The organism is Hungatella sp. L36 (assembly GCF_014288035.1).
Genome location: NZ_JACOPC010000021.1, coordinates 1 through 109,411, shown reverse-complemented (window position 1 = coordinate 109,411; position 109,411 = coordinate 1). Strand labels below are relative to the sequence as shown.

Below are 109,411 nucleotides of genomic sequence, written 5' to 3'. Positions count from 1 at the left end.
ACAAAAAACTACATAATCAACGTCGTGGCGAATCACTACATTCGCTCTTTTGTTATGTGATTTTTTATTTCAAGTCCATTATACACTATCTTGGCCGATTTGCGAAGTTTCCTAGAAAGCAAGAAAGAGTCCGGCGAGCCGGACTCTCGCGCCGGAGCGCGGTCGCTTCAGCGGCCATACTTCCTAAGCGCGGAGTGCGCATCCTCCCGGAGGGTTTTTATTTCACAGGACGAACTTTCCTGTGAAATAAAAAAAAACCTGCACACCGGTCCTTGATCAGAGCGATATACAGATTCCCCTGCTCTAACCCCTCTAATACGGCGCTCTCACCGCTCCTCTCGCTGGCAAAATACCGTTTCCCCAATTCCGAGTTCAAGAGTGCTTCTTCGCAGTCTTTCCGATGCTGCATGGTTCCTTTTTTAATTTTAATATCCATCATCTTCCCCCTCTAATCTCATGGCCCAGATACCGGACCGCGCCGGGAAAACTTCGTTTATCCTGTCTTCCAACGCCTCCGGTATACAGCCCCATGGCTTCCGTGCAGTCCGGAGAGGGGTATGAACAGGAGCGCAGATGATTTCTTTTTTCCTGTCTGTCCCCCGCTCCGGACTGCACGGAAGCCATGGAGCGTTACCGTTCTTACCTATTCACAGAAATTCCTTCTGCTCCTCCACGTCCACCGGAAGCTTAAACTCACTGATTACTGCGTCATAACACGGTTCACATAAATCAAAATGGTGAATCTCCCCATCCTTTTCCGAAAAAAAATCCCACGCATGATTGATGCTTAAAACACCTTCCCTCACGATTCCATCCACTACAATCAATTTCTTGCCGCAGCAGTTGCATACAACTGCCTCCAGCTGGCCGCCGCTTGTGTACTTTCTCATCCTACTCTCACCTTTCTTTTTCGCACTTTCCGGATTTCTCCAGTTCGCCGCTGTCTGATTTTGCAGATGCGAAAAGGAGCATCCTTACCGGATACCCCTACATTATAAACGGTGCCATGGTGAAATTTTAGTGGTAAATGTTTGAAATCTCACGGTTCCACATGATCACGGCATCTTCCTTTGGGTCCCTGTAGTAATCACTGCGGATGCACTCCTCTTTAAAACCATAGGATTTATATAGGCTTCTGGCCGGTGTGTTGCCTTCTCTCACCTCCAGAGCGATGGCTGTCACCCCATTTTTTCTGGAATTTTCGACCACGCCATCCATCAGTTTCTTCCCATACCCGAGACCCCTTAAAGGCGGACGCACGCCGATCCGGAGAAGTTCCGCCTCGCCTGCAATGGTGCGGAACACACAGTATCCGGAAGCCTCTCCCTCCTCTTCCAGAATCAGCCATGTATCCAGTCCCGTGCGTTGGGAATCCAGTATCATCTCCGGCATCCACGGATCGCTGAAACACTGCGTCTCCATCTCAGCGACACAGTCCATATCCGTCTCCGGAATCATTTCTCTAAGCATACAGCCGCTCTCCTTCATCTGCGCTCCAGGGGGTGTTACAGAAAATTATGGGGTGCAGTGCCAGCTTCCCGTTCCCGCTCCGCCTGGGGCTTTCTCAAATAATCCGGCGCGTGTTCTTCGGCCGTCTCGATTCGCCCTTCTTCGTAATAGATACAGCCCAGAGCCGCCACAGCCGCGGCCCTCTGCCTGTTGATATGCGCCGGGGCAAATGAAAACGGGACGGTCATGCGTTCCGCGATCCGCTCACTGTAAACGGGAACTCCGTCTCCCAGGAACACCACCCGGGTTTCCATGTTGTTTAATTCATCCACCAGTTCATCGATGTCCATGGCGCACTGCTCCCTGACAGCCGTAAATCCCTCCCGGTTGTCATAGATACCGGTGTAGACCTGGTTTCTTCTGGCGTCCATGATCGGGCAGACCAGACCGCCATAGCCGTACATGCCGTACGCCATACCGTCTACCGTTGGGATATGAATAAGCGGCTTCTTAAGAGCCAGCCCAAGCCCCTTCCCTGTGGCAGAACCGATACGTAGACCGGTAAACGATCCCGGTCCGCCAGACACTGCAATCGCGTCTACGGTTTCTAAATCCAGCTCCACCATGCGGACAATCTCATCCAACATGGGTAACAGCGTCTGGGAATGGGTCTTCTTAAAATTCACCGTATATTCCGCTGTCACCACGCCGTCCGTCACTACGGCCACCGATGCCACCAGCGACGAGCTCTCTATCCCTAATATCCTCATTCCAGTCCCTCCACAGTAATCCTTCTGTAATCAAATCCTTTTTCCAAATCCTTTTCGATCTTCACCGTGATCACATCCTCCGGCAGAATTTCCTCAATCAGACCGCCCCATTCCACCAGGCTGACGCCGTCTCCGTAGAAACAGTCCTCATAGCCGATCTCGTCCATCTCGCTGATATCCCCGATCCGGTAAACATCAAAATGGTAAAACGGCATCCTGCCGTCGTCATACTGCTTGACGATGGTAAAGGTCGGGCTGTCCACAGGTCCTTCCACACCGAGACCGTCGGCAAATCCCTGCGTAAATACAGTCTTTCCAACTCCCAAATCTCCGTTTAAACAGTATACGGAAGACGGCCTCGCCGCCTCCCCCAGCCGTCTGCCAAGGGCATACGTCTCTTCCGGTGTCCATGTCTCTGTTACCATTTATTCTTTCCTCCATACCGTTTTACCGGCCCTGCTGCCTGTTATATCTTCTTTCTCCGCTCCGCCGGCAGGCTCTCCCGGAACAGTTCCGACAGCGCCTCTCTCTTCTCGCCGGTAATGGAATCCGGGAGCAGATACGCGTGTACCTTGTCCATGTATACAATCATCATGCCTCTGATCCGCTCCACCCGTCCGATGTTCTCCCAGACGAGCTCCAGACGCTCCGTTCCCTGAGTCACTACGACACCTTCCCTGCTGAAGGAAAGGTTCATCGGATTCTGGATAACCGGACTCTTAGACTGCCTGGCCGCCTTCAGATACAGGAGAAACGGCTGCCATACAGTGAACATCAGCGCGCAGATAACAAGCAGCGCCCGGTACATCGCCGTGTTGGACCCCCAGGTGGTAACCAGCAGAAAGATGGCCGCCAGGCTGAAAATCACATTGAATATGCCCAGCATTCCTTTGTTGGAGTGGTACAGGGAGAATTTCCATAAGTCCTTAGCAGTCAGCTTCACAGTAAATGCCACCGGGTCTGTCTGTACCATTGGCTCCTGTTCCATCGTTTCCTGCTCCATCGGCTCCCGTTCCATCGCCTCACGCTCCATTGGTTCCCGCTCCATTGGTTCCTGTTCCATACGCACCTCCTATAATTTCATCGTCAGCGCGATACGTTTTTTTGCCACGTCCACACTGATCACCTTGACTTCCACGATATCCCCGACACTGACCGCCTCCAGCGGATGCTTGATAAATTTTTCCGACATCTGCGAAATGTGGACCAGTCCATCCTGATGAACTCCGATATCCACAAATGCGCCGAAATCGATGACATTTCTCACCGTGCCCTTTAACACCATGCCCGGCTGTAAATCCTTCATATCCAGCACATCCGTGCGCAGGATCGGCTTCGGCATCTCATCTCGCGGGTCACGGGCCGGTTTTTCCAGTTCTTTTACGATATCCTGAAGGGTAATCTCTCCGATTCCCAGTTCCTCGGCCAGCTTTTTATAGCCTGTGACCTTCTTGCCGATTCCCTTGATCCCGCCGTGAGCCAGCTCGGCCACGTCGTAGCCCAGCCTGTCCAGCAACTTCCTGGCCGCCTCGTAGCTCTCCGGATGCACGCTGGTACCGTCGAGAGGATTCCTGCCTCCCTGGATTCTCATGAAGCCCGCGCACTGCTCGTACGCCTTCGGTCCCAGCTTCGCCACCTTTAACAGCTGGTTTCTGGACGTAAAGGCCCCGTTTTCTTCCCGGTACATTACGATATTCTTCGCAATCGTCTTCGTGATTCCGGAGATGTATTCCAGCAGCGATGCCGAGGCGGTGTTTAAATCCACACCAACCCGGTTTACGGCGGTCTCAACGACTCCCGTCAGCGCTTCGCTCAAATGCTTCTGATTCATATCATGCTGGTACTGGCCCACCCCGATGGACTTGGGATCGATCTTCACCAGCTCCGACAGCGGATCCTGAAGCCGTCTCGCGATGGAGACCGCACTCCTCTGTCCCACGTCAAACTGCGGAAACTCCTCTGTGGCCAGCTTGCTGGCTGAGTATACGGAAGCGCCCGCCTCATTGACGATAATATACTGAACCGGCTGCTGCAGTTCTTTTAACAGATCCACGATAATCTGTTCCGACTCCCTGGAAGCCGTTCCATTTCCCACGGAAATCAGGGAAACGTTGTATTTCTTAATCATCTTCTTTAAGATGACCTTTGCTTCCTCAACCTTGTTCTGGGGCGCAGTCGGATAGATGACCACAGTATCCAGCACCTTTCCGGTCTCGTCCACCACGGCCAGCTTGCATCCGGTACGGAACGCCGGGTCCCATCCCATGACGACGCGGCCCACAATTGGAGGCTGCATCAGAAGCTGCTCCAGGTTCTTTCCGAACACCTTGATAGCGCCGTCCTCCGCCTTCTCCGTCAAGTCGTTTCTGATCTCCCGCTCGATCGCAGGCGCGATCAGACGGTCATAGCTGTCCGCCACCACTTCCCGTAAAACGGGCGTGGTATTGGGGTTGTCCTTTGCAATCACTTTCTTTTCCAGAAAGCGGATGATCTGTTCCACAGGAGCCAGTACCTTTACAGTCAGAAACTTCTCTTTTTCCCCACGGTTCAGGGCCAGAATCCGGTGGCCCGCCGTCTTCTTGATGGTCTCCTCGTACTGATAGTACATCTCATAGACCGACTCCGCCTTCTCATCCTTTGCCACAGACTGGAGACTGCCCTGGCTCATCGTCGTATTTCGGATATATGTCCGGTATTCCGCATTGTCGGAGATCCGCTCCGCGAGAATATCCTTGGCCCCTTCCACGGCTTCCTCCGCCGTGGCGACGCCTTTCTCCTCGGAGATATAATCCCTGGCTGCATCGAGAACAGAGCCTTTTATCTGCTGAAGCAGGATTAAATCTGCCAGCGGTTCCAGCCCTTTTTCCTTTGCTATGGTCGCCCTCGTCCTGCGCTTCGGGCGGTACGGACGGTATAAATCCTCCACAGCCACCAGTGTGGCCGCCGCCAGAATCTGCCTTTCCAGTTCCGGAGTCAGCTTCTCCTGATCGCGGATCGAAGAAATCACCTGCTCCTTCTTCTCTTCCAGATTGCGCAGATAGCGCAGTCTCTCATCCAGATTCCTCAAGACCTCGTCATTCAATGATCCGGTCGCTTCTTTTCTGTATCTGGCAATAAACGGGATCGTGTTGCCCTCGTCGATCAGTTTGACAGCCGCTTCCACCTGGCCGCGGCCGATTCCCAGTTCTTCCTGTAGTGCCCTGATAATGTCCATGTTTTTCCCCTTATTTCGAGAACATGCCTGAAACGAATTTTCAAACATGATCTGATACTTGTTTCAATTAAACTATTATAATTCATAAGGTACGGTTATGCAAGACAGGATTTAACGGGCCGCAATCAGAAGTTTTAAGACGGCGCAGACAGAGAGACCGGCCCCTTTTTCAGGATCCCGGTCTCTCTGGTCTCATTCGTTCTTGTTGTCTGTTCCTGCTGGTTATCTTGGAAGCACATCTGCCGGAATTGCCGACTGATACGTCTCTCCTTCCAGATTCTTCTCATGTTCCTCCTTAGCCGCCTTAAGCAGTTCCGGCCTGGTTAAGAGGTCGTAGGCAGTCATGGCAATGGTTTTTCCGGCAAGAAGAACACCTTTATGCATGACGCTGGATTTGCCGGTAGCCACCCACTGCCAGGAGTGCGCCGGCGCGCCCTGAGGCAGGCTCGCAATCATCACCTGGGCCGTGGGGACATTCCAGCTCACATCGCCCACATCGGTGGAACCGCCCATGGGTACGCCTCCATCCGGCTCCACATAGGGCATCAGCTCCCGCAGCACCGGGGACTCGGCGATCTCTCTCACCTTTTCTTCTCCCAGACTGCCGAAAACAGTTCTCGCTCTCTCCTTCACGCCGTTTTTCATGCTGTCGTCCAGCGTGTCACAGAACATTTTCTGATAGGCGGTTTCTTCCTCCGTCAGATCCAGAGGCATAAATGGCTTCAGATTCTCGTACATGGCCTTTGTCAGAGTGTTATTGGGAATGTAGTTGGCCGCCGCCGAATCCCATACCATCTCCAGCTCCGTCTCCGTCATAAGCGCGGCTCCCTGGGCGATCTTCACCACCCTCTCGTAAATCTCCTGAACCTGCCTGGTCTTTGGCGCGCGGATGAAGTAATAGAGGCTTGCGGTAGGCTGTACCACATTGGCCGATTCTCCGCCCGCATCCATGAATGCGTAGTGGATTCTGGCCTGATCGATCATATGCTCCCGAAGGAAGTTGACGCCGATATTCATGAGTTCCGCCGCATCCAGCGCGCTCCTCCCGTGCTCCGGCATGCCCGCGGCGTGGGCCGCCCTGCCCTTGAAGTTAAAATACAGCTGGAAGACCGCCAGGGACTGTCCTGTAAATCCCCAGGTGGCATCTCCCGGGTGCCAGGTGAGCGCGGCATCCAGACCGTTAAACACACCGTCCCTGGCCATAAAGGCCTTTCCGTACCCGCTTTCCTCCGCCGGGCAGCCAAAGAGCTTTATGGTACCGGAAAGCCCGCTCTCTTCCATGAAATCCTTGATTCCGATAGCCCCTGCGACGGCTCCGGCTCCCAGTGCGTGATGGGCACAGCCATGGCCGTTCCCCTTTTCCACCAGATACTTCTTCTCCGGCAGTCCCGCCACCTGGCTTAAGTTGCCGAGAGCGTCGTATTCCGCAAGGATTCCGATCACAGGGCTTCCATTTCCGTAGAAAGCCACAAAGGCATGGTCCATATGAGCGACGCCCCGCTCAATGGTAAATCCCTCCTGCTCCAGCAGCTCACACAGCACATCGGCCGATTTACCGACATCGAATCTGGTCTCTGCAAACTCCCATATTCTGTCGCTGCAGTCGTAAATCTGCTGCTTCTTGGCGTCAATGAGTTTCCCGATTCTGTTTTTTTCCTGCATACTTAATTCCTCCTTATTTTGTTCAGTTGAATGACTGCGAAAACTGAGATGACCATGGTACCGATTAAAAGCACGCCCTGATAAGTGCTGTAGGCGGCTGTCGGAATGAGGATTCCGGCCACCAGGGCCAGCAGAAACGGAAGCACTGCCAGTTTTGCCTTTTTCAGAAGATAAGGCATCAGCATGGCGCCTAAGAGGGCCGGCATAACATTGTTGAAGCCCGGCTGCAGGAAATCATTCTGCAGGTATTTGATCACAGGCGTTAAGGCAAACATGCCGAGAAAGAGGATTACTCCCGTTGTGATCGAGGACATTCCGATCGCCAGTACGGAGATCACTTCTCCCTCGTCGCTGGCAGGATCCACATTGGCCATCCGGTGACAGGAAGTGGCCGCCGGCAGTTTCATGTTGGAGACATTTCCCGTTATAAAAGACAGATACGTTCCACCCGGCCCCAGGATGGGGGAGTACGAGAGAACCTCCGTAAACTGAGCCGGTATAAAGACGATGCACAGCTGCATGGCCGCCGCCAGAGTCGCCTTCCAGTCGACTTTGACACCGTACAGTATGGTGGTGACCAGAGGTACCATAAACATGAGAAAGATAGCAATCAGGGTAGACGTGCGCCCCAGCCTGTGTATTGATGCGTAATAATCATTGTTCTGGTTCATGCCGCAGCCTCCTTTAAGATAAGAATGATGTGTACAGTATGGCGGATGCCATGCCGACGATCAGACAGATTGGGAACGAGAATTCCTGAAGTGCCTTTATCTTCGTCTTAGCGACGAGATAGTCCATCAGCCAGATGAAGAGCGCCGACGTAACCAGTACCAGCAGCGGCACCACGCCTATGACTCCCGTCTCCCCCATCTTAAACGGCGATGCAAAATACGTTCCCGCAAAGATACAGAGCATGGAGATGAACATGACCGCAAAGATATCGTTGTAATTGCCGGCCTGCTTTCCTTTGATGACATTCATTCCCTTCTGTATGTACTTGGACCCCAGTGCGGTGTAGAGCGGCCCCCAGACCACTCCGATCGTCATGACCCACATGGCGCTGACGAACATTTCCAGCGTAAACCCCTGATCCGCGATGCTTGTCAGGCCGAATGACTGCGCGGTTATATTGGCTGCCATATTCTCATACGGCCCCGAACCGATGACGCTGAGCCTCAGCCATGGAAAGAAACGGCCCAGATTCGGCATCAAAACCACCAGTACAATGAGAATCGGCAGGCTGGGGATAATGGAAAAGATTCCGCTGCTGCGTATCGTCTTCCACATGATCTCCCTTGACATCCCCAGTGCCAGTCCCTGCCGCCACGCCTTCCGCATAAAAAGCACCGCCTGAAACATTACGAAGGCAATGACGATGAAACACAGCAGAAACACTACAAATCCATTTGCTACCATAAAGTAATCCGACATATAATTGTCCCTCCTCCTGTATAGAAACATTGACTACACTTATATGGTAATAAAAAATGGATTTCTGCTCAATCCGAAAACGCTGCGTTTCCGCCCCTCTTCCCATGCGTTATTTAACGAATTAAAAAACAGCATAAAAATAAGCGGCTGTTTTTTAAACAACCGCCTGAATCCCTGAATCCTGCATTCTTACATTTTTCGAATCCGGTACTGCACGATGCCGTTCATCTCCATGGTAACGTGCATGGTGTACTCTTCGCCGACCGGCTCCTTCATAATCGTCGTTCCCGGCACAATGGCGTCTTCCAGATAGCGCTCCACCTCCCCGTCAAACATCTCCGGCCATCCGATCCGGTCCCAGTGGTAATAGGCGCCGTCGCTACTGTTATTGTATACATACTTTTTGATCTGGTACGTCCCGCTTTCCATATGGCGAAGCTCCAGGGCGTACTTCTTTTTCGCCTGCTCCATAAATTCCGGTTCCACGCTGAGAAGCGGGTTGGCATAGACCGCATTGTAGAAAACGATATGATATTCATCCTTCTTTATTCTCACAACGAGAAGGTGCTCGTCTTCGTAGAGAACGCCTCCGGCCAGGTCATGAAAAATATCCAGCACAAAATACGCCGGCCTCTTGATCGTCCCGTTGGCAAACAGCGCCAGAATATGCCTGTTATCGCTGCTCTCCTCCGTCAGCGCATGGTACGTATCCAGCCAGAAGCCGATACCGGCAAGGCTGTCCGCATTTTTAATCAGGCTGCGCAGAATCAGGGCGGACCGGAAGAAGGAACCGGTCAGCGCACAGGAATCGGCGGCACAGAGTGTGTTCCATTCCACCATGTAGAGAGGCGTTCCTTCCATCCCCGCGCTTTTTAGGCCGCTGTATGCCTGTTCGATGAGATGCGTGTGATAGCCGGCCAGCATCTCAAAATTGTCACTTCCCCCGCAGGGTCCCGCCTCCGCGGTCCATCCGGTCAGGGTCACGAAGGAAGGGCGTCTCCCCAGGTCATTTAGGCCGCCTAAAAGCTCCATCGTCCCCTTGTCCACGTTGCCCAGCCTGTCCGTCTCCAGACGGAGTCCAATCCCCGCTTCCGGAAACACCCGGTGGATGCACGCCGCCATGTTCTTCATGAAATTATGGTATTCGCCTGGTTTACCGCTGCCGGAATCGCAGAGCTCGAACATCCACCTGCCCTCAGGCCAGTCGTAAAATGTCTCCTTCAAATATGACAGGAGCCCTTCAAAATAGGCCAGATATGACTCCATCGCCTCAAAATTCCGCCTCACTTTATTGTAGTCGATCTTGAAAAATGGTATCAGTCCCAGTTCTTTCAGCACTGCCAGCGATTTATACTCCCCATAATACCGGTACATCCGAAATTCCGGCGGCAGCGTGTCCACAGGGCCGCAGAAGGCCTCGCAGTATACATACTGAAAGTCCAGTCTCTTCTGAAGGATCTCCAGCTGCCTGATCGTAAAAAAGTTCTGTACGTGGTGCAGATGGTTGATGTGAATGATCTTGGCCGGAAGCGTCAACTGCCTGACAGCCTGGCTGTCCGCGTTCACCCTGACGAGATTTTCCGCGGAGAGCTTCCGGCTCTTCTCCTCATATCTCCGGATGCGGTTCAGCAGTTCCGTGATGCCGTCCTCTGTGTCCACCGGCAGTTCCCGGATTATCCGGTTCTGAATCACGATCTTCTTCTGGGTGTTTTTCTTCCGGTAGTCGCTGGGCGTCTCCCGATACTCCCGTTTAAAGCTCTCCGTAAATGCCTTGGCGCTGCAAAATCCGTTCTGCAGCGCGATCTTAATCACCGAGTCCTCCGTGAGCAGCAGATCGGACACCGCATGGCGAAGCCTGATCTGGTTCAGATACTGCAAAAAGCCGACACCGGCCGCCTGCTTGAACTGCTTGGAAAAATACTGGGGCGAAATGAAATTCATCTTCGCCATCTGGTTTAACGTCAGCTCCTGCCGGTAATGGTCCTCGACATACCGCAGTACGGAGTCAAAGGAATTCCGTTCCTTCTCCCGCTTCTCCTCCTGTCCGCGGCTGTCTGCAAAGTGAAGGATGAGATACTGCATGAACTGGAAAAAACAGGCCATGAACTCAAACGGGTATCCCTCGCTTCTCTGAAGCTGAATCAGCAGCATCTTCATAAACAGCCCGCGAATCTCCCGAAATGCCTCCTTCTGCTCCCCCGCGGCGCATACGGAGTTGCATGCAATCCGACAGGCTGAAAAGCCGTCCCAGACATCGTTTAAATAACGGACACTCACCCGGCAGTGGGCGATCATGTTGTCCCCATTTCCCAGAATCCCGTACGTATCTTCCGGTGGAATGATGATCATATCATCCTCCCCCATTGGGTACTCTCTGCCGTCCACCTCGGCGACGGCCGTCCCCCGCACCACCAGATAGCACTCCAGGTAATCGTGCATCAGCTTTGGCAGGCTCTCGATATTTACCAGTGACATCTCCACATTTTTCATAGAATCCCCCATCCCGTTTCACTGCTTCTGGCTTACATTATACCGCATACGCTCTTCCGCCTTCAAGTGCAGCAAAAAAAGTTTTTCCTCTGTATCCGTTCATTTTTTCATCTGCACAGAGCGTCTTCCCTCCTACTGGACATGCGGCCATTTTCGTGCTACAATCATACAATAGCATTCAGAAGAGGTACTTATACAATGGAAGATAATAACAATAAAAACAACGGCCTGCTTCCGAATATGCCGTCACCGGGAACCCTCTGGGCCTCCTGGTCGGTATTTCTGGGCGGCCTGGGCCTTATAGGCAACTGCATGTGCGGTCCCATCTGGGGCCTTCCGGCAGGACTGACTCTCGGCCTTCTGGGAATTGCCTGTGCCGTAGCGTCCAAAAAGGGAAAGCCGTTTACACAGCAGGCGCAGCTTGGGCTGATCCTGTCGATTCTGGCGGCGGTCTGCGGTCTGCTCATGACATTCTTTATCATTATCGTTTACGATGTTATGGGGACTGACACCATGGCCGGCAAATATTTCCGTGATTTGATGGAAGCGCTGCAGAATCCGGCTGCGCTGTTTCCAACTCAATAATCCCAGCAGATTTGCAGAAGAAAGAGCCCCTGGAAATTGGAAAGATAATATCCAATTCCCAGGAGCTCTTTTCATATGCTCCAGTACATCTTACTTCAGCAGCGGCAGCAAATCCACTCCGCGGAACACCAGCATGTAATTCTTGTAAAACCAGTTTCCCACCACAATACCCGCACCGATCAGGATAAAGAGATTATACCGCCTGATATGCAGCCCCGGACGGCGAAAGACGCGGGACGCGCCCCAGGATACCAGCTCCAGCAGAACGACGACAGCACCGTAAAGCACGAGTGGATGGTACTGAAAGCTCATGCGCAGATCGCCGTAGAGAAGTTCCCTCACGGCTCTTGTCCCTCCGCATCCCGGGCAGTACAGCCCGGTCAGGGAGTGGAAGGCACAGGGCATTCCGATGCCCAGCAGTTTTTTTATAAAGCCAAAGACCTCATTAATCATTTTCGTCTCTGCTCTGATCAGTCTGCTAAATCAAACGCGTCATGGACGGTTCTCATGGCACGGTTCACGTCTTCTTCCGCGATGAGCACGGTAATTCTGATCTCTGACGTTGCAATCATCTTGATATTGACATTGGCGCTGTAGAGAGACTCAAACATCTTGGCGGCCACGCCCGGATTACTGGTCATTCCCGCGCCGATGATGGAGATCTTCGCCACGCCTTCCTCACAGGCAATAGTCTGAGCCGTAAGGACTTCCCGATTTTCATTCAGCAGCGTCATGGCCTCCTGCAGATCCGTTCTCGCCACGGTAAAGGAGATATCCTTTCTCTCTTCCCGGCCGATGGACTGGATGATGATATCCACGTTGATGTGGTGTCTCGCCAGCAGGTTGAATATTTTAAAAGCGATACCCGGTTCATTCTTCACTCCGATCACGGAGATACGGGCCACATTCTTATCCGCGGCCACACCGCTAACCAGCATTCTTTCCACTTTTGTTTCCTCCTTGATGATAGTACCTTCCGCCCTCGTAAGGCTCGATAAGACCACTAACTGAACTCCGTACCGCTTCGCCATCTCGACGGAACGGTTATGTAATACCTTGGCTCCCAGAGAGGCAAATTCCAGCATCTCGTCGTAGGATACCTCGGCAAGCTTTCTCGCATTGGGTACGATTCTCGGATCCGCTGTGTATACACCATCCACATCGGTGTAAATCTCGCAGGCGTCTGCATGGAGAGCCGCCGCAAGCGCCACCGCGGTAGTATCGGAACCGCCGCGTCCCAGAGTCGTTATGTCATCGTACTTATTAATTCCCTGAAAACCGGTGATGATTACGATCTTTCTGGCATCCAGTTCATGGCGGATGCGCTCGGTATCGATCCGTTTTAACTTGGCCATGCCGTAGGCCGATGTGGTGTGCATGGCAACCTGTGCCGCGTTTAAGGACACGGCGGGCACGCCCAGCGCACTCATGGCCATGGACATCAGCGCGACGCTGGTCTGTTCTCCGGTGGCCAGAAGCATATCCATCTCCCTCTTGGGGGGATTGGGATTGATCTCACGAGCCTTTGCAATTAAGCCATCCGTCGTCTTTCCCATAGCCGATAAGACGACCACGACCTCATTTCCTTTTTCATACTCCTCGATGCAGCGTCTTGCCACATTGTATATTCTGTCTTTATCCGCGACGGAACTTCCGCCAAATTTCTTTACGATTAACATGGATGCGGTCCTTTCTGAAAACTTACGATTCACGGCCAGTATCCCGCGAGGTGTTTTTTGTGAGTGAAGCGCAGCGGAAGTCACAGAAAACCCGAGGGCAGCAGCGCGAAACGGTGCTTTTTCCGTTTCTGTGCATCGCCACGCGTGTTGCTGGTCACGGAGTGAGCAGTAACAAACTTTATACTTCCGCTCTGATCCGCTGTCTGATTCCGGACAGCTCCTTCGCCTTCTTCTCATACTCCGCTTCCGTCATGACATCAGTCACCACAGCGAATTCGTCCATATGATCCAGCTCGATCACTGTGACATCTCCGAATACCTTCTGAACCTCCGCCAGACGCTCCTCGGCAATCCCCTTGATCCGGATGAAGAACCGGCAGGAAGACGTCTCAATCGGGGCGATGGCAAGCCGGCTGTCATCCCAGCCCATCTCCACATGGCGGTTTCTGTTCTGAACAGCTTCGATGATATCGGCAATCACTGCGCTGGCTGTCGGAAGCATTCCCGCGCCGCTGCCATAGAACATGGAGGTTCCAAGCATATTGCCCTTCACCAGAATTCCGTTGAACACATCGCTCACAGAGTAGAGCGGATGGTCCTTGCCGATCATGACCGGCGCAACCCAGGCGTGAATCTCCCCAGCCTTTATGCGGCTGGAGCCAAACAGCTTCACCGAGGTTCCCAGCTTCTCGGCATACTTAAAGTCCACGTCTGAGATCGAGGTGATGCCCTCCGTATGAATGTCTTCATAATCAACCTCATGGCCGGTCGCCATGGCGGTGAGAATCGCGATCTTTCTGCAGGTGTCGTGGCCTTCCACGTCAGCTTCCGGGTTTCTCTCGGCATAGCCTAAGTCCTGAGCCTCTTTTAAAGCGGATTCAAAGGTCTCTCCCTCTTTATCCATCTTCGTTAAAATATAGTTTGTCGTACCGTTTAAAATACCGGTAATCTCCTCGATCTCCTCCCCCGCAAGAGAGGTGTACAGCGGACGGATAATCGGAATACCGCCGCCCACGCTGGCTTCGAAGAAGAAGTTGACATTTTTCTCTCCGGCAATTCTTAAGAGCTCTGTTCCGTGTGCTGCAACCAGCGCCTTGTTGGAGGTGGCCACGTGCTTTCCTGCCTCTAAGCAGGCCTTCACGAAGGGATAGGCCGGATTCAGTCCGCCCATGGTCTCGATTACCATGGTAACCTCAGGATCATTCTCAATGACCGAAAAATCATGAACAATCTTATTCTCTACCGGTGTTCCCGGAAATTCTCTCAAATCGAGTACATATTTTACATTGACGGTATCGCCGGTTCTCTTTGTGATGGTTTCGCGGTTCTTTTCCAAGATCTCTACCACACCGGAACCGATTGTGCCGTAGCCCATAACTGCAACATGAATCATAATTATCACTCCCTGGCTAATATTTTTACGTAGTGAACCCCGTGTTTCTCTTCCATGTCCTCTACCATCCTGGATACATTGCCCGTGCTTTCCAGGACCTCCACGCTTAAGGTCAGCGTAGCCACCCCATTTACCGGAATACTCTGATGGATCGTCAGGATATTGGCATGGTACACTGCCACAATATGCAGCAAATCGGATAATAATCCCGGCTCATCGTCCATCTGCATCACGAGTGTGATGGTCTTTCCCTTCGCGTTATCATAGAACGGAAAGATATCATCCTTGTACTTATAAAAAGAACTGCGGCTGATTCCCACACGATCAGTCGCCTCCTGAACGGTTATGACTCGCTCTGATTCCAACAGCTTCTTAGCCTCGACCACCTTCAGTAATACTTCCGGCACGGCCTTCTGCTTCACCACGAAATATTTGCTCTTTTCTTCCATAAAAAAATATCTTCCCTTCTGTGTCCGCAATAGAAATACATCTGTGCTCATAGGGAAGATATTATCATATTTATTCAGGGTATGCAACTATTTTTTATAAAAATTTTAGAAATGACAAATAAAGAGAATTCCTTTATTCCATCGCAGCCTGCTACAGGGTATTGGTCCCCGTGCTGTCGTTTGCCTTCGCCCCTGTGCCGATCCAGCGCAGGTAAGCGTAGATAAACAGATCCAGTGCTCCGTCCAGCACGCTGTTCACGTTGCCGGTCTCGGCATTGGTCCGGTGGTCCTTTACCATGGTGTATGGCTGCAGGACATAGGAGCGAATCTGGTTGCCCCAGCCGATCTCCGTCACGTCGCCGCGGATATCGGACAGCTTCTCCGCATTCTCCTGCTGTTTTAACAGATACAGCTTTGCCTTCAGCATCTGCATGGCCTTGTCCTTGTTCTGGAACTGGGACCGTTCATTCTGGCACTGCACCACGATTCCGGTGGGAATGTGGGTAATACGGATAGCGGATGAGGTCTTGTTGATATGCTGTCCGCCCGCGCCGCTGGAACGGTACGTGTCGATCCTCAAGTCCTCTTCATTGATATCCACATCTAAGTCCTCTTCGATATCCGGCATCACATCACAGGATACAAAGGAGGTCTGACGCTTACCGGCCGCGTTGAACGGGGAGATCCGGACAAGCCTGTGGACGCCCTTCTCCGACTTTAAATATCCGAAGGCATTCTCTCCGTTGACCTGGATCGTGACAGACTTGATTCCAGCCTCTTCACCGTCCAGATAATCCAGCACTTCCACGGAATATCCCTTCTTCTCAGCCCAGCGGTTGTACATGCGGTAAAGCATGCTGCACCAGTCACAGGACTCGGTGCCGCCGGCGCCGGCATTCAGCCTTAAAATGGCGTTATCGCTGTCATATTCGCCGGACAGAAGCGTGTTGATCCTCATCTCCTCCAGCTTATCCTTAAATTCCTTTAACATCTCTTCCACTTCGGGAACCACAGACGGGTCGTTCTCTTCATTGCCCATCTCGATCATCACGCCGATGTCCTCAAACTGCTGCTCCAGGTCTTTATAGCCTTTTACAGTGTCTTTTAAGTTCTTCGCCAGCTGTACGATCTTCGTGGACTTTTCCGGATCTTCCCAAAAGCCCGGTTCCTCCATGGATTTGTCAAGCTCATCAATCCTCTTTAACTTATTATCTAAGTCAAAGTGAATCCCTCACTTCCACTAATGGTTTTTCAAACGTAGATAATTCATATTTGTACTGGTCTAACTCTACCACTGTGTCACCCACTTTCTTATAATTAATTTTATTTAAAAAGGGTCCAACCTGTATCCTTTCGTCGGTTGAACCCTTTTCATTCAAAAGAATAATACAGACGCCTATATCACCTTGCGGCCGCAGCACTGTTTATATTTCTTACCGGAACCGCATGGACACGGATCGTTTGGATAAATCTTGGTTTCGTTTCTCTTAACCGGTGCCTTGGCGGCGCTGTCGTCCTTGTTGGTCCCTGTTACCTTGGCCGCAGGCTCTCTCTCCACCTTCTGCTCGACACGGATATGCATTAAGATTCTCACGGTATCTTCGCGGATGGCTGCCGTCATCTCATCGAACATCTGATAGCCGCTCATCTTATACTCTACCAGCGGATCTCTCTGGCCGTAAGCCTGTAAGCCGATGCCCTGGCGCAGCTGGTCCATATCGTCGATATGGGACATCCACTTGTTGTCGATGACCTTTAATAAGATGACACGCTCGATCTCACGGATCTGCTCCGCATCCGGGAATTCCGCTTCTTTCGTCTCGTAAAGCTTGATGGCTTCCTCTTTCAGCATATGCTTCAGTTCGTTCTTCTTGATCTTCTTATCTTCCGGAAGAACAACCGGCTTGATCGGAACGATCGGAAGAAGAAGTGTATTCAGCTCGCCTAAATCCCATTCTTCCGGCATCTGCTCGTCAGTAATGGACAAATCGACCGCGTTCTCCACGATATCGGTTACCATCTTTAAGATTACGTCACGCATGTTGTCGCCGTCCAATACTTTCCGGCGCTCCGCGTAAATGACCTCACGCTGTTCGTTCATAACCTCGTCATACTTTAACAGGTTCTCACGAATACCGTAGTTGTTGGTCTCTATCTTCATCTGCGCCTTCTCGATGGCGTTGGAAAGCATCTTGTGCTCGATCTGCTCGCCTTCCGGCACGCCCAGTGCATTGAACATGCTCATCAGACGCTCGGAACCGAAGAGTCTCATTAAATCGTCTTCCAGGGAGATATAGAATCTGGACTCACCCGGGTCGCCCTGACGTCCGGAACGTCCGCGCAGCTGGTTATCGATACGGCGTGACTCATGACGCTCTGTACCGATGATCTTTAAACCGCCGCAGGCTTTGGCTTCATCGTCAAGCTTAATATCGGTACCACGGCCGGCCATGTTGGTGGCGATGGTAACGGCCTTGTGCACACCGGCGTCGGCTACGATCTCGGCCTCCAGCTCATGATACTTCGCATTCAGCACCTTGTGCGGAACGCCGCGGCGCTTTAACATGCCGCTTAACATCTCGGAGGTCTCGATAGTGATCGTACCTACCAGCACTGGCTGGCCTTTCTTATAAGCTTCTTCCACAGAATCGCAGACAGCTTTGAATTTTTCTTTTTTCGTCTTGTAAACCGCGTCTTCCATATCAATACGGGCGATCGGTCTGTTTGTCGGAATCTCGATCGCATCCATACCGTACGTATTACGGAATTCTTTTTCCTCCGTAAGAGCGGTACCGGTCATACCGGATTTCTTCTCATATTTATTAAAGAAGTTCTGGAACGTGATGGTAGCAAGCGTCTTGCTCTCTCTTCTGACGTTTACATGCTCCTTCGCCTCAATGGCCTGATGCAGACCGTCGGAATACCGTCTGCCCGGCATGATACGTCCGGTAAACTCATCAACGATCAGTACTTCGTCATCCTTTACCACATAATCCTTGTCACGGAACATCAGATAGTTGGCACGAAGAGCCAGAATGATGTTGTGCTGGATCTCTAAGTTCTCAGGGTCGGATAAGTTCTCCAGATGGAAGAACTGCTCCACCTTGGCCACGCCCTGCTCGGTTAAGTTTACAACCTTGTCCTTCTCATCAACGACGAAATCTCCGGTCTCCTCGATCTCCTCGCCCATGATGGCCGCCATCTTGGAGAATTCTCCGGATGCCTCGCCGCGCTCTAACTGACGGGCCAGAATGTCACAGACCTCGTAAAGCTTCGTGGACTTTCCGCTCTGTCCGGAAATGATAAGCGGTGTTCTTGCCTCATCGATCAATACAGAGTCCACCTCATCGATGATGGCGTAATCAAGTTCTCTTAATACCATCTGTTCTTTATAGATGGCCATATTATCTCTCAAGTAGTCAAATCCAAGCTCGTTGTTCGTAACATAGGTAATATCACAGTTATAAGCTTCGCGTCTCTCATCCGAAGTCATGGAGTTTAACACCACGCCTACCGTCATTCCAAGGAATTCATGAACTCTTCCCATCCACTCCGAGTCACGTTTTGCCAGGTAGTCGTTGACCGTAACGATCTGTACGCCTTTTCCGGCCAGTGCGTTTAAATAAGCCGGACAGGTAGACACGAGGGTCTTACCTTCACCTGTTCTCATCTCGGCAATACGTCCCTGATGGAGTACGATGCCGCCGATTAACTGTACACGGAAGTGTTCCATATCCAGGACTCGTCTTGCTGCCTCTCGAACCGTTGCATATGCCTCCGGCAAAATATCGTCGAGGGTCTCACCTGCTGCCAGCCTTTCTTTAAAAAGCCGTGTGTTGTCCCTCAGCTCCTCATCCGTCAGTGCGATCATCTTCGGACGGAGTGCCTCTATCTTATCTACAATCGGATTGATTAACTTTAATTCTCTTTCACTATGAGTTCCAAATACCTTTTGAACGAGGTTCATGATTCATTCTCCTACTCTTCTTACTAAATAAACACAGTATAATCCTGTATATTGTAGCACTAACTCATTTTTAATTCAATGAATTCATAAAAAATTAACATTCTGCTAATAGTTCGGACATTCTTCCGCCCGGTTGGGGTGTCTGGCCGGCACCACAATTCGACAAAATCAATGTATATTATGGTAAACCTGGCAAGTTGCACAAAAAATCTGTTCGATTTTCTACTTATCCACATTATCCACATCATTCTGTGCACATTTCCCCCATTTTTATCCCCACCCACAAACCCAATATTTAGGGCAAAAACGACTTATACACCGAGTTATCCACATTATCCACATCTTTTCGCCGGAAATCCCCTTTTTCCACCAGACACGATTTTCCCTTTCAATTTTTGTGTACTTGTCATAAACTTACTTATTTCGACAAAAAATACAATTTTTCCCTTGACTTTTTTATACCCCAATATATAGTTTCTCAATATTTTGGGCATTTATAAGTAGAAACATTTTACAAAAAATTTAGATTAATTGTCTTGATATTTTCGTAACATAATTGAATTTTTCAAATAAATATGGTATACTGATAACATCTCAAGAAAAAGGAGCTGAAGACTTATGCGTTTTACAATTACAGGAAGAAATATTGAGGTAACACAGGGGTTGCGCGAAGCAGTCGAGGACAAGCTTGGTAAACTGGACCGTTTCTTTGCACCCGCGACAGAAGCTGTAGTAAGACTCAGCGTACAGAAAGATATTCAGAAAATCGAAGTAACAATTCCGGTGAAAGGACATATAATCAGAGCAGAAGAATCAAGCAGTGATATGTACGTCTCCATCGATCTCGTAGAAGAGATCCTGGAACGTCAGTTGAAAAAATATAAAAACAAGCTGATTGATAAGAAACAATCCGCACCTTCCTTCTCAGAGGCCTTCTTACAGGAAGACGCATCCGCAGAAGAAGAAATCCAGATTGTAAAGTCCAAGAAATTTGCAGTAAAACCCATGGATCCTGAAGAAGCCTGCGTACAGATGGAGCTTCTCGGACACAACTTCTACGTATTCTTAAATGCGGATACCGAGGAAGTGAACGTGGTTTATAAGAGAAAAGGCGGAACATACGGTCTCATTGAACCGGAGTTCTGATCGAAGATAAGTTTTAAGTAAGAATAAGGGTTCCGGATATCCGGAACCCTTATTTTTTGCGGTATGGCCTGTGCCCCGACCTCCGCTTTTATAATTCCTCGAAGCTGGCGAAGCCGCCGTTATGGGTCTTCTTCGCCTGGTATAAGGCCTCGTCGGCTGCCTTGAACAGTTCCGTGTAACGCCCTCCCCTGCGGGCCGTCACCGCGCCGGCTGACAGCGTGATGGCAGGCATGTTCCGTTTTCCGGCCTCTTTGGCAATCGATGCGTTGATGTCCTCCATAATGGTTCTGGCCACATCGTAATTATCCGTATTGGATACGAAGATGGCAAACTCGTCCCCGTGCAGCCTCGACGCAAGGTCCACGGTCCTGATACGTCCGATGATCATCTGCGCGGACAGCCTGATCACCTCGTCCCCGACGCTGTGGCCGTAATTGTCATTGACACGTTTGAAGTGGTCGCCGTCAATCATGATCAGAATTCCGCTGTCCTTCTCATCCATGGTATCCAGCTGCTCTCCTACCTCTTTCTGGAATGACTTGAAATTCATCAGGCCGGTCAGATCATCGACCGCGGCCGCCTTCTGTGCAGCCGACAGCGCTAACTCCAGCCTTTTCTGGATCTGCCCCATCTTCACATAAGCCGCGCGCAGCTCCTGGTTTCTCAGTTCTCTTCCCACGCTGCCAAGAACGTAAATTAAGATGAGTTCCATCACCAGAAACGGTACCAGCCAGGTGCCGACGGTGGCCTTCAGCATGGCCACTTCCGGTACGAGAACCATCAGGCCGCAGCCCGCTGTCTGATGGTTATAGAGGTAGTACCGGTTTCCATCCATGGTGACCGGCTTCGCGGACCCGCTCAAATCACCGGAGGCCCTGACCCATTCGCTGAGCCTTTGGCGAAACTCCAGAAATGCAGCGGCCGAGTCCCGTTTTTCTTCTGCTTTGGCAATTTCTTCGGACTTGGCCGTATCCTCTGCCCCGGCAGCGTCTTCTGCTCTGTCTGTGTCCTCTGCCCCGGCCGTTTCGGCGCCGCTATCCTTTTTCAGAGCATCCAGCTCCGCCTGTGCGTCTTCCAGATTCTGTGCCGCCTCCTCCTGCGAAATCTGTAAGTTTCCGCCCAGATAACCGGGTACCGTACTGCCTACCACGGTGCCTGCACCGTCATAGATCAGGATCTGTTCCTGCTCGAACTGCTCCATGGAGGAGACCAGATTCTGAATGTCCTCCATCTTGATGTCATAGGCGAAGACCGTTTCCCCATCGGCCTGCAGCTGCGAAATGGTCGTCAGGATATAGTGGTTGGCGTAACTCATGTAAGGCGGTGTGAAGACGATCTCCCCTTTGCCCGCCACAGCGTCCTGATACCATGGCCGTTCTGTTACCACATAACCGGAATCTTCATAGACGGAATAGGGCGTGTCCCAGCTGTATAAGTACTGCCCCTTGTAATACATGTAAAGTCCGTCATACGTCTCCCCCACGATGTTGAGGAGAGAGGCATCCATCCCTTTTAAATAGGTGCGCACGGAGTCCGGATCCGGCTCATGTTCGATTTCACGCGCCATCATGTGTGCAAAAAGCTGGAAGGAGCGTTCATACGTCTCCATGATTTCTCCAAACTGTGCCTCCGTCTCGGCTGCCTGATCAAACAGCTTCTGATTCACCGCCGCTTTTTCTCTCACCGTCAGAAATGCAATGGATATGAGGTTGACCACTAAAAACACCACCACAAAAACAATCTTCCGCCTCCATAACGGCTGTTTTCCCCGCTGCATATGTAATATCCCCCCTGCTATTTTTCCATTAAAACGCATCAATGCGCCTGAATGGAATCAGGCGCATCTTGTAAACGTCTGTTTTAAGAATTGACCGTAAGATAGCGTTCCACACTGGTGATGGCGTTTGCTCCGTCCGCCACAGCAGTGGATACCTGTCTTAACTGTTTTGTTCTCACATCTCCGGCTGCGAAGATACCGGGAACCGATGTCTCACAGTCCTCTCCCGCCTTAATGTATCCGTGATCCATCTCCACAAGACCGTCGAAAGCGCCGCTCTGCGGATGGATTCCCACTGCGATGAACACGCCGTCAACCGGAAGCTCCCCGGAGGCTTCCGTCTTCACATTTCGGATTGTAATAGATTCTACCTGGTCTGCTCCGTTAATTTTCTCCACCACGGTATCCCACAGCACCTCCACATTATCCAGCGAGAACAGCTGGGTCTGAAGAGTCCTGGCGCCGCGCAGTTCGTCTCTGCGGTGAATCAGATATACCTTTTTACACATTCTGGAAAGGAAGATCGCATCCTCGATGGCCACATCTCCGCCTCCGGTCACGGCTGTCACACGGTTGCGGAAGAATGCTCCGTCGCAGGTGGCGCAGTAGGACACGCCCATTCCGGTCAGCTCCTCTTCGCCCGGGACCGCCAGCTTCCTGTGGCTGGCGCCGGTCGAGATGATGACAGTCCTCGTCGTATAGCTTTCCTCCGCGCAGGTTACGGTAAAGAGGCCGTCCGCCTTCTCCACACGCACCACATCATCGGTCACGAATTCCGCGCCCAGTTTATCCGCGTGCTCCCGGAACTTCATGCCCAGGTCGTATCCGTTGATTCCCGGAAGCCCCGGGTAGTTATCCACCTCGTAGGTGTTGAGCACCTGGCCGCCGCTGGCAACCTCTTTTTCAATGACAACGGTCTCCAGCTCCGCACGCTTGGCGTAGATCGCCGCCGTAAGTCCTGCCGGACCTGAACCGATAATTACCACATCGTAAATCTTTCCCATTTAATTTCCATCCTTCCTGTATCATTTCTTCCGCCGCGGTACGCAATCCCACGATTCCGCCGCCGGGAATATTTGTCATGAAATAATTCATAGTCTCATTATATCGCACTCTCTTCTAAGTATGCAATGTTTTCTTTTGTGACTAAGTCTCAAATCCTATTGAATTAAAAAATTACCTTTGGTAAAATAGAGGTGACGGAAGACGGGATCGATCCGGCTTACCAGGATTAAAAGAAAGGGTGATTTTCATGGCAAAAAAAACAGTGCTGGTTACGGGCGCTTCCAGAGGAATCGGAAAAGCCATTGCGGTAAAATTTGCAAAAAAAGGATATAATGTGGTAATCAACTGTCTTCACAGCGAGGAGAGACTCCTGCAGACGAAAAAAGAGCTGGAATCGTATCAGATTTCCTGCCTCGCCTACATGGGCGACATGGGCGACATGGAGCAGTGCCGGATTCTGTTCGATCAGATCCGGAAGCAGTTTGGAACGCTTGACGTCCTGGTAAACAACGCGGGGATTTCCTATATCGGCCTCTTACAGGACATGAGCACGGAATCCTGGGACCGGATCATACGGACCAATTTAACCTCAGTCTTCAACTGCTGCAAACTGGCCGTTCCCGGTATGGTGGAGAAGAAGCAGGGAAAGATCATCAACATTTCCTCCGTATGGGGCGTCTCCGGCGCTTCCTGCGAGGTCGCCTACTCAGCGACAAAGGGCGGAATCAACGCCTTCACCAAGGCGCTGGCCAAGGAGCTGGCTCCCAGCAACGTCCAGGTGAACGCGGTTGCGTGCGGCGCCATCGATACGGAGATGAACCGTTTCCTGGAAGAGGACGAACTCATCGCCCTGATCGAAGAGATTCCCGCCGGACGCCTTGGACAGGCGGAGGAGGTGGCCGATCTGGTCTACCACCTGGGATATAAGAATTCTTATCTGACCGGTCAGATCATTGGGTTGGATGGGGGATGGATTTAAAGGTGTAAGGGAAAAGGAGTACGGCGGCTTATTATTTACGCGGTACTCCTTTTTTAGTAATTTTTCATGTTTTTTATGTAATTCCTGGTATAAATTCCTCTCCCTCTTGCTGCTTGACTTTTAATACTCACAACCTGCGTATGAGTATTCCTTTCATATAATCGGTTTCGTTATGCGTTTGATAAACGATATCCTTTTCAGCTTCTGTACAGCCAATCAGGATTTTTATTTCCGAATCACGTTTCATTAAATCAACAATGCACATGATTGCATCAATTTGCTTTCTTTCATCTGTTCCCACCCATACATCGATGCCTCCTCCATCCATTGAAGACGTATTCTCTAAATAACCGTAATCAACTCTGTAAACAAAATCGGGAAACCTCGGATGAGCCGTTCCTTTTGGTCTATCTATAACAATTTTTGATTCACTCACGATTTTATCAATCGCATTCCAAAAACCATCACTTGTTTCCATGGCCCCACCTCGCAGCATCATGTTTTCTTAAATCACTACTTTTACGCTAACTCCTTCTTTAAGTAAACCATATCTACAAGCTGTATCCCATCCTCAAACATCGGATGGTCATAGTTGTCTGTAAAAAAGTTATGAATCCTGTGAGAAAGGCAAAAACCATTCTTCTCGTAAAAATGCAGAATAAAAGGGAGATCGCCGGTTCCCACAATCATGGTCTTATACTTCTCTTTATAAAATTCTGATATATACTGAATGAGCCTGCTGCCATATCCCTTACCGTGCCACGCTTCATATGTAGCGATATTTTTAAGTTCACATATATCAGGGCTCTCACCCGTGACCACGCATATGCTTTTCAAGCCGTTATCGTACAGGGCAAACAGATCTCCTCGTTCCAGATATTTATCTATCATGGACTCCCTCATAAACTCATTTGCTTAAGTCTCCAAGTATCTCCTTCTCCGCAAATAACGCTGTGGCCCCGCCCGTATGCCAGAATACCACATTACTTCCGGCCGGAACCTTTTTAGTCCTGATGTAATCCAGCATGCCCGCAAAGGCTTTTCCCGTATATACCGGGTCTGTGAGAAGCCCTTCCTTCACCGCCAGAAGCTTAATCGCCTCGGAGGCCGCCTCGTTGGGAATCTCATAGCCGGGCAGATAATAGTTTAAATCGGTGCAGATATCCCGCTCCGCATCCACCGTGATTCCGGCTCCGATCAGCTTTAGGCTCTCATTAGCCAGAGCGGCCGTCCGATTCGGATACTCCGGGTCCTTGGCGCTGACATTGATGGAAATGATCCCGGTCTCAGAACCGACCAGGTTCCGTCCTGCGGCCAGACCAGCCATCGTACCGCCGGTTCCGGTGGCATGGAAGACGTAATCGGCCTGGATATCCATGGCGGACAGCTGCTTCTCCAGCTCCACGTATCCCTCGATGAATCCCACAGATCCCACCGGACTGGCTCCGCCCATGGGTACCTCATAGCAGACGTGTCTGCCGGCTTCCTTATTTAAGCGGGCCATGTGTTCTCTCGCAAGAACAACGGCCCGGTCTTCCGCCTCTTCCTCTGTCTCTCCCGCCTGAATCTCCACGATGTGAACCTCGGCGTCCATGATGCGGTCCAGAAGCAGGTTGGCCCTCAGATCCTCCTCATCCGGCTTCACAATGGCGACCAGATACAGCACCGGTTTTAAACCGCAGCGCCGGCACGCGGCCGCCGTCTGCATGGCGTGGTTTGACTGGGTCGCCCCAAAGGTGAAGACGTACTCACAGCCGCGGCTCATAGCGTCCCCCATCAGATACTGGAGCTTGCGCACCTTATTTCCCCCGAACAGGCTCATGCCGGTAAAATCGTCACGCTTGATATAGAGGTTCACTCCCAGTTCCTTCGAAAGCCGGTCCAGCCGGTAAAACGGCGTCGGGAAAAATCCCAGTTCCGCCTTGGGAAGTTTTTTAAATAATTTCTCCGCTTCTTTTGCTGTCATACTCATTGCTTCTTTGCTCCTTCCATTCTGGCAATAATCTTTTTAAAAGATACGCTGAACATGGCCACGGTAACACAAACAGCGCAGAAATCTGCGACCGGTTCGGCTAAGAACACGCCCATAGTCTTATTCTCCATAAAACGCGGAAGAATAAAGATCAGCGGGATCAGTAAAAATACCTTGCGCAGCAGCGCCAGAAATACGGATACCTTGGCATTTCCCAGCGCAATAAAGGTCTGCTGGCAGGCCACCTGTGCACCGAACATCAGGGAAACCGCCATATAAATCCGGATCGCCCAGCGCGTATATTCCGTCAGCGCGGCATCGCTGGTAAAGATCATGATGAAAATCTGCGGGAAGAACATGGACAGCGCCCACAGAAGCGTGGAATAGCCAATACAGCAGAGGAACAGGATCTTAAACGTCTTCTTCACGCGGTCCGCGCTGCCAGCCCCATAGTTAAAGCTGACGATGGGCTGGGAGCCCTGGGTCAGTCCCTGAAGCGGAAGCATGGAAAACTGCATGACACTGCTCAGTATCGTCATGGCGCCTACCGCCACGTCTCCGCCGTAGCGAAGCAGGGATGAATTGAAGCAGACGGACAGGATGCTTTCCGTAAACGCCATGATAAACGGCGATGTTCCCAATGCCATACAGGGAAGAATAATGCCTGCCTCCAGCTTCAGGCTCTTCTTTTTGATGCGCAGTGAGCTCTTCTCCGAAGTGAGGAAGCGCAGCACCCAGATGGAGGAGACCGCCTGGGAAAGGATTGTCGCCAGCGCGGCCCCCTTCACGCCCATATTCAGACCGAATATAAAGATAGGGTCCAGAATAATGTTGCAGACAGCTCCGATCAGCACGGTATACATGCTGGTCTTGGCGTAGCCCTGGGCAGTGATAAATGCATTCAGCCCCAGCGCCAGCTGTACGAAAATGGTTCCCAGCGCATATATCTTCATGTAATCCCAGGCATACCCGATCGTATTTTCACTGGCCCCGAACAACAGCAGGATGGAACGCCCGCAGAACAGGAAGACCGCAGTCAGGATCAGGGCAAGCACTACCAGCATCGTGGTACAGTTACCCAGGATCTTCTCCGCCTTCTCCTTCTCATTTCTCCCCATCATGATGGAGGAACGCGGCGCGCCTCCCATACTGATAAAATAGGCAAATGCGGTGATCGCCATGATGACCGGCATCGTAACGCCGACTCCCGTCAGGGCTGCCGCTCCGACTCCCGGAATATGGCCGATATACATACGGTCAACCATGTTGTACATAACATTGATCACCTGTGCCGCAATGGCGGGCATAGACAGCCGGAAGAGCAGCTTTCCGACGCTCTCGGTCCCCAGTTCATTCTCTTTTCCTTTTTTTGGTTCCATTTATTTCATTCCTTTCAAGATATCGTCAAGATTCTGATTGATTACCTTAGTCGTACGCGCCATGGCCTCCATATCTTCCCGCGGTACGCCATCATACAGCTTTCCTGCAAATTCCTGGCGGCATTTTCTGAGTCTCGTCACAATGTCGTCGCTTTTCTCCGTCAGGGACAGATGAATGAGTCTCCTGTCCTTTAAATCCTTTCCCGCCTTTAGATAGCCTCTCTCGCACAGTGTCTCCACGGATTTCGCCACAAGCCCCTTGGAAATATTGCGGAAATGAGCGATATCCGACGCGCTGTCATAACCGGGATTGTTGGCCAGAAACATCAGTACCACGATTTCGTTGGGGGTAAAACAGTATTCCGCCACTTCCAGGGCACACAATTTTCTGTATACCTTGTCTATCTTTGCATAGTAGGCAAAGTAGCCCTCATCTTTCTGCTCCATGATTTCACCTTTCTAATATTGTTCATTTTTGAACTGTTCACTTTTGAATTATATACAAGAAATTCTCTTCTGTCAAGGAAAAAGACCCCACCTTCCCGATACGGCCCATAAGCGAGGCTTCCATCGGGAAGACAGAGTCTTCCTGTCACTGCTGTTTTATTGTATTTCGTCCATCTCCACTTCCGCGCTCGGGGCATTTACCTTGACGCTGCGGATTCCGTTCCGGCAGCTGGCCTTCGCGGTGTACGCCTGGGATTCCAGGATCATCTGCCCGCTCTTTTCAAGGAGCCGGAAGCAGTATCCCCTCTTCTGATCCTGGTAAATCTCAAATTTCGGATTCTTCTGTGCCAGATAGCCTCTGACGGTCTGGTCTTCAATCTCCGCCGCCTCTGCGCACCGGATCACACTCTCGATTCCGTCCACGCATGCGTCCTTTTTCGTATAGATCTCCGATGTCCCGATCGTCTCCCCGTTGGCGGCCTTTAAATGAAAATCGTAGCCGGTATTTTTCCTGTAGATTACAAATTTCCCCATTGCTGGACCTTCTTTCGTCCTTTTTTATGGGGATTATAGCATACGTGAGCGAAGGCCGGCATCTATTTACAGAAAACATCTTATTTTTACCGTTTTGTTATCTTCCGGTCTCCCGGTACAACTGTCACTCGGTGACAGGAATACCGCCTCTGTCGATTCCCCATACCTTTCGCATTTCCATCAGCCGGTCAACCTGACTTCCGTTCAGAGTTCCGCTGCTTCCCAGCATTCTCAAATACAGCTGAATTCTGGCGCACTGTTCCACGGATTCCATGAAATAAAAAGACTGGTACACATCTTTCCCCCAACTCAGCGCCCCATGATTAGCCAGAAGCACGGCATTGTAATCATGAATAAACGGGGCGATGGATTCCGGTACTTCTTCCGTTCCCGGAAGGGCGTACGGTGCAACCGGGACCACCCCCACTGCCATCACGGCTTCCGTTAGAATTGCCCGGTTTAAGGGAATCCCTGCCGCCGAAAACGCGGTCGCAAACGGAGGATGGAGATGCGTAACACCATGAATTTCCGGATCCTCCCGGTAGATTCTCAAATGCATCTTCATCTCTGAGGAAGGTTTCCCCTCTGTCAGCACTCTGCCGTCCAGCGATACCTTCACCATCATATCGTCCGTCATATACCCTTTGGAGACACCGGAGGGAGTAATCAGAATCGTATCCGCTGAAATCCTGCAGCTGATATTGCCGTCATTGGCCGCAACATAGGCACGCTCATAAGAACGCCTTCCCAGGTCTGTCAGTACGCTCCTGGCTTCTTTTTCTGTCATATACCCCATACTTACTGCCCTCCTATTTCTATTACAGCCTTATTTCTTCTGAATCGTCCAATCAGCTCAATGGTGAACTGGATCATATAACCATTTACCAGCATGGAGACCACCGTGGCGCCTCCCAGCTTTCCTCCCAGAAGAAAACCGGTGATGGAAAGCAGTATATCGATGGTTATTCTTGTCACATTGACATTCTTTTTAAGCTTTCCGGATAAATACATCATCATGGCATCCATTCCTGCCTCGCCAAGCCCCGCCGCCACATACGTTCCGATCCCCACACCCATGAGAATCAGACCGGCCAGCAGGCACAAAAGGCGTCCCGCCGCAGTTCCTCCTCCCGTACAGATCACCGGGGAAAACCACTTGATAAATGCACCTACCAGCACGCTATTTAAGATAGAACCGATTCCGATCCGTTTCCTGTCGATAAAGAACAGAAGGATAATGATGGAAATCATCAGCACCTGGGATGTGGTCCCCAGAGACAGGTGCAGAACGCGTCCCAGTCCCGCCTGAAACAGTGACAGCGGGTCCAGTCCAAAGTCTGCCTGGACAAACAGATCAATGCTGGCTCCCATCATCATGGAACCAACGATGACCATCAGAATTTCTTTCCATTTTTTAATCATATCGTGTCCTCATCGCGCAATAGCTTCGCCGCAGCGCCGTCTGATGGCGGCTTCGGCGTCCGGATATCCGGCGCACAGCGTTTTCATATCACCATGTTCGTAATCCTCCGGCAGATACGCCGGGGCCATCGTCGTTCCCGCCAGACAGTATTTCCCGCCGTGAGCCACAACCGACCCCTGCCATACGCCTGCCGGAACACGAAACTGCGGGACTTCCCCATCAGACAGACGTGTCCCCAGAACTTTGATCTCCGATGTTCCATCCGGATACAGGAGAAGAAGCTCCAGCCCATCCCCCATATAGTAATGGTAGATTTCATCGGTTTTCAGCCTGTGCATATGGGAAAAGGAGTGTTCCGTCAAAAGATAGTAGATGGAGCTGTAAGACTCCCTTCCCGCAGCGTCCTTCTCACCGGCATAGAGATACCGGTACATGCCGCCTTCTCCAGTGAGCGGTACGAGTTTCAGTTTCTCAATTATAGATTCTATCATTCGACCACAACCCACTTTCCATCCGAATCCGCACTCTCAAGCATCGCATTACAGAGCTTCACAATATCCCTTCCCTCAAAAAAGGTAGGATAAACCGGTGCTTCCGACACACAGCCCCGCTTTACATCATCATAAAAGCTGTCCACAAGACTTCGGAAGGTATCCATAAAACCGTTGCCAAAACCGAAGATCTCCGAGTTCACACCGCTTCCCTTGACAGCCGTGTTCAGGATATTGTTGTCCTCTGAATTCCACCACAGATTCTTCTTTTCTCCTGTCACCTCCAGGGTGATCCGGTTGATTCTGCCCTGGGACACTTCTGATAAGAGCACCGTTCCGATCGCTCCGTTGTCAAATTTTAAATTAATGGCTGCCGCATCTTCGGAGCAGACCTCCATCGTCTCCGTCCGTTTTCCATCTCCGGAATCCGGATACATGATACGGTCTTCCACATACCGGTTCGGGTAAAAACGCCCGAAGTTGGCGGAAAGCGCCTTCACCTTCCGGCCGGAGATATACTGGGCAATATCCAGCCAGTGCGTCCCGATCTCCGTCACTGCGCGCATCCGGCCCGCCAGAACCGTGTTGTATCGCCAGTCCACAGGCGCAGGAAATGCATTGAACTCCTGCAAATAGTTACCGTGGATCACATTCACACGGCCGAATTCTTCCGATTCCACCAGTTTTCTTGCCTTCTGACATGCCATATGGAATCTTACGTTAAAATTAATTGCGCAGACCACTCCGCACTCTTTCGCACGCCTGGCCAGTTCCTCCGCCTGGCTGTCCTCAAAGCACAGAGGTTTTTCGCACAGCACGTTCTTCTTATGGTCCAGTAGCTCCATAACCATATCGTAATGGAGGTTCGGCGGTGTGCACACATGGACGGTTGTAATCTCATCATCGAAAAGAATGGAAGAATCCGTTCCCCACTTTTCAATGGAGAATTCTTCGGCAAATGCCTTTGCCTTCTCCTCACTGACATCGACGATAGCTCCTATTAAAATTCCGCTGGCCTTCAGCGCTTCCGCATGGGTATGGGCAATGTTGCCGGCTCCCCAGATTCCTGTCTTCATATGATTCTGCCTCCTTATACTTCCACCTTAATAATACTTTCCAGCGCAATTGTAATCTCATCTTCCACGGCCTTCGCCATCTTCTCCGGATAGTGATCAAACTCCTCGGAGCCTACGAATTCGAAGCATGGGCCATCTGCCGCTACAATACAGCCGGATTTTATGCCTCTCACCGATGCGATAACAAAGAGGACCGATGCTTCATTTTCCATAGCCAGAACTCCGGCTTCCGAAAACAGCCGGTTATTTGTAGGCATCAGACCGGTATAGAACAGACCCGATGTCGTGATGATTCCGGTTCTCGCTTCCGGATTAATTTCCTTTGCCGCTTCCTGCATGGCCGCTACCACATCCATGGACGCTATCGCCGGATAGGAAATCGGAATAAACTGAGGCGTGATTCCGTCGTCCCGGCACGCGGCCGTGGCGATAATCAGTGCTCCCTGGGGCATATCTTTCTGTAAAGTCCCACAGGTTCCAACACGGATAATAACTTTTGCTCCGCCCAGAATCAGTCCTTCAAAGCTTACAGAGGCTCCGTTTCCCCCCACGCCATGGGATGATACAGTCACAGGCACTCCCTTGTAGGTTCCGTTAAAGGTCCAGTATTCCCGGCTCTTTGCCACTACTTCCACGTTTTCCAGCCGTTTTGATATCTTTTCCGCCCGGGCGGGATCACCGCAGGCGATGACTCTCTCTGCAATTTTGTTATAGGGAATATCTATAATTGGTACAATCTTCTCCATTTTTTATCTTCCTTTCTCATCAGGCCACTGCTGCTCTTCTCTTATCATTCATTTTTTTATAAGAGTAAATTACAAGTACAATTACTGTTACTATATACGGAATGGTGCTGACCAGCTCCGTCGGAATTCCCATATTCTGCGTTCCCGGATTGACCGCGAAGGCATCTGCAACTCCGAACAGCAGGCAGACAAGCAGTGTCGGCACCGGTTTGTTGCCTCCCAGCGAGGCGGCGGCAATCGCAATGAAGCCTCTGCCTGCCGTCATATCTTTTACAAAGTACGATACGTAACCCATAGACATGTAAGCGCCCCCCATAGCTGCCAGCATGCCGCTGATTGCCAGAGCAATATATTTCACCTGCAGCACATGCACGCCCACAGACTCCAGCGCTTCCGGATTCTCGCCGCAGCTTCTGATATGAAGCCCCAGAGAGGTCTTATATAAGAATATACTGAGTACAATGATCAGCAAGACAGCCACATATGTCAGTACATTGTGCCCGGACACCACAGTTCCCAGGACCGGAATATCCTTAATCACAGGAATATTCACCTGAGGAAGCACACCGCTCTTTAAAGACGAAGATATCCCTTTCTCCCCTACCGCCAGATACAAAAGAAATACGGTTCCTCCAGCGGCCGTCAGGTTATAGGCAATGCCTGTGATGGTCGGATCTGTTTTTAGCTTAGTAACAATAAAGCACATTAAAATTCCCAGCAATGCGCCTACGACAACGGCCGCCGTAAAGCCGAGAAATGCATTGCCTCCAAACGCAGCGCTGGCTACTACGCCAATCAGGGCGCAGGTCAGCATCATTCCCTCAATTCCAATGTTTGTAACACCTGCTAAATCCGCTACCAGATAAGACATGGACGCATACAGAATCGGTGTCGTCATGCGGATGATCGAAAACAGGAAGCTGACCGATGTAACAATCTCCAATATTTTCATTTTGCTCCTCCTCTATGCGTCAGCCGCTTCTCTCGTCATTTTCACAGTCAGTTTCTTCTTATATCCGGCAAGGAAACCGGTAGCTGCAATCAGGATAATGATCACGCCCTGTATGATGGACACCACTTCATTCTGCACATCGGTTCCACGGCTCATGATATCGGATCCGATTCTTAAATAAGCAAGAAGAAACGCTCCAACCGGAACAAACTTCGGGTTATTTCTCGCAATGATAGCGATGATCAGACCATCCCAGCCATATCCTGACCGCCACTCCCAGTTAAAACGCTGCTGTGATCCCATCATATAGGCTGCTCCGCCCAGACCGGCAATGGCTCCTCCAATAATCTGGGACAGGAGTATCGTCCCCGTCACTCCGATGCCAGAATACTTCGCAAAGTTTTTGTTCTCCCCACACATGCGGATGGCATATCCCCATTTTGTATGGTACAGGAACAGCCATGCAGCAATCACAAGGACCACCGCGATCACAAGTCCGAAATGGATACCTCTGGTAAATTCAAACAGCCTTGCCGTCTTCGCAAATTTCAGGGAAGCTACGTGTGTGCTCTTTGGGTCCTTCATATAAGTCTTTAAGAGGAAATCACCAATATAGAAGGTAATGTAGTTTAACATCAGAGAGGAAACAATTTCGTTTGCCTCAAACTTCAGTTTTAAAATCGCTGGCAGAAATGCGATCAGTGCTCCGGCGGCAAGTCCTGCAAACAGGGCTGTAAAAGCATGAATTCCAGGTCCCATCTTAAGCAGGGTCGCCGCCAGGGCAGCCGCAAGACCTCCCGCATAGAACATTCCTTCCACTGCAAGGTTGTAAACCTTCGTCTGGAGAATGAATGTAACCGCCAGTCCCGTGAACAGCAGCGGAGTCATAAGCTCAATAATATTGGCAATATAACGAAATGAAGTAAGCGGAGCCACAAAGAACTTATAGATGGCCTCCAAAGGCTGACTGCTCACCAAAAAGATAATTACCACCGCGAATACAACGGCAATTCCGACAGCCAGAAGGGTTCTTAACAGTTCAAACCGGGACATGATTTTATTCTTATTCTTCACAGCAGGCCCTCCTTAAGTCTTCCTCCGACTGGTGCTTCACGCCGAGCATATAATATCCCAGCTCTTCTTCAGTCATTTCCTTGGCCTGGGGGAAGTATCCTGATATTTTCCCCTGGCACATGACAATAATGCTGTCCGAAAGTTCCAGAATTTCATTCAAATCCGCGGAAACCAGAAGGACCGCGCAGCCTCTGTCACGGATTTCCACAATTTTTTTGTGAATAAACTCAATCGCGCCCACATCGACGCCGCGCGTCGGCTGATCTGCAATCAGAATCGACGGTTCTGCAGAAAACTCCCGCGCTACGATCACTTTCTGCATATTTCCGCCCGACAGCATGCCAATCTCATCAAGAGGACTTCCGCAGCGAATATCGTAATCACGAATCCCTGCCTCCACCCAGCGGTCGATCTTCTTTTTATTCAGAAACAGCCCGGAATTCACTTCCTCGGAATCACAGATACTGGAAATCATATTTTCCCGGATAGTCACGTGTCCCGCGGCCCCATAGACCATGCGGTCCTCCGGAATATAGGACATCCCCTTTCGCCTGATCTCCTTGACGGAACAGCCCGCCGTCTGGTCCGTACCGATCATCACTTCTCCGTTTCTTTTGTCCAGATGCCTCATACCGGTAATCAGTTCCACCAGTTCTTCCTGGCCGCTGCCCTCCACTCCGGCAATTCCCAGAATTTCTCCTGAGCGCACGGAGAAAGAGACACGGTTAAGTACCTGTCTGCCCACCTCATTTTTACAGCTTAAATTCCGGACAGAGAGTCTCGTTTCCTTCGGTTTCGCCGGCCCTTTTTCCACCTTTAAGATAATGTCACGGCCCACCATCAACTTCGAGATGTCCTCCACTGTCAGACCTGTAACATCATAAGTACCCACGCCTTTTCCATGGCGCATGATGGTGATCCTCTGACAGATCTCTTTTATTTCATTCAGCTTATGAGAGATAAAGATAATGGTAAGGCCCGATTCCTTCAGCTTGTTTAGCTGCTCAAACAGCTCCTCCGTCTCCTGAGGTGTCAGCACCGCCGTCGGCTCATCTAAAATAAGCAGCTTAACTTCACGGTACAGCGCCTTTAAAATTTCGACCTTCTGCTTCTTTCCAACCGATAAATCACTGACGGCTGCCGTCGGATCCACATCAAACCGGAAACGCTCCGAAAGCGCTCTGGTAATTTCAACCGCCTTTTTCCGATCCAGAAAACCGTTCTTTTTCGGTTCCTTTCCCAGCACAATGTTCTCTGCCACGGTAAGGGAAGACACCAGCTTAAAATGCTGGTGTACCATCCCGATACCGAGACGCAGGGCATCATCAGAGGAAGCGATCTTCACCGTTTTTCCATCCAGCTCTATCGTACCTTCATCCGGTTGTTCTATTCCGAACAGGATCTTCATGAGCGTCGATTTTCCGGCTCCGTTTTCCCCCATCAGGGCGTGAATCTCTCCTCTGTTTACAGAAAAATCCACATGAGAGTTGGCCAAAACTCCGTTGCCGTATACTTTTGTGATGTTCTTCATGCTTAATATTTCTCTGGCCTGCTCCATCCGTATCACCCCTCTGCGCTTATGGCTGAACTTCGCCCTTTAATGATGCGATTTCCTCATCTGTCATATCAAATGCACTTCTGATTTCAATTTTTCCGTCAATGATATTCTGCTTCGCTTCCGCTACCTTTTCTCTCGCTTCTGCAGGTACGTTCTTCTGATACCAGCTGTTGTCCGTGATTTCAATACAACCGTCGGACAGTCCATACGTCTTTACTGTGCCGAATTCCAGTTTTCCGTCCAGATAATCGCCAACTGCCTTGTCGATGGAGATATCCACCCGTTTTAAGATAGATGCGTAGATGGCATCCGCCTTCTTTTCGTCACTGGAGAACAGTTCTGACTGATCTGAATCTGTTCCAATTGCATGATTGCCGGTCTCCTTGGCCGCGTCCAGAACGCCCAGACCTGCGCCGCCTGCCGCCTGAAATACGATGTCGGCTCCTGCGTTATATAATGCGATTCCGATCTCTTTTCCCTTGGCCGCGTCCGTAAAGCTGTTCATATAGCCTGTGTTAATCTTGATATCCGGGTTTACCACCTTCGCACCTTCTATGTAGCCTACCAGCCAGTCATTAATGAGGGGAATGTCAAATCCGCCGGCAAATCCCAGCTGTCCTGTCTTAGAAGCAGAGGTGCCCAGCACACCCGCCAGATAACCGCCTTCATAGCACTTATATGTCATGCAGTAAATATTGGAATTAGCTCCGTCGGAGAAATCCACACTCTCATCGTATAAGATAAACTTCTGATCCGGATACTCCTCTGCCGCTTCCTGAAGCGGCTGGGATATATTGACGCCGCCCGTGATAATGATGTCCCAGCCTTCATTAATAACGTCTTCCAGTGTGGCGGAATACTTGGTGATATCCGTTCCCATCTCCACAACCTTTGTGCTGGCACTGTAGTTCTCTTCGATCAGTGCCAGACCTGCATTGGCGGAATCAAAGAAAGACTTGTCTCCCAGAGTACCCGGAACAAGCAGAAGCACGCTTAAATCCCCGTCCTTCTTTTCCTCTCCGGCAGGTGTCTCTGTCGATACGCTCTCCCCAGCCGTATCTGATGTCTTTGCGCCGCCGCATCCTGCAAGCAGTCCTGCCGTTAAAGCTGCCGTTAAACAGATTGCCCATACTTTCTTCATGATTGTTCTCTCCTTCTCCTTTTGCTGTATCTTATCAGACACAGTGAATATGTTTATTGTTCTTTCTGCATTCTTCCGTAAATTCTGTTACATACTCTTCTTCCGAAGCATCTACAATCAGCTCCGTAATCTCTTCCAGGTCACAGACCTTGTAAAAAGCTCTGCTCGCCAGCTTGTGATGATCCATCAGGAAATACACTTCCTCGCTGGCCTTAATCATCGCCTTCTTAACCTCTGCCTCATCTCTCGTGGCATCGGAAATACCATGCTTCTCATCCACCGATTTGGAGGAAAGAAATGCCTTGTCCACGTAATAATTATCCAGCATACGGACCGCTTCGGTCCCTACCAGCGACATGGCGCTCTTTCTCAAACTTCCTCCGATCAGGATCACGTCAATCTTCTCTTTGTCCTTCAGCTTCATGCATATACTGATGTTATTGGTGATCACCGTGGCGTGCACCTCTAAGTAATCCGCCATGGCATACACCGTGCTGCTGGCATCCATGAAGATGGATTCTCCTTCACCCACCAGAGATGCCGCATATCTGGCGATCCTGTCCTTCTCCTCAGCATGAAACTTCACCCGCTTGTCCACCGGATCTTCATACGTGCCTCCCGGTATGCTTCTCGCACCTCCCAGCACTCTCACCAGGCTGTTGTCCTCTTCCAGCTTCTTTAAATCTCTCCGGATCGTCATCTCAGATACCAGCAGCGTATCCTTTAGATAAGTGATGTCCACGAACTCATTTTCCTTCACGTAATCCAGAATAAACTTTTTTCTTTCTTCTGCGGTAAATGTCTTCATACCTGCCTCCATTCATGTAAACGCCTGCATTTTGGCGTTTCCGGTAGAAATGAAAGGCAGCTTCCTTTCACCTCTTCCCTATTTTTTCATTAGTATCTCTAAATTGTCACGGAAAGGAGGATACACGATTCCTTTCTCGGTTACAATGGCCGTAATATACTCGGCCGGTGTTACATCAAATGCCAGATTGTATGTCTTCACTTCCTTCGGGGCAATGTATTCCCCGTTAATGCGAAGGACCTCCTCCCTGCTTCGCTCTTCGATCGGGATCTCTTTTCCGGTTGGACACTCCATATCAATCGTGGTTGTCGGCGCCGCGATATAGACCGGTACATGAAACTGATTGGCCAGAACGCTGACACTGAAGGTTCCTATCTTGTTCGCCGTATCTCCATTAGCAGCTACACGGTCGCAGCCTACGATAAGAGCATTGATTTTCCCCTGTGATAAAACTACTGCAGCCATATTGTCACAGATCAGCGTCACATCCACCCCGTGTTCTACCAGTTCAAAAGCGGTTAAATTGGCTCCCTGGAGCCTTGGTCTCGTCTCATCTGCAAAGGCTTTGATATTCATTCCCTTCTCCTGAGCCATATAGAATACAGACAATGCGGTTCCATATTCCGATGTTGCCAGACTTCCCGCGTTGCAGTGGGTGAGAACAGTGTCCCCTTCCTTTAAAAGGCTGAGCAGATTCGTTCCAATGTTCCGGTTTGTCTGCTTGTCCTCTTCATGAATCGCCACAGCTTCCGCTTCCAGTCCCTTCCTTACAGCCTCAAGAGGCTGTCCTTCACCGGCAAGCGCTTCTGCTCTCTCTACCATTCTGTCTACGGCCCACATTAAGTTCACCGCGGTAGGACGGGAAGACTTTAAGTATTCTCCCTGCTCCCTGTAAAAATCCATAAACGCAGCCGTGTCCGTTCCATCAAAGGCATTGGCAGCCAGCACCATACCGTATCCGGCCGATACGCCGATAGCCGGTGCGCCTCTGACAATCATGGTCTGAATCGCCTGATAGACATCCTCCAGGGTTTTACATGTTGCATATGTAACCGTATTTGGCAGGAGTGTCTGATCTAACAGAAGCAAATTCCCCTTCTCCCATTTTAATGTGATAATTTCTCTCATGTTATTTCTCAATTCCTTTCCCTTTTTGTTTGTTTCTAACATCTATACCGAGATAGTATCATATTAAATGTTTGAAGTCAACATATATTTTGTTGTTTTTAAACATATTTTTGTTATAGGGGGATGGCCTATTGGGATATTTTACCCTGTTTCTACAGAAATGGCAAGTTTTTTTGTTTGATTACCTCAAATTGGCAGGATTTGGTTGTTATTTTTTAACATTCATGTACGAAGAGACATCAGGCCAGAGATCCCGTTCTCTTAACGCGAAAAAAGCTGGCTGCCAAGAATCAATTCTTTGATTCTCAACAGTCAGCTCTTTACACTGATTCTACTTTTTCAATTTTATATCTTGCTTTCATTCGCGCCCGGTCATTCCATCGAGTGCGGCTGCCTCTTAAACCTCCGGCTTCTCCACCTGAACGATGGCAGCCTTCTGCATCGGAATTCTGCAGTTCTTGTTATTGCCGAACTCTACGATCACGGTATCATCAGTCATATCGATAATAACGCCATAGAAACCACTGGTAGTCAAAACGCTGTCACCAATAGCAATGCTTGAAAGCAGTTCCTGCTGTTTCTTCTTTTCCTTCTTCTGCGGTCTGATTGCAATAAAATACATAAAGCCGAAGATTACCGCGATATAAATAATCCAGAATCCCATGCCCATGCCGCCGCTGGTTGCTAATGCCATAAATCATTTCCTCCTTATATAACGATCCGCCGCCTCGCTACGGTATCATTGTCCTTACTTCTCTGCTTGTACCGCCGTCATGCCGGCAAGCTTTTCCGCTTTGTACTCTGCATAACGGTGCTGTTCGATTGCGTCGCGAATCTCTTCCATCATTGTATTATAAAAGTACAAATTATGCAAGACACATAATCTCATCCCGAGCATTTCTTTTGCTTTTAACAAATGCCGGATATAAGCTCTGCTGTAGGAACGGCAGGCCGGACACCCGCAGCCCTCTTCGATGGGGAGGTGATCCAGCTCATACTTGGAATTAAATAAGTTCCGTTTGCCCTGATTGGTATAGACATGGCCATGGCGGCCGTTTCTGGACGGATAGACACAGTCGAAGAAATCCACGCCCCGGTCCACCGCCTCCAGGATATTGGCCGGCGTTCCGACGCCCATTAAATAGGTTGGCTTGTGTTCTGGAAGGTACGGCACGGTTTCATCTAAAATACGGTACATCTCCTCGTGGCTCTCGCCGACCGCCAGGCCGCCCAGCGCGTATCCGTCCAAATCCATGGCGGAAATGGTCTTCGCGTGTTCGATGCGGATATCTTCATACGTTCCGCCCTGGTTTATGCCGAACAACAGCTGTTCCTGATTGATGGTCTCCGGCAGACTGTTAAGTCTGGCCATCTCCACCTTGCAGCGCTCCAGCCATCTGGTGGTCCGGTCAACGCTGTTCTGCATATATTCCCTGGTCGCCGGGTGGGGCGGACACTCGTCCAGCGCCATAGCGATGGTGGAACCCAGATTCGACTGGATCTGCATGCTCTCCTCCGGCCCCATAAAAATACGGTGGCCGTCGATATGAGACTGGAAGTAGACGCCTTCCTCTTTGATCTTCCTTAACCCGGTTAAGGAAAAGACCTGAAATCCGCCGGAATCCGTGAGAATCGGACGGTCCCAGTTCATGAACTTATGGAGTCCGCCGAATTCCCGGATTAACTTATCACCGGTTCTCACATGAAGGTGATACGTGTTGGACAGCTCTACCTGGGTTCTGATCTCCTTTAAATCATCTGTGGAGACCGCTCCCTTGATGGCGCCAACCGTACCGACATTCATGAATACCGGAGTCTGGATGGTTCCGTGCACGGTGGAAACCTCCGCCCGTTTTGCACGGCCATCCTTAGCAATAATTTTATAATTCATTCTGATTCCTTACTTTGATTTTTTTGAGCTCTTCGCCGCTGCCTTAGCCGCTTTTTCAGCAGCCTTTTTCTCTTCCATATGCTTATTCTTGTAGATCGTCATCACATACCATAAGGAACCTGTGATGCAGACGGAAGAATACGTACCGCATACGATACCAACCATCAGAGGAAGTGCGAACTCACGAATCGAGGACACACCGAGAATAAACAGCACGAATACCATGATGAACGTGGTCAAAGAAGTATTGATACTTCTTGTAAATGTCTGTGTGATACTTAAGTTTACAATCTCGGAAAGCTCCATCTTGCTGTTCACCTTTAAATTCTCACGGATACGGTCGAAGATAACGATGGTGGCGTTGATGGAATAACCGACAATCGTCAGCATACATGCGATAAAGGTGGAGCCGACAGACCATTTTAACAGAGAATAGAAGGTCAGCACAACGAGCACGTCATGAAGCAGCGCCAGTACGGCACTTCCTGCAAACTTGATATCTTTGAAACGGAACCAGATATACAGCAGCATGCAGATGGTGGCGATGATAACAGCGATAAATGCATCCTGCTTCATCTCCTTGCTGATCGCACCGGAGATGCTCTCCGCCGTGATCTTCTCGGCTTCTACGCCGAAATTATCGACCATTGCCTGGTCTAAGTTCTGTCTCTCCTCAACGGATAACGTCTTTGTCTTAATGATTACTTCGTTGGTTCCCGCAACCTTCTGCGTCTGAACCTGTGCGTCGCCGGTCACATTTTCAACCACCGGAACCACCTTGGAAGAGATGTCCTCCAGTGACATATCCTCGTTAAATGTTACATTTGTAGAGGTACCGCCCTTAAACTCCATGCTGTAGTTTAAGACATCGCCGGTCTGTGTCTTGTTGACCACAAGTCCGCCAAGGCCGATTACGATTACCAGTAAAGAGACTGCAAACCAGATCTTCCTCTTTCCAAGGAAATCGATGGTCTTCTTGTCCGTCTTCGTTCCGTAGAACTTCGGGTCCTGAAATCCCAAGTTAAACAGGGCATTCAGAATGAACTTGGTGATGAACAGCGCGGTGATCATGGATAACACGATACCGATGGCCAGCGTGGAAGCGAAGCCCTTTACGGTACCGGAACCTCTCCAGAACAGTACGCCGGCTGCGATTAAGGTGGTCACGTTGCCGTCGATGATGGCGGACAGCGCTTTGTTGAAGCCGGACTTGATGGCGGACTGAACCGTCTTTCCAAGGCCGATCTCCTCTTTGATACGTGTAAAGATAATAACGTTGGCATCAACCGCCATACCAATGGAAAGGATGATACCGGCCACACCCGGAAGTGTCAGGGTCACACTGAACGCGGAAAGCAGGATCAGGATCAGGCCTACGTATAAGGAAAGTGCGATCACGGCCGCAAGACCCGGCACTAAATATACGATAATCATGAATACGGCTACAATGCCGAATCCGATTGCGCCCGCCTTTAAGCTGGTGGAAATGGCTTCCTGGCCAAGCTTAGCGCCCACAACGTTGGAACGAAGTTCTTCCAGCTCCAGGGAAAGGGAGCCGATACGGATAGTGGAAGCCAGCGTCTCCGCCTCTTCATAGGAAGTCATGCCGCTGATCTGGCACTGGCCCTGTGTAATTGGCTCATTAACGACCGGGTTGGAGTAGATCTTGCCGTCATAGATGATGGCGATTCTCTTGCCCACGTTCTTTGTCGTCGCATCTGCGAATACGGTTTTTCCGTCGTCGGTAAAGGTTAAATCAACCATATACTTCTTAATGCCGTTTTCATCGGTGATAACCGGCTTCGCGGTGGCAACCTGGTTGCCGTTTAAGATGGTCTGCCCGGCTTCGTCGACGAAGATCAGGGAACCTGGCTTGCCCAGCTCTTCCAGGATCGCGTTGGCATCCGATACGCCGGGAATATCGACGTTAATCCGGTTGGTACCTTCCTTATAAACCTCTGCCTCAGTGCTATAGTTCTGAACCCTCTGCTGCAGCTTATAAATAGTGTCTGCCATATCCTCTTCACTGGGGTTCTCTTCCTTTGCCTGGTACGTAATGCTGACACCGCCTGCCAGATCGAGGCCCAGCTTAATATCATCCATGGTAGTATATCCGAAATATCCGAACAATCCTACCAGAGCCAGAGCAATAATCAGCCCGATCAGGCCTTTGCCTTTGTTACTTTTCATGACTTTTCTCCTTTAATTTTAGTCTTCAGCCAAAGCCGCTTTAATCATGATGGCGCATTCGATCCTCTTCTTCTGCATTGCGCAGCCGATATCATACGCATCGGTAATGCTCCCATGGAAATTATAAGAATTGGCCGCGCAGCCGCCGCTGCAGTAGAATCTCGCGAAACAATCCCTGCACTTGTCCTTCGCATAGACATTGCAGAGCTTGAATTCATCGCGGATACGTTCGTTGGTCACACCTGTATCGACATTGCCGAGAAGGAATTCTTCCTGGCCGACAAACTGGTGGCAGGGATAAAGATCACCCCACGGAGTCACCGCTAAGTACTCCGTTCCGGAACCACAGCCTGAAAGCCTCTTGGCAACACATGGTCCCTGATTTAAATCGATGTTGAAATGGAAGAAGTTAAAGCCCCGGCCCTCTTTTTTCCGTTTGATGTACTCTTCGGCAAGATGGTCATACTCTTCCATGATCTGCGGGAGATCTTCCTCCCTGATGGCATACTCTTCCTCCGGCTTTGCCACCACCGGTTCGATCGACATACTGCGGAAGCCCAAATCTGCAAATTCCGTCACGTCTTTGGAGAAATCCAGATTATGACGGGTAAATGTTCCGCGGACGTAATAATCCCGGTCGCCTCTCATCTCGGCAAACTTCTGGAACTTGGGAACGATTAAATCGAAGCTTCCCTTACCGCCCCGGAACGGACGCATCTTATCGTTGACTTCCTTGCGGCCGTCGAGACTCAATACGACGTTGCTCATCTCACGGTTGCAGTAATCCATGATCTCGTCGTTTAACAAAACGCCGTTGGTCGTCATGGTAAAACGGAAGTTCTTATTATATTCTTTCTCTTTTGAACGGCCGTATTCAACCAACTGCTTTACAACTTCCCAGTTCATTAAAGGCTCGCCTCCGAAGAAGTCCACCTCTAAGTTTCTGCGATTCCCGGAATTCGCAATCAGGAAATCCAGCGCCTTCTTTCCCACCTCGAAACTCATAAGCGCCCTGCGGCCGTGATACTCGCCCTCTTCCGCAAAGCAGTACTGACAGGCAAGATTGCAGTCATGGGCAATATGGAGACAGAGCGCCTTGACTACGGTCTTCCGCTTCTTGAAATCCACCACGTAATCGTGATACTGATCCGTGGTTAAAAGCTCTTCCGCGTCGATTAGGTACTGGATCTCATCCAATGCCTCCTGTACCTCGGCTTCTCCATATGTAGAGGATAGACGCTCCATCACTTCCCGCGCCACTTCTTCCGAAAGCTTCTCTGGTTCGTCAAGCTCCGGTACGCGCTCCGCCACAATCGCGACCGCGTCGTACATCACCGGATCGACGCTGTGAACAGAACCGCTGTTGACATCCATGATAATATGGAAGCCATTATTGATATATTGATGAATCACTGAAATGTTCTCCTTGTCTTAACGATATTTTAACGCCATAAACGAGTTTTGGGCAGACAAGCGAAGTAACCCCTACCGTCCTTACGACCGTAGGGGTCTTTTCACTCATCTGCCTCATATTCCGGCATACTATCTATTGCTGTTCTCGCAGCTCTGGTTGCCCACCGTACAGGATGTCTTGCAGGCTGACTGACAGGAAGTCTGGCACTCGCCACAACCGCCTTTTTTCATAGATTCCTTTAATGTGCTGGAATTTAATGTCTTAACGTGTTTCATTCTTACACCTCCTGTATTTACCTAATTCTTTGAGATTATACCACATGTTATTAAGGAGTGCAAGGTAAAACGCCCCCGGGAATAGAGTCATATGGACGAATTATTACATGCTGTGTATTGATATAACAAAATGAATACGGTACAATTAAACTGTAAATATAATGTTTTGCTGATACAACTTGATACAGGAGGTGATTCCATTGGGTCAGTTTGTAAATACTTATAAGCCGGCATCTGAATACCAGCAAGGATCAGGAGGTAAAAAATATGCAAAAAAGATTACCGGGAATATTTTTAGTATTAGCATGATCTGTCGGTTTTAGTGTAAATTCCTTTGCCGCTGCTAAAGATATTGCTATAAAAAATAGTGTTTTTTTTGTTTCTCTTAACCTGCTGTATATAGGCGTACAAAGGACGGAAAGCCTGATGAATAGGGCTTTGCATGTTTTCCCAGCTTGTGCTTTTGGATGACTTTTGCTCTTTGGATTTATAAAATCCCGCCCAAAATCCCGCCCGATTTTCATAAGAACATGTAACATGCTATAAGGAATCACAAGATAACTTGACAGTTCCGACGTTTGAATTTAGAGTAGAAAGGTATTCGCATTAGGTTGCAGGAGATTATTTATATAATCTACGGCAAACAAACATGACATACTGTTAAAGAGAGCCAAAATCTACGAATATTAGGAGAGTATAGTATAATGAAAAAGGATTTTCCTACAAGACCAGAAACGATTTCTGAACAATACTGCGAAGCTGTCGGTGGTTTTTCATGGTATGATTTTGTGACAGCCATGCCCTCGTTAGTATTCGTTGTCACAGGTTGGAAATCTAACGGAAAAGAAAACGCCTGCCTACAATCTTGGTCAACTTTTGTAGGAGGCGGAACAGATGACTTTATCTGTATTATGAGCAAAGTCAATAAAGGCGGGCATATGTATCAATCACTAAAAGAAACAGGCGTTTGTGTACTGAATTTCCCCTCAAATGATGTATATGGCCGTTGCGCAAAAACGATTGGTAATAATGAGTTTGAAACTGATGAAATTACCGCCGCCGGTCTAACGGCAGAAAGAGCTGTTAAGGTTAATGCACCACGAATTAAAGAGTGTTTTCTTAATATCGAATGTGAGCTTTTATGGGAACATGAGCTTTACAAAGGAAGCCATGATATGACGGTTGCGCTCAAAGCCGTCAACATTTGCATGGATAGTGACCGCTATGACCAAAGCAAACTCGGTAGATATGGAAAGACCGGATATTTGTATCAAATCGACCAGCCTACCAATCCGGAAACAGGAGAAGGACTAATATATGGTCCCGGAGGAACAGTAATAGGAACGGGAGTGGGTCCCGGAACAATAGAGCCAGGCGACCCCATTGAGTGGATTACAAAATAAGTATTTTCTTTAGTCCTTCACCTTTAGCCCGTAGTCAATCTCCGTCACATACGCACGTTATGAGCATTTGGCGTAGTACACCTTATTGGTAAAAATACACACATCGCCATTTGACTATTTTAAATAGTCGCAAGCAGGGCAAGTGTATATACACTTGCGATTTTCCCCCTTTGTGCTGCTGGCCCAAAAGTGAAAATCTTGCTTGTTGGTGGCCGGCCCCCAATCCCCTGTAAACGTCTCAGACGGGTCGGCTGCCATCCGCTGGACGCTAAGGTATTGACGGACATTTAGAGCATCGGAAATGGACTGTATATCCCTACTGTGGCAGTTAGACAGTAGGGGGTAAGGGTTCTCTATACCAGAAGCATTAAAAACATGGGCAAAAGTTCCGCGTGTACTGTTTTTACCAGCTGGCAAAGAGTGCCTTGAACGCTTTTATACAAGGGGAAATCCCGCCCAATTCCCGCCCAAGTCTACAAGAACAGGTTACAAGGAGATATGACACAAAAAGTTGACGATACGAGAAAACGCCCACTTCATGCGGCTTTGCAGGGCGTTCTTATAAAGGCTTATACAGACTTGCACACCGTTTTGCGGCTGAAAATCAATAAAAAATAGTAGGGGCGGATTCCATATCCGTCTGCATGGAAAATCGCCGATAATCCTGATAGACAGGGCGTCTCCGGAATTTTCTCACCTGTAATTTTGCGGTGTTTTCGTTGTGCTTTTTTAAATCCCACCCAATTTCCCGCCTGGAGCGCATAAAGAGCGTTAACAAGTTACGGGACGTTTGGGCTTAGACTGTAAGGGGAATAGAACAAAAGTGAGGAGGGGTAGGTAAATATGAATCGTTTTGAAAATATTATTAACAACTTTGTGCTTTGGGGTAATGATAAGGATGAATTATATGCAGCACTCATTATTGGCTCTCAGGCCAGAAACGACCACCCGTCAGACGAGTTTTCCGATCTTGATGTCATTATGATTGTCGATAATCCTGACCTTTTTCTGCAATCTAATCAATGGCTTGAGCAAATTGGGTGTTTCTATATTTCTTTTATTGAAAATACGATTGGTGGTGCGAAAGAAAGAAGAATACTTTTTGACGATGCGCTGGACGTTGATTTCGTTATTCTTTCAAAGGGAAATTTTGAAAATGCGGTAAAGAATGGCGGGATTGATATATTAAAACGAGGCTATCGCATTTTGGTTGACAAGATTGATCTTGAGCATACGTTGCCGACGTTTTCCATGGAAAATTCGCCTTACTCGCTGTTATCAGAACACGAATTTATCAATGTAGTAAACGATTTTTGGTATCATACTATTTGGACAGCAAAGAAAATAATGCGAGGCGAACTATGGGCGGCTAAATCGTGTATGGACAGCTACATGAAGTGGAGGTTACTAACGCTCATTGAGTGCTATGCTCACGCATTGAATGGATTAAAATATGATACTTGGCACGATGGCCGTTTCATTGAGGAGTGGGCGGAGGAATGGATTATTCAAAAACTTTCGAACTGCTATGCTCATTACGAAAAAAATGACATTAAAAAGGCATTATTATCAACCATGGAGTTATTCAGGCTGGTGGCTGTGGAGGTTGCAGGTAAGCTGAATTATAAATACCCAACAAAAGCTGATGAGTATTCAACTGAATGGGTTATAAAAAGCCTATAGTATAGTTGCTGAGGGCCAGCCCCCACTCTCCTGTGATCACCCTTGACTGGTCGGCTGCGCGTCTGTTGGGCGCTGATAGATAACCAGACATTTAGACCGCTAGAAATGGAGCGTATATCCCTGCTCCAGTAGTCAAACAGCAGGGGTAAGGGCTCCTGTACCGGAAGCCTTAAAAACACAGTTCTAACGTTCCATAAGTACTCTTTTTACCAGCTGGCAAAGAGTACCTTGAAGGCTTTTTACAAGGGGAACACCCCGCCCAATTCTAAATAAAATTTTCAATTTCTTTTTTGACAAAAATAATATTTTAACGGCTATAAATGAACTGTAATGAAAAGGTCTGGCAAAATAGCGCCAGACCTTTTACTAATTATACAGATCTTCATTCCTCCTGATTTTTCACGCCCAAAAGGCCGATTGCAAATACCACGGCAAGACAGATTCCGAATACCAGATAGATCCTGCTGAGTGACTGCTCCATAGGGGCGCCGCTGTTTAAGAATGCTCCGGCAACCGCGCCGCAGATCGTTCCGCCGGCGGATCCCGCAAAGGCGATCATCCCCTGGGCCGCGCCGTAGTTTTCCTTCGGCATCGTCGTCTGGAGGAACGGCGTGTTGATTACCTGGTCACAGGCGTAGGCCACACCGCCCAGCAGCGTCATTCCATAGATTACCAGTACGGAAGAATCCGGTTTTAAGAAAAATGCCCATACTAACAGCGGAATGGCTCCGCCCAGTCCCATAATCATGTAGGCGGTCCGATAGTTCTTCCTGCTTTTTGCGATAAACATTCCCACGAAGGATGCGAGCACCGCGCTGCAGATTGTCTGCGGCATGCTCAGGGTAGAGCTGACAGTGGCGGACACATTCATGACATTCTGGGCGAACAGCACAATGTAGGCGCTGGCTGTCACCACATACATGGTAAAGAGCAGGTGGCAGATCCATGCGATCCGAAATTCCTTAAACCGGAACAGTTTTACGGAAATCACCGGATTCTCCGCCCGGTACTCATAAATAACCAGCGCGGCCAGCCCCAGAATTCCTACTGCCAGCAGAGCCATGCCCAGAGGAGATTTTCTTGGAAACATGACATTTCCAAAATTCAGGTAGGCGACCAGAGAACAGATACTTACAATCAGAAGAATCAGTCCGGCAAAGTCCACCTTACTTCCCGTATGTACCGCCATCTTTTTATTGGGATAACACGTTACATAAATGGCGATTACCACGATTCCCAGCGGAATTCCCACAAAGTAGGCCGCCCGCGCCATTCCCGCATCGGCCAGGATTCCGGCCAGCAGAGGCCCGGCCAGCATGCCGACAGCCGATGCCGTAGCCAGATATCCATAGTATTTTGGCCGCTCCTTCATGTCGGTCACATCCGCAATGATGGAGAACGCGGATGAGATGAAGAAACCGCCGCAGATGCCGCTTAACCCCCAGCATACCAGGAGAACCCATCCGGTCCGTGCCAGGCCGCCTCCGGCCACACAGACCAGATACGCGGCCAGAGAAATGACGGTCAGCCATTTACGTCCCAGCGTATCGCTGAATTTCCCCGCCACCGGGGACGCGATCATGAGTCCCACGGAGCTGAATACCGTGACTACCGCGTAGATGCTCATAGCGTTAATTTCCGTCAGGAGTCTCGGCAGCGCCACACCGCACCCCAGATTGATCACCATGTAGTTAAAATACATGATAATACAGGCGGCGATTACCAGCCCCTTTTTTCTATTATCCAGCTCTATATTCACATTGCCAGCCATAAGTTTTCCTTCCCCCTTCTCCGGATTTTATGCTTTCCCTGACATGCTGTCGGCGTAATCAGCTCCCGGCAGCGTGTAGCCGCCGTTGACTAACAGGCACTGTCCCGTTATAAAGGAGGCTTCGTCGCTGGCAAGGAAGAGAGCAGCATTGGCCATATCCTCCGGCTCCGCGACGCGTCCCATCGGAACGGCTCTGGCATACTGCTCCACAAATTCCGGAGGCAGCACCTTGACAGAGTCTGTCTTCGTAAATGGAGGCATGACGGCATTGCAGCGCACGTTCTGGCGGCCGTACTGGATCGCGATGTGCTCGGTAAGAGCGTTTACCGCTGTCTTGGCGATTCCGTACCAGCTTCTGGTCAGCTGAGGCACTACCGCGGTCTCAGAGGATATATTGACAATGCTTCCGCCGCCTCCCGCGATCATGTGCGGAATCGCATACTGAGCGCACAGGGCTGTGACAATGGTATTGAACTCAAATGCCTTTAAGATGGCTTCCATATCACTCCCGACAATATCTTTGTTTCCCGGCTTCACGCCGCCGCCTAAATTATTGACCAGAATATCGATGCGCCCCTCCGCCTCATATACCTGATTTACCATGGGTTCGATCGTCTCCAGAATATCTCCGTCGAAATAGACTGCCTTGACCCGGCGTCCCAGCGCATTGTGGGCATCCGCGATCTCCTGGCCCGCGTCCATACGGCGCACCGCCATGTAAACAATGGCTCCCTCTTCGGCAAAGCGGTCGGCAATGGCACGGCCAATTCCTCTCGTACAAGCGGTAACAATAGCAACTTTATCTTTAATTCTGTCCATATTATTTTTCCTCTTTTCTCAAATTGATGTTGAAAAGTTCTATTTTTCTACAGGCCAAGCGCCGTATAATATCCGGCCGACGAAGAAGCGGCAAAGCTGTCCGGCTTATCGCTGTCGCCGATGTTATAGAATTCCGGCACCAGGCTCTTTAAGCGCTCGCAAAGCTCATTATTGGGCTTATCGCCAATGCTGATCAGCACATCGTCGCACACGATCTCCGTTTTCTTTCCGTCCTTCTCTTCGATTACGACTCCGTTATCGGTAATCTCACGGCAGGCGCACTCCATATAGGTTTTCAGTTCGTGTCCCTTCAAATGGCCCATCAGTATGGACCGTGTGGTCGCGGCCATCTTGCCCGCAAGCGTATCGAGCATCTCCACGATCGTCACCGTCTTCCCCTGCTGAAGCAGAAGCTCGGCTGTCTCGCATCCCACGACGCCGCCGCCGATGATTACGATATGGCTGCCAACCGTTTTCCCCAGAAGAACCTCTTTCGCACTGGAAACTATGGGTTTCTCAAATCCCGGGATCGGAAGCACCGCCGGACGGACGCCACAGGCCCAGATCACCGCATCCGGCTTCCGGGATGCCACATACGCTTCATCTGCCGTTGTATTCAGCAGGACTTCCACGCCGTTAAGCTCCAGCTGCTTCTCATAATAGGGATACAGCTGTTTTAAGTTATCCTTATACGGCGGTGCCACCGCGTAATCCAGCTGGCCGCCAAGATGGTCATTCTGCTCCACCAGCGTTACTTTGTGGCCTCTCCTCGCAGCTGTTCTCGCAGCTTCCATTCCCGCGATTCCTCCGCCGACCACGAGCACCTTCTTTATCACTGCCGCCGGTTCCATCGTGTAGTCATTTTCCCCGTTTCCAAGCACCGCGTTGCAGGAGCAGCGGATATGGCGGTTATAGGAAAGCTGGTCATCGGCACACAGATTGCATCCGATGCAGGGGCGCGCCTCCCCGCAGCGGTCCTGCTCCATGTATTCCACAAGGTGCGGCTCTGCTAAAAGACCGTGTCCCATAAATATAAAGTCACATTTCCCTTCCGCCAGGGCCTCCTCGGCCAGTGACGGCAGATACGTGCGGCCTCCTCCGATAAACACAGGATTTTTCTTTTCTCCCGGCATGGAGAGAACCGCCTTTCTCACAACTGCGGAAAGGCCCAGCATACGTCCCGGCTTATCCGCCGTACTGGGGATATCGTCGATATCAGGCACCGGCTTCCAGGAGCCGCCCATGACCTCGATGCCGTCGGCTCCCGCAGTCAGGAACTTATTGGCGTAGAACATCCCCTCTTCCATGGTGATTCCGCCCTGTTCTCCGGCCTCCATCACCGCCTGCTTTACAACGAGGCCAAAATCCGTACCGCAGGCTTCCCTGATTTTCCCGATAATATTCGTATAGAACCGGCTTCTGTTCTCCGGGTTTCCGCCGTACTCGTCGGTTCTTATATTGGCGGTGGAGGACAGAAACTGCTGGCCCATGTAATATCCGCAGGCGTGAAGTTCCACTCCGTCGAAGCCCGCCTTCTGCGCCCTGACAGCTGCGGCCGCGTATTTGTCCTCAATCGTGCGGATCTCTTCGATGGTAAGTGCCCGCGGCTCCTCATTGCCGAATCCCATCATATAGGAAAATGGCATTGCCACGGCGGAAGGGCCTACCGGCTGCGCCCCGATATTTTTCCTGCGTGCACCGCGTCCCGTGTGGCTGATCTGCAGAAAACATTTTGCCCCCTGTGCGTGGATGGCCGCTGCAAGCTTTGCAAGTCCAGGTATGTATTTGTCGTCATCCGCCACCAGCATGTTCACGGTGTTTAACCCCAGAGGCGTGTCTACACAGGTTACCTCGATGATGATTAATCCGACTCCGCCCTTCGCCCGCTCCACGTAGTGATTGATAATGGCGTCATTGACAAAGCCATGATCCGACATGTTGGTCCCCATCGCGGACATGACGGTGCGGTTGCGCACCTCTACAGAACCGATCTTACCAGGTGCAAAAATGTGTGGATAGTGATTCATATAAAACCCTCCTTAAGTGTATTATGTCATACCCCTCTCTTCACAAAGAGAGGTAATCCTGTTATAATAAAATACTGAACATGAAATTATACAGAAAGCGGGTAATCACATGAGCCTTCGCCAGAAAGAAAAATCTGAAATGACCCATCAGGAGATAAAAGCCGCCGCTCTCCGGCTTTTCCTGGAAAATGGATATAAGAATACAAGCGTTCAGGACATCGTTACGGAATCCGGTTATTCCATCGGCTCCTTCTATAACCACTACAAAACAAAGCGCGATGTTCTGGCTGACATCTGGAATGAACACGCCATTGCATTTATCTCTCACTCTATTGATGAGATGAAAGCCATACGCACACCGGAGGAGCTGGCCGACTATCTGATCGATAACTCCAACGCATTCGACCGGGACGAAAAAACCATCAGCCTGGCGAAAGCCGCGCAGGAAGACCTGGTCACCGTCGGTAAAAACTATGAGGGGGTCCGTGATATCTCCCAGCTTTACTTAAAAGAGATCGCCTCCGTTCTTCGTATCTTCTGCCCTCATACAGAAGAGGTCATCCTCCTGTCCCACGCCAGCGTCCTGGATTCGATCCAGTACTCCCACTCTGAGGTTACGAGAAAGAAAGTAGGATATTTCTTTGACGATGACACGGTGAAACGCGATATTCTGCTTCTTATGAATGCCTGGATTCAGGAAGACATACAGGGCATGAAAGAAGGCTGATGAAAGGCGGCAGAGAAGAGTTCCCCTGGAGGAGCTCTTTATTTTTGCCTTAAAACTGAATATATTCTTTTTATGAATATGTTCAGTTTTAGAATACATTCACTTTTATAGAATGTCAATAATTTATCAATATTTTCTTCGGGAATCATGCATATTTTCCCTTATGCACAATTCTGCGGCTGATTTTTTGTGCATTTTGCGATAGATATCGTTTATGCCGGATACAATCTAAGCCAGATATGACTTGCACCGGATTCAGTCTGCACAGAGAAACCTTTACCAGCAAAGATTCTCCACGAAAACAGAAAACCGGCTCTATCAGGATCTCAATCAATCCCGATAAAACCGGTTTTCCGTAATTTCTATTTACCATACGATGCAAATTCTGCCGCACTCTCTGCCCACTCTCTGCCGCACTCCCTGCCTCACTCCCTGCCGCACTCCCTGCCCCACTCTCTGCCCCACTCACCCATCACTCACCATCACACTCCCCCATCACTCTTTAACCACACGAAACGCCTCGTCCAGCGCCTCGGCTCCATGAAACCCGACAAATTCCTCCGGCACGGGCATTTTCGTCATATGCCCCACAAGTTCCACCCATTTTTCCATCTGGAACACGTAGCTGCTGTCCTTCCAGATCGCCTCCGCCTCCTCTTTGGAGATATCCATATATTTCAGCAGATCCTCCGGGAAGTTCTGTTCCTTGCCGTAAATCTGAAATTCCGACTCAAGAATCCACGGCCCGTTGGCTGCGGCCCTCTCATACGCATGTTTCTGATCCGCGTCAGAGTAGGCCACCATCAGTAGGTCTCCGTCAAACTCATCGTAAAGAATCACCTCCGACTGAAAGATGCGCGCCACCGCCTTCGCCGCCTCCCTGGTACAGTTCTGCTGAAGTGACGGACAATCGATTCCCAGCCACTTGCTTTCCGGCGTTCTGACCGCCAGGGCGTCCCCTGACGCAGGATAGGCGCCATTACGGATCTTCTTCACTTCCCTGAGCTTCTCTGCGATCTCCTCATCACTCATGGCATGATCCATCAGGACGAGACAGCTGGTCATATAGACATTATCGCCGTAGTATCCGTGAAATATCTTCTCTTCCATGGTTCTGCAGATTCCCACCGATGTATCGGCGGCCCGGAAGGAATCCCGTACTGCTCTTGCCGTCTGCAAGCTCACATCATCTTCACGTTCCGGCGTAATGCTCAGGGAATAATACCGTTTCGGTCCGTAGACATCGAGTCCGATCACGTACCGGACACCCTCCCCGCCTTTACTCCGTATTTCACGGCTCACGATCGTCCACTCCCCGGATTTTTCCAGGTTATAATCGATCACCTCCACCTCCGAATCGAAGGCCGCGGCGCTACCGTAAGTCTTGGCAATATATTCCGCCTTTGACTTCGGCAGCATCTCCGTTACGTCATACCCCTCATATGCACTGGACAGCCCGCCTGTCACACTGACCTGTCCCCAGTCCGAACGCAGGGCATCGAAAGAATTATACTGGTCCTGACTGATCTCCCAGCCGCCCCCGGGAAGAGTGATCCGGTAGAACATTGACGAAGATACAAAGGTGCCATCCTCCGTAACTGCATCAAATACCGCGTCATCCGGGATAACCACGAGCAGCTCACTGCCGCTTACTTCTGCGGAATCAGCCGCCCTCTCTCCGGAGCCTGTCATCGGTGCTCCAAAAACTGACGTTTTTATTCCTCCGCTCCCATTCATATCATTCAGCGCCCCTAAAATCATGGCGCCTGCTGCCACCGCCGCCACACAGCATATCGCCGCCGCGGCCTTCCCCGGCATATTCCATCTCACCATAAGCGGCACAGACTTCTTTTTCAGGCGAAACGCGGGATTGTTGAATCGGCATCGGGCGTCACAGACACGCATCAGCGCCTCGGCCCCCTCCATTCCTCCCAGCGCGGCAAGAGGCAGCAGCAGGCCGTCCCCCTCTTTTTCCGCAAGATACAGCGTCTGCTTTGTGTAAAATACACCAGTGATATTCTCATAAGGATGAATCACAGCCGCGCGTTCCGTGATTTCTATCAGACCTCTCCGTCCTGCTGCCACCATCTGCTCCCCGATCATGCGGTACGGAAATGTTCCCAGCTTCCTTAAGTGTTCCATTTCCCTTCTGCTGACGCGCAAAAGGCCATACTCTGCCTTCACTTCCTCAATCTGCCTGGTATACCGGCAGGGTGCAAATCTGCTGTCCGCGCAGATATCGGCCGCCTCCTGAAAGGAGATCCGCATCTTCCCCATTTCCTTAATCCGGCGTTCAAAATCCACCCGCCACGCGTTTGCCTCTTCTACTCTTCCCAGCAGGCGCTTCGGCACCGCCCAAAAGCGCATCATATCGTAGAATACGAAAAGCGTTTCCAGCTCGTAAAGCCGCTCTATGGCGCCGTACAGAATATATGCTTCACACGCTCCGCTCCTGGCATGGATTATCTCTTCCTTCACGGTCATCTCCACCGGTTCCTTCAGGCAGGAAAAATCATTTCTTCCCGGCCCTGCTTTTCGCATTTTCACATACGTTCCGTGAAACCAATGGATAAACTCTTTGTACTCTTTATCACTCAGCTCATAAGTCAATTTATCGTTCATGTAAAATCCCCCTGGTAAATTAACTTCATTATAAGCAAAAATCGGGGCAAATGCCATACTTTCTTCCGATCGTTCGCCGGAAATGCAGAATGTATCCACACAAAAGGACCAGTTAAGGAAGAACCGGCAGCCAAAGCACCGCTGATATTCTTCCAAAACTGGTCCTGTCTTCTTTTCGATTATTTCCGCACGGTTTTCAGCAAAGAGAGGATCTCCTCCCTCTCCGGCATGGATGGCGCCGTCCCAATCCGGCCAACCGACAGAGCTGCCGCGGCGCTGGCGAATACGACCGCCTGCGTCAGATCTTTCCCCTCGGATAATGCGGCTAACAGCCCGCCATTAAAGGCGTCCCCTGCCCCTGTCGTATCCACTGCCGTCACGCAGAAGGGCGGAACCATCTGTCCGGCTCCATTAACAGAGAGGTAGGCACCGCTGTCCCCCATGGTGATAATGACATGACGGACGCCCCGCCTGTGAAACCACTGTGCGGCCTCTTCTGCGCTCTCCCCGGAGCAGACGGGTATTCCCGTGTAATACTCTGCCTCCACCTCATTCGGCGTCACGATATCGATCCATTTCCACACATGTTCCGGAACCGCAGCCGCCGGAGCGGGATTTAAGATGACGCGCTTCCCGTTCAGAGCCGCATGCTCCGCCACGTCATACACCGCGCCGCTGTTCGTCTCCAACTGCATCAGCACATAATCGCAGCCTTCTTCTTCGGTCAGACGCTTCACCGTCTCCACCTCCGGCTCCGAGAATGTGAGGCAGGCTCCCGGCACCACCACGATCTCATTCTGGCCGCTGTCCTCCCCCACAAGGATCAGCGCGCAGCCTGTATCGCACTCCTCCGTCACAAATACGCCCGACCGGTCCATGCCCAGCTGTTCCATGGTATTCTCCGCAATTTCGGCGAAGTGGTCCGTCCCCAGCTTTGTGACAAGCTTCACGTCCGCTCCCGCCTTATGTGCGGCCACAGCCTGATTGAAGCCCTTGCCTCCCGGACCGATCTTAAATCCATGCCCCATCACCGTCTCCTTCGGTGCAGGCAAATGGGGCGCCCGTGCCATGATATCTGCCACAAAGCTTCCAAAAACCAATGATTTCCTTCCCATACCGGTTCTCCTGTCACTCTTCCCTGAGAAATTTTACTTCCTGTCTCCATTTTTACATTCCTGAACCAGAATGCCCTTGATCAGCTCCGTTCCGCGTTCCTTCGGACAGCTGCATAGAATCCGGACCGCCTGCATCAGGAGTCCAAGTCTCTCTTCGGGCCGGTCCGCAAACTGGTCCTTCACCCGGCAATAGGCGTACATAAAGCGGCTGCATTCCGGTTCTCCCATGCCGATATCCTCCACCGACATGATGACGATCCGTTCCCAGAGATACGCCTCCATCTCACTGCCGCTTATGAATGCCTCGTACGCCAGCATCAGCGCTTCCCGCTCCAGCGCCCGGCGGATGCTCTTTTGAAACGCCGACTGAAGGAGCTCCAGATTGAGACCATGAGGCGATTCCATCTCATAGAAATGATTATAGGCGTCCGAACGGAACGGCCTCGGATGTTCCCCGCCGTAAATGGGCGTCAACAGCTCGATCAGCCGTTTTTTATACGGCTCCGCTCCCTCTGCCTCCGGCACCACTCTGCTCCCTCCATCGGGATACAGGAAATCCAGCGGCGTATGGCCCAGTTCCCTTCCCGCATGGTTGTGGTGATCCTTCGCAAAATCAGGAATCTCCGCGTACACGCCGGCCTGACAGGAATCCCGGACTCTTTTAATCTCCGTCTCCAGAGACGGCTCCTTCTCACAGGCGCACAGATACCGGAGGGCCTGGATAAAGCTCAGCGCCTGCATCCCGCCTGCGTCCGGCATATACGGCTCCGTGTGATAGCAGATGCATCTCAAATTGTATACATAAGCCAGCGCTCCCGGCTCCGCCAGACCCACGGCATAGACCGCCGCCGTCTCCAGCTGCTTCCAGAGCTCCTCCAGCATGACCGGACTCGTTCTGTATAGATCAAAAGCGGTGGAAACCGCCTCATCCGTATCCCCCTTCAGGATATTGTTATACAGCTTTTCAAACGCGGCGCCCACGTTCATCCCGCCTCTCGTTTTGTATTCTGTTATTTTAATCCTGTCCATCTGTATCTCCTTCATCCTTCTCCGTTTTTTCTGCTCATCACGTTCTGGTGCTCATCCCCATTTACACCTTCTGTTACTCCTTTACATCCTCTGTTACTCCTTTTACACCCTCTGTTACCCTTTTACAACGCCGCTGCAGATGCTGCTCTCCACCTTCTCCTGCGCAATCAGATAAAAGACGACCGTCGGAATTATGCTGATTACAATCGATGCAAAGCTCACGGCGTACAGTGTACCGAAATCCCCCTTCAGGTTTAACAGCGCCACCGATATGGGTTTTAACTGCGGCTTCGTTATCAGGACGTTGGCAATCGGCAGCTCGTTATAGATAAACAGGAACGATGTAATTGCACACGTGGAAAGGGCCGGCTTCGCCACCGGGACGATGACCCTCAGAAGCGTCTGAAACAGGGAAGCGCCGTCTATCATGGCCGCCTCGTCCAGCTCCTTCGGGATTCCTTCGATGTACCCCTTCAGAATAAAAAACACCATCGAAAGATTGATTCCGGCATAAATGACCATCAGCACAAACAGATTATTCCTCTGTCCGATGGCGCTGACCATCTGGACAATGGGAACAATGGCGCTCTGAATCGGTATCATCATGGCCGCGATCAGAAAGAGCGTCACCCCCTCGCTTCCCGGTATCCGCTTCCTGGCCGTCACATAGGCGCCCATTATGGATACGCCCAGCATCAGGCAGATCGAACCTGCCGACAGGAGAAGCGAGTTGGCAGTGGCCCGCAGGATGTGGACCATCTTCTCCGCTGAAATATAGTTATCCAGCCCAAACCGCTGCGGCAGCGCGAAGAAATCGGCAAAAATGGTCTGGTCGTCCTTAAACGAGGACAGTATCGCAAAGTAAAGCGGAAAAATCGTGGTAATCAGCCATATGCCCGCGACGCAGGCATAGATGAGCCCGCCCGGTGTAATTTTTCTCTTTTTCACGGTTTCCCCCCCTATTCTCCTGTCCGTTCAGCAAACACGCGGTTCGTCACGACCGTGATTACGAGACAGAGCACAATCATAATCACAGCGATGGCATTGGCATATCCGAATTTACTGTAGGTAAATGCATTCTTATACAACAGCGTATTAGGCACATCCGTGGCATACCCCGGGCCGCCGCCCGTAAGTCCCATGATAAAATCAAAGACCTTGAACGCGCCTGTCAGCACAAATACCACCACGATCTTAAAGGTCGGCTTCAGCTGAGGAAGCGTGATATAGATCAGGCGCTGCCACGGAGTAACGCCATCCATGGCCGCCGCCTCATAGACGTCTTCTGAAATAGCCGCCATGCCCGAGGAAAAGATAATCATCTGAAATCCCACGTTGCTCCACATGTTCACCAGCGCCACTCCCCACATGGCGGTGTGAATGTCGTTAAACAGATTAAAATGCTCCGCGATCCCCAGCTCCTTTAACAGCACCGGGACAGGACCCTGTCCCGGCAGCATGATAAAGGTAAACATCAGGCAGATGGCGATTCTGTTGATCACGACCGGCAAAAAATAACACGTTTTAACAAATCTGATTCCAAAAAACTTTTTGCTCACCACCGTCGCCAGAAACAGCGAGACGGGAATTGTCACAAACAGGCCTGTCACACACAAGATTCCCAGATTGATAAACGCCGTCTTAGTCGTATAGTCCTGGAAAAATGTCACGTAATTTCCGATTCCCACAAACCGGTACGGATCGGTGGGAATTCCGTTCCATTCGAAAAACGATGTGAACACCATGTTGCCGAGCGGATAGATAATTACGAAGGTGTAGAGCAGGATAACCGGAGCGATCATAAAAAATGCTTCCGGCCGGTACTTTTTGCCCCGGACTTTTATTAACAAATCGATCCCCCGCCTTTCTTACTGCGGAAACAGTTTTGCGTACTCTGTGTCGAGTGTCTTTGCGATATCTTCCACCGGCCGCTCCACAAACATGGTCTGAAGCTCCGTATTCGTAATATTAATCACGCTGGCATCGTCCAAATAAGCTGCCATAATATCGGTTGTATCACTTCTCGTCGCATACCCCTCCATAAAGGTCTTCATGGGATTCGGAGACTTCGACGTGTCGTAGTCGATATCCACCGGATAGACGCCTCCTCCGGCCACTTCCGCATATCCCTCAAAGGTCTCCTTGGAGAGCATGAAGCTCATCAGCTTACAGGCCGCGTCATACTCCGCCGTACCCGGTTCCGCGGAAATACAGAAGCCCTCGCTGGTGGAAGCAAACCAGATGTCCTTATTTTCCGGCGCGCTCTCGAGATACGGGAAATTGACGCAGTCAATCTGATCCGCAAAATCCATTCCGTTGAAACGGTCGAAGTAGTAGCTGGCCGTAAAAAGCATGGCGATCTTTCCTTCGCCGAAGGATGTGATATTATTCTCTACCTCATAGGAGATCGCATCCCTGCCGAATACGCCTGCATCGATGAATTCCTTCATTTTATTTAACACGGCCATCATCTCGGGATCACTCCACTTCACCTCATGGTTGATAAATCTGTCCCTGAATTCCAGGCCGTTCATGCGGACCGCCAGTTCGCTGAAGAAACGGCCTAAATCGGCTTTCGTCTTTGCAGCCATGGAGAACGGAACGATCGATGGATCGGCTTCTTTTAATTTCTCCGTCATCGCCAGCACGTCTTCCCATGTCTTCGGTGTCTCGATTCCATGCTCTTTTAACAGCTTCGTATTGACATAGACAGGGGAACCGATAACGGAATTCGGCACTCCGTATATGCCTTCCAGCCCTTTCCGTTCAAAGGAGAAGGATCCGAAGACGCCTTCATCTGCAGGTCCGGTCCAGTCAGCAGATTCGATCATGGGCGTCAGATCCTTGATGACACCGTTTTTCGCCCAGTCGTAATGTGGGAATGCGTCGGAACAGATAAAAAGTGTTGGCGGGCTGCCTGCTGCGACAGACGCCTTTAAGCTGCTCTTATACGATTCCGCGTCGGCGATCGATACATCCTCCACCTCGATATCCGGGTTAGCCGCCCGGAATTCCTCCAGCTTCTCCATGTAATACTTGGCACGCGGCAGCTCCGGATTCGTAAAACGCGATAAATAGGAAATCTTCACCTTCTCCCCTGCAGCCTGGCTCTCCTTGCCATCCGCAGACGCTTTCGTCCCCTCCTCCTGCTTGGCCTCGCTGGAGACGGCCGCTGCCGAAGTGTCCTTCACTTCCGTGGTCTTCTGGCTGCATCCGGCCACCGCCGCTGCCATGGCCGCTGTCAGAAACAGCGCTGTCATTCTTTTCTTCATAAGTAATCCCCCTTCTTCTTCACTTGTTTGTTTTTTGCTTACTAAAGCTTATCATAAGCGGCGCTCCGCTCCCATAGTTCTTTTTGAGTTTTTATCTGGAAATTTTTGCACAGACGGCATCCCGCCGCGCTTCCCCTGCATACCTGCCGTCCGAAGCTCCGGGCCAGGCATGTAATATTTTGTCATTTCTGGACTTTTTTGCTTTTCCTGCGTCCATGTTGACTTTGCAAAACCCGTGCAGTATCATTTTCTTATTAACACTGTGTACCACGGATAAGGAGGTTTTCGTGACCGGAAAAGGATATTTTTCAAGGCTGGAGTCAAAATTCACCTTTATGTACACCATCATTCTGATCGTTGTCATCACCTGCATCGCGTGTTCCATCGGACAGTACAGCAATTCCATCCTGAAAAAGAAGTCGCTGGACAGCTGTATCCAGAAGCTGGACTTTGCCGGAGAACGCTTCGAACAGATACTCGACCGAATTGAAAATGAATCGCTGCTTCTGACCCTGAACCAGGCCGCCCGCTACGAGGCGGCAAAGAAAGGGGACAATTCCCCCTATGAGGAACACATGGAGGCGGCCTCCTTTTCCTCCTATCTCGTGGAATTTCTTTCCACCCAGAGCGCGGTGGAATCCATCAGCTACTACAGCTGGGATGGCTCCTTCTTTTATCAGGACAACTACGGGGCGCAGCCCTCTGTCAAAATCGAGGTGCCCCAGGAGGTCCGGGAGGAATTCTTCCATTCCTCCCAAAAATCTTTCTGGTATATCCACGAGCCCGCGGCCCCGTATCCAGGAGGCAATTTAACCTTTACCTGTCTAAAGAAATCCTATGCCTTCACCGGCGAACCTCTGGGATTTTTTGCGCTGACCGTATCGCCGTCCCAGATCCGCGAGATCTACAACGGCTTCTTCTCAGAGGATGAAATCTTCATGATCACAGATAAAAACGGACTCATCTGCGCCGGTACCAAAGACGGCATGCAGGGAAATATGGTGACAGATGTATTTGCGGACGGCGCTCTCCTCACGACAGGCAGCACCATCACACTGGATTCCACCAGGTATTTATGCACCTTCCAGCCGGAAAAGGACCTAAACCTGTTCGCCCTCACGCCGGAATCCCTGGTCTACCATGATTCCCGGTCTCTCGTGTCCGTTATCCTTGCCATCGGGATTATTTCCAGCATTTTTACGTTCTTTCTGTTCCGGTACTCCACCAGAAAGATCATGCTCCCGGTCAACCAGATCATCTCCAATGTCCGTTCCATGTCGGATGGCGACTATAGCGTGCGGATCTCCACCCAGGAGGGGCGTACCGATGAAATCAGCCTGCTGGCCGGGCAGATCAACCAGATGGCCAGGAACACCCAGGACCTGCTGTCCCGCGTCCACCGTGAAAATGAACGAAAGCGGCGCTATGAGCTCTCCTATCTCCAGCTTCAGATGCAGCCTCATTTCTTATACAATACGCTGGAAACGCTCTGCGGCATGATCGAGATGAACAACAAGAGCGAGGCCATCGGCCTTGTCAGCCTTATCTCCAGCTTCTACCGGGACACGCTGGGCAAAGGCAAGGAGATCATCACGCTGGAGCAGGAATTAAAGATCACCTGCGGTTACTTAAAGATCATGCAGAAACGGTATCCGGGCTGTTTCTATTTTGAGACCAGCCTGGAGCCGGAGGTTCTCTCCTGCAGCATTCCGAAGCTCACACTCCAGCCCCTGGTGGAAAATTCCATCATTCACGGGCTGCAGCTGTTCACCTCCGACCGGGCGGGTCTGATTACGATCACCGGATATCAGGAGGACTCCCTCATCTGCCTGCGGATCGCGGATAATGGAAGCGGAATGGACGAAGAGACTGTCGGCCGGCTGAACAGCCAGATATTTTCGGAGGAACGGAGTTCCTTCGGAATTCAGAGTATTAAGAAACGGCTGAAGCTGTACTTCGCCGTGGCAGACATCCTGGTTACTTCCCGGATTTCAGAGGGGACCGTCATCACGATACGGATCTCACAGCAGCCGGAACCTCCCCTTTAGAAAGGATTTATCATATGACCTATCAATTCTTAATCGTCGATGACGAGTACTTTGTCAGGCAGCGGATCAGGCTCTGTATTCCCTGGAAGGAGTACGGCTTCGAATGTGCCGGCGAGGCTGCCAATGTCGATCAGGCCCTTCGTTTTCTGGAGGCGACACCTGTCGATCTGGTTATCCTGGACATTTCCATGCCGGGCGCCAACGGGCTGGAGCTTCTCCGCATGATGAAAGAACAGAACAGCCAGATTAAATTCATCATCCTGTCAGGCTTCGCCACCTTCGAATATGCCCGACAGGCCATCGCCTGCAATGTGACCAATTACCTGTTAAAGCCGATCGACACGGACGAGCTGATCCGGTCCATCACAGAAATCAGGGAAACTCTCGATAAGAACAACCACTTAAAGCAGGAGCGGCTGGCCTGGCAGGAGGCGAGGCTCATCGCGGAACACGCCGAAAAGAGCACATTTTTCCAGAACATCTTCTCCGGCCATGCCTCCGTCTCCGAGAGCGCCCAGTTAAGAGAATTCGGAGTGCTTCAAGACGTCCCCTGCACCGTTATCGTCTCAGACGGCCGGCCCAAGGTTATTCACAGCCTCTCCTGCCAGGAGCGCGCCGCCTTTCAGACAGCACTGGGCAACCTCTCCGGCTGCCTTCTGTCCGGCAAATCCGGCTGCATCCAGGTGACGGATGCTTACAGCCATCAGGTCCTTATCCTGCCGCAGGCGCAGCTGCCCGCCGGACCGGATCATTTTCTGGAACGCTTATCCTCCGCTGCCCGGGAGAATTTTTCCAGAGACATCGTGTGCGGCTACGGATATGGTAATGACGGCCTGGCACCCTCGATCCATTCCGCCTACCAGACTGCGCTTCAGTTCTTCACCTTCCGGACCGTCTATGAGTCGGATGGCGGCTCCTTTCACACCCGCCTCCCGGAAAAACAGGCCCTGGAACAGCTGAACACCGCCATACGCGGAATCTCCTGCGGCCTTTTAAAGAAGGATCACGAATTCATTGTAAGCAGTCTCCGCTCCGCCTTTCAGATCATCGGACAGGAGCAGTTCTCCCTGCCCGCGCTGGAATCCGCACTCTCCGCCCTGCTCTCTGCGGCCATCGAGTACGCGGTCCACAACGGAATCGGGCTCTTCGAGGAAGACTGCGGCTCCGCCTACACCGCGGCGGGAATCATCTACCATGGATGCAGCCTGGGAGAAATCGAGGAGAAGTTTATGAATCTCTTTCTCTCCCTGCCCGGCAGCCAGGAACTGGACGATATCCCCATGATTCAGCGAATCGTGGTCCAGGCGGCGGAACTGATCGAGCGCGAATACAGCAATGCAGACATGGGACTCCAGTATATCGCATCGGCCCTGTTAATCAGCCCTGCCTATCTAAGCCGCAATTTCAAGCGGATCCGGCAGTACTCCGTCATGCAGTACATTACGAAATGCCGCATGGAACACGCCTGGGACTTACTTGCAGGCGGCCGCCTCTCCATCGCAGCCGTGGCCGAAAAGACGGGTTACCAGGACGCCTTTTACTTTTCCAAATGCTTTAAACGGTACTTCGGAATATCGCCTTCGCAGGTTGACCGTTAATCTGCCAATCAAAAGAGCTGATCCTATAAGTGTTGGAAATCCACTCATATAATCAGCTCTATAAGCTTATTCTTCTTTCTTCCGAAACGCCATCGGGGTCTCTCCATAATACTTTTTAAAGTACCGCAGAAAGCTCTGTACATTGTTGTATCCCAGCTGTTCTGCGATATCCTTAACTTTCAGTGCCGGTGTCTGAAGAAGCAGTCCTTTCGCTTTCTGCATCCTGACGTAAGTAATGTACTCAAGCACCGTATATCCCGTCTCATCCTTAAAGATTATACTCAGATAACCGGAAGACAGGAAAACTGCCTTCGCTACATCATCCAGAGATAAATCTCTCATATAATTCTCCGCAATAAAGGAAACCGCCTTTTCCACATTAGAAGAGTATGTCTTCTCCTGCCGGTTGAAATTAGCCGCACAGACCTCTACAATCTCCTCCGACATTCTTACAAGATCCTGTATGCTGTCCACTCCGAATACCGCTTTAAATATATCTTTTTCACTCACACCCTTCGGCAGTCTGCCGCCCATATCGAGGACATTCCGTACCAGGTTATTGCAAATTTGAAAATATACGAATCGGGTATACTGGATATCCCTGGCCTTGTTGCTTAAATCCTTTGTAAGCGCATGAAGCGTCTCCAGCGCTTCCTCCCGCTTTCCCTCCGTAACATAACGGGTAAGCCGGCTTTCCGCCTCTTTGCTGTAATACTCATTCTTATATTCTGTTATTGGAGCGTCCTCATGGATAAAGGCATTCTTACCAGTAAAAAATGTACGTTCCAACGTCCCCAGTGTCTCCGTATATACCAGATTCATATTTTCTCTGTTTTTAAATCCACGGCTGACACAGCAGGTAAATTTTAATCCTTTCTCAGTTTCCAGGCGTTCTTTTACCCCGCTGATCTTATCCAGAAATTTCTCATAGCTTAAATTAGTATTGAAGATGCCCACAGATCGTGTGGATGTAAGACCTGCAATAAAACCGTCTATTTCAGACTCGTCCTGTAGCAGCCTGTTAAACTCTGCAATTATCCCGGAAGATTCTTTTCCGCTGCCGCACTCTGTAACTACCAGGGCATTCATCTCAAAGTCCATAGCCTGATTCGTCAGCCGCCTCAGATATTCAAAACGCTCTTCATCAAAATATTCCATCACCAGTTTCCTGATGGAATCCCGTACAACAGAAGGAAAGGCATACGCCTTATCGTTCTGGAGTTCATTTACCACATCCTCAATGAGGCTGTATTCATTGGTCACCGGCATCGCCTGACTCTTCACTGCCAGCCCCTGAAGCTTATGCCCCAGCCGTTTCAGCGGTTTATAGACATACAGGGAACAGAGATAGATAATAACGCTGGCTATGGCAATCATCAATATACTGACTATAATAATCGCCCGTGTCACATGGCCCGCTTCCTGGGACAGATAGGTGTAATCCTGTACTGCGGCCAGCGATATATCGGATATCGAGGATTTGTGCTTATACAGCATCAGCTTCTGACCGCCAATCTCAAGCTTCTCACTGCCTTCCATCTGCTTTTTTAGATTCTCACTGATAAGCGGGCCGATCTCGTCTCCTCCGTCTACAGATAAAATATCGCCGTCATCAGTCAGCAGATAACTTTTCACCATCTCCGTCTCATTGCCGATCAGCAAGTTCGCGGTAAAGGCGTCTTCCTTTAAGGTCAGGATAATATATACGTCCTTCTCTCCGCGTACCGGTTCAAAGGTCTTGACAAATTCAAGCGTTTTTCCTTCTTCCCCTCTCGTTACCACGAAGGAATTCTGATTGTGATACCGGTCAAAGAATCCGTACTCCTCTATCGATACCTTGGTCTTTTCATTGATTACGATTCCCCTTTTTACATCGACCAGCCTGATTCCTTCAATCAGGCTGTTGTTGGAACAGATATTTTGAAAATGCCTGATCATTTTAAGCATCATGGTAGGCTTTTCGTAATAAGATTCATTCGTCATCAGAAATTTGAATACGTTCTCTTCTCCAATAATTACATTTACCGTTTCCTCCAGCTGCTTGATGCGCTCGTCCAGAGCCGCACTCTTTTCAGCAACCATTTCCTCATTAAACGCTGTCATATTCTTCAAGATCATTCTGGAACTGTACGTACTGCAAATAAATGAAATCAGACAGATAAAAACAACAGTAATAAATATATTAACCAGATAAAGCTTATAGAAATTTATACTTTTGGATGATAATCTTTTTTTATTCATTAACTTTCCCCCAATACGCATAACTATATCAGAACGAAATACAAAAAGCAATTATCCCCTGTTCAGGCACTATCTCCGCCTTTATGGCTTCCACCCCCGGAACCAGATTATAAATCCGCTGGGATTTATAGGGAAGATGAAACACTCCGTTCTCAACATTTACGTGCACCCTGGAAGCCCGCTTCTCGATTGTCATGCCGCGCTCATCCCATACCGCATTTTCCGTACGTCCGGATACCAGCGGAAGAATAAATCTGGCATTCTGATTCACATTTATCCGCACCCTGACACCCCCGTCTTCAAAGCTGTACTCCGCATCATATGCGCCCCCGTCCTCCAGAATATGGTGATTGATATCCGTCAGCCTTCCCTTAACCGCAATGACCGTTCCAGCCCCAGTCTCTGAAAAGATCATTTTACACCTGCCGTCATATAAACTGCTGTATACCGTTTTACCATCCAAAGCCGTACACTCCAGTCTCGGAGTGACACACTCATGGCGGCCAAACCGCGGAAGCTGCATATTATTGGCTTCTCTCATGGTATACTGACTCATCCCTCCGCAGATCACCAGGCCTGCCCTCTCATGCCACAGCAGTGTTAATGTTCCGCCTTCTGCGTGCCCGCCTTTTAAATTCACGTACTCCCAGTCATAACCCGTAACCGTAGCAGTATATTCCCCTCCCGGTATCAGATACGTATCCGTTTCCTCAATATAAACCGTTTTTTCAAGCCGCATCCGGGGCAGGCGGTCCTGCTTTGCCCCCTCCTTATTCAGCTGCTCCTGCTTCTCCAGTAATTCTTCAAGTCCCCGGTCCAGAATACCAGCCAGCACTTTCGCATGGCTGAAGGTATGGTGGATGCAGGCATATTCCCCCATCTCATGCGTATAAAGTCCGCCATATAAACAGCCGTCATGAGTGCACGCCTCCAAAAGCTTGAGATTCTTATAGGCGCCTGCTGCAAAATCAGGTTCCCCGTCTGCTGCGAGAAGATATCCCAGGGCACATCCCTCCGAAGTACGGCTGCCCCAATAGGTCCATTTATAATTTCTTGTTCCAAAGCTGTTGTCAATTCCTCCGTCATCCAACAGAAACAAAAGCTGACGTTTTAAGGCCCTCTTCCCGATTTCCTTCCATTCTTCCTCTCCGGAGGCATAAGCATACTGGATCAGGGCAGGAAGCGATTCCTCCAAATTATAACCAATATCAACCGGGCGGCATCCGCGTCTGCTGTAACCGCTGACAGGACGCCCTTCCCCAAAAAGAATCCCGCTGTCCGAAATATTTCCGACCGCCCTCCGAAGCAGTTCACTGCCCCTGGAGGCATAGCGCGCCTCTCCCAGCAGATCACTGCATAACAGCAAGGCAAGGCTGTTGGTAATGCAGTAGTTAATATTGCACACTTCAAATTCTTTAAAAGTGCAGAGAAAATCTGCAGCTCTGGCGATTCTCTGCTTCCACCTTTCGTAAGTAACAGAGTCCAGCAGATGCCCGTGAAAAGTAAGCGCTTCAGTCAGCTGTATCACACTGAATACCGTAGTTCCCTTCCAGTCAGAATTTGTGTCATTGACATAAGAACCATCTTCCCTGGATACCGTATTCTCTGCCCAGTCAAAAAGCATTTTGGCCGCTTCCAGATAACGGCTGTCACCATCCGCATCGGCCAGATACAGAAATGGATAAATCGCATCGAAGCATCTGCCGTGAATTCCCGCACAGGCAGGACAAAGGATTCCTCCCCGCAGTGCAGGATCATTCACAGACGTAACCTGAAGCTCCAGCAATTTGTCACACCATACTCTTAACAAATCCCCGCATAACCCCATTTCTCACCTCATTTTTCCCTATTAACATAAACCGGCGACAGATAGGCCCACTGGCGATTTTTCTGTGATACTTCGATATGGTATATATCACAGTCTTTTTCCGGTGTGCTGTCCTCCAGTTCAAAATCAAATATATACTGTGATTCCGGAACTGCCTTAAAGATCTTAAAAGCCTGTGAATGATAGTATTCCATATGGCTGGTATACCCATATTTCAACAGTTCCCCCACCGTAGCTGTATAGGTTTTATGATTTATTTCGAAGGTAACCTTAGTATCTAAATCTCCCTGTACCTTGAGAACTACTGACGAGGTAGCCGGATGAAGGGTTGATTTATTACCAACGGTATCGCATCTCCAGACAAACTCATTCTCACTCTTCCGTTCAGAGCAGGTCTCGATATGATTAATATTATCCGCATCATACGTCTCATCCTTCGAAGGTGCAAGTACACTTCTCCCCCGGAAATACGTACGGCAGTCCACAATGGTTCCTCCCTCTGTCCTGCACATTCCGTTCCAGCGGTACAACGCCCCATTGCCCCATCCCATTTCCACACGAATTTTATAGCAGCCTTCTTTATTCACATCCTGGAACATCTCGCCGTTTATGATATGGTACGGTTTTAGGTTCTTATATAATATGATCTTGTCCAGGACACCTTCTGTCTCAACGTGTGCGGCAATTTTCCTCTGATTTGCCGTGATTTCACTGCCCATATACGAATCATTCACCTTAAAATCGCACAGAATCCGGTCTCCCGTCAGTGCGTAAGTTCTTCTTGACTTAATCGCTTCCCATATACTCTCTCTGGTTTTCTCTTCCGCAAGTACTGCCGCAATTCCGTCTCCGTATGATCCGGGGAATCCGGCATGATGGTCTGTAGATGCCACAAAGCCGAATTTATGTCCCTGGCGCAGTCCTTCATCTGCCATATTTCTGGTATCCCTTGGCCCCATGTTATGGTAGTACGGGTAATCTGCGTCCTCACTCATAGAACATCCGTGCTTGGAGTATACTTCTACAACTGGAGAGATGCGGCTGTTAAATTTCCTCCAGTCGATTCCCCTGTAATCCAGGGTATAACCGATATGGTGAGGAATGGCTATCGCATCTTTGCCGCAGTCATTGACCAGTTCTTCCGGCGAATCCCTGTAAATAAGCGGGAGCTCATCGTCTATGGATAAGAGGTGGTGATCCCCGTATTCTCTCGAATGAATCTCATATCCCTGAAAAGTGACAAAATCAGCACTGTTGGCCTCCGCCACATCTTTTCTGATCTCTTCCCAATGATCTTTAAGCTTTTGAAAGCCCTCCAGATGAAAGTTTACTACAAACTCGGTTTCCGGAGCCTTTTCGTACATATCCGGCCACATGGCATGACCTGTAAATGCACAGAAATCCAACTGACTCTTCGCGCATTTAATCGCATTTTCAAGGCTTCCGAAACCATAGGTAATTCCGCAGTGATTATGTAAATCTCCAAAATAAGTATTCATATCCGACTCCCTGTATTAGAAAATATTTGTTGGATGTTTTAATTTGATAAGAGCTTCCACAAAGAAATAATCACCGTAGATGATCGGTACATTCACATGCTTATTCTTTGCATAATTAACGGTTCCCTTTTGAATCAGCCCCTGAGTCTTTTCTGAAAAGTCAGCGTAGTTCTCGTAAAGGCTCTTTAGGATAATCAATGCCTTTTCATAATAGAATTCTCTCTCCACACAGTCCTCCATCAGGCTGCATATCTCCAGCAGACCGCTGGCAGCACAGGCGGAGGCGGAGGAATCCAGCACAGATCTGTCTTTGGCTTCTGATCTGAAATCCCAATACGGGACCTGATCTGCCGGCAGATGAGAAAGAAAATAATCTGCCGAATTCTTTGCAGCCGTCAGATACTCCGCCTTCCCAGTCTCCCGGTATGCAAGCGCCATCCCATAGATCGTCCAGGCCTGGCCTCTGGACCAGGCAGAATCTCCATCCTTCCCCTGGCCGCCCAGATTCTCAATCTTTTCTCCCGTGTACGGATCAAAACTGACGATATGGGCAGATGTATTGTCAGGCCTGATAAAGCAGCGCAGTACCGTATCCGCATGTGCTTTCGCAATATGGTAAAATCGCGGGTCCTTACTCTCTCTGGAGGCCCAGAACAGAAGCGGAATGTTCATCATACAGTCGATGATGGCCCACCCTCTGGAGCCCGGATTCACTTCATCGGTCCAGGCCCGGATAAACTGCCCTGCCAGGTTAAAACGTCCCGCCAGATGACTGGCGGCTTTCAGCCCCCTGATTCTGGCCTCCTCGCTGCCCGTCAGCTTATAGTCAATCACCGCTGAGGGCAGCCACATAAAGCCAACGTCATGATGGAGGGTTACGAAGCCATCCAGTACCTCATCGAGCCTTCTCTCCAATCGTCTCGCAAGCCGGAAGGCATTCTCATCTTTTTTCTCCTGATACAGGAGCCACAGCATCCCGGGCCAGAAACCGGAAGTCCAGAATGAGGCGCCCTGGTCATTATAAATACCGTCGTATTCTACATGAGGAAAATGTTCTCCAATTCCCTCCATATTTCTTTCAATCTTTAACAGCGACTTTTCAAGCGCTTCCTCGGTCCAGCTCATCCTTTACGTCTCCTGCTCCCATTTAAAATAGTCCCCGTGTTCTTCATGAAACCTTCTGCACGCCTGATGCATATTCTTAAGAATATCCTGATACGCCTCGTCTCCCGCCACATTCTTCATCTCATGAGGATCAGCCTCCAGATCGTACAGTTCCTTTTCATAGCTGCTGTCAAATACGTATTTATACCGCTCCGATATGGCGGCCCGCCTTACAGTCCCGTACCCCGGATTCCCTGAATACTGGGAATATACAATCCGCTGCCTGTCCGGCCCGGCCCCCTCTATGACAGGAAGCAGCGATACTCCGTCACCGCCTCCGTTTTCTATTCCTGCGGCTTCACAGATCGTTGGCTTTATGTCCAGATGGGTGACGACTCCGTCAGACCGCCCCGGCTTTCTGCCCGGCATCTTAACAATAAGAGGAACCCTTACGGCCTCCTCATACATCTCCATCTTCTGGTACATGCTGTGCTGACCTAAATGATCTCCGTGATCAGAGGTGAAAATAATACAGGTGTTATCCAGCTTCCCCATGGATTCCAGCTCCTTTATCACTCTGCCGAATATCTCATCAGCCATAGTGGTAAGTCCTAAATGGGCGGCCCATACCCGCCTCCACTGATCCCCGGTAATGCCTCTTGCCAGCTGTGCAGGAACCCCTTTTCTTCGAAGCGCCGGTTCCTGCTCCGCCGGTATTCCAATATTATCAGGAAGAATTATGTCTTCCGGTTTATACATGCCAGCGTAAGGTTCCGGAATTCTGAACGGCGGATGGGGCGCCCATAAATAGGTGAACAGCGCAAATGGTTCTTCACCTGTTCCCCTGAGAAACTCCAGGGACTTTTCCAGAAAGTAAAAATCCTTGAACTGCTCTGCCGGCTTATCCCAGAGGCTTACTTTATGGCCGCTGTAACGCTTATTCACGTATTTACCGTCTATCTCTTCCAATACTTCGATCAGCTCGTCCTGATTCCTGGCGGTTTTTAAGCCCCTGCCTGCAGCCCATTCTTCATAATCCTCCTGGTTCACAAAGAAGTCCAGCCCCTGCTGTCTCATAGGCGGCTGTATCCTGATATGATCGACCCCTGCATGGCCTACCCGGTACCCTGCTTTTTTCAGCGCCGCATGAACAGGCTCATATTCCCCTGCGGTTATTCCCTTCCAGTCGTTATATACCACCGCATTCTTCGTGGGATAGAGTCCGGTGGCCAGAGCGGTTCTGGCCGGTACGCAGAGAGGGCACGTATCATATGCCCGGTCAAACTGAAATCCCATGCGGGCGAGCCTGTTGAGATTCGGCGTTACCTCTCTCCCGCACTGTCTCATTCCAATCACATCTGCCCTCTGATGATCTGTCATAAAAAGCAGTATATTGGGCTTACTTACCATAATTACCTCCGTTCCTTCCTGTCTGGCGGCAATAGGCCGGAACCTCCTTTACATGCTCCGGATGTGGAACCCAGGTTCCCCGTTCCAGCGTATAGCCTGCCCCGACTCCCAATGCTGCCTTCATTCTCTTCTGAAATGCCTTTGCCCTTGCATCTGCTTCCTTCGGATCGCATACCGATAATAAGCGTCTCTCCCCTTCTTTCAGCAGCAGCCTGATCCCGCTGTCTGAATCAGACCGTGCCGCAAGGTCGCAGTTTTCTTCCGGATCCGCCTCCAGGTCAAACAACTGAGGGCTGTATCCGGTGTAATACACATACTTATAGTTATCCCAGCGAATCATAAACATACCGCAGGGCATTCCGTGCGCATGGTATTCGCTGAACGCAAAATCCTTTTTCTTTCCATCCCTGCCCTCCTTCATAAGGCAGTACAGGCTTTCTCCGTCGATGTGCTCCGGCTTCGGAATTCCCATCATCTCACAAACCGTGGGATATAAATCCACCAGCGTTACCGGAGATTTCACCTCTTTCGGAGTAATCAGCGGATGGTAAATCATCATCGGTATATGAACGGATTGTTCAAACATACAGCATTTCCACCAAAGGCCATGATACCCCATCTGCTCGCCGTGGTCACTGGTATAGATAACCGCTGTATTCTTCAGCAGATCCAGCTCCTCAAGGGTATCCAAAAGAATCCCGATTCTCTCGTCCAGCGCGGCGACTGCCGCGTAATATCCGATCAATACCCTTCTGATCATCTCAGGCGTGGCTGTCTCGCCTTTAAAATAAGCCCTCAGACAGCTCAGCGGCTCATTCAGAGACGTGTAAGGCTCCAGCACACCGGCGGGAAGATCCGTCACCAGCTTCTCGTAGTAATCCCAATTTTCCTGTTTTACATAGAATGGAAAGTGGGGATCCAGATATCCGATGTTCAGATTCCACGGCTCTGTCTTAGTTCCATTTTTCTTCAGCCACGCGACAGCCAGACCCGTTACCTCATCATCGTGATCCGGTCCCTCTTTGATGCCAATCTTTTCAAACCGCTTCTCTGCATTGATCCGCCCGATCTTTTCTTCCCGGTAATAGCAGCCCAGATCGGGTGTGCTTAAATAGCCCGGCATTTCCAGCTGTGCAAATTCATACTCCCCCTCACTATGGAAATGTGTTTTTCCAAAATGGCAGGTAGGGATTCTCTGTTCATTTAAAAATTGGGACATCCCCCTGACAGTCCCATCATAGGGTGTGGAGTTGTCCCAGGTGCCGATCCGGTTGACATACTGCCCGGTAAACCAGCTTGCCCGCGCCGGAGCGCATAAGGGGCAAGTGGTATAGGCATTTTTAAAATTTACGGACATGGCCGCCAGCCTGTCCAGGTTTGGTGTTTTCACCAGAGGGCTGCCAGAACATCCCATAGCCGACCAGGAGTGTTCATCGGACATAATCGTTATGACATTCATAATACTTATCCTTTCACCGATCCCATCATGACTCCGGCGGTAAAATGCTTCTGTAACAATGGGTAAACACAGATAATCGGTACAACTGTAATAACAATAGTAGCCATCTTAAAGTTCTCGGGGTTCATGTAGACCTCGCCGCCGCTGTTTAAATCATTGGCCACCATGTCGATGATATTTCTCAGGACTACCTGCAGCGGCCATTTAGAATCCGTATTTATGTAGATCGTTGCCCGCAGGAATTCATTCCAGTGCTGAACCGCATAGAACAGGGATATCGTCGCCAGAGACGCTTTGGAAAGCGGCAGTATAATGCGAACCAGCGTTCTTATCTCGCCGCATCCGTCTATCCTGGCTGCTTCTATCAGGCTTTCGGGGATACTCTTAAAAAATTTGCTTAATATAAGTAAGTTGTAGACATTGACTGCCAGAGAGGCAATCAGGGACCATAAACTGTCCAGAAGCCCGAATTCCTTGATAACCAGATAGGTAGGAATCATGCCCCCGTTAAAAAGCATGGGAAATACAATAAATGCAGAAAGATATTTTCTTCCCGGAAGCGTATCCCGCGACAGAGGGTAGGCCAGCATGATCGTCAATACCATATTAACCGCAGTTCCCATAAGGGTAAGAAACACCGAGTTGAAGAATCCGGTAAACAGTATCTTCTTGGAGAACGCATAGATATAAGATTGTACGGTAAATCCCTGGGGCCAGAGATAAAGGCTGCTTAAACTGCTCTGGGCCGGATCACTGAAGGAATACATCACCACATACCAGAATGGATACACCATGATGATCCCTATGACTGCAAATAACAGATAGTTTAATATTGTAAATGGGGAAATCTTTTTATGTCTCTGCATTATACAATTCCTTCCTCCCCGAACATTTTGCTTATTTTATTCGCACTTGTAACGAGAATCAGGGCGATTACTGATTTGAAGGTATCCACTGCTGCTGCAAAGCTGTAGGAGCCTCGTCCCAGACCTTCACGATAAACATACGTATCAAATATATCAATACTTTCCATGGTAATGGGATTCTGAAGTACCAGAATCTGTTCAAAGCCGGCATTCATCACTTTACCGATACGCAGGATCAGCATGACGATTACAATGGATGAAATACATGGCAGTGTGATATGAAGCATCTGCTTAAACTTATTGGCTCCATCCATTTTAGCTGCCTCGTAAAGGCTCTCATCTACCTGCGTCAATGCGGCCAGGAACACAATGGTGCTCCATCCAGCCTCCTTCCATACATCGGAAAAGATAACCACCCAGAATATGGACCCCTTTTTAGCCATAATATTGACCGGCTCTATTCCCAGTGTGCGGAACACCTCTCCCGCCAGTCCGAAGACTGGTGAGAAAAGGTTCAGCATGATACCGCCGATCACGACCCATGACAGGAAGTGAGGGAGGTATAAAAAGGTCTGGGTCACGCGTTTAAATCTCATGCTTTTTATATCATTGAGGAGAATCGCCAGCAGAATCGGAATCGGGAAACCGATCAGGATCTTGGTTAAACTGATTACCAGGGTATTCTTCATGACATTCCAGAAATCAGAGGAATGTACCAATGCCTCAAAGTTTGCAAGTCCTACCCAGTCGCTGGCCCAGATACCTTTAAAAATGTTATAATCCTTAAAAGCAATTACCAGTCCGAACATGGGCAGATACCGGAATAATACAAAATACAGTAAACCGGGAACCATAAGAAGATAAAGCACTTTATGCTCTTTCATTGCCTTTGCCATGTCAGTTACTCCTTATTTCTTCTTATTTTTTTGCCTGATATGCTTCATCAAGGACTTTTGTCAGTTCATCACCGCCGCGGGAATTCCACTCTTCCACGAATTTCTCAAATCCGCCCTCTATTTCTGTTTCGCCAACAATCATTTCAATATATCTGGTATTCGTTATTTCCTTTAATTTCGGATAGATGTCATTTAATTCATCAATGAAGATGCCATCAACCGGATTCGGAGTGCAGATCGTATGTGAGAACTCAAATGCATCAAACAATTCCGGTGAAGAATGATCAAATAATACCGTGTTTCCAATAAAGAACTTGTTTAAATCAAGATCATTGGTTTCTTTGTCATCAATCAGTCTTACTAATTTATCGCCTTCCCATTTGTAATGCTCGCCTTCAACGCCATACTGGGCAAAGCGGTTTCCTTCTTCTGAAGTTAAATAGTCAAGCAGCCTTAAACAGGCGTCAATATGTTTGGAATCTTTGGAAACAAAGGTTCTCAGCCAGCCTCTTTCACTTGCCATACGGATGCCTACAGGATTGTCGCTTCCTCCGGTTAAGACCGGTCCATATACATGCTCGCCTTCCGGATACGCCTGAATAAATGGCTCATAGTAATTAGACCAGTTATTCTGATCAAAGATGTGGATCTTCGTCACGCCCGCACCAAAGATACCGGATTTAACCTTCTGCTGCCATCTCTTAGGATCATCCGTTACGAATTCCGGATCGATCAGGCCATCTTTATACATCCTGTTAAGGTAAATTAAAGCGTCCTTCATTCCAGGCTGAATCGAACCGTTAACAATATGACCGTCTTTTTCCATCCAGTAGTTCGGAAGGGCGCCATATGCACCGAAAATGTGGTCAAACCAGGAGGTATCTACATTCTGATAGCCGCCAAATGCAAAGGTATCGGCCGCGCCGTTTCCATCCGGGTCCTGTTTGGCAACTGCAGATGCAACTTCGTAGTACTCATCCAGTGTTGTCGGAACTTCAAGCCCCAGCTTGTCCAGCCAGTCCTTTCTGTAAGCAATGATCGATAATGGATTCGGATTCTTGATGCCTATGGAGTAGATATTGCCATCACTGTATCTCATTACATCCCAGGTTGCTTCATCACGTGCGTTCTTTAAATTAGGATAATTGTCCCAGTATTCATTTAATGGAAGAAGAATGCCGGAGGAAAGCAGCTGGCTCTCCATCGTCTCTGTCTCACACTGAATAATATCAGGACGTTCGCCCGAGGCCAGTAAAATATTTAATTTGTTGTCAAGATCTTTTGTCGGAACCTGAATGATCTCCAGTTCCGTATTGGTGGCTTCTTCAATCATCTTTTTGGCATAAGAGCCGTCTACGATATTCTTATTTGTTAAAAACAGTTTTAATTTGACAGGCGCCTCCTTTTCGTCAGACGCCTTAGCCTCTGTCTGTACCGTTCCCTCTGCCGCCGTGCCCGCTGTTGTGGAAACAGTCCCCTCTGCTTTCTTCACACCGCATCCAGCTAATGAACCGGCCAGTAAACATACTGACATAACTCCCGCCGCCGCTTTCAATACTCTTTGCTTTCTCATAAAACGAGTCCTCCTTTGTGCACATTTTATACTTTTTCATGTTTTTCATGTGCTTCTTTGTAAGTACATCATATATTTTTACCATTATTTTTTCAATTTATCATTTCTAATATCGTTATCGTTTCGCCATATTGACAACAGGAAACCTGTGTATTTTTTAATAATATGGCTTTTTGAAAATATTGTAACTCCATTTTCTATGAATAACCCCCTCTCCCCCAGAATATACTGAACCAGAAGACAAGATTGGGGGAGAAACAAATGGAAAAATCAAAGCTGCAGGCTACCTTAAAAACCCTGCTCATCTCGTACATACTGACCGGAATTCTCCTGGTTGTTCTGGCCTTTGCCCTCTATAAATTCCGCTTAAAGGAGGGACAGATCCGCATCGGTGTCAACGCGGTCTACATCATCACCTGTTTAGTCGGCGGACTCATCATGGGAAAGAGCATACGGCAGCGCCGCTTTTTCTGGGGGCTGACGCTGGGACTCGTCTATTTCCTGGTGCTTTTAGCCGTCTCCTTCCTGTTAAACAAGGGGCTGAATGGAACGATGAACCAGATTCTCACCACCATGGCCATCTGCGCGGCCAGCGGGACCATCGGCGGGATGATCAGCTGATTATCCCCGTTTTGGAGAGATACGGGGCAGCGCATGAGCGAAACTTTCCTGTGTTACTAAAAAAAGAGTGCCGGAGACATCGGCTTATGGAGCTTAATCTGCTCCACGGGCCGCGTCTCCGGCACTCTCTTTTTTTCTTTGTTATGGCCTGATATAGGCATACCCTTCGGCCTGCCTCGCCGCCAGTTCCACCACGCCGGCCGGAACCACGGTGATAAAATCAAAGATATCATCCTTCGTCATGGCGTTCCCCTTCAGGGCATTGCTGCAGGCGGCGAATACCACGCCTTCTCCTGCCAAGGCCTTCATGGCGTCTTCATGCTCCGGTGACGCCGCTGCATACCCGTTCACCGCGGCCGAGTTGGCCAGCACTTCGATGGTGTAGCTCTCCTTCTGCTCATGATAGTAAGCGGTCATGTTCTTGACATTCCCAAGCACCAGGGGCCACCGGTCCATCTCATCGATATGATAAATCACCTTCATACTGCTGCCTCCCTACGCGTCAACGTTCTGCTCCTTCGGAAGATACATGTGCACCCGGTCGATCCGGTTCTTGTCCAGCCTGTCCACAACCAGGCGGATTCCGTCACAGACGACGCTCTCGCCTTCTTCCGGAAGGCGGTCCAGCTGCCCGATAATCAGGCCGCCGATCGAATCATAGTCCTCGGATTCCAGTTCCAGATCCAGCAGGTCGTTTAAATCATCCAGCTTCATGGAGCCTTCCACCACATATTCTCCAGGGCCGACTTCCACCAGCTCCTGTTCTTCATCCTCGTCGTACTCATCCCGGATCTCACCGACAATCTCTTCCAGTAAGTCCTCCAGCGTGATCATACCGGCCGTAGCGCCATACTCGTCCAGGACGATGATCATGTTGTTGCTGGTCTGGCGCATCTCCACCATCAGCTCCGCCGTGTTCTTATACTCATATGTATAGAGCGGTTCACGGAGCAGGTCACGGACGTGAAATTCTTCATTCCGATCGATGAGGAGTACATCCTTCATGTTGATGATACCGATTACGTTGTCCGTCGTCTCCTCGTATACGGGCATACGCGTATATTTTTCCTCACGGAAAATATCGATCAGCTCATCGTAGGTGGCGCCGACCTCCACCATGGCCATATCTATTCTCGGAACCATGATGTCCTTTGCCACGGAATCGCCGAAATCAAACACATTATTAATAATCTTCTTCTCTTCCGATTCGATCACGCCCTCTTCGTGGCTCACTTCCACGATGGTACGCAGTTCATCCTCGGTGATGGCCTCCTGTTTCCGGTTGGGGTCCACATGGACAAGGCGCAGAAATCCGGAGGACAGCACATTGACCGCATAAATCACCGGTGTCATGACTGTCATGAACAGATAGATGATCTTCGCATATTTTAATGAAATCTTCTCAGAATACAGGGTGGAAATCGTCTTCGGGGAAATCTCACCGAATACCAGAATAACCAGCGTCAGAACGCCGGTTGCAATACCAACCGCCTTATTGCTCCAGATATTCATGGCCAGTGTCGTGGACATGGAGGAAGCCGTCAGGTTCACAACGTTGTTGCCGACAAGAATCGCGCTCAGCATCTTACCCTGGTCCTCGAGAACCTTCGTCAGCGTAACGGCGCTCTTGTCGCCCGCCTCCGCCAGGTTTCTGATCCGAATCTTATTCACCGTGGTAAGCGCAGTCTCCGCGGAAGAGAAAAATGCAGACAATCCAATTAACAGAATCAAAATAAGCAACTGTATATAGTCACTTGAATCCAAAAAAATCAACTCCTATTGTTTTATATTTTACTGTTGATTCTACAATAGAAAAGCGGCCGTGTCAATAAGGCGGCCGCTTTATCCCTTAATTTAGCGTTCTTTCCACGCTCTTATCATCTCCAGAACCAGCATCATTCCCGCTCCGAAGAAGATAAACATATCACCTAAGTTGAATACAACCCGTTTTAATCTGCCACACTGAATACTGAAATAGTCCACCACATAGTCTCTCACCAGGCGGTCGTATAAGTTGCTGACAGCGCCGCCAAGCGTCACTGATAAGGCAATCTTATCCGCGAGGTTTCCCTTCTTAGGCAGCATCCACGCGAGGCCGCCGCCGATGAACGAAGCCACGGCGAGAGGAACCATCTTCACATATTCCGGTCTCTCTTTCAAAAATCCAAAGGAAAACCCGGGATTGTGGTTCTTGTGCAGCATAATTTTGCCTCCCGTTCCGTTCAGTTCCTTTGGAAAGGAGGATTCCTCCTGCTCTTCAATCGCCTTCTTTATACAGAGATCCACTGCTGCCAGCAGCACGATGATACCGATAAATACCATGACGCACACTCCTTCCGTCTTTATTATCTCCATTTTACTATGTTTTTTATCCATAGTCCAGTAATTCCCGCCCCCGAACCTGCATACATTACTAAAAAGAATGTGGGAGTTTTTTTCATGCCAGTCTGTGATTTTAATCCCGCCTCGGAAGAGTACGGGGACTTTATCATACACCACAACAACAGTTCTCCGGAAGACATCATCCTGCAGCAGCAGGCGGGCTGTATCGATTATGTCGATCAGGAATTTGCCATTGTATATAGTCTGCTGGAACCGCTTCTTCCTATCACCACAAAAAAATATACTTATACCGCCATTCCCACGCTCTATACCCTGCTCGATACCACCAGCATGGAAGCCTCCGGCATTATCCAGACCTTTGAGCAGCCAACGCTGAATCTGCGTGGGGAAGGCACCATGATCGGCTTCATCGACACGGGGATCGACTACCGCAATCCGCTGTTCCGGCTCCCGGATGGCAGCTCCCGGATTCTCGGTATCTGGGATCAGACGCTTCCCGCGCCCATAGGCACCATGGATGCTCCCTTTGGGATTCCCGCTGCCGTACCGGCCATGAGCTTCTCCTATGGGCAGGAATTTTTAAAACCTCAGATCGATGAGGCGCTGCGCTCTCCTGATCCGCTCTCCATCGTTCCTTCCACCGATACTTCCGGACACGGCACCTTTATGGCGGGTATCGCGGCAGGCGGAGCGACTGCAAACGAGGACTTCACAGGCGCCGCCCCCAACTGCTCCATTGGCATTGTGAAGCTGAAACCGGCCAAACAATATCTCCGGGACTTTTACTTACTCCCCGAGGATGCCATTGCCTATCAGGAAAATGATATCATGATGGGAATCAAATACCTGGAGCTGCTGGCACTTCGGCAGAGCCTTCCTCTCGTCATCTACATCGGACTTGGCACGAATTACGGAAGTCACGACGGCACATCACCTCTCGGCCTGGTCTTAAACAACATAGGGCGCCTTGTAGGAGTCTCCGCCGTCCTCCCGGCCGGCAATGAAGCAGGGCTGCGCCATCATTACATGGGACGGCTGCTGAGCAATCAGGAATACGACGACGTGGAAATACGGGTAGCCAGCGGAGAACGCGGCTTCTTCCTTGAGCTGTGGGCAACGGAACCGGAACTCTATACCGTGGGATTCGTCTCCCCCACAGGTGAGGCAATCCCGCGGCTTCCCATCGGCCTGGGGGCGGAAATCACGGTTCCATTTACCCTGGAGCAAACGGTTATTACCATCAACTACCGTACCTCGGAGATCGGTTCCGGCAGCCAGTTTGTCCTGATGCGCTTCGACGCACCGACCGCAGGAATCTGGCACGTCCGTGTCTACAATTCCTTATTTATTACCGGGATCTTTCATATGTGGCTCCCCGTCCAGGGCTTCATCGACGAGGATACCTTTTTTTTGCGTTCCGACCCTGACACCACGATCACGGAACCGGCCAATGCGGCGGTTCCCATCACAGTCAGCACCTATAACCACATAAATAACAGCATCTACATCCACTCCAGCAGGGGATATTCCCGGGGCGGTTTAATTAAGCCAGATCTGGCAGCCCCCGGTGTCAACGTCTACGGTCCCGGACTGTCGCCGGGAGGAGCCGGTGACACCTTCCCCATGACCCGGCGCACCGGCTCCTCCGTGGCCGCGGCCCATGTGGCCGGGGCGGTGGCCGACCTCTTCACCTGGGGCATCGTGCGGGGCAACAATCCCGCCATGAGCGATGCCAGTGTACGCGCCTATCTAATCCGGGGGGCAAACAGAAATCCAGCCTACACCTATCCCAACCGAGAGTGGGGATACGGTACGCTGGATCTCTATCAGACCTTTTTACGTATCAGAGAGTAAATTAATGGTAGCCTCTCATTCGGATGAGAGGGCCTCCGTTTTTATCGAGATATGCTCTCGTAATGACGACGGAACCAATCTCGGGGTCCTTCGGGATTTCATACATGATATCCAGCATGAAATCCTCGATAATGGAACGAAGGGCCCTGGCTCCGGTTTCTTTTTTCATGGCCTGCTCTGCGATCCATTCCAGTGCTTCATCTTCAAATACAAGCTTTACTTCATCCAGTTCCAGCAGCTTCTCATACTGCTTTAAAATCGCATTTCTCGGTTCCTTTAAGATTCTCACCAGCAGCTCCTTTGTCAGCGACTGCAGGGTAACCGTAATCGGCAGACGGCCCAGGAACTCCGGAATCATGCCAAATTTTCTCAAATCCTCATTCATCACACGGCCTAAAATATTAGGATCCTTATCAAACTTATCCTTAAGCTCTGCTGCGAATCCGATGGATGACTTATTCGTCAAACGCTCCTTAATAATGTCCTCCAGATCCGGGAACGCTCCGCCGCAGATGAATAAGATATTATCCGTGCTGACGGTAGTCATCGGTGTGAGGGCGTTCTTCTGGTTGGAGCCGACCGGCACCTCCACATTGCTGCCCTCGAGAAGCTTTAAGAGCTCCTGCTGAACCGATTCACCGCTCACGTCCCGGCTGTTGGTATTTTTCTTCTTCGCGATCTTATCAATCTCATCGATAAAGATGATGCCGCGCTGCGCCCGGTCCACATCGTTGTCGGCCGCGGCCAGAAGCTTGGAGACCACGCTCTCGATATCGTCGCCTATGTAGCCGGCCTCCGTTAATGAGGTGGCGTCCGCGATCGCCAGCGGCACGTCCAGAAGCTTCGCCAGAGTCTTTACAAGATACGTCTTTCCGCTTCCTGTCGGCCCGATCATCAGAATATTGGATTTCTCGATCTGTACGTTTCCTTCCTCATCTCTCTTGTCAGAATCTACCAGGAAAACACGCTTATAATGGTTGTAAACCGCAACAGAAATCACCTTCTTGGCCTGCTCCTGTCCGATCACGTACTCATCCAGTCTCTGCTTGATCACGTGGGGCGCCGGTATATCCTTTAAATCAAACTCCGGCTTCTTCGCCTCGGGAGTCCTCTTTTTGATCTTCTGCTTCTTCGGAATTTCCACATCCTGATTATTCAGATTGCCAAACTCACTTAAGTTTAAGTTCATGTAAGGCATATTCTGAATCTTCGACAGGTCAAATCCCCCCTGTGTCACCGAGTCAAATGCCTTCTGCATACAGTCATGGCAGAGATTCATCCCGCCCATGGTAACCATGGGTCCAGTCTTACTCTCCGGTCTGCGGCAGACGTAACAGATCTTCTCATACTCGTCATCGTCCTTCACAGGCGTCTTTCCCGCCTCTTCCGAAACAGCCTTGCCGCCCTCGTCTCTGTCCTTTGTCTCTTCCAGATATTCTTTATCTTCCAAAATTTAATCTCCTTTTATATGTTAAGTTATATGTGATTGCTATATGTTATCGCTATGCGTTGTCGTTATGTGTTAGCGCCATGTGTTATCATTATTTGTTATTGTTCTGTCCGCCGTATTTCACTGCCGGCGCACCTGTTCATTATAAATCATTTACTTTCATCCTACAAGAGCACTGCCGCATTTTAGACTTTTTTAACAACTTCCTTCCATTCTTTTCCGTAACATGGTAAAGTGCTTGGACAAAAAGTTTGACAAACCGGACGCGCGCGCCGGAGCACGTTCGCTTCAGCGGCCATATCTCCCTAGCGCGCAGTGTACATCCCCGGAAGGTTTTTATTTCATAGGACGAATTTTCCCATCCAATCAAAAAACGCACGGAGAAGACTCTCTCAGCCTTCTCCGCGCGCCTGCGCGCTGTTACTGCTCTGAACCGGCCGGTCTCTTCCTTATCAGTTCACGGAATTCTCTACCGGTTTCTTATCCAGTGTGATGTCAACATTTCTCTCCACATACTGACCATTTTCCAGAGACTGTACCGTTACGGTAACGGTTGTTCCACCCTCATAGTATTTCAGCATGTTGGTTAAATCATCGTATGTCTTGATGCTCTGTCCGTCAAATTTTGTTATGATATCTTTTTCGCGGAGGTCAGACTTGGAAGCTGCGCCGCCTTCCACGATCTTATAGATGAAAACGCCCTGTGGCATACCAAGCTGCTGGCTGGTTGCCGCATCAATGTTCTTGATCTGAACGCCTAAATATCCCTGCTCTGTATCTGCCACCTGAGTCCTGGTCTTCTTTGTCATCAGAGTATCAATAATATTCTGAGCCTTGGAGATCGGAATTGCATATCCCATGCCTTCTACTTCTGTTGAAGAATACTTGGCTGAGTTGATGCCAATGACTTCGCCCTGCATATTTAAAAGTGCGCCGCCGCTGTTGCCTGGGTTGATGGCTGCATCTGTCTGAAGAAGATCCCTGCTCACGCCGTCTTCTGTCTGTACAGTACGGTCGAGTGCGCTGATATATCCGACTGTTACGGACTGGCCGTAACCGAGTGCATTACCGATTGCCACAACACCCTGGCCTACCTTGATGTTATCGGAGTTGCCGAGGCTGGCAATGGCGATCTGGCTCAGTGTATCGGACGGAATGTCCTTAAGTGCCACTGCAATCACAGCTAAATCGCTGTCTGCGTCTGTTCCTTTGATCGCGGCATCCACAGGAGTCTGGTCGATGAAGGTTACCTTCAGTTCCTCGGCGCCCTGTACCACGTGATTATTTGTAACGATCAGAAGTTCATCATCATTCTTTCCTACAATAATACCGGAGCCGCTGCCTACGCCCTCTCTCTGCATCGGGCCGAAGAATGTCTGGCTCTCATAGATTACCTTGCTCGTAATGGCGACGACTGACGGCATTGCCTTATCAACAATCGCGGATACGTCCATATTGGCAGCCGTTCCACTTACCTGACCTGATGTGCTGTCCGAAGATGCAGCCGCTGAACCATCTGATGACGGTAATGTCTCAGCCTGGCTGATTTCCACCTGATTTCTCTGATTGTAGCTGCCAGCCGCCCAGTTGATTCCAACCATGGTACTTCCGGCTACCACACCGAATACCAGGGCTGCGCCCACAACTGCTGCCGCTCTCTTTGCAAAGCCTGATTTCTTCTTCGGAGGCTTCGGTCCTTCCGGAACGGGTCCCTGCGTCATTCTCTGATACTGGTGTTCCTGATAATGCGGAATTCCCTGCTGCCCGCCATAGGACTGCTGATTCTGTGACGTCTGCTGATAACCATAGGAGGAACGGTATGCGTTTTGGCTTTGACCGTTCTGGCTGTCCTGGCTGCCCTGATATGCGTTCTGTCCGCTCTGGCTGCCCTGATATGCATTCTGGCCGCTCTGGCTGCTCTGATATGCATTCTGACCGCTCTGGTATGGGTTCTGTCCCATCGGCTGCGCTGGTCTGTATGTCTGCTGATTCTGAGTCTGGTTCATTCCCTGACTCTGATTCATTCCCTGGCTCTGGTTCACGCCCTGGTTCTGATTCATTCCCTGGTTCTGGTTCACGCCCTGGTTCTGATTCATTCCCTGGCTCTGGTTCACGCCCTGGTTCTGATTCATTCCCTGACTCTGGTTTTCCGTATACGGCTGCTGTCCATATACGGAACGGCTCTCCTGTCTTGTGTACTCCGGCTGAGTCTCTTTACTCTCATAGCCGTTTTCACGTGCTGCTTCTTCCGGGTCCGGATCTCTCATTGTAAAGTTCGTTGTAATAGGTTCTTCTTTATGTTCTTCAGGAGTCGTACGGCCCAGATCGTTGTTTTCATTTTCGTTATACATAAAAACTATCCCCTTTCCTGTTTCCTTTGTTTTCTTTTGATATTTGAAGTCTATCAATGAAATGTGACTATTTTGTGATAAAATTATATTCAATATGTGAAAATCGCAAAAAAAGACATCTTCCGGGCTTTTAAAGTCCTGAAAGATGTCTTTTTGAATGTGTTAAGTATGCCTTATGCCGCATTTGGCGGTGGTACCGTGATTACATCATCGTTCCCTGAACCGCCCGGCTGTACGGTTCCTCCGCCTCCTGGCCCTGCTGAACCGCCCGGACCCGGAGATGTCGTCTCCGGTGCGCTGGTAGACTCATGAGGCGCCGTCGTAGGCTTTACGCCAGGTCCCGTGCTGGAATCCGACGATTCCGTGGTCTCATCTCCCGGTGAGGAAGGTTTAACCGCCGATGTCGTCTCTCCCGGTTTCGTCGGACTGGTTGGCTTCGTGCCATCTGCCGTAGTTTCTCCCGGCTTCGTCGAACTGGTCGGTTTCGTGCCGTCTGCCGTGGTTTCCCCTGGTTTCGTCGGCTTCGTACCATCCGCTGTGGTCTCTCCCGGTTTCGTTGGCTTCGTGCCATCCGCCGTCGTCTCTCCCGGTTTCGTCGGCTTTATAGGATCTCCGTTCTCATCCGTCTCCTCGATCGATGTGCCCTCTGATGTGGACTCCCGCTCGTCAATCTCATCGGATTCCTTCGTCGTTTTCTTTGTCTCATCCGTCTCCTTCGTCTCTTTTGGAACGTATCCCTGATCCGTCGGAACATGATCTACACTGACTCCCTTTTTATACATACCGGAATCAGCCGAGATCTTCGCACTGATCTTCTTCACCAAATCAGTCGTCTGGTATCCCTCTTCTCCATACAGGAATTTGTGGAGTTCCGTTACATTCGACTCCAGCGTCTGAGGAATAACACAGTCTCCCTTCTTACCCATAATCATGGAATCCCGGGCAAATGGGAAGCCGCCGGTTTCACCGATATGGTATTTGCCGATATCGAGAATCAGGCTGGTTAAATCGCTGAATGACAGCGATGTCTCGACCTGTTCCACTTCCATCAGAAGAATCCGGTTCAAAAGGCCGAGATCGGCCTGTTTTGCTTTTTCAAATGCCTTCTGAATAACCAGACGCTGACGCTCTGTTCTGGCATAGTCCGTATCCATCAGACGGAGACGGCCATAAGCAACTGCCTGGATTCCATCCAGATGCTGGACACCCGCCGACTTAAGCTGAGTGGACGGGACGCCGGTCTTTTGTACAGTCTCTGTAATAAAGGAATTGATGTAGCGGAATTCTGCCTTACTGATATCGATTCCATCGATACCGCCCAGCATATTGATGCCATCTGCCACAGATTTCCAGTTAAAGGTCACATAGTCCTCGATATTTAAATCCAGGTTCCGGTTCAGTGCCGCCAGCGCCTGCTCGGCGCCGCCGTTCGCATAGGCGGAATTGATTTTATTATAAGTTCCGCCGCTGCTGGTGTTTAAATACGTATCACGGAAAACGGATACCAGCTTAATCTCTCCCGTATCGCGGTTGATGTTGCAGAGCATGATCACGTCGGTATTCGTTCCCTTATGTACGTTTCCATCTCTGCTGTCCACACCAAACACAGCAATTGTCATATATCCCTGCATATGTTCCGTCTTAGCGACAGGCAGTTCTGTATTCTTTACCTTGCTCTTGTCAAAATCGTTGGAATGAATCAAGGAACTGTTTAATCGCAGCGCATAACCATAAAACCCAATGCAAATCAGTGTCAGCACTTCCGCGACTGCCATAACAATGATTCTTCTGATTTTTTTCTTCTTCGCAGCCTGTGCCGCCGAACGGCTTGCTGCTGCCCGGTTCGCTGCGTCCTGAGGCTTCCTTCCTCCCATTCCGCCTGAACCGCTTCCGCCGTCACCGATCTGAAGCGAGGCTCCCTGAAGCGTCTGACGCCTCGGCTCATAGCCGGAGGTTCCTGAGGATCTCCCGGCGCCGCCCTGAGGCTGTCCATTCCCGGAAGGTCTTCCAGTTGTTCTCGACATTCCGCCCTGAACCGGATTTCCTCCGTCCGGTCTTCCACCTTCCTGTCGGGCCCTGCCATTTCCATTACCCGCCGCTCCGGCCTGTCTCATACCGCCCTGGGTCTGTCCGTTTCCTGCATTCCTCGATCCGTTTCCTAAACTGCCCTGCGGCGCACCGTTTCCTGCATTCCTGGCAGTTCCGCCCTGGGGTACGCTATTTCCGGATTGCCTGACGTTTCCATCCTGCATTCCGCCGTTTCCTGCGGCCCTGGAGTTTCCTCCCTGCATTCCGCCGTTTCCTGCGGCCCTGGAGCTTCCTCCCTGCATTCCACTATTTCCTGCAGTTCTGGAGTCTCCTCCCTGCATTCCGCTATTTCCTGCGGCCCTGGAGTTTCCTCCCTGCATTCCGCCGTTTCCTGCGGCCCTGGAGTTTCCTCCCTGCATTCCGCCGTTTCCTGCGGCCCTGGAGTTTCCTCCCTGCATTCCGCCGTTTCCTGCGGCCCTGGAGTTTCCTCCCTGCATTCCGCTATTTCCTGCGGCCCTGGAGTTTCCTCCCTGCATTCCGCTATTTCCTGCGGCTCTGGAGTTTCCTGCCTGCATTCCGCCATTTCCTGCGGCTCTGGAGCTTCCACCCTGCGCACCGGCACTTCCTGCTGTTCTGGCGCTGCCGCCCTGCATTCCGCTGTTGCCCTGCATTCTGGTGTTCCCGCCCTGCGGTCCGCCGTTTCCCGATGCTCTGCCGGTACCTGCGGAAGGCCGGCCATTTCCCTGCGCACTCTCAGACGGGCGGCCCATGGGTCTTCCCGTCTGCTGTCTTCCATATGTGTCACCGTCCGCATCGCTATATCCTGCGGTACTTAAGTCATCATCCAGATAGTAAGCATCTTCCGAAGTTCCGTGTTCACTGTTTCTGGCCCTGCTCCGCCCATTCGGGCCGGAAGCGCGGTCTAACTCATCATCGTATTCCTTGCTCATGTAAATAACCTCATCCTCTGGTGCCTGCTGTACCGGACATTACTCAGTACGCATTTTTATTGATAAACCCTTTGAACACAGTAAGAAACAAAATCTTAAAATCAAATCCAAGGGTCCAGTTCTCGATGTAATATAAATCGTGCTCGATTCGTTTCGTGATGGAGGTATCTCCACGGTAGCCGTTGACCTGCGCCCAGCCGGTAATTCCCGGACGGACCTGATGCTTAATCATATACCGCGGTATCTCCTCTTTAAACTTCTCTACAAACAGCGGACGCTCAGGTCTCGGTCCCACCAGGCTCATATCGCCCATCAGAACGTTGAAAAACTGAGGCATCTCATCAATACTGGTCTTTCTGATAAACCGGCCGACCGGTGTCACACGCGAATCGTGGGGCGTCGTCCATTTGCTCTTCTCCTCAGAAGGCGCCTGAACCACCATGGACCGGAACTTGTACATCTTAAATGGTCTGTTATGAAGTCCCACCCGTTCCTGGCTGTAGATCAGCGGTCCCGGGGAAGTCAGCTTGATAAGCACGGCCGTCACCAGCATCACCGGTGAAAACAGCACAAGCGCAACAATGGCGCCGAAGATATCAACAATCCGCTTCATGATGGCGTTGACCGGATCGGTCAGCGGCACGTGCCTGATGTTGATAACCGGCAGCCCCTGTAAATCCTCCGTATAGGGACGGGTCGGTATGATATTATTATAATCGGGAATAAATTTGGTATGGACGCCTGATTTTTCACAGGAAGCCACGATTTTTTCCAGGTTTGCATATTCGTCAATGCTCAGCGTGATGGCAATCTCATCGAGAGAATTGAGCGCCAGGATCTCATCCAAATCGCTCACCGTGCCGATCACATGGATCGACTTATACTCGGTTCCCCATTCCTTATGGTCATCCAGGATGCCCTTGACCTGATAGCCCCACTCCTGATTCTGCTGCACCCGGTCGATAAAGCCTTCCGCGGCGCGGCTGTAACCAATGAGCAGAATATGCTTCTGATTATAACCCTTGGAACGCATGGAATGAAGTACGTAACGGATCAGATTCCGCTCCAGCGTTTCCAGTATGATGTTAATCGCGAAGAAATAAAATACCATTCTCTTCGAGAAGTTCCAAAAGTATGGATTCTTGTTAAGAAGAAACAAGACCATGGTAACAAGCAGAAACCCAATAAGATTGGCCTTACAGATATTGGCAAACTCATATCGTCTCTGCTGCACCCGTTTCGGCGCATAGAGGTGGAATATGCCGTAAAGCAGCAGATATCCCGGTACGATTATGATGAGCGCAGCAAAATAATACTGCGGTGCCAGCAGCTTCTTTTCAGGGCTGAATAACCGGTTTCCCATAAGCAGGATAAACCACGCCAGCGCATAGGAGGCGATAATAACCAGCCCATCCAGCACTACATGAAATCCGTTCAGTTTTTTCTGATTGTCCTTTATCATAGCAGCATAACCTTCCTGTCGTACGACGAAAACCTAACTTGTCCATGATAATTTCTCGTATATTATACATGATAATGTACCATGATGCCATTAAATAATTCTTAAATCGCCGTAAGTTTTTTTAATCTTCTCTTGAGAAATTCCCATACATAGAGAAGTGTGCCGGTAAAAAGTTCCCATTCAATCTGCAGATAATTCCCGATATGTTCTGCCCGGAACGGCACTTTTTTACATTTTCCCAGGGTCTTAATTCCCTCAGAAAAGCCTTCCGCGTAATCGGCAGCAAAGCCCATTTTTTTGAAAAACAGGTATTTAATACCGGTCCCAATCAAAAGGAACGGCAGATTAAACAGCAGCTGAAGAAGCGGCATGTTCTTATAATTCAAATAGAGATTGTTTCTCGCCGCCAGTTTTACCTTAAAGGAATTGTACTTGGAACCGCTGGTTCCGCTTCCCACGTGGTAAAGCTCTGCGGCAGGGCAGTAAACATTGTCGTATCCGTAGATCCGCGCCCGGTAGCCGACATCAACATCCTCCAGATAGGCAAAATGCGACTCGTCAAAGTATCCAATCTCCTCGAAGACTTCCCTCCGGTAGATCGCCGCCGCCGCGCAGGCCGCAAACACCCGGCAGGGCTTTTTATATCCGGCAACCGGCTGTCCGACGCCCCTCTGGAACGCCCAGCCGAGCAGGCTGTACATGTCCCCAGCATCGTCCATCAGCTCCTTATGATGCAGCTGGATGATCCGGCTGCTCACAGAAAATATCTTCGGAGACCGCTCGATCATCCGGATCATTTCCCGGATATAATCCGGCTTCGGCTCCGTATCGTTATTTAACAGGATGACGTAGGGCGTCTCAGCTTTTTTGATGCCAATATTGACCGCGCCCGGAAATCCAATATTCTCAGGAAGAAATACCGAAGGAATTCCACTCTCCTTCAGCCATTCCACGCTTCCATCCGTCGAACCGTTGTCCACCACCAGCACATCAAAGTCTTTCTCACTCTGTGCCTCCAGGGCTGCAAAACACGGTTCCATAAATTTAAGGCCATTATAGTTTGGAATAACGACTGTTACTTTACCTGCCATCTCATACCTCCAGCCGATAAGGCTCCCCGATTTTCTCCTTGCGCAGGTCGCGTAAGGCAAAGTTGGATTTGCGAAGCGTCAAGTTGGGATTGTAATATGGATCTCCGTCCTTTAAAATATCCGGCCACCTGTCCGCAAACAGCTTAATCTCCCGGTTAAACCGTTCCACCTTCTCCGGCGTATCCTCCAGCCCCCGCGATTTGGACTCATAGTGGTAGAAAAGCGCATACGGCGCATATACCACAAGCTTGCCCAGGGACCGGATCTTCATACAGTAATCGATATCATTAAACGCTACGGCTAACTCCTCCGCGAAGCCGCCAGCCTTTTCAAACAGCGATTTCTTGCTCATCATGCAGGCCGCTGTCACCGCGCTGTAATCCTGGGCACACATAGCCCTGTTGAAATAGCTGCTCTCCGCCCGGTGAAGGCCGATAAAGGTATGACCGGCGATGCCGCCGAATCCCACGACCACTCCCGCATGCTGAATCGTATCGTCGGAATAGAGAAGTCTGGCTCCCACGATTCCCACGTCATCTCTCTGACAGAAGCCCAGCAGCTCCTCAATGCTCTCGGGATTAATCAGCTCCGTATCATTGTTTAAGAACAGGAGATACTCTCCCGAGGCCGCCGTCACACCGAAATTATTAATTGCGGAATAGTTGAATTCCCGCTCCCATTTTACCACATGTATGAAATCAAACTCTTTCTGAATCCGCTCATAATATTGGAATGTCTCCGGTTCCGTGCTGTTGTTCTCCACGATGATGAATTCCAGATTTTTATAGGTGCCCTTCTCAATCAGGGAACGCATGCAGACATCGAGATCCGCGGTATGATCCTTGTTCGGAATGATGACTGAGACCAGAGGACTCCCGGTTATCTCGAATTTCGTATGGTAGATTCCGTAGTCCACGCCCTTTTCCACAGACAGCGCCCGGATTCCCATGCGTTCATAATGAGCCTGAATAGCCCGTGCCCCCGCCTCGAAGGCGTAGAGCTTGCTCTCCGGATTGCTGGAGGTGGAATTCTGATGGCAGCGCCAGTGATACAGCGCCTTCGGCACATGGTAAATCTTTCTGGCCTTCTCCGTGCAGCGGAAAATGAAGTCGTAATCCTGGGCTCCGTCAAACTCTTCTAAAAAGCCCCCGACCTCATCTAATAATTCCCGGTTTACCACGAATAAATGGCAGATATAGTTCACACTCGTCAGCAGATCCGGATTAAAATCAGGCTTGAAATGCGGCTCAAACAATTCCCCGCCGTCAATATCCAGCTTATCCTCATCCGTATAGACCACGTCGATCTCCGGATCACGGTTGATCGCCTTCACACACTCAAACAGCGCATCCGGCGCCAGCGTGTCGTCGTGATCGGCCAGAACGATGAAATCGCCCTTCGCCATATCAATGGCAGCGTTGGTATTTCCCGCGATTCCCTTATTTTCACCCAGAACCACGTAGCGGATTCTCTCGTCCTTCATGGCATACCGCTTAAGCACGCGCTCCGCGCTCTCGCCTCTGGGGCTTCCGTCCGCCACGCAGACCTCCCAGTGCTTATAGGTCTGTGCCCTTAAGGAATCCAGCATGGCTGCCAGATACCGCTCCGGCGTCTTGTAAGCCGGAATCACCACGGACAGCTTTGGCATATAATCGAATTCCATCGATTTCTGCGCCTCCAGCTCTTCGTCAGTCGTCTTTGTCAGCTGGTACCATTCCGGATAATCGTAATCACTGTCAATCCCCTGAAGCTTGTGGCTCGACTTCAAAAGAAACGCTTTTAAGCCGTTTTCCTTCCAGAACTCGATTGCCGAATGGAGCGTCTCCTTATTCATCATACTCTTTAGCTTCGCGTGCTTCTTATGCGCGGAGCTGTTGTGCTTCTCGATGATCTCCGTGTTCAGCTTCACCCTGGAGGTCTTTCCGTCACACCGAATCACCAGAAAACGGTCCTCGTTATCATCTCTCACATAAGGAATGCGGATATCAAATCCGAAGTCCTTCTCATATACGGTCTTAAAATAGTTCTGGCTGACGTCATCGCGGCGCACCGGAACGTACTTAAACTCCACGTTCTTCTGATTCTCATCCTGGACAGTGAATAAAACCTCTGCCTCCGGACTGCTTCCGATCACCCAGCCATTTAATACGATTGAATTTTCGCGGATACGCGCCACATCGATCTTGTATTTCATACGTTCTCTCCATCCTCTAAGGAAGCCGCGAAAAGGTCCGCGTCCTCACAGTTTTCCAGGCCGTCTTCCTCTTTTTCCGCCGCATTTCCCACCGCAAAATTAAGTCTCTCTTCCTCAATGACGAGCGGCCGCTTCATCACCCTAGCATTGATGGACAGAATGTATTCTCCCATAAGGCCGATAAAGAAGATCTGCACGGACCCGAGGAAACACATGCCTATGAGCACCGGCGCCATACCTGCCGGAAAACGGTCCCAGTACATCAGCTTCATGACCAGATAGACCACAGCCACCACCATGCTGATGAGAGAACAGATGCTTCCGAAAATAGTCGCCAGACGAAGTCCCGCCTTCGTATAGGAAGTAATGCTGAGCATTGCCGCATCGTAAAGCTGGTAAAAATGATTTTTCGTCTCACCCGCCCGCCGTTTTGGCTGCTCATAGGGAATCTGTTTGATCTTGAAACCGAGTTCCGCGACGATACCTCTGAGGAACGGGGTCGGATCGTCCAGATTCCGCAGCACTTCGATAAAATCCCTGTCATACAGACCGGAACCGGTAAACTGCTCGATCTGCTCCACGTCAGACAGCTTCTTCATCATCTTATAGTAACAGCCCCGCAGCCAGTACATCAGCCGGTTTTCCTTGCTGCTGGTCTTGATTCCTATGACAATTTTATATCCCTTTTCCCACTCATGAACGTACTGCGGAATCAGCTCCACCGGGTCCTGGAAATCCGCTACCATCTCGATCACGCAGTCTCCCGTGATCTGAAGCATCCCGTAATACGGGGAGTTAAACTGCCCGAAATTCCGTGCATTGAAGATCGCCTTAATCTTCGGATTCTCATCACACAGCTGTCTGATTAAGCTCCTTGTATGATCCTGCGAGTCATTGTCGATGAAAACAAGTTCGTAATCGTACTCCGGAAGGTCCTTCTGAAGCGTTTTAATGACCGCCTCGCTGATCGGTACGACATTCTCCTCCTCATTGTAACATGGAATCAATACGCTAATTTTCTTCATCCTGGTGCTCCATTTCTCTCTTTATCATTTCCGTAATGCCGCGGCCAAACGTATAGCGCTCTTTAAATCCGTCCGTCATGGCCTCCATGCGGCTGACATCCGGACGTATGGACAGCGCGCCTTCCTTTGCCTGAACAAAGGTGCCGAACTCCAGCGTTCCGCGCTTTCCGGCAAGTTCAAAAACCTCTTCCACAAAAGATTTGAGTACCCTTGTGTCACGGCTGGCAATATTGACTGCCGCGCCCTTTTTGCAGGGCTTGTCCTTCACCTGCTCATACAGGCGGCCCACCGCCTCCACGGCATCATCGATGTACATAAAATTCCATTCGTGGCGGCAGGCGCTTAAACTCACCCGGCCTCCACGCGGCAGTTCCCTCACAAGCGTGGATATGATGGACCACGGATGGTCCCCGTACCCATAAACGCTGAAGAATCGCAGATGGCAGAAATTCATGCCATACCTTTCACAGACCGGCACTGCCTGCCGGAAAAATTCCAGCTTGGCCTTCCCGTATTCATTGACAGGACTGCATTCCATCTCTTCCGTCATCACACCGCGGCCATCTTCGATCACTCCGTATTCCACCCGGGAGCCCGCATCCATGAATACGCGGCATCCCAGACGGTGCGCCGCTTCCACACAGGCCAGAGAGCCTCTTATATTCCCCGCCTGAACCTCCGGCGAGTCAATCTCTTCCCGGTTCACCCCGCCCCAGGCGAAATGAAACCACGCATCCGCATGGCCGATTTCTTCCACGCAGTCCGCCGCCTCTTCCATGGTTCCGTACACGGGAATCAAATTCCTGTGCTCCGGTAAATACTGTAATTTAGCCGATCCCGGCCGTACCAGGGCATAGACCCGGTCTCCCTGCTCCAGAAACCACTGGGCCAGATGGCTCCCTAAAAATCCGGTAGCCCCGGTGATGACGATATTCTCCATAAACGTAATACGCTCCTTTGGTTATTCACAACTTTTTCTCAATATGTCTGCTCCGCAGGGTCATAATTTCCACATTGCTTCCAAATCTTTCTCTTATGATTCCCGCAATCTCCTCCGTATATCCCGGAGCTACGATAAGTATGCCATCCACAGGCTCTTTTTCAAAATGATCCGGAGCTACGATGGGAATGTGAGATGCCGGAGCAAAGCGCCCCTGCTTAAACGGCGCCGAATCGATCATGTATTTCGCACGGTCCTTAAGCCCGGTGGTCGCCGCCAGGGTAAATCCCTGATGGCTGGCTCCCCAGATCGCGAGTGTCCGGCCGGTCTCATCAAACTGATTTAAAATGCGGTTCACTTCCAGATTCAACTCCTGGCGGCTCTCCGCAAAGCCTGCAATAGCTGAGGAAATGCCGCAGATTTCCGAATCTTCTCCAACGTGATCCGCGTCCTCAGTCTTTCCAGACATCCTAACTTCCGTCTCGACGCCCTCCGTCACCGGCCGTTTTCTTACAACCACCGACAGCGTATCCCGGTTCACCATCTCCTCTTCCAGCACTTCGAAGCCTGCCTCCGCAAGCACAAAACGCAGGGTGTCGAAGGTGTAATAGGCGAGATGATCACGAATCAGCTCATAATATCCGTCGTATTTTAAAATGTATTCCAGACTCGGAACGGTCAGAAGTCCCAAACCGCCTTCCGTCAGATTGTTATAAAGACATTTCAGCATCCGGACCGGATGGGCCTGATGCTCCAGGAAATTAAAGGACAGAAATACATCGTAAGGCCCGTGACAGCCGTCTTCCGTATTCTCCAGAACCGTATTCTCATCTTCCGTAAACTGTCTCCAGACCTTTAAGCCCCGGCTCCTCGCCAGCTCCACCAGGTCTGCCTTATGCTCAATGCCATAAGCCTCCACCGGAAACTCCGTGAGTACGGACAAGAATTCTCCCTGACCGCATCCGGCCTCAATGAATTTCTTTCCTTCTAAATGATACGTCTCAATCAGAGCTCCGTACTGTCTTCTGCGCAGATTCACCATGGTGGTGGAAAATCCGCCGGAGCGGATGACGTCCTTATAATAGCCGACAGGCTCACAGTCAAACTGCACCAGACCGCAGAAATCGCACTGGTGCAGATGCAGGGAAATCCCTTTGTCCTCATTTCTTCCTTCCGCATCAGGGATATCCTGTGCGGAGGCCGGCATGCCATCCAGAACAATCAGCGGCCGTTTCGGAAGTGATTTCCCGCATGCAATACAAATCTTATCTCTCATACCATAAAAACTCCTGTTTGTCAAATATTTTTTCTTTGGAGCAGACGCTGTATTCCCTCCTGAAAGGCTATTTCCTGCCTCCAGTCTGTCGCTTCCATCAGCTTTTTCACGTCCGGGATCAGGTTGGCCGGCCCTTCCGCATTCTGAGGCCGCCTGCCGTAGCTGTAGCTTCCATGACAGCCGCATGCCTCATACATCAGACGGACATACTCTCTTAAAGGCCTCGTCTCCCCACTCTCTCCCGCGACATTAAAGATTCCTTCCGCGCCGCTTAACCAAAGGGCGGTGAGCGCTTCCAGCAAGTCGTCCAGATACAGAAAATTCCACATCTGCGTGCATTCGCCAAGAGAAAGGTATCCCCCTGCCGGAAATGTCTTAAGACAGCTTTCCACCAGGGACCACGGATGATCTCCCGGTCCGTAGATGCTGAAAATTCTGGCATGAATGAACCGGAAATGATCACTCGCACGCTCTGCGCACGAGTCACCGTGCCAATCACAGGCTTCCTGTCTCCAGCGGCCGGCCGCTTCCATGGCCTGCCTGCCAAAATCCACCTTCGCTTTCCCATATTCCGATACGGGAATTAGCGGAGTGTCTTCCGTCATCGCTTCCCGGTGGATCCCGTACTCCGCCTGGGAACCGCTGAACAGAAAGGTCCGGCAGCCCAGCTTTCTCGCGCCTTCCAGCGCTTTCAGGGAGTCTGCCGCGTTCTTCTGCTGCACGTCCCGGTTCATCCGGTTTTCACTGCCTGCGCCATCCCAGCCAAAATGAAAAAATGCCTCGCACGGCACCAAAATTGCGCCGTCCAGGCGGTCGGCCTCCTCTAAATTCATCTCAATCACATGGAGGCGTTCCCTTCCCGTATCGAGCCTTGCGATATTCTTTGACGCAGGACGCACGACTGCGTAGACATCATGTCCCATTCCGATCAGTTTGTCAACCATGGGCGCGCCGATAAAACTCGTCGCGCCCGTCACTACAATATTCAACGTTTAAACGTCTCCTTATTCTTCACACTTTTGCTGCTCATTGATCACTGTTTCATCATTCCCTGATCCGCGGAATCATCATATTCTCATCCATCTCCTCATCCGGAAGGAATGGAGACAAATCTTCCAGCGGCGGAGACACCATGGTTCCGTCGGGAAGGCGTTTCGCGGCTGATTTCGGTTCAAAATTCTGATCGCGGCTCACAAAGATCTCACAGATCACAGGACCGTCCGTCCGGAGGGCTGTCTCAATGGCCGGCACCAGTTCTCCGTTATGGCATGCCCTGCAGTAAGGATAACCGTAGGCGCCCGCCAGCTTCTCCATATCCGGGAAGCTTAAGTCGTGGCTGTCCACACCGATTCCCACCAACGGCTCGCCGAAGAAATTTTTCTGCGTCTGCCGGATCGAATGGTAGCCGCCATTGTTGATCAAAAAGATCTTGATCGGCATCCGGTGATGAATGATCGTCTGAAGCTCCTGAAGATTCATCTGAATGCTGCCGTCGCCGGTGACCAGGATAATATCGCTGCCGGTGAGCTGCGATACGGGGTGCTGCATGTGGCCTTCCTGCGCATCCCGTTCCTGCATACGGCCTTCCTGCGCACCGTTTTCCTGCACATAGCCTTCCTGCACGGCCATACAGGCCCCGATGGCCGCCGGCAAATCGTATCCCATGGAGGCGATGGCTGAGTTCGAGATAAACCGCTGCCCCTTCTTTATGATACACGCATGCCCGCCGACAACGCAGGCGGAACCGTTGCCTACAACGATCACCTGTTCTTCATTCAGACGGTTGCTCATTTCCTTCATGAACGCATAGACATTGGCGTCTTCGTCTTCCCCGTGGTCAAAATGCTTCGGAAGGACAACCGGATATTTCTCCTTCCACATGCGGCAGGTCTCCGTCCATGTTCTGTCTTTAAGTCCGGTGCCGCCGGTAAACACAGGCTGTCCGGCTCCGTACTCTTCATCCAGAACCAGCTCCAGCTGTTCCAGCAAATCCTTCACATCCGCATGGACCGCCATGTCGATGTGAACGGATGGCTTCTTCAGCTCTTCCGGATCAATGTCGTTGACAATGGTATAGGCAGCTCTCGCCCATGTACTGTAATTATATCCCACCTGGCGGATGCTTAAGCGGCTTCCGAGAGATAAAACCAGGTCACTGTTCTGTATGGCAAAATTGCCCGCGCGGTCTCCCATACCGCCGCCGCGGCCCGTGTAGAGCGGGTGATCATCAGGCATACAGTCCTCGCTGTCCCAGCCGGTCACGACAGGAACGCCAAGCTTTTCCACGACTCTGGAAAAGACATCAAAGGCATGTCCGATTCGGATTCCATTTCCTGCGTTGATAACAGGCCGTTCGGAGTTTTTAATCTTTTTAATAATTTCTCTTGCCGTTTCCCGCGTTACGGATGGCGGAAGCACCTGACGCTTCTCGCCCTGCCCCGCATTGTCGGCCTCTATCTTTGGACAATCGCTCACACGCTCACCGCACGAATCACCGTGACAATCGGAAGGCACGGCCCAGCCATCGCCTCCCGCTTCATAATCTTCCGGTGAGAAACCGATCAGTTCCTCTGTCTCAATATAAGCGCCCTGAACGTTCAGCGGAATGTCAAGCCACGCCGGACCCGGGCGGCCGGAATAGGCCAGATAGATGGCCTTCTCCAGGCAGTAGCGAATTCTCATGGGGTCGATGACCATCTCGCTGTACTTTGTCATACAGTCGATCGCCTTCGTGATGTCAAACTCCTGGTCTCCCATGGCTCTGATTCCCACTCCCGACCACCTTGCCGTCGTGTCGTATCGAACCTGTCCGGATAATACCAGCATGGGTATGGAGTCCAGCCATCCCCCTACAACCCCGGTGATGGCATTGGTGCCCCCCGGGCCTGTCGTAACACAGACAGCTGCTATGCGTCCCTGAACCCGCGCATAACACTCTGCCGCGATGGCGCATGCCTGCTCGTGATGATTATAAAGGCAGGTAAGTCCCTCCTGATGCCCCAGTGCATCATTTAAGTGCATCGCTCCGCCTCCGGTCACGGTAAATACCTGTGTGATACCAAAATCCACAAGTTTTTGGGAGATGTAATTGGATACTTTCATTCGCATGATGGATTCTCCTTACATAAAAAAATAATAATTGTCTGTCTAGGTACGAATTACCTCGCTAAGTACTCATAGTACACCATGGTCACTAAACTCGTGAAATACCTCATTAAGTGTCCAGGTGTGCATTCGTACTAAGCTCGAAAATACCTCGCTAAGTACTCATAGTATACCACACCCCTTATAAAATGCATATTGAAGTTTTTCTTACTTTTTACCCCCTTTTCTCACCAGTCTACTACCTGGTCTACAATCTGCTGTTGTTCGGAACTCGTCCTTCTCAAGTAAATCCTCGTTGTCTCGATGCTTTCATGCCCCATTAAGTCGGCCAGAAGCGCGATGTCTGAGAATTTTTCCAGGAAATTCTTCGCGAACCGGTGGCGAAAGGAATGGGGATAGACCACCTCCACGGGGATCCCGTACCGGGCGGCAAATTTCTTCAGCTGCCCGGCAATTCCCCTCGTGGTGATACGGTCTCCCGAACGGTTTAAAAAAAGAAAACCGCTCTCGATTCCACGGTATTTAATCCACTGCATAGCCTCTTCCCGCAGGGCGCTCGGTATGTAAATACGCCGAATTTTCCCGCCCTTGGAATAGAGATCCAAGTAGCCCGTCTGCACATGTTCCGCCTTAATCTGAACCAGTTCGCTCACCCTGGCTCCTGTGGCGGCCATGAAACGGATGACAAAATACCAGAACCATTCCCCGTCCCTTCTTAAGCACTCCTTAAAATACATATAATCTGCGTCGCTGATTACATTTTCCAGATACGTCTTCTGTTGTACCTTGACAGAAGATAATGCCAGTTTTTCCTTGCCGATTGCTTCCAGATAACAGTTTACTGCCCTTATCCGCAGGTTCACGGTTTTCGGTTTGTAGTTTTCAAGCAGGAACAGTTTGTATTTTTGGAGATTACTTTTCGTCACTCTGTCATACCGGCCGCAATACTGTTTCACCGCGTATACATAGGCTTTTATCGTATTATCGGCCAGATTGCTTCTACGGAGGAACCCCTCAAATTCTACATCCATCTCCATGTTCTGTTATCTCCTTCCATATCTGCCATCAACCCACACTTTCGCTACCCACCTAGCGTACGTTATAATCGCAGAGTAATGCAACTATGGATTTTCGGCCACGACAAATCAAAGTGAGAAAAAAGGAGAGAAATTTTTTATGAAAAAGAATTTAAAAATGATGGCTGTATTATCCGCTGCGGCAGTAATGACCGTAGCAGCTCCAGAGATGGGCTTCACCGGCGGGTCTTCCACCGCATATGCAAAAACAATCGGCTGGGTAGAAGAAAACGGTTCCTTCAAATATTATGAAGAGGACGATTACTTCTTAACAGACACCTGGAAGAAGCGCGGCGAAGACTGGTATTACTTAAATGAAGAAGGCGAAATCGCCACAAATGCACAAATTGATGAATATTACGTTGATGAAACCGGCAAACGGGTTATGGACCAGTGGATCTCCATTGAAAATGAAGACGCATGGGACTCCCCTGACGCTGCCGAGTACCACTGGTACTATTACGGAAAGAACGGCAAGGCCGCAATCGCCAAATGGCAGAAGATCGGCGAAAGCTGGTATTATTTCAACGAAGACGGACAGATGATGACAGGAAAGGTAGAAATCGATAACGCGACATACTACCTGGGCGAAACAGACGACGGCGTGATGAAGACTGGCTGGATTCAGCTGGAGAACGAAAGCGACGATCCTGAGATGACCCATTCCTGGTACTATTTTGACACAAACGGAAAAATGGTAGAAAATCAGGTCGATAAAAAGATCAGCGGCGACTACTATACCTTCGTAGACGGCGTGATGCAGACAGGATGGTTTAAGCTTCCTGCAGAAGAGAATGCAGAAAATGCAACACCTTCCGATGCTGCAGAAAATACAGCAACCACCGTGGCCGGATATCAGTACTATGAGCCGGAAAATGGAAAACGCGTAACCGGATGGAGAACCATCGAGGGCGTGGAAGGCATTAGCGCAGAAGGCGAACTTTATAACTTCTACTTCAAGAACGGTAAGCCGTACCATGCAGATAACGGACTTCAGTTATTCACTGTAGAGTCTAAGAAATATGCGTTTAATACAAAGGGTGAAATGCAGACTGGTTTAAAGGTTGTCAATCTGGAAGATGGAGAAATTGCCAACTTCTACTTCGCAGAGGATGGCGTTATGAGAACCGGCAAGCAGGTTATTTACAATGAAGATTTAGATGAGAATCAGACATGGTTCTTCTATACCGACGGCTCCAGAAAGGGCCAGGGCTTCCACGGGATCCGTGACAACACACTGTACGAGTATGGTTTAAGAAAAGACGCAGACTCTGATTTAAGACTGGCTCCGATGAATTACGACGGAAACCAGTATCTGGTGAACACAAGCGGTTCCATCCAGAAGGCGTCCTCTTCCTCCAAATCCGCTACAAAGCCGGAACTTGGAAATGGCTTCAAAGATTATAAAGATTCTAACGGCAAGACCTGGGTTGTCGACGTAAACGGCATTATCCAGTAATGCATAGAAAGTAACAAAAGTTTCATCCGTTCAAACCGGCAGGCTGCCCCTTGGGGCAGTCTGTTTTTTTACTGCATCAGGGATGAGTGTACGCAGTTCTTACGTTTAAAACTAAAAACCGCAAAAATGCATTTTTTGCTCCATATTTAGAGCAATAGTGTTAATAAAACATAAAATTTTGGATATTTCTACAAAAAGGCGATATTTCGCGTTATAATTTTCTTTATTTTGCGTTATATATATAGAAGAGTACTGCCATTTTGGCAGGAAAAGCAAAAAAGGAGGACGCTATGAGAGAGCTTTCCGTGTACTATTGTTCGAAATGCGGGTATTATGGATATTACCAGCTTCCTAAAAATGCGGTATGTCCCAAATGCTCCGTGGACATGGTACCTTTGTCCATCAGTTTTCAGGACTTTATGGATTTAAGCTGTGAAGAGCGGGACGATTTACTGTCGAAACAGATTATTTCTGCTTCTTCTCCTTACGTCAAACGCCTGATGGCGCCACACAAGGCCTATAATAACCGGGAGGTCATCGCCCGCATGAGCGATCGCATCGTCGAACTGGAAGCCGAAAATAAAAAGCTGAACGAGACCGTTGAATGGATGCATCAGACAATCTGGGATCTGGTGCGTAAAAACAAAGGAATCGAACCGGCCGGCAAGCCTCCTATTCCACCATCTGGTGAAAAAGCTTCCGGCGGCGCCGGTAACTCCGAAAATCCGGAATAGCGATAACAGAGAGTTTTATTGGGAGTGCGGGGCACTCCCCAATACCCTCGGTCATGCGATCCTGTCAGAACTTATGTAATGTTCGATCAGTCTGTTAAGTGTCTGATTTAATTTCGATATCACTCTGCGCAGCTTAACATTTTCTTCCATTAACCTCATATTCTCCATTTCCATGAACCTCATCTTTTCAGTATCAGTCATGTGGAAAACCCTCCTTTTTTTGCTTTTCTTGTAACCACTATAAGACGTTTCCGGCCGTTTGAAAAGCAAAACATATCGCAATATTCGACAAAACGGCAGCCTCACAAAAAGTCAATAAACACACGGTTAAGTCAAAAAAAATCAGCAGTACCATATGTATCCATCTTCTCCGAAAGGAAGTACCAGATATATGAAAAACGATGTCATTTACGATTTCGACAAAATTATTCTCATCGATCCAAACCCACCTGCAAAAAATGTGCAGCAGGCCTGCTACGGTATGGTCCCCAGAGCCTCCTACCGCCCCGGCGCCCTAAAAAACATTTTGGAAAACCGCTTCGAGAACCACCGCATTATCCTGCACGCCGCCGGCGACGAACGGGTCATCAAAGAGGCCCTTTGGGTACTGCGGGCATGTGGATATTTTGATGAGATTGTGATTGAGGGGGAGGGGGAAGAGCGGTAGAGAGGGAGATGTGATGTGGTTTTTGGTGGGGTGGTTGATGTAAGTGGTGATATTGTTTGTGGTAGAATTTTTTGATGTGGTTTTTGAGTATGCTTTTTGATACATTTTCTGATTGATTTTCTGGTTGATCCTCTGATTGATATCTTGATTGATTTTCTGATTGATTTCCTGATTAATTTTCTGTTTGATTTCCTTATTAATTTTCTGTTTGATTTCCTTATTAATTTCCTGATTGATCCTCTGATTGATTTCCTGATTGATCCTCTGATTGATTTCCTGATTGATTTCCTGATTGATCCTCTGATTGATTTCCTGATTGATTCTCTGATTGATTTCCTGATTGATTTCCTGATTGATCCTCTGATTTATCCATTGATTGATTCCCTAATATCGTTTCCGATGCATTTCCTAATAGAATTCCTGATAATATTTTTGATGCATTTTTATTGCTATATCTTTTATAATTCTTATATTTCTAAATTAATTCACTTGAATACTTAATACTTTTGCGTTCCGATCTCATACTTTACTCCATGCCTCTTTTATGTATTCTCCAGGCGTATCTTTCCATGTTATTTTGGTGCATTCAAACGGTTAATAATCACTTTTCATTTTTATTATACACTTTTAAAACTGCTCTTACTTGTCAGTTCCACATTTAAAGCTATATCTATCTCAACCATTTGTCCTCCAACAGAGGACACCTCTGTGAATTATGAAAGGAGACTTTATAACTCATCCGCCCCCTCCGTTCCCTAACTGACCCAAACCATATCGTCAATTAAGATCTCTATATTTTTTTCGACAGTCGTACATTATCTTTCCAATATAACTCTTTATTCTATCTTCATACCTGTTCCACCGCCTCTCTCTGCTTATTTTTTATTGAATGACAATTATTTCCTTGTTATAGAAGAAAACCGTTATAGAAGCTAAACAAGTCATTTAAGTCTTCCTTCCAAATCTGTAATACGACTCAAAATATCCGTTTTATAGGTCTGTCCGGTAATAGAACACATAAACATTGTTGCATTCTATTACCGTCCCAGCCTCCTCCCCTCAATATACATTCCTTCTGCAACACTATCTATAAAATACTCATATACATTTTATAAGCCAGTTGCTGTCTATTATTGTAACAATGATTATCCGTCAGATACAACCAATCTGTTAATCAGCAAAACACCTAAACTGTCGATTATTCTCATTATCTTTCTTTCACATTTCTTTACTTCATACCGCGTGTAATTGTTTGTATTTTTCATTCAATTTTGTCCGCATATAGCATACATATGAGTATCCGTCAGTTCCTCACAATCTGCTTCTGCAAAAATTCTTGTCAACTCTTCTGCCGCTGCGAAACCATTTTCTGCCTGGCACGCCCCCTTGACCTCTTCTACAATATAATGGCATTGTGAGCCCTTTCGTCCTTAGCCGGCCGCGCATACATGACTGAATTTTAATCCTGAATCGCCAGCCGCTATTGTTCCTTCTTCTTAAAATCTTCACTGTGCAGATGCGGTATTCTGAGTAATCCTGAATATTATAAACTCAGCTGGCTTCACTGGAGCCACGCCAATGATACAAATCAGGTGTCCATTATCAATTTCTTCCTGTGTCATGGTGTCACGCCCAATATTTACATAAAATGCCTCTTCCGGAGATGATCCGGCCAGGCCGCCGCTTCTCCATACCTCCCTCAGAAACACTTCTATTATTCTTTGTACCCGCATCCATAGCTCTTCGTTATTTTCTTCAAATACTACCCAGTCCGTATTTTTCTTTATGGATTCCTCTAAAAATATAAAAAGTCTGCGCACGTTGATATATTTCCACGTTCCATCGCTGCCTGCAGTTCTTGCTCCCCATACCCGAATTCCCTGACCTGGGAACCGCCGGATCAAATTTACCCCCTTGGGATTCAAAATGTCCTGTTCACCTTTGTCAAACTGCACATCCAGTCCCACACAAGCCCGAAGCACTTCATTGGCGGGTGCTTTATAGACGCCGCGGGAATTGTCACTGCGGGCATAGATTCCCATCACAGATCCGGAAGGAGGAATTGCTATATTTTTCTTATCGAGGGGGTCAAACACCATCACCCATGGATGATAGAAAGCCGCATAGGATGTATCAAGATTTTCCCTGTGCCTGATGATGTCCTGTACCGCCTTTGCCTCCCGTGGAATATCGAGAACCGCAAATCTGTTCTTTCGTTCACACTGAGCAGTCAGAGAACGCTGGACCTTCTGATCTGTGACACCAGGAACGGCAATAACTGAGACCATATCGTTGTCCAGAAATGCCTGAATTCCGGTTCGATTTCCGGCCCCATGGTCATTTCCAATAAAATCGGAAGCCTCCATGTTCAGAATATTACCATTCGTGCCGCCTGAAAGCTTAACCGTCACGGTATCCTGAACGGAAGACGCAAGACATTCAAATGGTGGTCGAAGTTTTTCCTTTCCTTTACCAACATATTCCACACAAATCAGATCTGATTTTGAAACCTGTGCTTCCACAAACTGTGGAATATTACTATTAAATGAAAGATTCTCGTAGATTTCTACGGAATCACCGGACCTGACCTCCAGCCCGAACTCACAGGTGGATATAATCTTATCCGGCAATAGATTCTTATCCGTTACATCCACTTCAAATTCATGTTCAAAAGAAATAACATTGTCTTTACTCTCCACCACCCGATTATAAACCGTAGTATTTCCATCTGAAAACGCTACAATATCACCATCAAAAAATCCGGCACTATTTTTGACCGAGTACCGCTTCCCCTCTGCCGCCTCCAGCACGTCAAAGACCTGAGTCCTTGCCTTGCTCGAAGGAGATATAACTATATTCAGCCCATTCCCCCACGCCCCCGGATTACTGGCTGTAAACTTCAGAATGGACTCTCCAGTATTTGGTACAGCTCCCTTCGCACAAGATGCGTCCGCCGGCACAACCCTGGTAACAAAACAGCGGGACCCTCCATTGATAAAAAAATGCTCTACCGCATAAGCCAGAAAACGATAATTACAGGCTTCCCTTTCGGAAAGATAAGTTCCATAAATCTGTTTGAAATCCGAAAAATTAGTCGCCATCCGCGGTACGCCTCCGACCGGTCCTTTCTCCGCCACCCCAATAAAACCGGCGATACTGGTGCTGACCCCTTCCACAGGTACCACCCCTGAATCAAATTCCTCCACGTATACTCCAGGTGATAAATACTCCGCCATAGTCTTCTCCCTTCTTAATATTTTACTGTTTTTGCTTTTCCCGTCTGGTTATCAGGTGTTTATTTCTTCTACATATTAATCAATTTTTTATAAGTGTAATTCTATTATAAATTTTTCCATTGTAATTAACAATGTATTTTTTGAAATGTGGTATTGTTCCTATAGATCATGAATGTTTTCATCCGCCTTTTAAATTAGTTTATATTCTGGTTTAGTTTTTTTATTCCGGTATTGACATAATCTAAAAAATTTGATATTTTAGAATTAGAACGTATGTTCGATTCCGAAGGAGGGAGACTTATGAATCATATAATCTATTGTCCGGTATGCCATCATCGCCTGTTTGACATTAAACCGCCGACCGCCGGAACCATTGAGATCAAGTGCCCGCGCTGTAAAAAAGTACAGCACATCCATTTAATCGAACCGGATACTCAGAAAACAACTACAGAAAAAACTACCTAGCAAAGGAATGATTCATTACCAAATAGCAGGAGAAAACGAAAAGGCCACAGCGCCGGACCCGTTTTCTCCTGTTTTATTTGCACAACCAAGAAAGAAGGGGATCATTATAAAATATTACATTAAAATCGAACAGCAAAATATTCCTGTCAGCGAGGAAATCTATAAGATTTGGCAGCATGGGGAGCGAAAGGATCGTTATTTCAGGGAAGGGGATATTCGGAATGGCGTCTTCTCCTACGATGCTCTGGATGGAGAAGGCTTAAACGGAAGTGAATTATTTGCAGAAAAAGACCGAAATCCTGTAGAACATCAGGCTGAACGCGACCTCCTGATAAACGAGTTAAAACAGGCATTAAACACACTGAATAAAGAAGATAAAGAACTGCTGGCACACATTTATTATCTAGATAATTCACTGCGCAAAATAGCTCAGAAAACGGGAATTCCATTTACCACTTTACAATATCGTCATAAAAAAATTTTAAAGAAATTAAGACTTTATTTCGAGCAGAAATTTCTGTCCTTAGATTAATAATGTAACTCTTTCACTTTTTAACTTACCATTGCCTGCCATATATACAAAGGTGTGCCACAATTCAGAAAGGACTGTTCCCTATGTTGTACCCACATGCTGTGCGGCCATTTCTAGATTGGCGGTTAACCGTTATCTCCAATTTTTTGCTGCATTTATCCCTTACGGCCATTATGATTTTCTTTGTTCCGCAGGCCTGAGGTATGAACATTTACGCTGTTTTAAGCAGCGGTATGAAACCGAAGCTTCGCACTGGAAATGTCATCTACACACACCCTGTATGAAGAATGGAGTATATTCACAATAAGGATCTTATAACCTCTATAAAGGTGGCTGGAATAGCGAAAAACCAACTGGTACCTACATCACCACTTCAGAAGCTGTCGATATGAACCAAGCGAAAGGCATTTATCCCGGAAAAACTATTACACAAAAGACCCGACAATCAAAAATAACCGTTATAACACTGCAGCCTTGAGAATGAAAGTAAAAATTCCGGTTGCCACTATAGTACACACATCTGAAGACACCAGCCTTCTTAATAATGGGTAGTTTATGAAAGACAGAAGGAGTATAAGAATAATATTCACTTAATTTTGTTTATATCTAAAGGCCCGAATTTATTTATTCCAGGCCTTTAGATTGGTCATCATAAGATACCTGAAAATATTTATGTAAGCTGATTTTACATAAATCAACTGCTTCTTGTCTCTTAACTATTCTCTATATTATTGTATTCTTTGTCTGATATGAAATTATATACAATGTCTAACGAATTTTTTAACATATCACAATCAACTTATTTATCTCTCCAATCCAGTCTCTATTCTAATTGTCCTGCTTACCTATCTACAAAATCCTCAATCAAAATCTGGTATACAAATGATTTCTAAATTAATTGTCTGGTTTTATATTTTTTAGAGCTGCCAAAACATTTTTTTACAGTACATAATACCGATTATAGGAAGTTCATCTCTGAGAACCCCCAGATAGCCGATAAAACGGTCTATACAGGCCAAATAGACGAATTCTTCGACTACCAGTTAGGAGTCCTGGAATACCGTTCT

General features: G+C 49.6%; 92 protein-coding genes and 1 pseudogene. 17 read left to right on the top strand and 76 right to left on the bottom strand.

Translation table 11 applies throughout. The annotated features are described in order from the left end of the window. Window positions 1–217: 217 nt before the first annotated feature. The 11 genes from H8S80_RS30545 to H8S80_RS30495 form a co-directional block, all read right to left on the bottom strand. On the bottom strand, window positions 218–439 hold the full coding sequence (locus tag H8S80_RS30545) for a hypothetical protein (protein WP_147338565.1): 222 nt from the start codon (window positions 437–439) through the stop codon (window positions 218–220). A 208-nt stretch (window positions 440–647) separates the two neighbouring features. Next, window positions 648–890 (bottom strand): hypothetical protein, encoded by a 243-nt coding sequence (locus tag H8S80_RS30540; protein ID WP_002601514.1) that lies wholly within the window; start codon window positions 888–890, stop codon window positions 648–650. A gap of 127 nt (window positions 891–1,017) precedes the next feature. Further along, window positions 1,018–1,470 carry a ribosomal protein S18-alanine N-acetyltransferase gene (gene rimI / locus H8S80_RS30535; RefSeq protein ID WP_117622849.1) on the bottom strand — a complete coding sequence of 151 codons (453 nt, stop codon included), beginning with the start codon at window positions 1,468–1,470 and terminating at the stop codon, window positions 1,018–1,020. 35 nt (window positions 1,471–1,505) lie between these two features. Then, complete coding sequence (gene tsaB, locus H8S80_RS30530; protein ID WP_002601516.1) at window positions 1,506–2,219, bottom strand: tRNA (adenosine(37)-N6)-threonylcarbamoyltransferase complex dimerization subunit type 1 TsaB; 714 nt, start codon at window positions 2,217–2,219, stop codon at window positions 1,506–1,508. Further along, window positions 2,216–2,644: a tRNA (adenosine(37)-N6)-threonylcarbamoyltransferase complex ATPase subunit type 1 TsaE gene (tsaE, locus tag H8S80_RS30525; protein ID WP_002601517.1), complete on the bottom strand. Its 429-nt coding sequence runs from the start codon at window positions 2,642–2,644 to the stop codon at window positions 2,216–2,218. Before tsaE ends, tsaB begins: the two co-directional genes overlap by 4 nt. Before the next feature lie 41 nt (window positions 2,645–2,685). Then, window positions 2,686–3,282: a YcxB family protein gene (locus H8S80_RS30520; protein WP_117622848.1), complete on the bottom strand. Its 597-nt coding sequence runs from the start codon at window positions 3,280–3,282 to the stop codon at window positions 2,686–2,688. Between the two features lie 9 nt (window positions 3,283–3,291). Then, a complete protein-coding gene (locus tag H8S80_RS30515; RefSeq protein WP_117622847.1) occupies window positions 3,292–5,433 on the bottom strand; it encodes a Tex family protein in 2,142 nt (713 codons plus the stop codon). Between the two features lie 222 nt (window positions 5,434–5,655). Further along, window positions 5,656–7,095, bottom strand: a complete 1,440-nt coding sequence (locus tag H8S80_RS30510) for an amidohydrolase (protein ID WP_117622846.1) — start codon at window positions 7,093–7,095, stop codon at window positions 5,656–5,658. A gap of 2 nt (window positions 7,096–7,097) precedes the next feature. Next, on the bottom strand, window positions 7,098–7,766 hold the full coding sequence (locus tag H8S80_RS30505) for a hypothetical protein (protein ID WP_117622845.1): 669 nt from the start codon (window positions 7,764–7,766) through the stop codon (window positions 7,098–7,100). 13 nt (window positions 7,767–7,779) lie between these two features. Beyond that, entirely contained in the window at window positions 7,780–8,526 is a 747-nt protein-coding gene (locus H8S80_RS30500; RefSeq protein WP_181988008.1) for a DUF5058 family protein, read from the bottom strand. A gap of 189 nt (window positions 8,527–8,715) precedes the next feature. Further along, window positions 8,716–11,016, bottom strand: a complete 2,301-nt coding sequence (locus H8S80_RS30495; RefSeq protein ID WP_181988007.1) for a helix-turn-helix domain-containing protein — start codon at window positions 11,014–11,016, stop codon at window positions 8,716–8,718. 198 nt (window positions 11,017–11,214) lie between these two features. Between H8S80_RS30495 and H8S80_RS30490 the strand changes: the two genes are divergently transcribed. Then, window positions 11,215–11,601 (top strand): hypothetical protein, encoded by a 387-nt coding sequence (locus H8S80_RS30490; RefSeq protein ID WP_002601520.1) that lies wholly within the window; start codon window positions 11,215–11,217, stop codon window positions 11,599–11,601. A gap of 90 nt (window positions 11,602–11,691) precedes the next feature. On the opposite strand, the gene H8S80_RS30485 is transcribed toward H8S80_RS30490, so the two are convergent. The 6 genes from H8S80_RS30485 to secA all read right to left on the bottom strand — a co-directional run bounded on the left by H8S80_RS30485 (window position 11,692) and on the right by secA (window position 19,089). After that, on the bottom strand, window positions 11,692–12,054 hold the full coding sequence (locus H8S80_RS30485; protein WP_117622842.1) for a DUF2752 domain-containing protein: 363 nt from the start codon (window positions 12,052–12,054) through the stop codon (window positions 11,692–11,694). A 17-nt stretch (window positions 12,055–12,071) separates the two neighbouring features. Continuing rightward, window positions 12,072–13,280, bottom strand: coding sequence for an aspartate kinase (locus H8S80_RS30480; protein WP_002601522.1), 1,209 nt, complete (start codon window positions 13,278–13,280; stop codon window positions 12,072–12,074). A gap of 178 nt (window positions 13,281–13,458) precedes the next feature. After that, window positions 13,459–14,673, bottom strand: coding sequence for a homoserine dehydrogenase (locus tag H8S80_RS30475; protein WP_117622841.1), 1,215 nt, complete (start codon window positions 14,671–14,673; stop codon window positions 13,459–13,461). 5 nt (window positions 14,674–14,678) lie between these two features. After that, the gene (locus tag H8S80_RS30470) at window positions 14,679–15,122 is read right to left on the bottom strand and encodes an ACT domain-containing protein (RefSeq protein WP_002601524.1); all 444 of its coding nucleotides are present in this window, start codon (window positions 15,120–15,122) and stop codon (window positions 14,679–14,681) included. Between the two features lie 151 nt (window positions 15,123–15,273). Beyond that, window positions 15,274–16,417 (bottom strand): peptide chain release factor 2 gene (gene prfB / locus H8S80_RS30465; RefSeq protein WP_117502760.1). Its coding sequence is split into 2 segments (ribosomal slippage): window positions 15,274–16,341 and window positions 16,343–16,417, totalling 1,143 coding nucleotides; the frame shifts between segments, so codons are not numbered across the junction. Between the two features lie 101 nt (window positions 16,418–16,518). After that, window positions 16,519–19,089 carry a preprotein translocase subunit SecA gene (secA, locus tag H8S80_RS30460; RefSeq protein ID WP_117622840.1) on the bottom strand — a complete coding sequence of 857 codons (2,571 nt, stop codon included), beginning with the start codon at window positions 19,087–19,089 and terminating at the stop codon, window positions 16,519–16,521. Window positions 19,090–19,707: 618 nt separating this feature from the next. On the opposite strand from secA, the gene hpf reads away from it, so the two are divergent. After that, window positions 19,708–20,235 (top strand): ribosome hibernation-promoting factor, HPF/YfiA family, encoded by a 528-nt coding sequence (gene hpf, locus H8S80_RS30455; RefSeq protein ID WP_002601527.1) that lies wholly within the window; start codon window positions 19,708–19,710, stop codon window positions 20,233–20,235. Between the two features lie 88 nt (window positions 20,236–20,323). Here hpf and H8S80_RS30450 read toward each other — a convergent pair whose 3' ends face one another. Continuing rightward, the gene (locus H8S80_RS30450; RefSeq protein WP_117622839.1) at window positions 20,324–22,012 is read right to left on the bottom strand and encodes a sensor domain-containing diguanylate cyclase; all 1,689 of its coding nucleotides are present in this window, start codon (window positions 22,010–22,012) and stop codon (window positions 20,324–20,326) included. Between the two features lie 83 nt (window positions 22,013–22,095). Continuing rightward, complete coding sequence (gene trxB, locus H8S80_RS30445; RefSeq protein ID WP_002601530.1) at window positions 22,096–23,016, bottom strand: thioredoxin-disulfide reductase; 921 nt, start codon at window positions 23,014–23,016, stop codon at window positions 22,096–22,098. A gap of 248 nt (window positions 23,017–23,264) precedes the next feature. Between trxB and ymfI the strand changes: the two genes are divergently transcribed. After that, window positions 23,265–23,996, top strand: a complete 732-nt coding sequence (gene ymfI, locus H8S80_RS30440) for an elongation factor P 5-aminopentanone reductase (protein WP_002601531.1) — start codon at window positions 23,265–23,267, stop codon at window positions 23,994–23,996. 127 nt (window positions 23,997–24,123) lie between these two features. Here ymfI and H8S80_RS30435 read toward each other — a convergent pair whose 3' ends face one another. From H8S80_RS30435 to scfA, 22 genes are all read right to left on the bottom strand, one after another. After that, window positions 24,124–24,474: an inorganic pyrophosphatase gene (locus H8S80_RS30435; protein ID WP_117622854.1), complete on the bottom strand. Its 351-nt coding sequence runs from the start codon at window positions 24,472–24,474 to the stop codon at window positions 24,124–24,126. Window positions 24,475–24,515: 41 nt separating this feature from the next. Next, window positions 24,516–24,887 (bottom strand): GNAT family N-acetyltransferase, encoded by a 372-nt coding sequence (locus tag H8S80_RS30430; RefSeq protein WP_117622853.1) that lies wholly within the window; start codon window positions 24,885–24,887, stop codon window positions 24,516–24,518. Between the two features lie 16 nt (window positions 24,888–24,903). Beyond that, the gene (locus H8S80_RS30425; protein WP_117622838.1) at window positions 24,904–25,968 is read right to left on the bottom strand and encodes a 1-aminocyclopropane-1-carboxylate deaminase/D-cysteine desulfhydrase; all 1,065 of its coding nucleotides are present in this window, start codon (window positions 25,966–25,968) and stop codon (window positions 24,904–24,906) included. Beyond that, window positions 25,965–27,347 carry an MATE family efflux transporter gene (locus H8S80_RS30420; RefSeq protein ID WP_002601535.1) on the bottom strand — a complete coding sequence of 461 codons (1,383 nt, stop codon included), beginning with the start codon at window positions 27,345–27,347 and terminating at the stop codon, window positions 25,965–25,967. Before H8S80_RS30420 ends, H8S80_RS30425 begins: the two co-directional genes overlap by 4 nt. Next, complete coding sequence (locus tag H8S80_RS30415) at window positions 27,348–27,794, bottom strand: MarR family winged helix-turn-helix transcriptional regulator (protein WP_002601536.1); 447 nt, start codon at window positions 27,792–27,794, stop codon at window positions 27,348–27,350. 156 nt (window positions 27,795–27,950) lie between these two features. After that, window positions 27,951–28,328 (bottom strand): YegP family protein, encoded by a 378-nt coding sequence (locus H8S80_RS30410; RefSeq protein ID WP_002601537.1) that lies wholly within the window; start codon window positions 28,326–28,328, stop codon window positions 27,951–27,953. Window positions 28,329–28,452: 124 nt separating this feature from the next. Continuing rightward, a complete protein-coding gene (locus H8S80_RS30405) occupies window positions 28,453–29,124 on the bottom strand; it encodes a class II aldolase/adducin family protein (protein ID WP_002601538.1) in 672 nt (223 codons plus the stop codon). A 2-nt stretch (window positions 29,125–29,126) separates the two neighbouring features. Continuing rightward, window positions 29,127–29,750, bottom strand: coding sequence for a YczE/YyaS/YitT family protein (locus H8S80_RS30400; RefSeq protein ID WP_117622837.1), 624 nt, complete (start codon window positions 29,748–29,750; stop codon window positions 29,127–29,129). A 9-nt stretch (window positions 29,751–29,759) separates the two neighbouring features. Further along, window positions 29,760–30,242 carry a cupin domain-containing protein gene (locus H8S80_RS30395; protein WP_002601540.1) on the bottom strand — a complete coding sequence of 161 codons (483 nt, stop codon included), beginning with the start codon at window positions 30,240–30,242 and terminating at the stop codon, window positions 29,760–29,762. Next, window positions 30,239–31,318, bottom strand: coding sequence for a Gfo/Idh/MocA family protein (locus H8S80_RS30390; RefSeq protein ID WP_002601541.1), 1,080 nt, complete (start codon window positions 31,316–31,318; stop codon window positions 30,239–30,241). Before H8S80_RS30390 ends, H8S80_RS30395 begins: the two co-directional genes overlap by 4 nt. Window positions 31,319–31,332: 14 nt before the next feature. After that, window positions 31,333–32,064: a nucleoside phosphorylase gene (locus tag H8S80_RS30385; protein WP_002601542.1), complete on the bottom strand. Its 732-nt coding sequence runs from the start codon at window positions 32,062–32,064 to the stop codon at window positions 31,333–31,335. Between the two features lie 19 nt (window positions 32,065–32,083). Then, window positions 32,084–33,016 carry an ABC transporter permease gene (locus H8S80_RS30380; RefSeq protein WP_002601543.1) on the bottom strand — a complete coding sequence of 311 codons (933 nt, stop codon included), beginning with the start codon at window positions 33,014–33,016 and terminating at the stop codon, window positions 32,084–32,086. A gap of 12 nt (window positions 33,017–33,028) precedes the next feature. Beyond that, window positions 33,029–34,090 (bottom strand): ABC transporter permease, encoded by a 1,062-nt coding sequence (locus tag H8S80_RS30375; protein ID WP_002601544.1) that lies wholly within the window; start codon window positions 34,088–34,090, stop codon window positions 33,029–33,031. Further along, window positions 34,080–35,648, bottom strand: coding sequence for an ABC transporter ATP-binding protein (locus H8S80_RS30370; RefSeq protein WP_117622836.1), 1,569 nt, complete (start codon window positions 35,646–35,648; stop codon window positions 34,080–34,082). The genes H8S80_RS30375 and H8S80_RS30370 overlap by 11 nt, the downstream gene beginning before the upstream one ends. A gap of 19 nt (window positions 35,649–35,667) precedes the next feature. Then, the gene (locus H8S80_RS30365) at window positions 35,668–36,789 is read right to left on the bottom strand and encodes a BMP family lipoprotein (RefSeq protein WP_117622835.1); all 1,122 of its coding nucleotides are present in this window, start codon (window positions 36,787–36,789) and stop codon (window positions 35,668–35,670) included. A gap of 34 nt (window positions 36,790–36,823) precedes the next feature. Continuing rightward, window positions 36,824–37,597: a DeoR/GlpR family DNA-binding transcription regulator gene (locus H8S80_RS30360; protein WP_002601547.1), complete on the bottom strand. Its 774-nt coding sequence runs from the start codon at window positions 37,595–37,597 to the stop codon at window positions 36,824–36,826. A 78-nt stretch (window positions 37,598–37,675) separates the two neighbouring features. Continuing rightward, window positions 37,676–38,725: an S-methyl-5-thioribose-1-phosphate isomerase gene (gene mtnA, locus H8S80_RS30355; RefSeq protein WP_002601548.1), complete on the bottom strand. Its 1,050-nt coding sequence runs from the start codon at window positions 38,723–38,725 to the stop codon at window positions 37,676–37,678. 397 nt (window positions 38,726–39,122) lie between these two features. Beyond that, window positions 39,123–39,419 (bottom strand): preprotein translocase subunit YajC, encoded by a 297-nt coding sequence (yajC, locus tag H8S80_RS30350; RefSeq protein WP_002601549.1) that lies wholly within the window; start codon window positions 39,417–39,419, stop codon window positions 39,123–39,125. A gap of 54 nt (window positions 39,420–39,473) precedes the next feature. Further along, window positions 39,474–40,616, bottom strand: coding sequence for a tRNA guanosine(34) transglycosylase Tgt (gene tgt, locus H8S80_RS30345; protein WP_002601550.1), 1,143 nt, complete (start codon window positions 40,614–40,616; stop codon window positions 39,474–39,476). Between the two features lie 9 nt (window positions 40,617–40,625). After that, window positions 40,626–42,806 (bottom strand): protein translocase subunit SecD, encoded by a 2,181-nt coding sequence (gene secD / locus H8S80_RS30340; protein ID WP_117622834.1) that lies wholly within the window; start codon window positions 42,804–42,806, stop codon window positions 40,626–40,628. An 18-nt stretch (window positions 42,807–42,824) separates the two neighbouring features. Then, the gene (scfB, locus tag H8S80_RS30335) at window positions 42,825–44,219 is read right to left on the bottom strand and encodes a thioether cross-link-forming SCIFF peptide maturase (protein WP_117622833.1); all 1,395 of its coding nucleotides are present in this window, start codon (window positions 44,217–44,219) and stop codon (window positions 42,825–42,827) included. Window positions 44,220–44,348: 129 nt separating this feature from the next. Further along, entirely contained in the window at window positions 44,349–44,495 is a 147-nt protein-coding gene (gene scfA, locus H8S80_RS30330; RefSeq protein WP_002601553.1) for a six-cysteine ranthipeptide SCIFF, read from the bottom strand. Between the two features lie 704 nt (window positions 44,496–45,199). On the opposite strand from scfA, the gene H8S80_RS30325 reads away from it, so the two are divergent. Together H8S80_RS30325 and H8S80_RS30320 are read left to right on the top strand one after the other, a co-directional pair. Continuing rightward, entirely contained in the window at window positions 45,200–45,898 is a 699-nt protein-coding gene (locus H8S80_RS30325) for a flavin reductase family protein (protein ID WP_117622832.1), read from the top strand. 843 nt (window positions 45,899–46,741) lie between these two features. After that, on the top strand, window positions 46,742–47,581 hold the full coding sequence (locus H8S80_RS30320) for an aminoglycoside 6-adenylyltransferase (protein WP_117622831.1): 840 nt from the start codon (window positions 46,742–46,744) through the stop codon (window positions 47,579–47,581). A gap of 382 nt (window positions 47,582–47,963) precedes the next feature. Here H8S80_RS30320 and H8S80_RS30315 read toward each other — a convergent pair whose 3' ends face one another. The 3 genes from H8S80_RS30315 to H8S80_RS30305 are packed head-to-tail and all read right to left on the bottom strand — an operon-like array spanning window position 47,964 to window position 52,198. Then, complete coding sequence (locus H8S80_RS30315) at window positions 47,964–49,352, bottom strand: MFS transporter (RefSeq protein WP_117622830.1); 1,389 nt, start codon at window positions 49,350–49,352, stop codon at window positions 47,964–47,966. 27 nt (window positions 49,353–49,379) lie between these two features. Next, window positions 49,380–50,171, bottom strand: a complete 792-nt coding sequence (locus tag H8S80_RS30310; RefSeq protein WP_002601557.1) for an SDR family NAD(P)-dependent oxidoreductase — start codon at window positions 50,169–50,171, stop codon at window positions 49,380–49,382. A 47-nt stretch (window positions 50,172–50,218) separates the two neighbouring features. After that, window positions 50,219–52,198, bottom strand: coding sequence for an FAD-dependent oxidoreductase (locus H8S80_RS30305; RefSeq protein WP_002601558.1), 1,980 nt, complete (start codon window positions 52,196–52,198; stop codon window positions 50,219–50,221). Window positions 52,199–52,307: 109 nt separating this feature from the next. Here H8S80_RS30305 and H8S80_RS30300 point away from each other — a divergent pair, with 109 nt between their 5' ends. After that, a complete protein-coding gene (locus tag H8S80_RS30300; RefSeq protein WP_002601559.1) occupies window positions 52,308–52,925 on the top strand; it encodes a TetR/AcrR family transcriptional regulator in 618 nt (205 codons plus the stop codon). 495 nt (window positions 52,926–53,420) lie between these two features. Here the strand turns inward: H8S80_RS30300 and H8S80_RS30295 are convergent, their stop codons facing one another. The 6 genes from H8S80_RS30295 to H8S80_RS30270 all read right to left on the bottom strand — a co-directional run bounded on the left by H8S80_RS30295 (window position 53,421) and on the right by H8S80_RS30270 (window position 60,963). Continuing rightward, window positions 53,421–55,547 carry a hypothetical protein gene (locus H8S80_RS30295; protein ID WP_243007957.1) on the bottom strand — a complete coding sequence of 709 codons (2,127 nt, stop codon included), beginning with the start codon at window positions 55,545–55,547 and terminating at the stop codon, window positions 53,421–53,423. 179 nt (window positions 55,548–55,726) lie between these two features. Then, entirely contained in the window at window positions 55,727–56,662 is a 936-nt protein-coding gene (rbsK, locus tag H8S80_RS30290) for a ribokinase (protein ID WP_025530125.1), read from the bottom strand. 33 nt (window positions 56,663–56,695) lie between these two features. Beyond that, window positions 56,696–57,691, bottom strand: a complete 996-nt coding sequence (locus tag H8S80_RS30285) for a hypothetical protein (RefSeq protein ID WP_117622827.1) — start codon at window positions 57,689–57,691, stop codon at window positions 56,696–56,698. Window positions 57,692–57,805: 114 nt separating this feature from the next. Further along, entirely contained in the window at window positions 57,806–58,639 is an 834-nt protein-coding gene (locus tag H8S80_RS30280; RefSeq protein WP_117622826.1) for a carbohydrate ABC transporter permease, read from the bottom strand. An 11-nt stretch (window positions 58,640–58,650) separates the two neighbouring features. Further along, the gene (locus H8S80_RS30275) at window positions 58,651–59,541 is read right to left on the bottom strand and encodes a carbohydrate ABC transporter permease (protein WP_002601564.1); all 891 of its coding nucleotides are present in this window, start codon (window positions 59,539–59,541) and stop codon (window positions 58,651–58,653) included. A gap of 18 nt (window positions 59,542–59,559) precedes the next feature. Next, window positions 59,560–60,963 carry an ABC transporter substrate-binding protein gene (locus H8S80_RS30270; RefSeq protein WP_117622825.1) on the bottom strand — a complete coding sequence of 468 codons (1,404 nt, stop codon included), beginning with the start codon at window positions 60,961–60,963 and terminating at the stop codon, window positions 59,560–59,562. A gap of 287 nt (window positions 60,964–61,250) precedes the next feature. Between H8S80_RS30270 and H8S80_RS30265 the strand changes: the two genes are divergently transcribed. Both H8S80_RS30265 and H8S80_RS30260 read left to right on the top strand, forming a co-directional pair. Then, window positions 61,251–63,011 (top strand): cache domain-containing sensor histidine kinase, encoded by a 1,761-nt coding sequence (locus H8S80_RS30265; RefSeq protein ID WP_002601566.1) that lies wholly within the window; start codon window positions 61,251–61,253, stop codon window positions 63,009–63,011. 14 nt (window positions 63,012–63,025) lie between these two features. Then, window positions 63,026–64,609, top strand: a complete 1,584-nt coding sequence (locus tag H8S80_RS30260) for a response regulator transcription factor (protein WP_002601567.1) — start codon at window positions 63,026–63,028, stop codon at window positions 64,607–64,609. Between the two features lie 66 nt (window positions 64,610–64,675). On the opposite strand, the gene H8S80_RS30255 is transcribed toward H8S80_RS30260, so the two are convergent. The 9 genes from H8S80_RS30255 to H8S80_RS30215 are packed head-to-tail and all read right to left on the bottom strand — an operon-like array spanning window position 64,676 to window position 77,485. Beyond that, window positions 64,676–66,850, bottom strand: a complete 2,175-nt coding sequence (locus H8S80_RS30255; protein ID WP_181988006.1) for a helix-turn-helix transcriptional regulator — start codon at window positions 66,848–66,850, stop codon at window positions 64,676–64,678. A gap of 28 nt (window positions 66,851–66,878) precedes the next feature. Then, entirely contained in the window at window positions 66,879–68,678 is a 1,800-nt protein-coding gene (locus H8S80_RS30250; RefSeq protein ID WP_117622823.1) for an ulvan lysase-like protein, read from the bottom strand. A gap of 8 nt (window positions 68,679–68,686) precedes the next feature. Further along, the gene (locus tag H8S80_RS30245) at window positions 68,687–70,177 is read right to left on the bottom strand and encodes a DUF3604 domain-containing protein (protein ID WP_117622822.1); all 1,491 of its coding nucleotides are present in this window, start codon (window positions 70,175–70,177) and stop codon (window positions 68,687–68,689) included. A 15-nt stretch (window positions 70,178–70,192) separates the two neighbouring features. Beyond that, complete coding sequence (locus H8S80_RS30240; protein WP_117622821.1) at window positions 70,193–71,302, bottom strand: glycoside hydrolase family 88 protein; 1,110 nt, start codon at window positions 71,300–71,302, stop codon at window positions 70,193–70,195. 3 nt (window positions 71,303–71,305) lie between these two features. Then, window positions 71,306–72,691: a sulfatase-like hydrolase/transferase gene (locus H8S80_RS30235; protein ID WP_117622820.1), complete on the bottom strand. Its 1,386-nt coding sequence runs from the start codon at window positions 72,689–72,691 to the stop codon at window positions 71,306–71,308. Further along, window positions 72,681–74,150 (bottom strand): sulfatase family protein, encoded by a 1,470-nt coding sequence (locus H8S80_RS30230; RefSeq protein ID WP_117622819.1) that lies wholly within the window; start codon window positions 74,148–74,150, stop codon window positions 72,681–72,683. Before H8S80_RS30230 ends, H8S80_RS30235 begins: the two co-directional genes overlap by 11 nt. A 5-nt stretch (window positions 74,151–74,155) precedes the next feature. After that, window positions 74,156–75,016: a carbohydrate ABC transporter permease gene (locus H8S80_RS30225; RefSeq protein ID WP_002601574.1), complete on the bottom strand. Its 861-nt coding sequence runs from the start codon at window positions 75,014–75,016 to the stop codon at window positions 74,156–74,158. Beyond that, entirely contained in the window at window positions 75,016–75,912 is an 897-nt protein-coding gene (locus H8S80_RS30220) for an ABC transporter permease (RefSeq protein WP_025530131.1), read from the bottom strand. The genes H8S80_RS30225 and H8S80_RS30220 overlap by 1 nt, the downstream gene beginning before the upstream one ends. Before the next feature lie 22 nt (window positions 75,913–75,934). Continuing rightward, window positions 75,935–77,485, bottom strand: a complete 1,551-nt coding sequence (locus tag H8S80_RS30215; protein WP_002601576.1) for an extracellular solute-binding protein — start codon at window positions 77,483–77,485, stop codon at window positions 75,935–75,937. 261 nt (window positions 77,486–77,746) lie between these two features. Here H8S80_RS30215 and H8S80_RS30210 point away from each other — a divergent pair, with 261 nt between their 5' ends. Continuing rightward, window positions 77,747–78,106 carry a TIGR04086 family membrane protein gene (locus H8S80_RS30210; protein WP_002601577.1) on the top strand — a complete coding sequence of 120 codons (360 nt, stop codon included), beginning with the start codon at window positions 77,747–77,749 and terminating at the stop codon, window positions 78,104–78,106. 141 nt (window positions 78,107–78,247) lie between these two features. Here H8S80_RS30210 and H8S80_RS30205 read toward each other — a convergent pair whose 3' ends face one another. The 3 genes from H8S80_RS30205 to H8S80_RS30195 form a co-directional block, all read right to left on the bottom strand. Next, window positions 78,248–78,589 (bottom strand): DsrE family protein, encoded by a 342-nt coding sequence (locus H8S80_RS30205; RefSeq protein WP_002601578.1) that lies wholly within the window; start codon window positions 78,587–78,589, stop codon window positions 78,248–78,250. 12 nt (window positions 78,590–78,601) lie between these two features. Beyond that, the gene (locus H8S80_RS30200) at window positions 78,602–79,870 is read right to left on the bottom strand and encodes an HlyC/CorC family transporter (protein WP_002601579.1); all 1,269 of its coding nucleotides are present in this window, start codon (window positions 79,868–79,870) and stop codon (window positions 78,602–78,604) included. Window positions 79,871–79,960: 90 nt separating this feature from the next. Next, window positions 79,961–80,428, bottom strand: coding sequence for a signal peptidase II (locus H8S80_RS30195; RefSeq protein ID WP_002601580.1), 468 nt, complete (start codon window positions 80,426–80,428; stop codon window positions 79,961–79,963). A gap of 117 nt (window positions 80,429–80,545) precedes the next feature. Here H8S80_RS30195 and H8S80_RS30190 point away from each other — a divergent pair, with 117 nt between their 5' ends. Next, complete coding sequence (locus H8S80_RS30190; RefSeq protein WP_025530133.1) at window positions 80,546–82,303, top strand: S8 family peptidase; 1,758 nt, start codon at window positions 80,546–80,548, stop codon at window positions 82,301–82,303. Between the two features lies 1 nt (window position 82,304). On the opposite strand, the gene clpX is transcribed toward H8S80_RS30190, so the two are convergent. From clpX to H8S80_RS30130, 12 genes are all read right to left on the bottom strand, one after another. Then, window positions 82,305–83,669 (bottom strand): ATP-dependent Clp protease ATP-binding subunit ClpX, encoded by a 1,365-nt coding sequence (clpX, locus tag H8S80_RS30185; protein WP_242840532.1) that lies wholly within the window; start codon window positions 83,667–83,669, stop codon window positions 82,305–82,307. A 536-nt stretch (window positions 83,670–84,205) separates the two neighbouring features. Further along, window positions 84,206–86,104: a trypsin-like peptidase domain-containing protein gene (locus tag H8S80_RS30180; protein WP_117622817.1), complete on the bottom strand. Its 1,899-nt coding sequence runs from the start codon at window positions 86,102–86,104 to the stop codon at window positions 84,206–84,208. A 173-nt stretch (window positions 86,105–86,277) separates the two neighbouring features. Next, on the bottom strand, window positions 86,278–89,082 hold the full coding sequence (locus H8S80_RS30175; protein WP_187049086.1) for an LCP family glycopolymer transferase: 2,805 nt from the start codon (window positions 89,080–89,082) through the stop codon (window positions 86,278–86,280). A gap of 43 nt (window positions 89,083–89,125) precedes the next feature. Continuing rightward, window positions 89,126–90,544, bottom strand: coding sequence for an undecaprenyl-phosphate glucose phosphotransferase (locus H8S80_RS30170; protein ID WP_002601586.1), 1,419 nt, complete (start codon window positions 90,542–90,544; stop codon window positions 89,126–89,128). Between the two features lie 101 nt (window positions 90,545–90,645). Beyond that, window positions 90,646–91,635 carry a glycosyltransferase family 2 protein gene (locus tag H8S80_RS30165; protein ID WP_117622815.1) on the bottom strand — a complete coding sequence of 330 codons (990 nt, stop codon included), beginning with the start codon at window positions 91,633–91,635 and terminating at the stop codon, window positions 90,646–90,648. A gap of 1 nt (window position 91,636) precedes the next feature. Next, window positions 91,637–93,829: a glycosyltransferase family 2 protein gene (locus tag H8S80_RS30160; RefSeq protein ID WP_117622814.1), complete on the bottom strand. Its 2,193-nt coding sequence runs from the start codon at window positions 93,827–93,829 to the stop codon at window positions 91,637–91,639. Further along, window positions 93,826–94,854, bottom strand: coding sequence for a glycosyltransferase family 2 protein (locus H8S80_RS30155; RefSeq protein WP_002601589.1), 1,029 nt, complete (start codon window positions 94,852–94,854; stop codon window positions 93,826–93,828). The genes H8S80_RS30160 and H8S80_RS30155 overlap by 4 nt, the downstream gene beginning before the upstream one ends. Next, window positions 94,841–95,794 (bottom strand): NAD-dependent epimerase/dehydratase family protein, encoded by a 954-nt coding sequence (locus tag H8S80_RS30150; protein ID WP_002601590.1) that lies wholly within the window; start codon window positions 95,792–95,794, stop codon window positions 94,841–94,843. The genes H8S80_RS30155 and H8S80_RS30150 overlap by 14 nt, the downstream gene beginning before the upstream one ends. Before the next feature lie 25 nt (window positions 95,795–95,819). Continuing rightward, window positions 95,820–97,070, bottom strand: a complete 1,251-nt coding sequence (locus tag H8S80_RS30145) for a class I SAM-dependent methyltransferase (protein ID WP_117622813.1) — start codon at window positions 97,068–97,070, stop codon at window positions 95,820–95,822. Between the two features lie 20 nt (window positions 97,071–97,090). Beyond that, on the bottom strand, window positions 97,091–98,059 hold the full coding sequence (locus H8S80_RS30140; protein WP_117622812.1) for an NAD-dependent epimerase/dehydratase family protein: 969 nt from the start codon (window positions 98,057–98,059) through the stop codon (window positions 97,091–97,093). Window positions 98,060–98,114: 55 nt separating this feature from the next. Next, window positions 98,115–100,178, bottom strand: coding sequence for a thiamine pyrophosphate-binding protein (locus tag H8S80_RS30135; protein ID WP_117622811.1), 2,064 nt, complete (start codon window positions 100,176–100,178; stop codon window positions 98,115–98,117). A 224-nt stretch (window positions 100,179–100,402) separates the two neighbouring features. Continuing rightward, window positions 100,403–101,212, bottom strand: coding sequence for a tyrosine-type recombinase/integrase (locus H8S80_RS30130; protein ID WP_002601594.1), 810 nt, complete (start codon window positions 101,210–101,212; stop codon window positions 100,403–100,405). A gap of 139 nt (window positions 101,213–101,351) precedes the next feature. Between H8S80_RS30130 and H8S80_RS30125 the strand changes: the two genes are divergently transcribed. Further along, window positions 101,352–102,710 carry an N-acetylmuramoyl-L-alanine amidase family protein gene (locus H8S80_RS30125; protein WP_117622810.1) on the top strand — a complete coding sequence of 453 codons (1,359 nt, stop codon included), beginning with the start codon at window positions 101,352–101,354 and terminating at the stop codon, window positions 102,708–102,710. Window positions 102,711–103,000: 290 nt separating this feature from the next. Next, window positions 103,001–103,444, top strand: coding sequence for a hypothetical protein (locus tag H8S80_RS30120; protein ID WP_002601596.1), 444 nt, complete (start codon window positions 103,001–103,003; stop codon window positions 103,442–103,444). A 51-nt stretch (window positions 103,445–103,495) separates the two neighbouring features. Here the strand turns inward: H8S80_RS30120 and H8S80_RS30115 are convergent, their stop codons facing one another. Then, window positions 103,496–103,645 carry a hypothetical protein gene (locus tag H8S80_RS30115; protein ID WP_002601597.1) on the bottom strand — a complete coding sequence of 50 codons (150 nt, stop codon included), beginning with the start codon at window positions 103,643–103,645 and terminating at the stop codon, window positions 103,496–103,498. Window positions 103,646–103,835: 190 nt separating this feature from the next. On the opposite strand from H8S80_RS30115, the gene H8S80_RS30110 reads away from it, so the two are divergent. Beyond that, the gene (locus tag H8S80_RS30110; RefSeq protein WP_117632806.1) at window positions 103,836–104,111 is read left to right on the top strand and encodes a hypothetical protein; all 276 of its coding nucleotides are present in this window, start codon (window positions 103,836–103,838) and stop codon (window positions 104,109–104,111) included. A 96-nt stretch (window positions 104,112–104,207) separates the two neighbouring features. Further along, complete coding sequence (locus tag H8S80_RS30105) at window positions 104,208–104,612, top strand: hypothetical protein (protein WP_181991276.1); 405 nt, start codon at window positions 104,208–104,210, stop codon at window positions 104,610–104,612. Window positions 104,613–105,616: 1,004 nt separating this feature from the next. On the opposite strand, the gene H8S80_RS30100 is transcribed toward H8S80_RS30105, so the two are convergent. Further along, complete coding sequence (locus H8S80_RS30100; RefSeq protein WP_117622808.1) at window positions 105,617–107,347, bottom strand: phage tail sheath family protein; 1,731 nt, start codon at window positions 107,345–107,347, stop codon at window positions 105,617–105,619. A gap of 300 nt (window positions 107,348–107,647) precedes the next feature. On the opposite strand from H8S80_RS30100, the gene H8S80_RS30095 reads away from it, so the two are divergent. The 3 genes and pseudogenes from H8S80_RS30095 to H8S80_RS30085 all read left to right on the top strand — a co-directional run. Beyond that, on the top strand, window positions 107,648–107,812 hold the full coding sequence (locus H8S80_RS30095; RefSeq protein ID WP_181988004.1) for a hypothetical protein: 165 nt from the start codon (window positions 107,648–107,650) through the stop codon (window positions 107,810–107,812). 7 nt (window positions 107,813–107,819) lie between these two features. Next, a complete protein-coding gene (locus H8S80_RS30090) occupies window positions 107,820–108,344 on the top strand; it encodes a sigma-70 family RNA polymerase sigma factor (protein WP_117622807.1) in 525 nt (174 codons plus the stop codon). A 950-nt stretch (window positions 108,345–109,294) separates the two neighbouring features. Then, window positions 109,295–109,411 (top strand): annotated as a pseudogene (locus tag H8S80_RS30085) (UDP-galactopyranose mutase); the annotation flags it as partial.

Excerpts from the sequence above, each read along its gene's own strand:
- H8S80_RS30090 (WP_117622807.1), top strand. The coding sequence starts at position 107,820 with ATGATTCATTACCAAATAGCAGGAGAAAACGAAAAGGCCACAGCGCCG.
- H8S80_RS30165 (WP_117622815.1), bottom strand. The coding sequence starts at position 91,635 with ATGGCAGGTAAAGTAACAGTCGTTATTCCAAACTATAATGGCCTTAAA.
- H8S80_RS30130 (WP_002601594.1), bottom strand. The coding sequence starts at position 101,212 with ATGGAGATGGATGTAGAATTTGAGGGGTTCCTCCGTAGAAGCAATCTG.
- H8S80_RS30110 (WP_117632806.1), top strand. The coding sequence starts at position 103,836 with ATGAAAAACGATGTCATTTACGATTTCGACAAAATTATTCTCATCGAT.
- H8S80_RS30300 (WP_002601559.1), top strand. The coding sequence starts at position 52,308 with ATGAGCCTTCGCCAGAAAGAAAAATCTGAAATGACCCATCAGGAGATA.
- H8S80_RS30360 (WP_002601547.1), bottom strand. The coding sequence starts at position 37,597 with ATGAAGACATTTACCGCAGAAGAAAGAAAAAAGTTTATTCTGGATTAC.
- H8S80_RS30500 (WP_181988008.1), bottom strand. The coding sequence starts at position 8,526 with ATGTCGGATTACTTTATGGTAGCAAATGGATTTGTAGTGTTTCTGCTG.
- H8S80_RS30400 (WP_117622837.1), bottom strand. The coding sequence starts at position 29,750 with ATGATTAAAAAATGGAAAGAAATTCTGATGGTCATCGTTGGTTCCATG.
- H8S80_RS30480 (WP_002601522.1), bottom strand. The coding sequence starts at position 13,280 with ATGTTAATCGTAAAGAAATTTGGCGGAAGTTCCGTCGCGGATAAAGAC.
- H8S80_RS30370 (WP_117622836.1), bottom strand. The coding sequence starts at position 35,648 with ATGGAGCAGGCCAGAGAAATATTAAGCATGAAGAACATCACAAAAGTA.
- trxB (WP_002601530.1), bottom strand. The coding sequence starts at position 23,016 with ATGGGAAAGATTTACGATGTGGTAATTATCGGTTCAGGTCCGGCAGGA.
- H8S80_RS30435 (WP_117622854.1), bottom strand. The coding sequence starts at position 24,474 with ATGGAAACAAGTGATGGTTTTTGGAATGCGATTGATAAAATCGTGAGT.
- H8S80_RS30430 (WP_117622853.1), bottom strand. The coding sequence starts at position 24,887 with ATGATAGATAAATATCTGGAACGAGGAGATCTGTTTGCCCTGTACGAT.
- H8S80_RS30490 (WP_002601520.1), top strand. The coding sequence starts at position 11,215 with ATGGAAGATAATAACAATAAAAACAACGGCCTGCTTCCGAATATGCCG.
- H8S80_RS30180 (WP_117622817.1), bottom strand. The coding sequence starts at position 86,104 with ATGTATAACGAAAATGAAAACAACGATCTGGGCCGTACGACTCCTGAA.
- H8S80_RS30270 (WP_117622825.1), bottom strand. The coding sequence starts at position 60,963 with ATGAAGAAAAGAATGACAGCGCTGTTTCTGACAGCGGCCATGGCAGCG.
- H8S80_RS30150 (WP_002601590.1), bottom strand. The coding sequence starts at position 95,794 with ATGGAGAATATCGTCATCACCGGGGCTACCGGATTTTTAGGGAGCCAT.
- tsaE (WP_002601517.1), bottom strand. The coding sequence starts at position 2,644 with ATGGTAACAGAGACATGGACACCGGAAGAGACGTATGCCCTTGGCAGA.
- H8S80_RS30175 (WP_187049086.1), bottom strand. The coding sequence starts at position 89,082 with ATGAGCAAGGAATACGATGATGAGTTAGACCGCGCTTCCGGCCCGAAT.
- rimI (WP_117622849.1), bottom strand. The coding sequence starts at position 1,470 with ATGCTTAGAGAAATGATTCCGGAGACGGATATGGACTGTGTCGCTGAG.
- secD (WP_117622834.1), bottom strand. The coding sequence starts at position 42,806 with ATGAAAAGTAACAAAGGCAAAGGCCTGATCGGGCTGATTATTGCTCTG.
- H8S80_RS30295 (WP_243007957.1), bottom strand. The coding sequence starts at position 55,547 with ATGAACGATAAATTGACTTATGAGCTGAGTGATAAAGAGTACAAAGAG.
- rbsK (WP_025530125.1), bottom strand. The coding sequence starts at position 56,662 with ATGGGAAGGAAATCATTGGTTTTTGGAAGCTTTGTGGCAGATATCATG.
- H8S80_RS30235 (WP_117622820.1), bottom strand. The coding sequence starts at position 72,691 with ATGGTAAGTAAGCCCAATATACTGCTTTTTATGACAGATCATCAGAGG.
- secA (WP_117622840.1), bottom strand. The coding sequence starts at position 19,089 with ATGAACCTCGTTCAAAAGGTATTTGGAACTCATAGTGAAAGAGAATTA.
- yajC (WP_002601549.1), bottom strand. The coding sequence starts at position 39,419 with ATGGCATTAGCAACCAGCGGCGGCATGGGCATGGGATTCTGGATTATT.
- H8S80_RS30415 (WP_002601536.1), bottom strand. The coding sequence starts at position 27,794 with ATGGAGCAGAAAGATGAGGGCTACTTTGCCTACTATGCAAAGATAGAC.
- H8S80_RS30215 (WP_002601576.1), bottom strand. The coding sequence starts at position 77,485 with ATGAGAAAGCAAAGAGTATTGAAAGCGGCGGCGGGAGTTATGTCAGTA.
- H8S80_RS30385 (WP_002601542.1), bottom strand. The coding sequence starts at position 32,064 with ATGGAGAAGATTGTACCAATTATAGATATTCCCTATAACAAAATTGCA.
- H8S80_RS30250 (WP_117622823.1), bottom strand. The coding sequence starts at position 68,678 with ATGGGGTTATGCGGGGATTTGTTAAGAGTATGGTGTGACAAATTGCTG.
- H8S80_RS30515 (WP_117622847.1), bottom strand. The coding sequence starts at position 5,433 with ATGGACATTATCAGGGCACTACAGGAAGAACTGGGAATCGGCCGCGGC.
- H8S80_RS30495 (WP_181988007.1), bottom strand. The coding sequence starts at position 11,016 with ATGAAAAATGTGGAGATGTCACTGGTAAATATCGAGAGCCTGCCAAAG.
- H8S80_RS30390 (WP_002601541.1), bottom strand. The coding sequence starts at position 31,318 with ATGAAGACAGGAATCTGGGGAGCCGGCAACATTGCCCATACCCATGCG.
- H8S80_RS30220 (WP_025530131.1), bottom strand. The coding sequence starts at position 75,912 with ATGGCAAAGGCAATGAAAGAGCATAAAGTGCTTTATCTTCTTATGGTT.
- H8S80_RS30410 (WP_002601537.1), bottom strand. The coding sequence starts at position 28,328 with ATGGGGAAATTTGTAATCTACAGGAAAAATACCGGCTACGATTTTCAT.
- H8S80_RS30485 (WP_117622842.1), bottom strand. The coding sequence starts at position 12,054 with ATGATTAATGAGGTCTTTGGCTTTATAAAAAAACTGCTGGGCATCGGA.
- scfA (WP_002601553.1), bottom strand. The coding sequence starts at position 44,495 with ATGAAACACGTTAAGACATTAAATTCCAGCACATTAAAGGAATCTATG.
- ymfI (WP_002601531.1), top strand. The coding sequence starts at position 23,265 with ATGGCAAAAAAAACAGTGCTGGTTACGGGCGCTTCCAGAGGAATCGGA.
- H8S80_RS30115 (WP_002601597.1), bottom strand. The coding sequence starts at position 103,645 with ATGACTGATACTGAAAAGATGAGGTTCATGGAAATGGAGAATATGAGG.
- H8S80_RS30255 (WP_181988006.1), bottom strand. The coding sequence starts at position 66,850 with ATGAATAAAAAAAGATTATCATCCAAAAGTATAAATTTCTATAAGCTT.
- H8S80_RS30420 (WP_002601535.1), bottom strand. The coding sequence starts at position 27,347 with ATGGAACCAAAAAAAGGAAAAGAGAATGAACTGGGGACCGAGAGCGTC.
- H8S80_RS30145 (WP_117622813.1), bottom strand. The coding sequence starts at position 97,070 with ATGAGAGATAAGATTTGTATTGCATGCGGGAAATCACTTCCGAAACGG.
- H8S80_RS30320 (WP_117622831.1), top strand. The coding sequence starts at position 46,742 with ATGAATCGTTTTGAAAATATTATTAACAACTTTGTGCTTTGGGGTAAT.
- H8S80_RS30310 (WP_002601557.1), bottom strand. The coding sequence starts at position 50,171 with ATGGACAGAATTAAAGATAAAGTTGCTATTGTTACCGCTTGTACGAGA.
- H8S80_RS30315 (WP_117622830.1), bottom strand. The coding sequence starts at position 49,352 with ATGGCTGGCAATGTGAATATAGAGCTGGATAATAGAAAAAAGGGGCTG.
- H8S80_RS30395 (WP_002601540.1), bottom strand. The coding sequence starts at position 30,242 with ATGATAGAATCTATAATTGAGAAACTGAAACTCGTACCGCTCACTGGA.
- H8S80_RS30405 (WP_002601538.1), bottom strand. The coding sequence starts at position 29,124 with ATGGGGTATATGACAGAAAAAGAAGCCAGGAGCGTACTGACAGACCTG.
- H8S80_RS30225 (WP_002601574.1), bottom strand. The coding sequence starts at position 75,016 with ATGCAGAGACATAAAAAGATTTCCCCATTTACAATATTAAACTATCTG.
- H8S80_RS30510 (WP_117622846.1), bottom strand. The coding sequence starts at position 7,095 with ATGCAGGAAAAAAACAGAATCGGGAAACTCATTGACGCCAAGAAGCAG.
- H8S80_RS30450 (WP_117622839.1), bottom strand. The coding sequence starts at position 22,012 with ATGCAGCGGGGAAAACAGCCGTTATGGAGGCGGAAGATTGTTTTTGTG.
- H8S80_RS30260 (WP_002601567.1), top strand. The coding sequence starts at position 63,026 with ATGACCTATCAATTCTTAATCGTCGATGACGAGTACTTTGTCAGGCAG.
- H8S80_RS30425 (WP_117622838.1), bottom strand. The coding sequence starts at position 25,968 with ATGAGTATGACAGCAAAAGAAGCGGAGAAATTATTTAAAAAACTTCCC.
- H8S80_RS30285 (WP_117622827.1), bottom strand. The coding sequence starts at position 57,691 with ATGGACAGGATTAAAATAACAGAATACAAAACGAGAGGCGGGATGAAC.
- H8S80_RS30540 (WP_002601514.1), bottom strand. The coding sequence starts at position 890 with ATGAGAAAGTACACAAGCGGCGGCCAGCTGGAGGCAGTTGTATGCAAC.
- H8S80_RS30210 (WP_002601577.1), top strand. The coding sequence starts at position 77,747 with ATGGAAAAATCAAAGCTGCAGGCTACCTTAAAAACCCTGCTCATCTCG.
- H8S80_RS30520 (WP_117622848.1), bottom strand. The coding sequence starts at position 3,282 with ATGGAACAGGAACCAATGGAGCGGGAACCAATGGAGCGTGAGGCGATG.
- H8S80_RS30195 (WP_002601580.1), bottom strand. The coding sequence starts at position 80,428 with ATGGTATTTATCGGTATCATCGTGCTGCTGGCAGCAGTGGATCTCTGT.
- H8S80_RS30100 (WP_117622808.1), bottom strand. The coding sequence starts at position 107,347 with ATGGCGGAGTATTTATCACCTGGAGTATACGTGGAGGAATTTGATTCA.
- H8S80_RS30365 (WP_117622835.1), bottom strand. The coding sequence starts at position 36,789 with ATGAAGAAAGTATGGGCAATCTGTTTAACGGCAGCTTTAACGGCAGGA.
- H8S80_RS30135 (WP_117622811.1), bottom strand. The coding sequence starts at position 100,178 with ATGCGAATGAAAGTATCCAATTACATCTCCCAAAAACTTGTGGATTTT.
- H8S80_RS30170 (WP_002601586.1), bottom strand. The coding sequence starts at position 90,544 with ATGATAAAGGACAATCAGAAAAAACTGAACGGATTTCATGTAGTGCTG.
- H8S80_RS30305 (WP_002601558.1), bottom strand. The coding sequence starts at position 52,198 with ATGAATCACTATCCACACATTTTTGCACCTGGTAAGATCGGTTCTGTA.
- H8S80_RS30230 (WP_117622819.1), bottom strand. The coding sequence starts at position 74,150 with ATGAATGTCATAACGATTATGTCCGATGAACACTCCTGGTCGGCTATG.
- H8S80_RS30095 (WP_181988004.1), top strand. The coding sequence starts at position 107,648 with ATGAATCATATAATCTATTGTCCGGTATGCCATCATCGCCTGTTTGAC.
- H8S80_RS30205 (WP_002601578.1), bottom strand. The coding sequence starts at position 78,589 with ATGAAGGTGATTTATCATATCGATGAGATGGACCGGTGGCCCCTGGTG.
- tsaB (WP_002601516.1), bottom strand. The coding sequence starts at position 2,219 with ATGAGGATATTAGGGATAGAGAGCTCGTCGCTGGTGGCATCGGTGGCC.
- H8S80_RS30505 (WP_117622845.1), bottom strand. The coding sequence starts at position 7,766 with ATGAACCAGAACAATGATTATTACGCATCAATACACAGGCTGGGGCGC.
- H8S80_RS30120 (WP_002601596.1), top strand. The coding sequence starts at position 103,001 with ATGAGAGAGCTTTCCGTGTACTATTGTTCGAAATGCGGGTATTATGGA.
- tgt (WP_002601550.1), bottom strand. The coding sequence starts at position 40,616 with ATGAATTATAAAATTATTGCTAAGGATGGCCGTGCAAAACGGGCGGAG.
- H8S80_RS30545 (WP_147338565.1), bottom strand. The coding sequence starts at position 439 with ATGATGGATATTAAAATTAAAAAAGGAACCATGCAGCATCGGAAAGAC.
- H8S80_RS30190 (WP_025530133.1), top strand. The coding sequence starts at position 80,546 with ATGCCAGTCTGTGATTTTAATCCCGCCTCGGAAGAGTACGGGGACTTT.
- H8S80_RS30160 (WP_117622814.1), bottom strand. The coding sequence starts at position 93,829 with ATGAAATACAAGATCGATGTGGCGCGTATCCGCGAAAATTCAATCGTA.
- H8S80_RS30245 (WP_117622822.1), bottom strand. The coding sequence starts at position 70,177 with ATGAATACTTATTTTGGAGATTTACATAATCACTGCGGAATTACCTAT.
- H8S80_RS30325 (WP_117622832.1), top strand. The coding sequence starts at position 45,200 with ATGAAAAAGGATTTTCCTACAAGACCAGAAACGATTTCTGAACAATAC.
- hpf (WP_002601527.1), top strand. The coding sequence starts at position 19,708 with ATGCGTTTTACAATTACAGGAAGAAATATTGAGGTAACACAGGGGTTG.
- H8S80_RS30240 (WP_117622821.1), bottom strand. The coding sequence starts at position 71,302 with ATGAGCTGGACCGAGGAAGCGCTTGAAAAGTCGCTGTTAAAGATTGAA.
- H8S80_RS30125 (WP_117622810.1), top strand. The coding sequence starts at position 101,352 with ATGAAAAAGAATTTAAAAATGATGGCTGTATTATCCGCTGCGGCAGTA.
- H8S80_RS30155 (WP_002601589.1), bottom strand. The coding sequence starts at position 94,854 with ATGAAGAAAATTAGCGTATTGATTCCATGTTACAATGAGGAGGAGAAT.
- H8S80_RS30380 (WP_002601543.1), bottom strand. The coding sequence starts at position 33,016 with ATGAAAATATTGGAGATTGTTACATCGGTCAGCTTCCTGTTTTCGATC.
- H8S80_RS30470 (WP_002601524.1), bottom strand. The coding sequence starts at position 15,122 with ATGGAAGAAAAGAGCAAATATTTCGTGGTGAAGCAGAAGGCCGTGCCG.
- mtnA (WP_002601548.1), bottom strand. The coding sequence starts at position 38,725 with ATGAGAGAAATTATCACATTAAAATGGGAGAAGGGGAATTTGCTTCTG.
- H8S80_RS30475 (WP_117622841.1), bottom strand. The coding sequence starts at position 14,673 with ATGATTCATGTTGCAGTTATGGGCTACGGCACAATCGGTTCCGGTGTG.